Origin of the sequence: Streptomyces sp. NBC_00386 (genome assembly GCF_036063235.1) — a bacterium.
GTDB lineage: Bacteria > Actinomycetota > Actinomycetes > Streptomycetales > Streptomycetaceae > Streptomyces.
The window spans coordinates 5,120,456-5,234,029 of the sequence record NZ_CP107950.1 but is presented as its reverse complement, the minus strand read 5'-3'; the positions used below and the strand labels follow the sequence as shown (position 1 = coordinate 5,234,029).

Sequence of the window (113,574 nt, the reverse complement as noted above, 5' to 3'; positions counted from 1 at the left end):
CCTCCGTGGCGCTGATCTCGACACGGCCGAGCTCTTCCGCCTCCACGTCGACCCAGCCGATGATCGTCCGGTCGCGAAGCGGGCCCAGCCGATCCAGTGTGAACTCGCCCAGCGACATGGAGACGACCGCCTCCGCCGGGTCGATCCCGCTGATCTCCTGGATCGCCGTGGGGTACATGCCACCGCCGAAGCGGGGATTTATCTCCACCAACTCCGTCCGGCCGTCGTCGTCGACCCTGCCCTCGATGTGCAGCCAGAGCTGGTCGAGGCGGAGGTCGGAGCAGAGCGCGCTGGTCATCTCGCTCAGGACGCGCACACCGTCACGCACGTGATCACTCTGGGGCGGATGGATCCGAAGCCCCGCGTCGTGGTGCCTGACGTTGTCGTGGTCGGGTTTCTCGACCGCCAGGACCGGATGGAAGCGGCCGTCCACGACGGGTCCGTCCACGGAGAACTCGACACCGGGCAGATACTCCTCGATGATCATTTCCGTGTCGACGAAGCCGCGCGCGACCAGGTGGCGCCGGTAGGCGAGGAGCTCGGCCGGGCTGTCCACCCGGCGCACCAGCCGCGAGGCCGTGGAGTCACGTGAGGGCTTGACGATGGCGGGAAAGAAGTCCGCCTCTGCCGGGTCGTCGCAGAAGCTGATGGTGGACAGCCCCAAGGCCCGCATACGCTCTCGGACCAGCGTCTTGCTGGCCAGCACGTCGATGCCGGCGCCGACACCCGGAAGGTCGTAGTGGGCGACAAGGCCGCCCTGCCAGGGGAGCAACGGTTCGATCAGGTTCACGACGGCGATGGGAACGATGCCGCGCCGGTCGAGCCGGGTGATGAGCGTGGACAGGTTCTCGCGGTCCCAGTCCACCACGACATGGTCATCGCATTTTTCGCGGTTGGGAGTGCCGGGAATTTCGGAGATCAGTACCGGCCGCAGACCGCGGGCTCTCAGCTGTTCTGCGGCAAGAGCCACGGCACCGGCATTCCATTTGGAGAGGATGAGTACGGATTTCACGCAGCGACCTCCAGAGGTTGAATCGCGGGCTGGCATCGAAGAACACGAACGGGCATGACGAGCGACACGGGTGCGGCCGCTCCGAAGCGATCGGGGCACTCGGCCGCGGGAGAGCAAGGCCGATACGCCTGGTCCCCGCGAACGCACATGACGGCAGTGCGGTCGCACCGTCCTGCCGGTCCGTCACCGGAGCCGGATTCGGAGCCGGATTCGGCTGAACCGTCGAGGTCAGCCCTCCACCGGGGCGCTCGGGACGCCGACGGCCGTGGCTACGGCGTCGGCGTCGGCGTCGGACGCCGAGGGCGTCAGCGGAGCGTTCCGCGTGCCCGCCGTCCGGACGTCGGAGAACAGCACTATGAGGAACGCCAGGGCGCCGACCCCTGCCGACACCCACATGGCGCGGTGCAGGCCGATGCTCGATGCGAGCGCACCGGAGCACAGCGATCCGACGGGAAGGGTGCCCCATACGACGAACCGGATCGTGGCGGTCATGCGACCCATGAGGGGTCGGGGGGTGACGCCCTGACGCAGGCTGACCTGGTTCACGTTGAAGAGCACCACGCCGAACGACTGCACGAACACGCCGCAGGTGATGACCACTTCGAGGGCCGAGGCGGGCGCGGCGGGGGTGAGGAGAGGGCCGAGACCGTCGATGAGCGCGCCCAGCACGATGCTCGGTCCGGTGCCCAGGCGCTGTGACAACCTGCGGGCGACGACGGCACCGAGGACGACACCGAGAGAGCCGATCGCCATCACGATGCCGAGTTTGGCGGCGGAGAAGCCCAGTTCACGCACCGCGTAGGTGGTGAAGATGGCCGCGACCATGCCGTAGGAGAAGTTGAGGAGCGCCCCGACACCGGCCACCGGGGCCAACAGGCGGTGACGGCGCACGAAGGTCAGCCCCTCTCCGACCTCCTTCAGCAGAACCGGCCAGGTCGCCCGGCTGCCGCCCCCCGTCACCGGCTTCTCCCGATCGCGCGGGATGCGCGACACCATGAACGCGGAGAACAGGAACGACAGGGCGTCGGCGCACAGCGCGACCGGGGCCTTCAGCACCGAGATCAGCCAGCCGCCCACGCTGGGGCCGATCAGCTGCGACGCGGACCGCGCGAGCTCCAACTGGGCGTTTCCGTCCGTCAGTTGCTCGGCCTCGACGATATCGGGCAGATAGGACTGGTAGGCGACGTCGAAGAACACGGTCGCGACACCCTGGACGAACGCGACCGCATAGAGCTGGCCGAGCGTGAGCGCGTCCAGCGCGTAGGCCAGCGGGACGGTGAGCAGCAGCAGCGCACGCGCGAGGTCGCTGACGATCAGAACGGGCCTTCGGGGCATTCGGTCGATCCAGACCCCGGCCGGCAGCCCGATCAGCAGGAAGGGCGCGACCTGCGCGGCGATGAGCGCGCTGACTTCGAACGCGCCGGCGTTCAGCACCTGGAGCGCGACGAGAGGCAGCGCCAGGAAGCCGATCTGGCTGCCGATCTGGCTGACGCCCTGCGCAGCCCGCAGTCGCCGGAAGTCAGGATTCTGGGTGACCCTCATCTGGTCCGTCTCTCTCGGTGACTTGATGACCGCTGACGTGACGAAGCCGCCGCACCCTCCCGGCGCCGCGGAAGTCCGTACCCGTCGCCGCGCGCCCGGAGGATGCCGTACCGCCCTGTGGCCTTTGTTCTCCGAAATGGATCCCCGGCCTCCCGGCCGCGGACCGCGACCGGAATACGGGCCGATCTCAAGACTGACACGGGCGAGGTTCGCATCGAGTAATCGGTGCGCTTAGCCGATCGGCAGAGAACTAAGTCCGACGCCTCCTTCACGATGTGTTTGTCGCGGACGCGGGTGAGGTGGAAAGGTTCGTAGTTTCCTTTCGTATGGGTGATCGGTTCGGACTGGAGGGTGTCGTGGTGGCGGGTCGGAATATCTCGGCAAGGAGGGTGTGGTCGTGATACGGGTGGCGGTGGCCGGTGCGGCCGGTTATATCGGCGGCGAGTTACTGAGGCTGCTGCTGGGACATCCCGAGGTCGAGGTGGTGGGCGCGGTCTCGTCCCGTTTCCCGGGGAAACGGGTCGACGGTGTGCACCCGAATCTGCGGTCCGCCACCGATCTGACATTCTGTTCGGCCGATGAGGTCGAAGAGTGCGACGCGGCGTTCCTGGCACTGCCGCACCGGGTGGCGATGACCCAGATCGGTCACTGGGCCCAGCGGGCCAAGCTCGTCATCGACCTGACCGGGGACTTCCGGCTCGACGACACCGAAGTCTTCCGGCGTTACTACGGCGAGGAGCACCAGGCCCCGCATCTGCTGGCCGACTTCGTGCCCGGCCTTCCCGAACTGCACCGCGAGAGCCTGCGCACCGCGGACCTGATCAGTGTTCCCGGCTGCATGGCCGCGGCCGGCGTACTCGCCCTGTACCCCCTGGTGGCCCGCGATCTGATCGATCTCGGGCAAGGGGCTCAGTTCGACGCCCGCACCGGTTCCAGCGGCTCGGGCGCCACCGCCGGTCCGGCCAACCTGCACGCCGAACGCAGCGGTGCCATGCGCGTGTTCGCGCCCACCGGGCACCGCCACGAAGCCGAGATCTCACGGCATCTGGGCCTGCCGGCCGCGATGACCGCCACCGGCGTCGAAGCGGTCCGCGGGGTCCAGACCATCTGCCACGCCACCCTGCGCCCCGGTGTGGACAAGCAGACCGTGCGCCGGGCCTTTCGCGAGCAGTACGCCGAGGAACCCTTCGTCCGCGTCGTCGCGCACCAACGCGGCATCTTCCGCTACCCCGACCCGAAGATCCTCCTGGGATCCAACTACTGCGACGTCGGCTACGCAGTCGACGAGGACAGCGGCCGTCTGACCACGATCGCCGCCCTGGACAACCTCGTCAAAGGCGGCGCCGGCAACGCCCTGCAATGCCTCAACATCCGCACGGGCCGGCCCGAGACCCTCGGCCTGACCTTCCCCGGTCTCCACCCCCTGTGAACCCCGGCCGACCGGAGGGACCGTGACCACCGATCCGCTGACCGTCGTCACGTGAGGCCGCGATCCGGCCGCGCCGACACACCCGGGCCTGCCCGCCGAGCACGTACGGGGCCGGCATCACGGTGCGCATCTCCTGCGCAGGGGGGCGCCGACCCACAGCTCATGCGAAAGGGAGATCCGCACATGAGAGAACCGAATGGCACACCGGCCGAGTGGCAGGGCGGCACTGTCTGGCTGACCGGGCTGCCGAGCGCGGGCAAGACCACCATCGCGACGGGTCTCGCCGAGCGGCTGCGCTCCGGTGGACACCGCGTTCAGGTGCTCGACGGTGACGAGGTCCGTGCCGCCCTCTCCGCGGAACTGGGATTCTCGAAGGAGGACCGGGACACCAACGTGCGGCGGATCGGTTACGTGGCCGGGCTGCTCGCCGAGCACGGCGTCACGGTGCTGGTGCCGGTCATCGCCCCCTATGCGCTGTCCCGCGCGGCGGTCCGGGACCTGCACGCGGCACGCGGCGTCCCCTGCGTCGAGGTGCACGTGGCGACGCCGGTGGACATCTGCGCCGACCGGGACGTCAAGGGCCTCTACGCCCGGCAGGCGGCAGGTGAACTCAGCGGTCTCACCGGCGCGGACGACCCCTACGAGGTGCCGGTCGACCCCGACCTCCGGGTCGACACGCAGCACCAGACGGTCGACGAGTCGGTCCGGCAGGTGCGAGCGCTGCTCACGGCACGGGGTCTGTCGTGATCGCCGCCACGCGGGCCGTGCCCGCCGGCCGTCCCGGACACCTCGGCCCGCGGGTGGATCCGGTGCACCCGCTGACGCACCTCGAAATGCTGGAGTCGGAGGCGGTGCACATCTTCCGTGAGGTGGCGGGTGAGTTCGAGCGGCCGGTGATCCTCTTCTCCGGCGGCAAGGACTCGATCGTCATGCTGCATCTGGCGCTGAAGGCGTTCGCCCCGGCGGCGGTCCCCTTCACGCTGCTGCACGTGGACACCGGCCACAACTTCCCCGAGGTCCTCGACTACCGCGACCGTGCGGTGGCCGGGCACGGACTGCGTCTGCACATCGCGTCCGTACAGGACTACATCGACCGCGGAGTGCTGCGTGAGCGCCCCGACGGTGTACGCAACCCGCTGCAGACCCTCCCGTTGACGGAGAAGATCCGGGCCGAGCGGTTCGACGCGGTCTTCGGCGGCGGGCGGCGCGACGAGGAGAAGGCCCGCGCCAAGGAGCGCGTCTTCTCGCTGCGCGACGAGTTCTCCGCCTGGGACCCGCGCCGCCAGCGCCCCGAGCTGTGGCAGCTCTACAACGGCCGCCACGCGCCCGGCGAGCACGTCCGCGTCTTCCCGCTCTCCAACTGGACCGAGCTGGACGTCTGGCAGTACATCGGGCGCGAGGGCATCGAGCTGCCGGAGATCTACTTCGCCCATGAACGCGAGGTGTTCAGGCGCAACGGCATGTGGCTGACCGCCGGCGGGTGGGGCGGCCCGAAGGGCGGCGAGAGCGTCGAGACACGGCAGGTCCGCTACCGCACCGTCGGTGACATGTCCTGCACCGGCGCCGTCGACTCCGGCGCCACCACGCCCGAAGCCGTGATCGCCGAGATCGCCGCCTCCCGGCTCACCGAGCGGGGCGCGACCCGCGCCGACGACAGGATGTCCGAGGCCGCGATGGAAGACCGCAAGCGCGAGGGGTACTTCTGACATGACCGTCGCCACCGAGCAGCTCTCGGCCACCACCCTGCTGCGTTTCGCGACCGCGGGCTCCGTCGACGACGGCAAGTCCACACTCGTGGGACGACTGCTGCACGACTCCAAGTCGATCCTGACCGACCAGCTGGAGGCCGTCGAGCACGCCTCCCGCAGCCGCGGCCAGGACACCCCCGACCTCGCGCTGCTCACCGACGGCCTGCGGGCCGAGCGCGAACAGGGCATCACCATCGACGTCGCCTACCGCTACTTCGCCACCGCGCGCCGCCGGTTCATCCTGGCCGACACCCCCGGGCACGTGCAGTACACCCGCAACATGGTCACCGGCGCCTCCACCGCCGACCTGGCCGTGGTCCTGGTCGACGCCCGCAACGGTGTCGTCGAGCAGACCCGCCGCCACGCCGCGGTCGCCGCCCTGCTGCGTGTCCCGCACGTCGCCCTGGCCGTCAACAAGATGGACCTCGTCGCGTACGCGGAACCCGTATTCGCCGCGATCGCCGAGGAGTTCACCGCGTACGCCGCATCGCTCGGCATCCCGGAGATCACCGCGATCCCGATCTCCGCGCTCACCGGTGACAACGTCGTGGAGCCCTCCGCGCACATGGACTGGTACGGCGGCCCCACCGTCCTGGAACACCTGGAGACCGTCCCGGTCAGCCACGACCTGGCACACTGCCACGCCCGGCTGCCCGTCCAGTACGTGATCCGTCCGCAGACCGCCGAGCACCCCGACTACCGGGGTTACGCGGGCCAGATCGCCGCCGGCGCCTTCCGCGTCGGCGAGAGCGTCACCGTCCTGCCGTCGGGCCGCACCAGCACCGTCGCCGGCATCGACCTGCTCGGCGAATCCGTCGGCATCGCCTGGGCCCCGCAGTCCGTGACGATCCGTCTCGCCGACGACATCGACGTCTCGCGCGGTGATCTGATCGCTCCGAGCGATGATGCCCCGGCCCTGGTCCAGGACGTCGAGGCGACGGTCTGCCATGTGGCCGACACGCCGCTGGGGGCCGGCCAGCGGGTGCTGCTCAAGCACACCACCCGTACGGTCAAGGCGATCGTCAAGGACATCCCGTCGCGCCTCACGCTGGACGACCTCTCCCAGCACCCGGACCCCGGGCAGCTGGTCGCCAACGACATCGGCCGGGTCGTCGTACGGACCGCCGAGCCGCTCGCGCTCGACGTGTACGCGGACTCCCGCCGCACCGGGTCCTTCCTCCTCATCGACCCCTCCGACGGCACGACACTCTCCGCGGCCATGGCGGGCGAAGCCTTCGCCACGACCGCGGGGCACGTCCACGGGACCCCTCGGCACCAGGACGAAGAGGGCTGGGACTTCTGATGGACGCCACTCACCGGGACCACCACGCGGAGTCCGTGATGAAGGACCGCCGCCCCTACGAGACCGAGGCACCCCACGCCCGACCTGTCCGGCATCCACCACCTGACGCTGCTCGACAAGGTCCTCAAGGCCGCCGGTCAGCCTGCGGTCTCCAACGCCGGTCCCGGCGTCAAGCAACCACCGCACACCCGTTCCCAGGAGGTATCCAGTGGACATAAGGCAATTGACCACCTTCCACAAGGTCGCGACGCTGCTCAGCTTTACGCGTGCGGCCACCGAACTCAGGTACGCGCAGTCCAGCGTCACCGCCCAGATCAAGAGTCTGGAGACGTCCCTCGGCGTCGAGCTCTTCGAGCGGCTCGCCGGAAAGATCCAGCTCACCCCGGCCGGCCAGCGGTTCCTGCCGTACGCCGAGCAGATGCTGACGCTGGCCGGCGAGGCCCGCGGCATCGCGTCCGGTGACGGTGAGCCCTCCGGTCTGCTCACCATCGGCACCATGGAGAGCATCACCTCGTACCGCATGCCGCCGGTGCTCGAACTCTTCCACCACCGTTACCCGCAGCTGCAGCTGGTACTGCGCCCCAGCCTCTGCGCGGAGACGCTGCACTCGCTGCGCCAGGGCACCTTCGACATGGGCTTCCTGATGGAGGCCGAGACCCGGCACCCCGGCGTGGAGAGCGAGATGCTCGGCCCCGAACCGCTGGTCGTCGTGGCCGCTCCCGACCACCCCCTGGCCAAGGAGGCCAAGGTCGACCTTGACCAGCTCCGCGACGTCCAGGTGCTGGCCCCGGAGGCCGGATGCGCCTACCGGGAGCTGTTCGAGGCGGAGTTGAACGACGGCTCGGGCGAGCCGGTGCCGTTCCTGGAGTTCGGCAACATCGAGTCGATCAAGCGTGGTCTGACCGCCGGGCTCGGGATCAGCCTGCTGCCCACCATGACCGTGGCCGACGACATCGCCGCGGGCTCGCTGGCCGCGCTCGCCTGGGAGGTGCCCTTCGAGGTCTACACCCAGTTGGCGTGGCGCCGAGGCTGCCGGCAGACCCGTGAGATGCGCCTGTTCATCGACCGGACGCTGGAATGCATGGCGAGCGAGTACAGCGCGACGACGGGCTCGGCCGACTGACCGTCCGACGCGTCGGCCGCAAGCGGCTGGCGCCCGGGCCGTCCGAGCGGTGCCCGGGTCGCCGGCCATCCGGCTTCGAGGTTCTGGGTTCCGAATCCACGGGCCGAGAACGGAACGGCAGAGTGCGGTCGGTGTGATCGAGCATCGCGATTCTTGGTATCGATCATTCCCGGCCTTGATGCTGGACGCGGATATCGCTCCCCGGCGAGGATTTCCCTGTCACTCCCTCACGTTTGCGGAGAAGCCGATGTCGAATGTAGTGCGCCCGGCAAAGAAATTCATCGTCTCGAGCGTTTCCTCGGATGCCCACATGTGGAACCTGGTGTTTCTCCAACTACTTCTGGAGGAGCACGGAGGGGAGGTCATCAATCTCGGCGCCTGCGTCCCCGACGACCTCATCATCGAGGAATGCCGACAGGAAAAACCTGACGTACTTGTCCTCAGCACGGTCAATGGGCACGGTCATCTCGACGGGATGAGGCTCATACGCAAAATACGCAGCCAGCCCGACCTCCAGGACTTGCGGGTCGTCATCGGCGGGAAACTCGGTGTGCGCGGCAAGGACAACGTCCAATTCATCGAGGGCCTCTCCGAAAGCGGATTCGACGCCGTTTTCGAATCCGAGGGCGCCTTGCAGAACTTCAACGAGTTCCTGCGCGATCTCGGCCCCGGTGCACAGCGCGCCCTTCCGATGCCGGAGGTCGCCGCATGACCGTCACCGTCCCCGCCGCCCCCGCCCGGATCCGCACCAACCGCTTCTCCGCGTTCGTGCACCGGACCAAGGAGGCGGGCGGCCTCGTGGTCCAGCCCCGTATGGGTTTCGCCGAACTCCCGGTCATGCGCGAGGGCCTGCTCGGCGTCCGCGGGGCCCGGGCCACCTCCGCCGGCACCATCACCCTGGACAGCTACACGCGGGTCAACGACCACGACTCGGCACGGGAAGCCCTGCGCACCGGTGCCGACCTCAACGGCTTCCCCCTCGTCGCCCACGGCCCGGCCGCCACCCGGCGGATGCTCGAAGGAGTGGCCGGCGAGGACTTCCCGATCCAGGTGCGACACGGCTCCGCCCTTCCCTACCCGCTCTTCGAAGCCATGGTCGCCGCGGACATCGACGCCACCGAGGGCGGCCCGGTCTCCTACTGCCTGCCCTACAGCCGGGCCCCGCTCACCGAGGCCGTCGACGCGTGGTCGCGCTGCTGCGAACTGCTCGCCGCCCAGGACCGGCAGATCCATCTGGAGAGTTTCGGCGGCTGCATGCTCGGCCAGCTGTGCCCGCCGAGTCTGCTGGTGGCCCTCAGCGTCCTGGAGGCGCTGTTCTTCGCCGAACACGGCCTGCACAGCATCTCGTTGAGCTACGCCCAGCAGACCAACTCCGCACAGGACCTGGAGGCGCTCGCGGCCTTGCGCAGGCTCGCCGGCGAACGCCTCGGCGACCTCGACTGGCACGTCGTCCTCTACACGTACATGGGGGTCTACCCCCGTACGCCGGTGGGTTCCTTCCGGATCCTCGAGGACAGCGCCAGGCTCGCGATCCGCAGCGGCACCGAGCGGCTGATCGTCAAGACCCCCGCCGAGGCGTTCCGGATCCCGACCGTCGGCGAGAACGTGGACGCGCTGGAGTTCGCCGCCTACGTGGCCGCCGACGAGGCGCTGCACGGGCAGCCCGAACTGCCCACCGAGACAGGCCTGTACGAGGAGGCCCGGATGCTCGTGGACAGCACCCTCGCGCTCGCCCCGACGGTCGGTCAGGCCCTGGTGCGGGCGTTCTCCCTGGGCCATCTCGACGTGCCGTTCTGCCTGCACCGGGACAACGCCAACAAGTCCCGCGCGTACGTCGACGCGCGGGGGCTGCTGCGCTGGGCCGAGCCCGGCTCCATGCCCCTGGCGATCGACCGCACGGCCGCCGGAAAGCCGCTGTCCGCCCAGGGCCTGATCGAGATGCTCGGCTACAACGAGCGCCGCTTCGACCGTGAGCAACTGACCCGTGTACCCCGATGGAGCCTGACATGACCACCCTTGCCCCGGTCACCACCTCCACCCTCGACGCGATCCGTGACCGCGGTGCGCTGCGCGCCGTCGTCAGCCGTGGCATCCGAGGGCTCTCGCTGCCCACCGCGACCGGTGCGTGGACCGGCCTCGACGCGGACGTCGCCCGGGCCGTCGCCGCGGCCGCGCTCGGCGACCCCGAGGCGGTCGAGTGGCTGCCGTCCGACCCGGCCGACCGCCTCGAGCCGCTGCACGAGCGCACGGCCGAACTCTCCGTCTGCAACCTCACCTGGACGCTGGGCCGCGAGGCACACCGGCCCGTCCTCTTCGCGGGGGTGACCTGTTACGACGGCGAGGGGTTCCTGGTCCGCGCGGACAGCGGCATCGAGGACCCCGGGCAGCTGGCCGGCCGGCGGGTCGCGGTGCAGCAGGGCACGACGAGCATCGCCAACCTGGCCGCCTGGTACGGGCGGCGCGGCCTGTCCGTCGAGCCGGTCGAGTACGCGACGCCCGCGCAGACGCTCGCCGGCTACGCGTCGGGGGAGTGCGCGGCGTACGTCCTGGACCGTACGGCGCTGGCCGGGGAGCGGGCCGCGCTGCCCGACCCGGAGGCGCACCGGATCCTCGACACCGCGATCTCCCGCGAACCGATGGCCGCCGCGGTGCGTGACGACGACCCCCAGTGGTACCGGCTGTGCCGCTGGGTGCTGCAACTGCTGCTCTCGGCCGAGCACCACGCCGACGAGGCGGGCCCCGGCGGCCGGTCGCAGGCGCTCGCCGAGGCGGCCGCCCTCGCCGGCGCGCACGGAGCGGCGATCGGCCTCGACGAGGAGTGGGCGGCCCGCGTCCTGGACGCGACCGGCACGTACGCCGAGATCTACGAGCGCAACCTGGGCGCGGCCTCCGGGCTCGGTGTGCCGCGCGGACTCAACGAGCTGTGGACCCGTGGCGGTCTGCACTACGCCGTACCCCTGAACTGATCCACCCGCTCCGAGTGAGAGGACTCTCATGTCAACCGAACCAAGCACCACAAACCCGGAGTTGAAGGGAGCGGTCGAGCTCACGCTCGCCATGGTGCTCTCCGGAACACTCGGCATATTCGTCATCGAGTCCGGTGCGTCGCCCTTCAACGTGGTCTTCTTCCGCTGCGTGTTCGGTACGGTCGCGCTCGGTCTGTACTGCCTGGTGCGCGGCTTCTTCAAGAATCACGGCTTCACCCCGAAGAAGCTCGGCCTCGCGGCTCTCGGCGGTGTCTTCATCGTCTTCAACTGGGCTTTCCTCTTCGAGTCCTACGAGTCGACCTCCATCACCGTGGCGACCGTCGTGTACCACACCCAGCCGTTCTACGTGATGATGCTCGGCGCGCTCCTCTTCCGCGACAAGATCACCGCGGCCAAGCTGGGCTGGCTCGTCGTCGCCTTCGGCGGACTGATCCTGGTCGCCGGCATCTCCCTCTCCGATTTCCAGGACAGCGGAAAGAGCGGCTACCTCACCGGACTCGGGCAGGCCCTGCTCGCCGCCGTCTTCTACGCCTTCGCGACCGTCATCACCAAGCGCGTCACCGGCGTCCGGCCCCATCTGGTCGCGCTCGTGCAGGTGCTGCTCGGCATCCCGCTGCTGCTGCCCTTCACCTCGTTCGGCGAGATGTCGGGAATGGGCGGCGACTGGGGCTGGCTGGTCGGGCTCGGCCTGATCCACACCTGCCTGATGTACGTGCTCATGTACTCCTCGTACCAGAAGCTGCCCACCTCGAAGATCGCGGTCCTGGCCTTCATCTACCCGGCCGTCGCGATGCTCTGCGACTGGAGCGTCTACGGGCACCGCATCAGCCTGCTGCAGGCGCTCGGCATCCCGCTGATCGTGGCCGCCAGCCTCGGCATCAACCTCGGCTGGAAGTTCGGCCCCCGCCGGACCGAGACCGCCGCCCCCGCCCCCGCTCCCGCTCCCGCCGCCGCCGCCGCTCAGCCTCTGGCCGCGCAGGCCGCCGGGGCCGACAAGATCACCATTGGAGAGTCCCGATGAGTTCCGCTCCGGACCGGACCGCCGCCGCGCCCCGCGTCGCCATAGTCGGTGCCACAGGTGCCGTGGGCACCACAATGATCGAAATCATCGAGGAACGCGGCCTGCGCTACTCGGAGTTGCACCTGGTCGCCTCGTCCCGGTCGGCGGGCCGCAAGCTCACCGTCGCGGGCCGTGAGTACGAGGTCCAGGCGATCGAGGAGTTCGACTTCGGGCAGGCCGATGTCGTCTTCTTCTCGGCCGGCACCACCGTCAGCGAGAAGTGGGTACCGGTCGCCACCGCCGCCGGCGCCGTCGTCATCGACAACACCATCGCCTTCCGGATGGACCCGGACACCCCGCTGGTCGTGCCACAGGTCAACGCCCATGAGCTGGACCGGCGTCCGAAGAGCGGCGTCATCGCCAACCCCAACTGCTCCACCATCCCGCTGGCCCGCCTGCTGCGCGGCATCGAGGACCGCTGGGGCATCCGCAACGCCGTCGTCAGCACCTACCAGGCCGCCTCCGGCCTCGGCTACTCCGGCGTGGAGGAGCTCCAGGAGTCCACCAGGGCCTCCCTGCAGGGTCCGGACGCCGACTTCGAGCCGCAGCACTTCAAGCCGGCGCTCGCCTTCAACGTCATCCCGAAGATCGACCGCTTCCTCGACTCCGGCTTCACGCTGGAGGAGGAGAAGATGCTGCAGGAGACCAGGAAGATCCTCGGCCTGCCGCACCTGGACGTCACCACCACCTGTGTCCGGGTGCCCGTCGCCAACTGCCACTCCGAGTCCGTCTACGTCGAGTGCCAGTCGCCGGTGGACCGCGCCGAACTGGTCGAGGTGCTCGCCGCCCTGCCCGAGGTGAAGGTCCACGACCGCGAGACGGTGACCGCCTTCCCGACCCCGGCCGTGGTCGGCAGCTCCGACCTGGTCCACGTCGGCCGGATCCGCGCCACCCAGAACAACCCCCGCGCCTTCTGGCTCTGGCTGGTCGCCGACAACCTGCGGATCGGGGCGGCACTCAACGCCGTGCAGATCGCAGAGGAGCTCATAGAACGAGACACGCTGTGAAGTCGCCGGCCGTCCTGAAGTTCGGCGGATCCAGCTTCCGTACCCTCACGGCGTACGGAGACCTCGCCAGGGCGCTCAGCGACCGCGTCGAGCGGGAGGGCACCAAACTCGTCGTCGTGGTCAGCGGCCAGCCCGGCGAGACCGAGCAGTTCAGGGACCGGCTCAACCAGGTCAATCCGCACCCCGAGGACGAGAGTGTCGCCGGTCTGCTGACGCTGGCCGACACCGTCGGTGCCCAGCTGCTCGCCACCGCGCTGCACCGGGTCGGACGCACCGCCACGGTGCTCGCCGGACACCAGCTCGGCCTGGTCACCAACTCGGCCTTCATGTGGGCCAGGCTGGAGCACACCGACTCGGAACCGCTGCTCACCGCGCTGTTCGACAACGACGTGGTCGTGGTGCCCGGCGGGCAGGCCGCGGACACCCGGGGCCGGCCCACCTGGCTCGGCAAGAACAGCTCCGACCTGTCGGCGGTGGCCGTCGCAGCCGCGGTCGGCGCGGACCGGTGCGAGATCCACTCGGACGTGGACGGCATCTACAGCACCGACCCGCACCTCGTCAGCGGCACCCGGCTGCTGAAGGAGGTCTCGTACAACATCGCGGCGCTGATGTCGCTGTACGGGGCGAAGGTGCTGCACCGCAGGGCCGTGCGGCTCGCCCAGAAGCACCGGATCGAGATCGTCTGCCGGCTCAACCGGGCGCCGTTCCCGGCAGGTTCCGTGATCGGGACCGGTGGCACCTCGGCCTCCGCGGTGGTGCTCAACCAGCACTCCATCGCCCTGTCCTACGACTCCGACGCCGATGCCGACATCGCGTTCGCCGCTTTCCACAGCGCGAACATCGACACCATCCGCCTCACCACCGGGCCGCAGGTCGCCGTCATCGGCGGCTTCGTCGACCTGGAGGAGTTCCAGCGCCGGCAGGGCCTGACGCCGGGCGTCTACGCCGGTGTCCCGGTCACGGCGCTGCGCGGCAGCAAGGTCGCCACCCATCTGGCGGCCGGTGAGGACGACGCCCTGCACCTGGCACAGCGGCTGCACGACGAACTCCAGGACCCCAACGCCCGGTTCCCCGAACCGGTACTGCAAGGAGTGTGACGCATGACCACCTTCGTCGAGAGTCCGCTCGACGCCGGATCCGGCGAGAGCCCGCCGGCCACAGCGACCTTCGCCGAGATCAACCTGCCGGACGAGGTACGTGACGCCCTCGGCGCCGGGCTCGCGACCGTGGGCCGCCCGGACACCGACATCGACCGGGCGATGACCCGCTACCTCCAGGTCTTCGCGGGCCTGCCCACCGAACTCCTCCAGCAGATCCTGGACTTCGGCCGGCACATCGACACCCCCGGCGTCACCCTGATCGACAACCTGCCCGTGGACCCGGACCTCCCGGCCACCCCGGTGGACGGCGGTCCCAGCAGGGAGAAGGAGACCTTCGTCGCCGAGGGCGTGCTGCTCGGCCTGAGCGGGCTGCTCGGCGAGCCCATGGGGGTGACCACCGAGAAGGCCGGCCAGCTGGTCCACGACGTCATCCCGGTCTCCGGCGGCTCCAGGACCCAGACCAACCAGGGGTCCGAGGTCTTCCTCAACTTCCACAGCGACATCACCCACGACGTGATCGGCCGGTACGACGTCGCCAACCCGGACTTCCTCGTGCTCAGCTGCCTGCGCGCGGACCACGAAGGGGTGGCCGGCACGTACTACGCGGACGCCCGCGACGTCTCGGCGGCCCTCGCCCCGGGCGTTCTGGAGATCCTGCGCTCGCCGCTGTTCCGGCTGAACGCGCCCGGCAGTTACACCCGCAACGCCGCCGACGACGCCGAGGTGCTCTCCGACCCCGTGCCGCTCATCAGCGGGACCCCGGAGTACCCCGAGATCGTCATCTCGGCCAACGGGGTGCGCGCGCTGACCAGTGGGGCCCAGGCCGCACTCGACCAGCTCCAGGACGTCTGCGGGGCGGTGGCACACGGTGTCCGTCTCCGCCCGGGCCAGGTCCTGCTGATCAACAACCGCAAGGGCGTCCACGCCCGGTCCACCTTCACGGCCCGCTACGACGGGCAGGACCGCTGGCTCCAGCGCACCTATGTGCGCCGGAACCTGTGGGACATCCGCTACCGGGTGACGCCGGAGAGCCGCCGGGTCCACTACTGACAGCCACTGACAGCCGCCGACGGGCCGATGCACCAGATCTCAGCGAATCAGGGGAGCCCATGACAGAGATGTTCAGTTTCTCCGTAACCGCGAACACGTCGGAACTCGCGGAGGCCCACGCCCTGCGCCTCCTGCGGTACGAACCCAGGTTCCCCGACGACGAGTTCTGGTGGCTGGACCGGGACCGGGATGCGGCGGGAAAGGTGTTCCTGCTGCGCAAGGACGACCGGGCGGCCGCGACCCTGCGGATCGTCCCGGTCACCGCCTGCACCACGGAGATCGCCGAACTCGGTCTGCTGCCAGCTGAGTTGGCGAACGACCCGGGCGTCTGGGAGCTGGGAAGGCTGGCCGGCCTCCCCCGCCAGGGACGCGATCTCCCCTACTCGCTGCTGCTGTTCGGCTGGGCCTCGGCCTGGTCCCTGGGACGGCTGCCGGTCGAACGCGTCGTCGCGTACTGCCGGGGCGGAAAGCTCGCGGGCTTCCAGGCCGCGGGCGCCGAGATCGTCGCCGGTCCCTGCGACGTCCCGGGGCGCGGCACCGACTACTACACGATCGTCGCCGACGTCGCGAAGGTCGTGGAGAACATCCGGGCCTACGGGTTCGGAGACCTGATGGAATCCGCCGCCGCGGGACGGGGCGAGTTCGCTCTCGACGACATCCTGGCGGCCGCCGGGATGTCCGCCCCAGCCGCCTCCCGCAGCTGAGCGAACGACAACGACCTTTTATAACAAGGAGAATCGGCATGAGTGACGACGCGATCATCCGTCCCGAACTGTTCGCGAAGGTCAACAGCAAGCTCGACGCGTTCATCGGCGACTTCTACCGTGAGGTGCCCTACGCGCAGCACTTCCTGAACGGCTCCGAGATCGACATGCCGTACTACAAGCGGCACACGATCGAGACCATCCTGCGGATCCGGCGCAAGCGCACCATCGACGCGCACGCCATCCGCTACTTCACCCTCCACGACCCGGAGGCGGCGAAGAAGTGGGCCGCGTACACCGATGACGAGATGCTCCACGACCAGCTGTTCCTGGCCGACCTCAAGAAGGTCGGCGTGGAGGCGGACGAGGCGTACGCCACGGAGCCCTTCCTGGCCACGAAGCTGCTGAACGGCTACTTCCTGTACTGCCTCGAGTTCGAGGGCTCGCCGCTCGGCGCCATCGCCAGCAGCTACTTCCTGGAGTACACCACGCGGCTGACCCAGCCCGACTGGCTGGACAACCTGGAGAAGACGCTGGGCGAGGAGAACGTCGAGGGTGCGCGTACCCACGTGAACTACGACATCGAGGAGGACCACACCGGCGACGTGTGGAACGTGCTGATGACGCTGGTGAAGACGCCCGAGGACGAGGAGCGCCTGTCACGCCACTTCGACCACCTCTTCAAGCTCTTCACCATGTACTTCGTCGAGGCCTACGAGGCCACTTCGAAGGCGGCGGCGCCGGCGGGCGTCTGACCCGGAGGCCGGACGGCGCGCCCCGCGGCGTCCGGCCCCACCCCCGTCCTCAGCCCCCGCTCACAGACAAGGACCGGCATGACCGATCGTGATGCTCCGGCATCCTCACATCTGCTCGGACTGCTCATGGCAGGCACCGGAGTACTGGCGTTCTCCCTGACCTTCCCGGCCACGCAGAAGGCGATGGCCGTCTTCGACGCCTGGACGGTCGGCATCGGTCGGTCCGTCGTCGCGGCCGCCCTCGCCGGTATCTGCCTGCTGGTCGCCCGGGCCCGCTTCCCCCGCCGGGAACACCTCCTGCCGGTGGCCCTGGTCGGCGCGGGCATCGTCGTGGGCTACCCGATCTTCACCGCGCTCGCCCTGGAGCACGTGTCCTCGGCGCACGCCGCCGTCGTGACAGGCCTGCTGCCGCTGGCCACCGCCGCCGTGAGCCGGCTGCGCGGCAACGAGCGGCCGAGCCCGCTGTTCTGGGCGGCCTCGGTCGCGGGCGCCGTGGTGATCCTCGTCTTCACCCTCCGCAACGGAATCAGCGGCTTCGGCGTCGCGGACCTCCTGCTGATCGGATCGCTCATCACCGGCGGCATCGGATACGCGGAAGGCGGCCGGATCTCCAAGTCGATGCCCGGCTGGCAGGTGATCTCCTGGGGCCTGGTGCTCTCGCTCCCCGTCACCCTGCCGATCACGGCGGCCTCGCTCGTCTGGGCGCCGCCCCGCTTCGAGCACGCGGGGGCGTCGGCATTCGTCGGCTTCGGCTACGTCGCGGTGTTCTCCATGTTCCTCGGCTTCTGCGCCTGGTATCCGGGCCTCGCCCGGGTCGGCGTCACCCGCGGCAGCCAGATGCAGCTTCTCCAGCCCCTGTTGACGGTGGGCTGGGCGACGCTCCTGCTCGATGAGTCGGTCGACACGACGACGCTGACCACGGCCGTGCTGGTGCTCGGCTGTGTGGGTCTCGCGCAGTGGGCCAGGCTCAGCGCGCCGGCGACCCCGGCCCTGGCCGGGCCCGCGATCCGCCCGTAGCCCCACCCGCCACCTTCGTAGCACCGCCTTCGTATCCCCGTGTTCGTACCCCCGTGTTCGTACGAATCGATTCACAAGGAGCAGGACGATGGACTGGGAGATCGACGGACGGCTCGCCGGAGCCTGTAACTGCGGGACCCCGTGCCCGTGCTGGTTCGCCGAGGAGCCGACCCACGGCTCCTGCGACGCCATCGGCGTCGGCTTCATCGACAGTGGCCACTACGGCGACGTCGATCTGGCGGGCTGCAAGCTGGGCGTGGCCTACCGCACGGTCCGGCACGTGTGGGACGGCGGTCTCCAAGTGGCCGTCTACATCGACGAGAAGACGCCCGGTCCGCAGAGCGAGGCGCTGGGCCAGATCCTGACCGGCAAGGCGGGCGGCCTGCTCGCCACGCTGTTCACCCTGGTCGAGGACTTCAAGGGGATCCGTCGGGTTCCGATCGAGCTCGACGAGACCGGGGAGAAGCCGTCGTTCACCCTGGGCCGCGACGCGGTGGTGCCGCTGCGACCCCTGATCGGCCAGGACGGCACGACGCCGATCGAGGTCAACAACGCGCTGATGTCGTTCGGCGGGGCCCGGCTGCTCGCCAAGACGGACAGCCGGTTCGTCGACAACGAGCTCGGCTGGAACTGGCAGTTGGAGCACGCCGACTTCGGCCCCATGAAGCTGACCTCGGCATGAGCAGCTCCGTCCGTACGCCGCCCACGCAGCCCGCGCCCCGGGCGCTCCGACCGACATCGACGCCCCGGCAGTGGACGCGCCGGATCAGCGTCACCACCGCGGTCTGGGTGGGCGCGGCCTCGGCCCTGGCCTGGTGGTGGATGCTCGGCGGCCACCACACCGAGGCCCATGCCGGGCACGACGCCATGGCCGGGATGCCGGGGATGGCGGACATGCCCGGCATGGAGCACCACTCGGCGGGCGCGGCCGGACAGGAGGTGTCCGCCGTCGAGGCGGGCATGTTCCTCCTCATGTGGACCGGCATGGTCGTGGCGATGATGTTCCCGGTCGCCATCCCGCTGATCGCGGCCCACCGCTTCGTCACCCGTACCCGCGGTGCGCGGGGCAAGGCGGAGACAGGGTGCCTCGTCGCGGGCTATCTGCTGGCCTGGGTGCTGGCGGGCGCGGCACCGCTGCTGCTCATGGTGGCCAAGCGTGCCGCACTTCCCGAGTCCTTCGACGGGCCCTGGCGGGTGGCGTCGACCGGACTCGTCCTGGCGACCGCCGGGCTCTTCCAGTTCAGCGGCCTCAAGACCAGGTGTCTGACGGTGTGCCGCAGCCCTCTCCAGTTCGTCCTCACCCATGACTTCGCCGCGGGACCGGCCGGTGCGCTGCGTGCCGGTGTCCTCAACGGCCTCTACTGCCTCGGCTGTTGCTGGGCGCTGATGCTCGTACAGGTCGCGGTGGGGCTCGACAACATCGCCTGGATGGGAACGCTCACCCTGCTCTTCCTCGCCGAGAGGACGTTCAGGCGTGGTGTGGCGCTGGCCCGGGTGACCGGCACCGTGATGACCGTCCTCGGCACGGTGCTCGTCCTGGAGCCGCTGCTGCACACCCCGCTGGCGAACCTGATCTGAGGCCCGGGTCCGGCGTCCCGTCCAAGCGCCCCCGCCGTCAAACCAAGGGAGAACCAGAACCATGTCCGTGCTCTTCGACCGTCTGGACGGCCTGCTGCCGGACCTGGAGGGTGTCTACCGGGACCTGCACGCCCACCCCGAACTCGCCTTCCAGGAGAAACGAACCGCCGCCGTCGTGGCCGGCCTGCTGACGGAACAGGGCTGGGACGTCACCTCCGGCGTCGGCCGCACCGGCGTCGTCGGCGTACTGCGCAACGGCGCGGGCCCGGTCGTGATGCTCCGCGCGGACATGGACGCGCTGCCCGTCGAGGAACGTACCGGACTGCCGTACGCGAGCACGGAGACCGCCATCGACGAGAGCGGCGAGAAGGTCCCCGTCATGCACGCCTGCGGGCACGACATGCATGTCGCGGCCCTGCTCGGCGCGTGCGCCCTGTTCGCCGCGGCCCGCGACACCTGGCACGGCACCCTGGTCGCGGTCTTCCAGCCCGGCGAGGAGAGCGGCTTCGGGGCACGGGCCATGGTCCAGGACGGCCTGTTCGAGCGCTTCCCCATGCCCGAGGTCGTCCTCGGCCAGCACGTCGGCCCCGGCCCCGCCGGGCTTGTCGCCACCTGCCCGGGCACGGTCATGGGCGGCACCGACAACATCAGGATCCGCCTCTTCGGCCGCGGCGGCCACGGCTCCAAGCCGGAATCGGCGGTGGACCCGGTCGTGATGGCCGCCTCGGTCGTCACCCGGCTCCAGACGGTGGTCTCGCGGACGGTGGCCGCGAGCGAACCCGTCGTGGTGACCGTGGGCTCGATCCGCGGTGGCACCACCGCGGCGACCATCCCCGACGAGGCCGAACTCGCCGTCAACATAAGGACGTCGTCGGCCGAGACCCGGGACCTCGTGCTGGCCACCGTCGAACGGCTGGTCAAGGCGGAGGTGCTGGCCGCGGGCGCCCCCAAGGACGCCGAGATCACCTCGGTGTGCTCCCTGCCCAACACCGTCAACGACCCCGCGGCCACCGAGCGTGTCGCCGACGCGCACCGGGCGCACTTCGGTGAAGGCGCGGTGATCCCGGTGGGGCCCAACAGCGCCAGCGAGGACTTCGGCCTCCTCGCGTCGGCCGCCCAGGTCCCCGCGGTCTTCTGGTTCTTCGGCGGCCTCGACGCCGAGGAGTACACCCGGGCCTTCCTGGCCGGCCGGATCGCCGAGGACATCGCGCAGAACCACTCGTCCCACTTCGCGCCCGTCGTCCGACCGACCCTCGCCACCGGCGTCCGGGCCCTGGTCAGCGCGGCCCTGGCATGGATGGAGCCCCGATGAAGACCCCGAAGCGGGTGGTCGTGATCGGCAACGGCATGGCGGGCGCGCGTGCCGTGCGCGAACTGCGCCGCCGGGACCCGGCCATCGCCATCACCGTTCTGGGCGCCGAACGCTGCGCCCCGTACAACCGCATCCTGCTCACCGACGTCCTGGCCGGCCAGATCGACGAGGACGACATCTTCGACCGCCCGGCGGACCAGCGCGGTGCCACGGTGCACACCGGGGTGAGCGCCGTACGCATCGACCGCGAGCGGCAGGAGGTGATCACCGGCGACGGCGGCACCCACCCCTACGACAGTCTGGTCCTGGCCACCGGGAGCACCTCCACGATCCCCGACATCCCCGGACTGCGGCTGGACGACGGCACGCTGGTGCGAGGCGCGGTGGGCTTTCGCACCCTGGAGGACTGCCACGGCATTCTGCGGGGCGCGCATCGCGGCTCCCGGGCGCTGGTCCTGGGCGGGGGGCTGCTCGGCCTGGAGGCGGCGCGGGCGCTCGCGGGACGCGGCGTCCAGGTGACGGTCCTGCACCCCACCGACACCGTGATGAACCGTCAACTCAGCCGCCAGGCGGCCGACATGCTGACCGGCCAGCTGGCGGAGCTCGGCGTCGCGGTGCGCCGGGGCGCTGTGGTGAGCCGAGTACGCGCCGGATTCCACACCGGGACCGGGGAGGAGCGGATGACCGGCGTGGAGCTCACCGACGGCACCGTCGTCCCCGCCGATCTCCTGATCGTGGCCTGTGGGGTCACCCCCGAGACCGGCCTGGCCGCGGCCGCCGGGCTGACGGTCGGCGAGGGCGTCGCCGTCGACGCGTCCATGCGCACCAGCGATTCCGCGATCTACGCGATCGGCGACTGCACCCAGCTGTCCGGCAGGGTGTCGCGCCTGGTCGACGACGCCTGGTCCCAGGCGAAGACAGCCGCCGACGCCATCACCGGCACCCTCACGAGCGCCCCCGCGCCGGTGGTGCCCGTGACCCGCCTCAAGGCCGACGACATCGACCTGACGCTGATCGGCGCATGCCATCCGCAGGATTCCACCGACGGTTCCTTCGAGGTCCTGACCGACACGGACCCGGACTCGGGCCGCTACCAGCGCATCGTGCTGAGCCGGGGCCGGATCCTGGGCGCGACCATCCTCGGTGACCACCCGGACACCGGTGTCCTCACCCAGGCCTGCCGGGACCGCCGCGTCCTGACCCCCCACGAGCTCGCCCGGCTCGCCCGGCTCCCCGGCCCCCGGGGCGATCTGGCGCCCGACAGTCCGGACATCGGCCAGGACTCACCGGTCTGCTACTGCCGCAACGTCCCCAAGTCCCGCATCCTGGAGTCCTGGTCGAGTGGCGCCCGTACGGTTTCGGCGATAGCCCGCACGACACGGGCGACGACGGGCTGCGGAATATGCCGCACGGCGGTGAAGCAGCTCCTGAAGACGGCCTCGGCCGAGCCCGGCGGCACGACATGAGCCGACCCGCTCTTCCGGCCAGGTCACGAACCATGTGACCTGGCCTTTTCCGGAGCCCCCTGTCGGATTCGAACCGACGACCTACGCATTACAAGTGCGTTGCTCTGGCCATCTGAGCTAAGGAGGCGTGCCGCGCGCGTGGAGGCGTGCGTGCCCGTGCAGTGTACCCAGGTCGCCGCGGGGAGCCGTCGGGAGTTTCCGCGAACTTCACCGGTCCCGGGGTGCTGACAGAACACATGAACGCCAGGTAGCGTCCTGACCCGGTTCACTCATGTGGACTACACCACTATGGGCGTTTCCATAGTGGTTCACCACCTTTACAACGGATCGTCCGGCACGTTCCTGCCGGTGAAGGGGGCCCATCACCATGGCCACTGTCTCGTTCGACAAAGCGACCCGGATCTACCCGGGTTCCGAGAAGCCCGCCGTCGACGCTCTCGAGATCGACATCGCGGACGGCGAGTTCCTCGTCCTCGTCGGTCCCTCCGGCTGCGGCAAGTCCACCTCGCTCCGCATGCTCGCGGGGCTCGAGGACGTGAACGGCGGCGCCATCCGCATCGGCGACCGCGACGTCACGCACCTGCCGCCCAAGGACCGGGACATCGCGATGGTGTTCCAGAACTACGCGCTGTACCCGCACATGACCGTCGCCGACAACATGGGCTTCGCGCTCAAGATCGCCGGCGTCAACAAGGCCGAGATCCGCCAGAAGGTCGAGGACGCGGCGAAGATCCTCGACCTCACCGAGTACCTCGGCCGCAAGCCGAAGGCCCTCTCCGGCGGTCAGCGCCAGCGTGTCGCCATGGGCCGCGCCATCGTGCGTGAGCCCCAGGTCTTCCTCATGGACGAGCCGCTGTCGAACCTCGACGCCAAGCTCCGCGTGTCGACGCGTACGCAGATCGCCTCGCTCCAGCGCCGCCTCGGCATCACCACGGTGTACGTCACCCACGACCAGGTCGAGGCCATGACCATGGGCGACCGCGTGGCCGTGCTCAAGGACGGTCTGCTCCAGCAGGTCGACTCGCCGCGCAACATGTACGACCGCCCGGTCAACCTCTTCGTCGCCGGCTTCATCGGCTCCCCGGCCATGAACCTGGTCGAGGTCCCGATCACCGACGGCGGCGTGAAGTTCGGCAACAGCGTCGTCCCGGTCAGCCGCGAGGCCCTCTCGGCCGCCGCCGACAGGGGCGACCGCACGGTCACCGTCGGCGTCCGCCCCGAGCACTTCGATGTCGTCGAGCACAACGGCGAGGCCGCCAAGTCGCTCTCCAAGGACTCCGAGGACGCCCCGGCCGGTCTCGCCGTCTCCGTGAACGTCGTCGAGGAGCTCGGCGCCGACGGCTACGTCTACGGCTCCGCCAAGGTCGGCGACGAGCACAAGGACCTCGTCGTCCGCGTCAGCGGCCGCGCCGTCCCGGACAAGGGCGCCACGCTGCACGTCGTGCCGCGTCCGGGCGAGATCCACGTGTTCTCCACCTCGACGGGCGAGCGCCTGTCCGACTGACGTCCGCGTCATCCGGGCGAAAGCACTCACCCCCGTAAGGGTTGAATTCACCCACGTTGACGAAGAGGGCCCCGCGGCCGGCCGCGGGGCCCTCTTCGTTGTCGACAAATACCCCGGCAGACCGGGCATTTCGCCCTTCGCGCGATAGTCGCGCGTCAACCCGCTACCCAGAAAAACCAACTTCTCCGTCCCTCGAACTGGTGACTAAATGTCGCCAAATCATCACCCCGCGCTACCCTCACTCGCGTGAAGCACTCCACTACTAACCAGCGGCCCCGGCGTGGCCGCGGCCCCGCCCGCCAGATCGGCCGCACCCTCGCCCTCGTTCTGCCTGTCGTCCTGGTGCTCTCCGGGACTCTCGCGGTCACCCAAGTCAACTGGTCGGGGAATCCCGCGAGCTCGGTGCTCACCGCGTCCTCCGAGGAGGTCTCGACGCGAGCCGTCTCCCGCGCCCCGCAGGACGTCCTGCGCGACAGGCTTCTCCTGGAACTCCAGGAGAAGAACCCGGGTGTGGCCCTCACCCACCTCCAGCAGGCGGTGAACGGCCGGCCGTCGCTCGCGAAGCACTGCGTCACCATCGCCCGCGCCCTCGGCCGCGCCGCGGTCCGCGCGTACGGGCCGACGCGCGCCCAGTCCTACGCCCGGCCCGTGTGCGACACGGCGTTCGCCTCGGGGGTCGCGGCCCGCTCCTGAGGTCACCGCACCCGGCCCGCACCTGGCCCCCGTAGGTGCGCCCGGCCCGTACCTGCACCCGGGCCCGTTCACGCGCCCGGGTCCGCACCCCGGGCCGGTTCCCCTCGGAGACCACAGCTCCCTCCGAGGGGTACGGCCCTTCACGGCCCACCGCGGTAACAGCCGGTTAAGGAACGGTTGCCGCGGGGAACCGCGTGCGGGGCGCCACGTACAGTTCGAACATGACCGATCCGAACGCCGCGTCGCGCCCCGTTCAAGCCGTCGTCCTGGCCGGCGGCCAGGGTTCCCGGCTGCGTCCCTACACCGACGACCGGCCCAAGCCGATGGTCGAGATCCCCGGCACCGGGACACCGATCATCGGCCACCAGCTCACCTGGCTCGCCGAAGAAGGCGTGACCGACGTCGTCGTCTCCTGCGGTCACCTCGCCGACGTCCTCCAGAAGTGGCTGGACTCGGCCGACCTCCCGCTCAACGTCACGACGGTCGTCGAGACGGAGCCCCTCGGCCGCGGCGGCGGCCTCAAGTACGCGGCCGCGCATCTGCCGCACCCCGACCTGCCCTGGTACGCGACGAACGGCGACATCTGGACCCGTTTCTCGCTGCGCGACATGGCGGACTTCCACGCCGAGCGCGACGCCGTCGCCACGCTCGCCCTGGCCCGTCCGCGCATCCCGTGGGGCGCCGTCAAGACGGACGGCTTCGGTCACATCACGGACTTCATCGAGGCCCCGCCCTCCACCTTCGAGATCAACGCGGGCGTCTACGTCTTCTCGCCCGAGTTCACCGACATGCTCCCCGAGCGCGGCGACCACGAGCGCACCACGTTCCCGCGCCTGGCCCGCGAACGCCGGCTGTCCGGCTTCCCGATCCCGCAGGGCGCCTACTGGCGCGCCATCGACACCGCCAAGGACCTCACGGAGGCGGCGAAGGAACTCGCGGCCCTGGGCCGCTAGAGACCCCCGCACGGCCCTACGAGGGGCACCCGGGCGCCGGACGGCCGAGGCGCTGCGAGAGCGGGACCGCGGGCGCGCGACGACACGACGGCAGGGCCCCGCACATCCGTGTGCGGGGCCCTGCCGTCGTCGCGCCCGGCCTGGCGGGCCGCCCGCGCCTCGGTGAGACGTCAGCCCAGCAGACCGCCCACCAGGCCCGGCTGACCGGTGGACGAGCCGCCGCCGGTGGAGGTGCCGCTCCCCGTCCCCGTGCCTCCGGCGCTGCCGGTGCCGCCGCTGCCGCCACTGCCGCCGGTCGACGAGCCGCCGCTGCTGGAGGGGCCCACACTGGTGCTCGGGGCCTCACCGACCGGCGAGGACTGCTGGGGCGGGGCCTGCCCGCTGCCCTGGGTCTGGCTGGGCTGCTGCCCGCCGCCGGAGGAGCCGGTCTCCCGGGTCGCGTCCGGCGTGCCCGCCGTGTGCGACGGAGTCGCGGAGCTGCTCCGGGTGGGCGCCTTCGAGGCCGAGGGGGTGGCCTTCTGGTGCCGTTCGCCTGGCGTCTCGGGGAGCGGGGAACCGGGCAGTTCGTTGCGCGGGGCCTCGCCGGGACCGGGTACCACGATCCGGCTGGAGTCGCGGACGGCGCCGCCGAGGAGCGATCCGATGAGCAGCGTCAGTCCGACCGCGACGGCCGTGAGCAGCGCGCCGCGCCGCAGCACGCGGGCACGCAGGTCCCAGATGTCGGCGCGCGGTCCGAGCGTGCGCCAGGCCTCGCTGGAGAGCCGTCCGTCGGCGGAGTAGACCGGGGCGCCCGCGATGATCAGCGGGGACCAGGCGGCGAGGTAGATGATGTCGGGCGTGTCGTACACGGGCACCGTCTTCCAGCTGACGGTGACGATGAGCGCCGCCGACAGCGTCGCGCCGACGACGGCCGCCACCCGCTGCCACAGCCCGAGGACGGTCAGAACACCGACGATGACCTGGAAGAAGGCGATGACGAGTCCGGAGCCGACGGGGTGGTGGAGCGCGAACTGCCGCAGCGGCTCGGCGACTTCCCACGGGTGCAGCGTGTTGAGCCACTTCACCATGGAGCCGCGCTTGCCGCCGTCGAAGTAGACGGGGTCGCAGAGCTTGCTCATGCCGGCGTAGACGGAGATGCATCCGAGGAAGACGCGCAGCGGGAGCAGCACCACGCCCAGGTTCATCCGGCGCCCGGGGTGATAGGCGTGCCGGACCGAGTCGGAGCCGCGCCGCCTGACGGGGGCGTCGCCCGCGGCTGTGTCGTAGTCGTCGTCCTCGTAGCCGTCGTCGTCCCCGAAGTCGGCGTCCGTGTAGGCGTGTTCGCCGTAGGGCGGACCGCCGTACCGCGGTTCGTCGTAGGCGCTGCCCACGTTGCGCATCCGGGGCAGTAGCCGCTGCTCTTCGCCGAGGGGGGCGCGCTGGCTGCCGACGAGGGGCGTCTCGACCGTGTCGACGGTCAGGTCGCCCGCGTAGCCCGGCTGTTCGCCGATGCGCGGGATGACCCGGGTCGAACCGGCGTCGGCCGTCGGCCCGGTGGAGCCGTGGGTCACGCCCGCGCTCCGTACTGCCTGGAGCAGGCGGTGGGCGCCGGTGTCGTCCGGCGCGGACTTCCCGCTCCAGACGACGGGCGCACGGCGGCGGGACCCGCCGGCCGGACCGGCCCCGCCCGGTCGGCCCGGCGCACCGGCGCCGGGAGAGCCCGAGTGCCGCGCGATGCGCGGGGACTGGCCCCGTGACGCACCCGCCAACTGGACGCGGAAGCTCGCATGGTTGACGATGACCTGCGCCGGATCGCTCGGCACCTTCACCATGCTCAGCGCGGGAACGTCGTCGAATCCCGACGAGCGGTCCCCCGTGGGTGTGCGGGGTGTTCTGGTGTCCACACTCATCTAACCGAGTGACGTGTGGTTAGGACACTGCTTTGACCACGCCGACTGTCCGGACCGCGTCAAGATCGTTCCGAACACCCCGGTCACACCACGAGGATGACCGCCCGTACGCCGGGTCAGGCGCGGCGGCGCGCGGCCTCGTACAGCACAACTCCCGCCGCCACACCGGCGTTCAGCGACTCCGCGCCACCGGGCATCGGGATCCGCACCCGGAAGTCGCAGGTCTCGCCGACGAGCCGGGACAGACCCTTGCCCTCGCTGCCGACGACGATGACGACGGGGCCGCCCAGCGCCTCCAGGTCACCGACCTCGACCTCGCCGTCCGCGGCCAGACCGACCACCACGAGGCCTGCCTTCTTGTACGACTCCAGGGCCCGCGTCAGGTTGGAGGCGCGCGCGACGGGCGTACGGGCGGCGGCACCGGCCGACGTCTTCCAGGCACCGGCGGTCATGCCGGCCGCGCGCCGCTCGGGCACGACGACGCCGTGGCCGCCGAAGGCGGAGGCGGAACGGACGACCGCTCCGAGGTTGCGCGGGTCGGTCACGCCGTCGAGGGCGACGATCAGCGGGTCCTGGCCCTCGTCGTACGCGGCGGCGGCGAGGTCCTCGGGGTGCGCGTACTCGTACGGCGGGACCTGGAGGACGAGGCCCTGGTGGTTGAGCCCGTTGGTCATGCGGTCCAGCTCGGGACGCGGGGCCTCCATCAGGTGGATGCCGCCGCGCTCGGCGACGAGCTGGAGCGCCTCGCGGACCCGCTCGTCGTTGTCGATGAACTGCTGCACGTACAGCGTCATCGCGGGGACGCCCTCGCGCAGCGCCTCGACGACGGAGTTGCGGCCGACGACCATCTCGGACGTGCCCTTGCCACCGCGGCCCTTGGGGTGGGCGGGGCGGCGGACGATCTGCTTCGCCTTGGCGTTGGCGACGCGGTTCTTCTTGTGACCCTTGCGCGCCTCGGCGGGCGGGGTCGGACCCTTGCCTTCCAGGCCCCGGCGTCGCTGGCCGCCACTGCCGACCTGCGCGCCCTTCTTGCCGGACATGCGGCGGTTGTTAGCAGCCATGACCTACCTGTCTGTGTGAGACGTGCGTGCGTACGTATATGAAGTGTGCCGCCCGGAGGTCCGGGCGGCACAATCGATCAAGACCGACCGGGGTCGGCCGGGGTCGCCGGAGCGGGCCGTCAGCGCGGTCCGAGCGTCCAGCGCGGCCCCTGCGGGCTGTCCTCGATGACCAGGCCGGACTGGTTGAGCTGGTCGCGGATGGCGTCCGCGGCGGCCCAGTCCTTGCGGGCCCGGGCGGCCTCGCGCTGGCCGAGGACCAGATGGACGAGGGTGTCGACGACTCCGTGCAGATCGTCGCCGCGGTCGCCCTCCTCGGCCCACTGCGGGTCGAGGGGATCGAGTCCGAGGACGCCGAGCATGGCCCGTACCTCGGCGAGGCGGGCGACGGCGGCTTCCTTGTCGTCGGCGGCCAGGGCGGAGTTCCCCTGGCGGACCGTCGTGTGCACGATGGCGAGCGCCTGCGGGACACCCAGGTCGTCGTCCATCGCCTCGGCGAACGCGGGCGGCACCTCGGCGGACGGCTCGACGACGCCCCCCGCCTTCTCGACCACCCGCTGCACGAAGCCCTCGATGCGCGCGAACGCCGACTCGGCGTCACGCAGGGCTTCCTCGCTGTACTCGATCATGGAGCGGTAGTGCGGGGTGCCGAGGTAGTAGCGCAGCACGATGGGACGCCACGCCTCGGTCATCGTGGACACGAGGACCGAGTTCCCGAGGGACTTCGACATCTTGTCGCCCTTGAGGGTGACCCAGGCGTTGTGCACCCAGTACTTCGCGAACTCGTCCCCGAAAGCCTTGGCCTGGGCGATCTCGTTCTCGTGGTGCGGGAAGATCAGGTCGAGCCCGCCGCCGTGGATGTCGAAGGCGCTGCCCAGGTACTTGTGGGCCATGGCCGAGCACTCCAGGTGCCAGCCCGGACGGCCGCGGCCCCAGGGCGTCTCCCAGCTGGGCTCGCCCGGCTTCACGGCCTTCCACATGGCGAAGTCACGCGGGTCGCGCTTGCCCGTCTCCCCCTCGCCGGACGGCTGGAGCAGGTTGTCGAGCTCCTGGTTGGAGAGCTGGAGATAGCCCTCGAACGACCGCACGTCGAAGTAGACGTTCCCGTCGGCCGCGTACGCGTGACCGCGCTCGATGAGCCCGCGCATCATCTCGATCATCTCGGGGATGTGGCCGGTGGCACGGGGTTCGTACGTGGGCGGGAGGCAGCCGAGCGCGTCGTAACCGTCGTTGAAGGCGCGCTCGTTGCCGTAGCCGATGGACCACCAGGGGCGGCCCTCGGCCGCCGACTTCTTGATGATCTTGTCGTCGATGTCCGTGACGTTCCTGATGAACGTCACGTCATATCCGCGGTACGCGAACCAGCGGCGCATGATGTCGAAGTTGAGACCCGAGCGGATGTGCCCGATGTGCGGTGCGGCCTGCACGGTCGCGCCACAGAGGTAGATCGAGACGCAACCCGGCACTAGCGGGGTGAAGTCACGGATCTGCCGGGCGCTGGTGTCGTACAGGCGAATAGTCACCACTCCAGGGTAGTGGGCCCCGGGCAGTGCCCCGCGCCCCTTTCCGCGGCAAGGCCACGTATTCGTGACATACGGAGGGACCTCGCCGCCCGCCGGGCGTCCCGGGACGGACCTTTCGGGCGAACAGCGGGCGGACCGGGGAGCGTCGGGGCAGTCCCCGCCCCGGTCCCGGACCACCCGGACGGCGGTATCAACCGCCACGGGAGGCCCTCCCCGGCGCACCCGGACAGCCGCTGCTCCCGCTCCACCCGCACGGCGGCGTCGACCGTCACGGGAAGGCGGTCCCGCCGCGCCCGGAAGGCCTGCGCTCCCGCTCCGCCCGGACAGCCGCTGCTCTCAGTCCAACCGGACAGCCGCTGCTCTCAGCCCGCCCGCACGACCAGCGCCGTGGCGACCGCCATCAGACCCTCGTCGCGGCCGGGGAACCCGAGCCCGTCCGTCGTGGCGCCCGACACCGACACCGGCGCCCCCACCGCGTCCGACAGGATCTTCTGGGCCTCGTCCCGCCTCTTGCCGATCTTCGGACGGGGTCCGACGACCTGGACCGCGACATTGCCGACGACGAAGCCGGCCTCGCGGACGATCCGCGCCGCCTCCGTCAGCAGCACGACCCCGGGCGCCCCGGACCACTCCGGGCGTCCGGTGCCGAAGTGGGCCCCGAGGTCACCGAGGCCCGCCGCCGAGAAGAGCGCGTTGCACGCGGCGTGCGCGACGACGTCCGCGTCGGAGTGCCCGGCGAGTCCGGGGCCCTCCCCCTCCCACTTCAGGCCGGCACACCACAGCTCCCGCCCTTCCTCGAAGGCGTGGATGTCGGTGCCGATCCCGACCAGCGGGAGCACCAGGCCCTGGACGGGGCCCTGGCCACGCCCCGGTCCGGCCGTCGGCTCCGGTGTCTCAGAACCCATCGTTGAGCCTCCGCCGCGCGAGAACCGCCTCCGCCAGCACCAGATCCAGCGGACGCGTCACCTTGAACGCCTCCTCGTGACCCGGCACGACCACGACCCGCACGCCCAACTGCTCGGCCATGCTCGCGTCGTCGGTCACGTCGTCGGTGACGGTCTCGTGGGCCCGCACCAGTGTCTCGCGGTCGAAGCCCTGGGGCGTCTGGACGGCACGCAGCCGCGCGCGTTCGGGCGTGGCCACGACCGGCTCGGGCTCCCCGGCGACGGCCGCGGGCTCGACCTCCTTGACGGTGTCGGCGAGCGGCAGCGCCGGTACGACGGCGGGAGCGCCGTCCCGTACGGCCTCGATGACGGCGTCCACGGTGTCCACGGGGACGAGCGGCCGGGCCGCGTCGTGCACGAGGACGATGTCGATGCCGGGCGGCAGCGCGTCGAGGCCGTACTTCACGGACTCCTGGCGGCTGTCACCGCCCGGGACGACGAGGAAGTCGGTGCGCTCGGGCAGCGCGTGCGCGTCGAGCAGCGTCTTGACCTCGGCCGTGCCGTCCGGCGGAGCCACGACGACGACCAGGGAGACGGCGCGCGATGCGGCCATCGCGCGGACGGCGTGGATGAGCATGGGCGTGCCGTTCAGCGCGCGGAGCGCCTTGGGGGCACCCGGACCGAGGCGCACACCTCGTCCGGCGGCCGGGATCACCGCGGCGGTGCGGGCCTCCGGCGGCGAAGGGAGCGAAACGTCAGACATCGGTTCCTGTCAGGTTTGTGTGCTCGACCGGGATGGGTATGGCCTGGGGGTACCCCCTGCTCGGAGAGCCGGGGGAGCGCCGGGCGCGACGCCCTGACCGGACCCTTCCGTGACATCCGGTCAAGTCGACCGCCCGGGTCGGTATCCCAAGTATCGGTTACGCCGGTATACCGCGGGAAAGCCGATGCCGGGTGAACGTCCGGTTGACCGAATGGGTGCGGGTACGAACATGCCGCAGCGCCCGGCGACAGCAATTTGGCAATTGCGTCATCGGGCACCGCGGCATTTCATTGCGCTTCTGCGCGGGCTCGGGCGTACGTCAAGACGGCTCGCGTCTCGGCGACTGAGCCGACGTCAGGACGCGAGAACCTCGTCGAGCAGGGCCTCGGCCTTGTCCTCGTTGGTGTTCTCCGCGAGGGCGAGCTCGCTCACCAGAATCTGGCGCGCCTTGGCGAGCATGCGCTTCTCACCTGCGGAGAGTCCGCGCTCGCGCTCACGACGCCACAGGTCACGCACGACTTCCGCGACCTTGATGACATCGCCGGAGGCGAGCTTCTCCAGATTTGCCTTGTAGCGACGCGACCAGTTCGTGGGCTCCTCGGCGTACGGCGCGCGCAGCACCTCGAAGACCCGGTCCAGCCCGTCCTGACCGACCACATCACGTACGCCGACGAACTCCGCATTGTCCGCTGGCACACGTACCGTCAGGTCACCCTGGGCGACCTTCAGCACCAAGTAGGTCTTGTCCACGCCTTTGATCTGGCGAGTTTCGATGGCCTCGATCAGCGCGGCCCCGTGATGGGGATAGACCACGGTGTCGCCAACCTTGAACGTCATGTGACAGGTACCCCTTCCGTGGCTATCCAGAGTAACACGGAAACGGCGTCTTCTGAATGGCGTTTTCGCAGGTCAGGGCATATCTCGGGGCTTGACAACCGCAACAGGAACGTGCTGCGAGGGGCGAGCGGAAGAGGGTATTCGCAGGTGGGAGCGGCTGTCCATGCGGAGTGAAACGCGTACGTTACACACACCCGGAGCCCGTCACCAAGGTCCGAACATCCCGTTTTGTCCTGCTCCAAGAGCGCGAGTTCCGCTACTCCGTTCGACGGCCGGAGCCGAGTACGAGCCGAATCCGGAATTGATCAAGACGTTCGATGATCACGTACTCAACGGCCCTCGATGACACCGTGATCCTTTTCCGGAGAGCCGGGCATTCATTCCATGAAATGCGCAGGCCTAAGACCGCGGAAGTTATGTGAATGGCGGACGGGACGCGGTCAAAGTAGCGGACACGCCGATGGAGCGGATCGTGTCCGGCGGGGCGCACACCCGGCGCAATGGGGCTCGCGGGCGCATGCCCGCCGCCCGGGACGCGTGCGCATGCCCGCCGCCCGGCACCGGACGGCCCCGAGCGCACCCCCTCTTCCCTCCTCTCTTCCCCCTCGGGCGAGCAAAGTCGGCGGCTTGGGGAGGGTCGGGTGCGGTCGGGCGGGAACGGATCGGTAACCTAAGGCCGCTGACAGACCCTTAGGGCGGCTTTACACAGAGGTCGCCCTGCTTCGCCCACGTTCAAGGAGTTGCCGCCGCCGTGAGCAGCAGCCTTCGACGCGGCACTCTCGCCGCCGCCGTCATCGCGTTCTCGATCGCCTCGCTCGCCGCGTGTGGTGCCGGCAGCGACGCCCAGACGCTGGAGGTCAAGCCGGACAACGCGGCCACCTCCGTGGGCGTCGTCAAGGTCCAGAACGCGCTCGTCATCACCCAGCCCGACGTGAAGGCCACCGGTCCGGCGGTGATCTCCGCGACGCTGTTCAACAACGGCACCACCGATCAGACCCTGGACTCGATCAGCGTCGAGGGTGAGGGCTCCGCCCAGATCACGCCCGCCGAGGGCAAGGGCAAGCTGACCGTCCCGGCCGGCGGCTCGGTCGTCATCGGCGGCGAGGGCAACGCCTCCGCGGCGCTGTCCAGCCCCTCCCAGACCGTCCTGAACGGCAGCGTCCAGAAGGTCACCTTCTCCTTCAGCGAGACCGGTGACGTGAGCCTGAGCGCCTTCGTCGTCCCGGCCGAGAGCTACTTCTCCAAGTGGGGCCCGAGCGACATCCCGTCGGCGCCTGCGACCTCCTCGGCCCCGGCCACCTCGCCGTCCGAGTCGGCCACGGGCTCCCCGTCCGCGTCCGAGTCCGCGTCGGGCGAGCCCGGCACGACCGAGTCGTCGAGCGCGACGGCCACCGCGTCGGCGTCCGCCGGCCAGTGACGCCGAAGGCGCGCTAGACAGAGGCCGGCGCGCGGCCGTACGCGCGCACAGCAGTCCGGTACGCCGAAGGGCGGGACCCCCGGAGAGGGGTCCCGCCCTTCGGCGTACCGCCGTGCCGTACCGCCGTGCCGTGTCGTACCGCTGGGGGACGAGGCCGGTCTACGGCTCGAACTTGTAGCCGAGACCGCGAACCGTCACCAGGTACCGCGGCGCGCCCGGGTCCGGCTCGATCTTCGCGCGCAGGCGCTTGACGTGGACGTCGAGGGTCTTGGTGTCACCGACGTAGTCGGCACCCCAGACCCGGTCGATGAGCTGCATGCGGGTCAGCACGCGGCCCGCGTTGCGCAGCAGCATCTCCAGGAGGTCGAACTCCTTCAGCGGAAGGTCGACCTTGCCGCCGGAGACGGTGACCACGTGACGGTCGACGTCCATCCGTACCGGACCGGCCTCCAGGGCGGCGGGAGCCACCTCCTCCGGCTCCCCGCGGCGGCGCAGGACGGCCCGGATACGGGCGACCAGCTCACGGGAGGAGAAGGGCTTGGTGACATAGTCATCGGCTCCTATTTCGAGTCCGACCACCTTGTCGATCTCGCTGTCCTTGGCGGTGACCATGATCACCGGGACGTTGGAGCGGCCGCGCAGCTGACGGCAGACCTCGGTGCCGGGCAGGCCCGGCAGCATCAGGTCGAGGAGGACGAGGTCGGCGCCGTTGCGCTCGAACTCGTCCAGTCCGTCGGGCCCGGTGGTCGCGATGGCGACCTCGAAGCCCTCCTTGCGAAGCATGTACGACAGGGCGTCGGAGAACGACTCCTCGTCCTCGACGACGAGCACACGGGTCACGGAAGGACCTCCGGGGCAGGAAGCGGTTCGTACGGGGATGTGACGGTGGTCGTCCCGTCGGGCTGCGCGGACTCGTCCTCTTCGTCGAGTCCGGGCATGTGGTGATCGGTGACGCGCTCGCGGGCCGCGGTCGCCTCGGGCAACCGCAGGGTGAACGTGGAGCCCTGACCCTCGGAGCTCCACACCGTGACCTCCCCGCCGTGCGAGGCGGCCACGTGCTTGACGATCGCCAGCCCGAGGCCCGTACCGCCGGTGGCACGGGAGCGGGCCGGATCGACACGGTAGAAGCGCTCGAAGATGCGCTCCTTGTCCTTGTCCGAGATGCCGATTCCCTGGTCGGTCACGGCGATCTCGATGTGTTCCCCACCAGGTGCCGTCACCCGGCGGGCGGCTATCCCGACGCGGGTGCGGGCTGGCGAGTAGTTGACGGCGTTCTCGACGAGGTTGCCGAGGGCCGCGGCGAGCTGGCCCCGGTTCCCCCACAGACTCAGGTCGGCGGTCCCGCCGGCGGCCATGGTGATCTGCTTCGCGCCTGCCTGGTGGCGGCAGCGGTCGACCGCCTCGGCGACCAGCTCGTCGACCCGGACCGGTTCGGCGTCCTCCAGAGGGTCGTCGTTCTGCACCCTCGACAGGTCGATGAGCTCCTGGACGAGGTTGGTGAGCCGGGTGGCCTCTATCTGCATGCGTCCGGCGAACCGCTCGACGGCCTCCGGGTCGTCCGAGGCGTCCATGACTGCCTCGGAGAGCAGGGAGAGCGCTCCGACGGGAGTCTTCAGTTCATGGCTCACGTTCGCGACGAAGTCCCGCCGCACCGCTTCGATGCGGCGTGCCTCCGTCAGGTCCTCCACGAGAAGGAGGACCAGCCTGGATCCGAGGGGAGCCACTCTCGCCGGGACGGCGAGGGCCTCTCCCCGTCCCGTGCCCCTTCTCGGCAGGTCCAGTTCCACCTGACGTATCTCCCCGTCACGGCGGGTGTCACGCGCCATGTGGAGCATCGGTTCGACGGCCAGTTTGCCGCCGCGCACCAGTCCGAGGGCGTACGCCGCCGAGCTGGCCTTGACCACGGCGTCCGCTTCGTCGAGTACGACCGCGGACGACCTGAGCACGGACAGCACGGTGTCGACACCGGGCGGAAGCACGGCGTCGGTGTGCAGGGAGCTGCGGGTCGGGCGTTTCTGGTCGCGCTCGCTCCAGCGGAACGCCAGCATGGCGATGACACCGGTAAGTACTCCGGCGATCGCTGCCGCTGCGGCGACCGCCGCGTTCACGTCCATGCACCCAGGTTAGGCATGCCGTCGCTCCTGGCCACAGCCATCCGAGTGCGAGCTCGAACACTCGTCGCCCAGAGTTCACCCAGGAGCCAGTACTGATTCACTTGAGGTGCCGGAAACGGACGCGTACGGGCCCGAACGTGGGAGCGTGGGGTTCCAGGGTCCCTCCGGCGGCCGGTCGCTGTCGGTCGGCTGTCGGAACAGCCAGGTCCCGGACCCCGGACCCCGGAAGCTGACGTACGAGAGGGACGACCACATGCGTGACGCGTATCACGAGGAACTTGACTCGATCGGCGACGGCCTGGTCGAGATGGCCCGGCTCGTCGGGTCGGCGATCGGGCGCGCCACGACGGCCATACTCGATTCCGATCTGAAGCTGGCCGAGAGCGTGATCGCCGCCGACCAGCGGGTCGACGATCTCCAGCACGAGCTGGAGGCCCGCGCGATAGCCCTGCTGGCACGCCAGCAGCCGGTGGCGACGGACCTCCGTATCGTCGTCACCTCGCTGCGGATGTCCGCCGACCTGGAGCGCTCCGGCGACCTGGCCCAGCACGTGGCCAAGCTGGCCCGGCTGCGCTTCCCCGACCGCGCGGTCCCGCACGACCTGCACGCCACGATCCTGGAGATGGGCCAGCTCGCCCAGCGTCTGATGGCCAAGGCCGCCGAGGTCATCATCACCAAGGACGTCGACCTCGCGATGCAGCTCGAGCAGGACGACGACGAGATGGACCTCCTGCACCGCACGCTCTTCCAGCACCTGCTGGACGACAAGTGGCAGCACGGCATCGAGACCGCCGTCGACGTCACCCTCCTCGGCCGCTACTACGAGCGCTTCGCCGACCACGCCGTCTCGGTCGCCAAGCGCGTCGTCTACCTGGTCACCGGCGAACACGCCGACGATCTGCAGTCGGACATCCAGCCGGTCACGGGGGTGGAGGGCGCATAGCCCTTGCCGGGCGGAAACCGGGAGGGCGTCCAGTCCCACCGGGGACCGGCCGCGGGGCGCCCAGCCCCACCGGGAACGGACCGGCTGGTGCCCAGCCCTACCGGGCACCGAGCGTGGGACGCCCCGCCTCGCCGCGCACCGGCCGCGGGGCGCCCAGCCCCACCGGACACGGACCCCGAGGTGCCCAGCCCTACCGGGCACCAGCCGCGGGAGGCACAGCCCCACCGGGAACGGACCCGGAGGTGCTCAGCTGTGCCGGGCACCGAGCGTGGGTCGCCTGACCTCCCGGGAACGGGCCGACGACCGGCCTGCCTTGGGCGGGCGCCCTTCCGCACCCGTGAAGCCAACGGGCCCAGCCGCTCCCACCAGGGAATGGCCGGGCCCGGCCGCGTTCTCGGGGGGCGGTCGTCACCGTGGGGGACGGCGGGCGGGCATGGACCCCGGGAGTGTCGTCCCCCGACGGACATGGGACGGCGGGCAGGTCCGTCCCGGCGGGCGGGGTCGGCCGGCCCGGCTTCCCCTGGGACCAAGACCGCGGCCGGTCTGACCTCTCTCTCGAAGAGGGACGGCCTGCCCGAGCCGGCCCTCGGGCAGGGGCGGCTCGCGGGCGGGGCTGCGTGTCCTGGTTCCGGCCCGCCCCGCGCGGGATTCGCACCCCGGGCGCGTAAGACGCCTCAATGCGCCGTTGATGCGCCCGCCCGGCTGGGCATGTGATGGGCGACAGGAGCCGTGCGGCGCGGTGTGCGCCGACGCCTCCGTGCCTGAAGGAGGGACCCATGGCCGAATCCCCCAGCACGCCCGACCCGACCCAGGACCGCGACACCCAACAGCCCGCCGAGATCAAGAACCTCCCTTTGTTCGGCGCCTGCGGCTGCGGCTCAGGCTGCGGCTGCGGCTGCCAGTCGGGCAATCCCTGCCAGTGCGGCTGATCACCTACGTACGTCCGGAAGGGCCCCGTCGCCGCGACGGGGCCCTTCTTCCTTCCTCGGCCACGTGCCCCGGCCCGCGCCCCTCCGGCTCGGCCCGTCGCACGAAGACGGACACGCGAGGATCGGATGCGCTCGGGTACGACCGAAATCTGCATGATTATGGTGCTGTTGTCCGATTGACCGTGGTCTGACCGACGAACTCTGCTACCTCTGGGACAGGGGAGGCGGGCTCTGGCCCGCGGCGGCGCGAGGGGCGTCGCCAGGAGGGGACACACGTGAGCACCACACCACGGGACACGGTCATCGCCATCGAGCAGAAGGCCGTCGACCGCGCCTACGACTGTTACGAGGCCCGGCTCGCGGAGATGACGTCGCCGTCGGCGGCCACGGCTTCCGCGAGCGGCAAGGACGGCATCGCGGTCCGCGAGAAGGCGGTGAGCGCGGCGGAGGAGTACGGCGGTCTCGGGGGCGAGGCCCTGGTCATCAGCCGTGTCGACGTCCAGGAGGCGGGCGACGCCGAGCCGGAGACGTTCTATGTCGGACGACGCCATGTCTTCGACACCGAGACCCGCGATCAGGTGGTGGTCTCCTGGACGAACCCGATCGCCGTGAGCTGGCACAACGCCCGGCCGGAGACGCCGGGCGAGGTGCTCCTGCGGCGCCGGTTACGCTGCGCCGGGCGCCGGGTCGAGGACTTCCTGGACGAGATCACCCCGGGCGCGGGGCCGTACGACGACTCGCCGGAGCCCGGGCAAGAAGCCGGCCTGCCGCCGCGTTTCGTGGACGAGCCCGCTCCGCTCGAAGCCCCGTACCTCCCCGAAGCCGGCGAGATACCCGACGTCCCTGACGTCCTCGAAATCCCTCGCTCCGGCGATGGCGAGGAAGTCCCGGAAGAATCCCCGGAAGAATCCCCGGGGGGAGCCCCGGAGGAATCCTCGGAGGAAGCCCCGGCGGAGGCGGAAAGCACCACCACCCCGCCCGCCGGAGGCCGCCACGCACGGCCGCGTGCCGTCGTACCGGCACAGCGGCAGGCCACCGGTCGACGGCGTCATAAGCCGCAGCCGGTCGACGAGTTCCTCCTGCGGGAGCTGCGCCGGTCGCGCAGCGGCCGGATGCGCGACATCGTCGAGACGATCAGACGCGACCAGATGGCGCTGGTCACCGGTTCCCCGGCGGACATCCTCGTCATCCAGGGCGGGCCCGGCACCGGAAAGTCCGCGGTCGGTCTGCACCGCGTGACCTGGCTCGTCAACAACGATCACTTCCGTGCCCAGGACATCCTGGTCGTGGGCCCGCACCAGAACTTCCTGGAGTACGTGGGGCGCGTCCTGCCCACCCTCGGCACCCGGAACGTCACCGCCGTACAGCTCGCCCGTCTCTGGGAAGGGGAGGTCCGGGGCTCGGACTCCCCCACCGCGCGGCTGGTGAAGTCCGACGAACGGATGGCGGCCGTCCTGCGCAGGCGGGTGGAGAGCGAGTGCCGGCCCGAGGCGATCGACACCGTCGTCTCGGCCTCCTCCCACGCCCAGGACGAACCGGCCTTCGTCGTTGTCGTGGGCGGTACCTCCCTGCGTCTGTCGCGCTCGGAGGTGCTCGGTCTCCTCCAGGACGCCCGGGAGGGAACCGAGGGCTACCGGGCGCGCAGGGACCGGTTCCGCACCCTGCTCGTGGACCGGCTGCTGGGCGAACTCGTCGGCGTCGCCCCGCACCGCGGCAGGGACGCGACCGTACGCCGCGACCTGGAACGCAACCGGCAGGTCACCACCCTCGTCGACCGGGTCTGGCCCGCGCTGAGCCCCGAGGTGGCACTGCGCGGCCTGCTCAACTCCCCCACCAGGCTGCGTGAGTGCGCCGACGGGATCCTCGACCCTGGTGAACAGGCCTCCCTGCAGAGGCGGAAGGCGGAGAGCGCAGCCGAAGAGCCTTGGACGACGGATGACTTGGTGTGCCTCGAAGAACTGCGCTTCCTCATCGCCGGCGAGAGTCCGCGGAGGTATCGGCACATCGTGGTCGACGAGGCGCAGGACCTCACCCCGATGCAGGCGAGGTCCCTGCACAGACGGTGTCCGACCGGCTCGATGACCGTGCTCGGCGATCTGGCCCAGGCCACCGGACCGCATTCCTACACCAGTTGGAAACAGCTGGGCGGAATTCTGTCCGCGCAGGGTGACTGGCGCGTGGCCGAGCTGAACACCAGCTACCGGGTCCCCGCGGAGATCATGGATTTCGTGGCGCCCCTGGCCCGGACCATCGCCCCCTCCCTGCCCTACCCGACGGCCGTACGACGGGCAGGCGACGGGGCCGTGCGGCTCGTCCCCACGACTCCCTGGGAGCTGCTGGACGACGCGGCGACCCGTACGGCACGTCTCGCGGGCACGAACGACGGCCGGTCCCCGCGGTCGATCGCCGTCATCGTGCCCGACGACTCCGACTGGCTGGAGGAGGTCCGCCGGCGCGTCGGCCTCGTGGACGGCATGACCGAGGAGACCTTGCGGACCGTGTCCGTGCTCCCCGCCGCCCAGGCCAAGGGCATGGAGTTCGACCATGTCCTGGTGCTGGAGCCGACGGCCATCGCCGAGCGGGGACCCGCCGGACCGCGCCGGCTGTACGTCGCCCTGTCCCGCAGCACCCAGACGCTGACGGTCCTCCACACGACACCGCTGCCGAGCGAACTCGGCACACCGGCCGACGGCACGGACGGCGAAGTCACCTCCACCTACTCCTACTTGACGCCCATGGCCGCCCGGCCGGAGAACGGGACGGCCCCCGGCGATTCCTCCACCCAGGCCTCCGTCGGCCACGCCTCCGGCGGCACCGATCCCACGGGCGACGACCTGCCGGTCGGCACTCCCGTCGAGGTGCGGGTGCTCGGCCCAGGCCCCGGTTCCCACCTGAAGGTGAAGGTCCTCGCGCCTGACACGGAGCGAACCGTCCTCCTCGTCCCGCGCCACGGTGAACCCACCCCGGCCACGGGCTCGCGGCTGAACGGCTGGGTGACCCGGAACGAGGGCCAGTTGAGCCTGGTCTCGGCCGGCGAGTTCGGGCGCCGGCCCATCTCCTCCCGGATGGCTCCCCGTTACGAGGCCGCGCTCGGCGTCCTGCGGGACATCGCGAACGGCGACGACGCGGCCCCACCGGAGACGACGGCCCTCCTCGCCGAACTGAAGGGCATGGCCGGCCGCTGCCTGAGGCGCGACCGGGTCGACTGGCTGAGCGTCTGGCGCCTGCTGGGCTCCGCCGACCGTGACCGGCTGAGCGATCTGGCGGACCTCGCCCAGCGCACCCGGCAGGCGATCGGCTCGGACACCCCCGGCCTGCGAGCCGCCCTGACGGACGACCCGGCGTTCCGGCACTGGACCGACGCTCTCGACCGGGCCCGCGACGAACTCCGCCATCGGATGCACACCGGCCCGGAGACAGGGACGCCGACCGAGACGGGCCCCTCGACAGAGACCGCCCCCCGGCCCGAGCCGGAGATCGAGCACGAGCCCGAGAACGAGAACGAGACCGGAGCGCCAACCGAAATGCCGACCGAAACGGACGCGGAAACGGGCACGGACTCGGAGCCGGACACGGAGACGGACACGGCACCCCCCGGGACGGTCACGCCCCCACCCACCGAGCCGCGCAGAACACTCGAACCGAAGGACACCGACCCCATGAACACTGCCGCCCTCCTGGAAATCGAGCCCGCCCCGTCCGAGGGAGGGACGGCGTGGAGCGAGGCACTCGCGCGGCGACTGGACGTAGAGGCTCAGGCCGACCGGGACTGCAACACGCACGAGGCCGTGCGCTACGAACTGAAGGCCGCACTCCTGCGAGCGGGACTCCGGCCTTCGGACTCCCGGGTCTCCGACGCGACCCTGGAGGGCCCGGACGGCTTCGTCCGCTACGAGGTGCTCGGCGCCGACCGTTCCGGCTACTCGCAGTTGCGCGCGGGAGCCGCCCGTCTCATCGAACTCGACCGGGTGGAAACACGCACCGCGGACACCCGGTACCTGATCCTGTCCGAGCCGCCCACGGAGGACTGGGCTCCCGACGCGATCCGGGAGGCCTTCGGCGTACACGTCGTATGGCGAACCGCGTCCGGCTGGCACGGCCAGGACGCACGAACGGCCCTGCGCCTGACGGATTGACCGATTGACCAGGACCCGACCGGCCGATTGACTGCACTGCCGGGGACGGCACCCACCGTCTCCGACAGTGCGGAAAGGAACCACCCAGGAACTGATGGAACGCCCCCTCCTCTTCCTCGACGTCGACGGCCCCCTGATCCCGTTCGGCCCGTCACCCACCCGTCCCGAGACCTCCGACTCCGGCTCCGACCCCGGCTCCGAAGCACTCCCCGACGGGGGGAACCCACTGCTGAAGCGGCTCGACCCGACTGTGGGCCCACGTCTGATGGCGCTCGGATGCGATCTGGTGTGGGCCACGACGTGGACGGAGGAGGCGAACGCGTCAGTGGGCCCAGTGATCGGACTGCCCAGGCTGCCTGTGGTGGAGTGGCCCGAAGCCACCGAGGCGGGTCCGCGGGGCCTGCACTGGAAGACCCGCCCCCTCGCCGAACGGGCCGAGGGCCGCCCGTTCATCTGGGTCGACGACGAGATCGGCACCGTGGACCGCCTGTGGGTGGCCGCACAGCACGAGCGCCCCTGCTTGCTGCACCGCGTCTCCCCGTCCGAGGGCCTGACCGACACCGACTTCGCCACCCTCACCAACTGGCTCCGCACCACCCTGCCGAGCCGCTGACGGGAAACCCGCTGGCAGCGGACGCACAGACATGCGATCATTCGCGCCGGTGCTCCCCGACCCCATGGCTCGGCGCCCGTCCTCCACGCCCCCATGACCGAGAGCGATCCACCGATACCCATGCACATGCGTTTCCGCGCTGCCCGCGTCACGGCCGCCACCATTGCCGCGGCCACCGCGGGACTTGCCCTTCCGGCCACCGCCCACGCCGCCGTCACCTGCGCGGACGGGGTGTGGAAGGCCACGTACCACCCGAATACCTCCTTCAGCGGTACGCCCAGGCTGACGACCTGTGACACCTCGATCAACGAGGACTACGGCACCGGCGACCCGGCCGGGGTCACACTGCCCAGCGACAACTTCGGCGTCCGTTGGCAGACCACCCGCGACTTCGGCTCCGGGGGACCCTTCGGCTTCACCGTCGCCGTCCGCGACGGCATCCGCGTCTATGTCGACGGCACCCGCAAGGTCGACATGTGGAAGAACGTCTCCACGACCCAGGTCAGAACCGTCAACCTCACCATTCCGAGCGGCCGTCACAGCATCCGCGTCGACTTCGTCGCGTGGACGGGCTACGCCAACGTCAAGTTCGGCTATGCGCCCCGCACTTCGGCGACCGTCGACACCATCGGGCCTCTTGCTCCCACCGGCGTCTCGACGGCCTACGACCCCACCACCCTCAAGGTCAGCACCCGTTGGGCGAAGAGACCCGAGATGGACCTTGCCGGCTACCGCGTCTACCGGCGCCTCGCCGGTGCCACGGCCTGGACCCGGATCGCCGCACCCACCACGACGTCCTTCACCGACAGCCCGCCTGCCACCGGTGCCGGATACCAGTACGTCGTACGCGCCGTGGACAAGGCCGGCAACGAATCCGGCAGCTCGTCCCTCCAGACCGTCACCACCACCGACAGGACCGCGCCCCCCGTACCCACGGGGCTCACCGCCACGGACGGCGCGTCGGGCATCGCCGTGGCCTGGCGGCCGGTCACGGGCGCCGCCCGCTACTACGTCTACCGGGCGAGCCAGATCATGGACGACGACTCGGCCCCCGTCTACAGCAAGGTCGCCACGGTCACCGCGGCCTCCTGGACGGACACCACCGCCCGGGAACAGTTGCACCACCTCTACCGCGTCTCGGCCGTGGACGCGGCAGGCAACGTGTCCGCGCGGTCAGCGGTCGACAGCGTCACCCGCGACGACCACCCGCCGCTCCCGCCGACCGGTCTCACGGCCTCGCCCGTGTCCGGCACCGGCATCGTGCTGAAGTGGACCGCCTCGCCGAGCGAGGACGTCCTTCGCTATCACGTGTACAGAGATGGCCGACTCGTCGAGGACAACGTGCGGACGGCCACGTACACCGACCCGTACGTGCTCCACGACAAGGAGTACGACTACACGGTCACCGCCGTGGACAAGCAGGCGAACGAGTCGGCGAAGTCCGTGAAGGTCTCCGTCGTAGCCCCGCGTGAAGGGCTGGCACCGGCTCCCGTCACAGGGGTGAGCGCCACCCCGCGAAAGGACGGCGTCGCGGTCAAGTGGCAGCCGGGCACGAGCGAGGACATCTCGCAGTACCAGGTCTACAAAGGCGAGTACGCGGCGGGCACCTGGACCTACCACCTGCTCTGGGAAACGTGGTACAGCATCGGCGATGACTCCTTCTACTTCGACGAGACCCCCGCGGACGGTGAAACCGTGCGCTACGCCGTGGTCGCCGTCGACGAGTCGGGCAACTCACGGTTCGACACGGGCGAGACCTTCTCCTTCGTCACCGTGACCGAACTCGACCTGGCCACCCCCACGATTCCGACGCCACCCGGCGCGCCGCTGCAGCTCACCGCGAGGTCGATCAGCGAGGCGTGGGCGAAGCTGTCCTGGAGCTGTGACACCGAGGACTGCGCCGGCGCAACGGGATTCCACGTCTATCGGTGGGACGGCCAGACGTCGTCGTACGTACGACTGACAAACACCCCGCTGAGCGTCGGCACCCGCTTCTACTCGGACACGAGCGCCCCCGAGGGGATTGCCCATCACTACTGGGTCACCGCGGTCATGCCGGACGGCACAGAATCGGCTCCCGCCGCGGCCACAGACAGGACCGGCGACAGCTGAAGCCGACCACCAGTCAGTCACGTGACAGGCAGGGTCGGCTTCCGCCCGGCCCTGCCTGGTGCCTGAAGGCAGGATCGAAGGCATAAGGGGAGCCTTGGCAGCTGTCTCGGCCCTCCGCGATGCGGGAGCCCGGGCAGAAACGAGAGAACAGCCGGAGCCGGATTTCCTGAAGCACTGAGCACGGCCCGATCAACCGGTTGACGCCCCGAAGACGGCCCGGCTTTGTCGCACCCGGCCGGCGCCGGCACCGATACCGTCGACCGGAACGAGCCACGACGGCCGGTCCGCCTGCAACCTCAGTAGGCACTCACTGTCCCGTCGGCCGGCGCCGGTACTTCATGCTCGGGGAACAAGCCACTGGCTCGCATCGCCTCGGCGGCTCGTGGGTCCATCAGGAGGACGAGTCCCTCATTCCCGCCTGTGCAGAGGGTGTGAGAACGCAGCGCGCTACGCCCGGCAGCGGCGAGCAGTTGGTTGACAACAGCCAGGGGACGGACGGTGGACAAAGCCCACGGACTTCCGCTCTCCCAGTCCGCGGGCCTCAGAACCACGCAACGGATCGTCGTCCGCGTCCCTGGATCGAAACCGTCTGGCCGCCTCGCCGTCAACCGTCATGGGCCGACGGTACTGCGATGGTCTGACAGTGCCGCCGGGGCCTGAGTACGCGTACTCAGGCCCCGGCCATCACGACCGAAGAGAATTTCGTCATGCACGCCACTTCGATACAGCGGCACGACGAACCTGCGGCGCCATCAGGTGGGACTCTGGCCGTGCGCGTCACGGGCGCTGCCGCGACCGGTGCGGCTCTCACCTACCTGTCGATCCATCTGATGCAGGAGGCGTACGCCTACGACGCCCGCGTGTGCGCCGATGAGACCAGTGTGTGCCTGACGCCGTGGCCGGTCCTCTCGTTCCCCGCCTCGCTCGCCATCGCGCTCGTCGGGCTGATCGTGGCGTACAGGCTGCTGGGCATCCGCCCCGGGCTGAAGGTCATCCCGCCGACGCTCCTGCTCGCACCGTTCCCGCTCGATGCCGCGCTGAGCGCAGTCGGCAAGTGGCCGGCCGTCGTGGTGGGAGCGGTATGGGCCACCGCCGTGGCACTGACGGCATGGCGGCCCTACCGAATCCTGGGCCTGTCCGCCACGGCAGCACTGCTCCTGACCTCATTCATCATGCTCTGTCGCTGACATCTCGCCCTCCCAGCCGACCTGGGGCCCAGAGACGGCCCGCCCACCAAAAAGCCCCCGCCCTGCCAAGAAACAGCAGGTCGGGGGCTTACTGGCGTCGCGTTACTTCTTCTTGCCCTGGTTCTTGACCGCCTCGATCGCGGCTGCCGCAGCGTCCGGGTCGAGGTAGGTGCCGCCCGGGTTGAGGGGCTTGAAGTCGGCGTCCAGCTCGTAGGAGAGGGGGATGCCGGTGGGGATGTTGAGGCCCGCGATGTCGGCGTCGGAGATGCCGTCGAGGTGCTTGACCAGGGCGCGCAGCGAGTTGCCGTGGGCCGCGACCAGGACCGTACGGCCGGTCAGCAGGTCCGGGACGATGCCGTCGAACCAGTACGGGAGCATGCGGACGACGACGTCCTTGAGGCACTCCGTCTGCGGGCGCAGCTCGGGCGGCAGGGCCGCGTAGCGCGCGTCGTCGAACTGGGAGTACTCGGCGTCGCGGTCCAGCGCCGGCGGCGGGGTGTCGTACGAGCGGCGCCAGAGCATGAACTGCTCCTCGCCGAACTCGGCGAGCGTCTGGGCCTTGTCCTTGCCCTGAAGGGCGCCGTAGTGACGCTCGTTCAGGCGCCAGCTGCGGTGGACCGGGATCCAGTGGCGGTCCGCGGACTCCAGGGCCAGCTGCGCGGTGCGGATCGCGCGCTTCTGGAGCGAGGTGTGGACGACGTCAGGCAGCAGGCCGGCGTCCTTGAGCAGCTCACCGCCGCGGACTGCCTCCTTCTCGCCCTTCTCGTTGAGGTTGACGTCCACCCAACCGGTGAACAGATTCTTCGCGTTCCATTCGCTCTCGCCGTGGCGGAGGAGGATCAGCTTGTACGGTGCGTCGGCCATGGCTCCGAGCGTAATCGAACCCCGCGACAGCTCGCGCCTCCGGCCATCTGTCGGACACGGGAGCCCCCGTCCGGCCGTCCCCCGCCCGCTCCGACGCCCTTCAGTTGACGGCATCTGTTAATCGAGTGGATCTCGACGCCAGACGGCTCGTAAGTTGTGCTCACCGCCCGAGCCGCTTACATCCGTGGGGGATCCATGCCAGCCGCCGTCATGAGACGTGCCGTCCGAGAGACCGTCTCAGGGCTCCCCCGCGAGTTCTGGTGGCTGTGGACCAGCACACTCATCAACCGGCTCGGGGCCTTCGTCGCCACCTTCATGGCCCTGTACCTGACCCTCGACCGCGGCTACTCCGCCTCGTACGCGGGTCTGGTCGCGTCCCTGCACGGCCTCGGCGGTGTCGTCTCCTCGCTTGTCGCGGGTGTCATGACCGACCGGTTCGGGCGGCGCCCCACACTGCTCGTCGCGCAGGTGTCGACGGCCGCTTCGGTCGCCCTGCTCGGCTTCATGCACGACCCCGTGGCCATCGCCGCCGTCGCCTTCCTCGTCGGCATGGCCAGCAACGCCTCCCGGCCCGCCGTGCAGGCGATGATGGCCGACATCGTCCGGCCCGAGGACCGCGTCCGCGCCTTCTCCCTCAACTACTGGGCCATCAACCTCGGGTTCGCCGTCTCCTCGATGGGCGCCGGCTTCATCGCCGAGTTCAGCTACCTCGCCGGCTTCCTCATCGAGGCCGGCATGACCCTCGTCTGCGCGCTCGTCGTCTTCGCGAAGCTCCCGGAGTCCAAGCCGGTGCAGGTCGCCAAGGACACGGAACCCGCGGTCGGGCTCGGCACGGTGCTGCGCGACGGACGGTTCATGAGCGTGGTCGGGCTGTCGTTCCTCGTCGCCCTCGTCTTCCAGCAGGGGTCCGTCGGGCTGCCGGTCGCCATGGGTCGGGCCGGCTTCACCCCGGCCGACTACGGCATGGCCATGGCCGTCAACGGCATCATGATCGTCGCGCTCCAGATCCCGGTCGGCCGTTTCATCGAGCACCGGGACCCCAAGTGGCTGCTCGTCATCTCGTCGCTGCTCGCCGGATACGGGTTCGGGCTCACCGCCTTCGCCGGGTCGGTCGGGGTCTTCACGCTCACCGTCTGCGTGTGGACCCTCGCCGAGATCGTCAACGCCCCGACGCAGACGGGTCTCGTCGTCCGCCTCTCCCCCGTCCACGGGCGCGGCCGCTATCAGGGCATGTACACGCTCTCCTGGGCCCTCGCCGCGCTGATCGCCCCGGTGATGTCCGGCGTCGTCATCGACCGCTTCGGCGCGGTCTGGCTCTGGGGGCTGTGTGCGGTGGTCGGCACGGCGGCGGGTCTCGGGTACGGGCTGCTCATGCGACGGCTTCCGGCGGAGGAGTCGTCCGTACGGGAGCCGGTGCGGGAGTTCGCGCCGGACTCCGTGCGGGAGCCGTCCCAGGGCGCCGGAGCCGGAGCCGGGGTCATCCCGGCCTGAGGAACCCGGCCCAGGGGCATCCCGGCCCAAGGGCACCCCGGCCTCGGGACCCCGGAGGGCGCAAAAGGCGCCCTCCGGGGAAGCGTCCGCGCCTCACGGATGCATCCGCGCCCCCTTCACCACCTTGTCCACCGCGTTCCGCGGTCCGTACACCGCGAGTCCCACCAGGTCCAGTTCGCCGGTCGGCACGGCTCGTACGGCCGCGCGGTTGTCCCGGTCGTTGCCCGTGCCGAAGAGGTCCGAGGTGAAGACCGCTCGCGGCAGCGCCCGGGACAGCACGCGGGCGTGGGCGGCGGTCAGCGTCTCCTTCGAGGCCTCCAGGACCAGCACCGGCTGCCGGAACATGGGCAGGTAGGAGATCCCGTCGGCGTCCTCGTACGGCTCCCCGACCACCTCGGGGACGGCCGCCCCCAGGCCGCTGACGAGGAAGGCGGTCACATTGAGCCGCTGCCAGGGCTCCAGGTCGTCACGCAGGACGACGGTGATCTTGGTGTCGAAGCGGACGGGTGCGGCGTCCGGAAGGCCCGCCCCGCCCACCGCGCCGCCACCCGAAGGACTCGGGCCGCTCGTGCCGCTCACATCGCTCGTGCCGGACGGGTTCATGTCGGTCTCGCTGCTCATACGAGAACACTGCCGACCGGCGTACGCCGTCGTCTTGTACGTTCTTAGCGTGACCCCTCAGCGTGAGATGTCCGCGTGGCGCCCGAGCGTCCCGGGCATCGTCGAGGTCTTCCACGCGCACTACACCGAGTACGCGTACCCGATGCACGTGCACGAGGCCTGGACCCTGCTGATCGTCGACGACGGCGCCGTCCGCTACGACCTCGACCGGCACGAGCACGGCACCCCGCGCGACACGGTGACCCTGCTCCCGCCGCACATCCCGCACAACGGCGCTCCCGCCACAGAGCACGGTTTCCGCAAGCGGGTCCTCTACCTCGACGGCTCGCGCCTGGCCGACGACCTCATCGGACCCGCGGTGGACGGCCCCGGCCTCGCGGATCCCGTACTGCGGCGGCGGGTCGCCCGGTTGCACACGGCACTCACCCACCCGGGCGACGAGCTGGAGGCCGACAGCAGACTGACGCTGATCGCGGACCGGCTGCGCGGGCTGCTGCGCCCCCGGTCCGTGGAGGTCCCGCACGCCGACCGGCCGCTCGCCCTCCGCCTGCGCGAGCTCCTCGACGAGCGGGTCGTGGAAGGCATCACCCTCGACGAGGCCGCGCGGCTGGTGCACGCCCACCCCGCGCATCTGGTCCGGGCGTTCAGCGGCGCGTTCGGCATCGCACCGCACCAGTATCTGATGTCCCGCCGCGTGGACCGCGCCCGCGGCCTGCTCCTCGGCGGACGGCCACCGGGCGAGGTGGCCGCCCTGACCGGCTTCTACGACCAGTCCCATCTCACCCGCCATTTCCGGCGGCTGGTGGGGGTGACTCCGGGGCGGTACGTGCGGTCGTGAACCCACGGTTCCGTCCGGCCTACGGGCCCGTCCACAGGTCCGTCCACAGGCCCGTCCGGCCTACAGTTCGCGCTGGGCCTCGTGGAGATTGCGCGGCCGTACGACGTCCGTCGTCCCGTACAGCTCCAGCCGGGAGTGCAGGTCCCCGGTGAAGTCGGGTACGTCGATCTGGTCGAACTCGGTGACCTCGTTGACGCCGACGGTGGCGCTGCGGGGAGCGAGGCCGTCGATCTTCATCAGACCGGCCCGGCCGTTGGTGACCCGGATGTTCCAGTGCGTGAAGCGCGCTCCGAAGAGCGGTCCCGCCGAGGCGTCGCCGCCGTGCCGGCCGTCGTTGTCGACGGTGATGTCGGTACGGACGTTCGCGAAGGGCAGTCCGCGGTGGGAGTCGAAGGTGCCCATCCGCATGTCGCCGCGCGACCAGACGTTGTACGAGGACAGGCCCTCGACGTTGATGCCGTGCAGCTGGGTTCCGGCGGGCGCGGGAACGGTGCGCTCCTCGACGGTGAAGTCCTCGATCAGGTTGTCGTGCGAGCCCTCGCGGCAGAAGTACGGGTGGTGCGAGCCGCGTCCGGCGACGGTCGTACGGCGCAGGGTGCAGGCGGAGGCGGCGACGAGACCGAATCCGTTGTCGACGTGGCGGACCGTGACGTCGTCCACCCAGCAGTCGTAGGCGCACTGCAGGACGACTCCGTTGTAGCCCTTGTCGAGCAGGTGCGGCGACTGCGGTGTCTCCATGGCCTCCAGGGTCAGCCCCTCCACCGCCGAGCCAGTCAGCTCCTCGACGTGCGTGGTCAGCCGGGGGTCCCACTCCGGGCGTACGTCGAGCGGGAGAGGGCGTTCGAAGGTCACGCTGCGGCCGCGCACCCGGGCGACGCGGACGGGCCACTCGTAGGGGACGTACGAGGTCAGCTTGGTCTTGTCGTCCCAGGAGTACGCCTCGGGCCCGGGTCCGCCGCCCGACATGTGCTCCAGGAGCGTGTGGTCGGCGTCGTCGGCCAGGCGGAGGAGGACGAGTGCTCCGGGGCGCAGTTCGGAGGCGTCCGCGACGGTCACCGTCCAGGAGCCCTGACGCGCGGGCTCGACGGTCGTGAGGGTCCGCCAGGCGTCGCGCGTGTTGCCGGTCCAGCCCTCGAAGGGCCACGCCTTCGCCTTGACGGCGGAGACGAGCGCGTCCCAACGAGCCGTGGGGGCCAGCCAGATGAGGCCGCCGGCCCAGGACCAGGACGACTTGTCGCCGCCGTAGCGGGATCCGTAGGCGCCGATCAGTTCGGTGAGGTTCCGGGTCGCGTACAGGGTCGTACGGCCGCTGCCGGCGCCCCGGAGGACCACGTTCGAGTGGCCGATGTGGATCAGGTCGTCGATGCGGAACGTCCCGGGAGGGATGGTGACCGTGCCGCCGCCGGCCCTTCCGGCGGCGGCGACGGCACGGTTGATCGCGGGAGCGCAGTCCGTCGTGCCGTCGGCGACGGCGCCGTGATCGCGGATGTCAGTCACGACGGGACGGCGGGGAAAGCGCGCGGCCCCGCGGTGCGCGCCGGCCCTGCCGACGTACGGGATCTGCGGGTGGGTGAACGGGGAGCGGACGAACTCCCTCCAGAGCGGGGGTACTTCGCCGGACCGGGCGGAGGCGGCCTGCGCGCCGCCGGACCGTGCGGCGGCCGCGCCCCGGGCGGGTGGCGGGGCCGCCGCGGTGGTCCCCGGCGCCGCGGCGGCCGTCGTGCCCGTGATGGCGGTGGCCGCCACCGCCGTGGCACTGCCGAGCAGGGCCCGCCTGGTGATCCCCGTGTACCCGTACCCGTACCCGTACCCGTGCCCGTGCCCGTGCCTGTCGGTCATGACCGTCCGCCCTTCCATGCGCTTCCCTGCGGATTTTCATGTACATGAACGATGTTCAGGTGTGCGTCGGCGGCGAGCATGCCACGGGGACCCCGCGCGGGGAAAGGGTCCCGCAATGGCTATTTAGCGGAGGCTGGACACCAGGGAACTGCCGGACGGCGAGCGTCAGTTGGCAGGGCGCTGAGTCAGATGTGTGAACGCGTCCAGGTTGCGCGTCGACTCGCCGCGGGACACCCGCCAGGCGTACTCCTTGCGGATCGCCGAGGCGAAACCGAGTTCCAGGAGAGTGTTGAAGGAGCCGTCGGCGGCTTCGAGGACGGATCCGAGGAGACGGTCCACCTCCTCCGGGGTGACGGCGGCCAGCGGCAGCTTGCCGACCAGATAGACGTCCCCGAGGGAGTCGACCGCGTAGGCGACCCCGTAGAGCTTGAGATTGCGCTCCAGGAGCCAGCGGTGGACCGCTTCGTGGTTCTCGTCGGGGTGGCGGATCACGAACGCGTTCAGCGACAGCGAGTGCTTGCCGACGATCAGCGAGACCGTCGTCGACAGCTTGCGGGTGCCGGGCAGTTTCACGACGTACGAGCCCGCGTCGGGGCTCTCCCACTCCAGCTCGGCCTCGGTGAGGACCCGCTCGATGATCGACGCTGCGTCAGCCATGGGGCGAGCGTACGTGACCGCGTCGGGGGTGCCGCGCATCGTCGGACGCGGGGAGCCGGCGTCCGGCGTGGTGCCGCCGCGGACGGTTGTCGGGCGTGGCGCGTCCGCGGACGGTTGTCGGGCGTGGTGCCTCCGCAGACAGCTGGCGGGCGGGGCGCGTCCGTAGCCGACGTCCGGCGTGGTGCCTCCGCCGCCGGTGTCAGGCGTGGTGCGCGCGCAGGCGGCGTCGGTGGTCCTGTGTCGCCGCCGTGTACACGTCCGCCGTCGCCGCCGCCGCGGTGTCCCAGCCGAAGCGCTCCGCGTGGCGTGCCGCGGCGGCCCCCATACGGGCCACGAGGGTCTCGTCGTCGGCGAATTCGCCCAGCACGCGCGCGTAGTCGGCGGGACGGTGCCCCTGCACGAGGAAGCCGGTCTCCTGGTGGCGTACGGCCACCGGCAGGCCGCCCACCTCGGCCGCGAGCACCGGCGTGCCGGCCGCCTGCGCCTCGATGGCGACCAGTCCGAAGGACTCGCTGTACGAGGGCATGACCAGCACCGAAGCGGCCCGGAACCAGTCCGCGAGCTGATCCTGGCCGACGGGCGGCCGGAACCGTACGACGTCGGCGATACCCAGCCGCGCGGCGAGCTTCTGGAGCCCCTCGGGCTTGGCGAGTCCGCTGCCGCTCGGACCGCCCACTACGGGGACGACGATCCGGCCGCGCAGCTCGGGCCGCTCGTCGAGCAGGACGGCGACCGCGCGCAGCAGTACGTCGGGGGCCTTGAGGGGCTGTATGCGGCCCGCGAACAGGGGGATCAGGGCGTCCTGCGGGAGGCCGAGCCGCGCGCGGGCGGCGGCCCGGCCGTCGGCGGGCCGGAAGCGGTCGAGGTTGACCCCGGGATGGACGACGGCGACGCTGCCGGAGTCCGCCCCGTAGTGGCGTACGAGCTCGTCGGCCTCCTCCGCGGTGTTCGCGATGAGGCGGTCGGCGGCGCGCACGATCTGGGTCTCGCCGATGACACGGGCGGCGGGCTCGGGGGTGTCGCCCTCGGCCAGCGCCGCGTTCTTGACCTTGGCCATGGTGTGCATCGCGTGCACCAGGGGCGCGCCCCAGCGTTCGGCGGCCAGCCAGCCGACGTGGCCGGAGAGCCAGTAGTGCGAGTGCACGAGGTCGTAGTAGCCGGGGCGGTGACCGGCCCAGGCCTGCATGACGCCGTGGGTGAACGCGCACAGCTGGGCAGGGAGGTCTTCCTTGGCGAGACCCTCGTAGGGGCCCGCGTCGACGTGCCGGACGAGGACGCCCGGTGCCAGCTCGACGACCGGCGGGAGTGCCCCGGTCGTGGCCCGTGTGAAGATCTCGACCTCGATGTTGATCGCGGCGAGCCGCTGGGCGAGTTCGACGATGTACACGTTCATGCCGCCCGCGTCGCCCGTGCCGGGCTGGTGCAGGGGCGAGGTGTGCACGGAGAGCATGGCGACGCGACGGGGCCTGCGGTGCAGTCTGAGCCGCGAGGCCCCCGCCGGGGAGCGACGCCCGAGCCTGCTGACGTACTGGCTCACGTGGCGGTCCTCCTTGCTGCGGGCATGCCGGTCGGAGGACGTGTCACGCCCTCCAGGAGGGAGAACGTCGGAGGTGTCCACTCCATTTCCCCTTTGCCGAATCATTACCCCGTATCGCTCAACCGTTCGATCGCGGGATGCGTCTGCCTCCCTGTCCGTCCGGATCCGCCGGGGTTTTCCACAGGCGGGGCGGGGCGACCGCCGGTTGTCCACAGGGTCACCCGGTCCACGCCGGGGCCGCCTACTCTCGTACGCATGACAACCCGCGCAGCGTCCCGGCCCGTGGGCACGGTGACGCGCGGGACGACGAACCCCAACCGCCTGCGCCGCATGGACCGCTGGATCGCGGCGGTGCACGGCGCCGAGCTCCGCCGGGCGCCGGAACCGGTGGCGGTGGCGGTGGACCTCGGCTACGGCGCCGCGCCCTGGACCGCGGTCGAGCTGCTGACCCGGCTGCGCACCGCCGCACCCCGCACCCACGTGTTCGGCATCGAGATCGAGCCCGCGCGGGTCGCCGCCGCCCGCCCGTACGAACGCGAGGGCCTCGCCTTCCGGCACGGCGGCTTCGAGGTCCCGGTGCCGGGCCGGCCGCAGCTGATCCGGGCGGCGAACGTGCTGCGCCAGTACGACGAGGAGCAGGTCGCCGAGGTCTGGCGGCGGCTCCGCGCACGGCTCGCACCCGCGGGCCCCGGCTCCCGGGGCGGACTGCTCGTCGAGGGCACCTGCGACGAGATCGGCCGTCGGCACGTCTGGGTCGCCCTCGGCCCGGAAGGCCCGCGCACGGTCACCTTCGCCACCCGACTCGGCTCCCTGGACCGCCCGTCCGACCTGGCCGAGCGGCTGCCGAAGGCCCTCATCCACCGCAATGTGCCGGGCGAGCCCGTGCATTCCTTCCTGCGCGACTTCGACCGCGCCTGGGCCGCCGCCGCGCCGTACGCGGCGTACGGCGCGAGGCAGCGCTGGATACGCGCGGTCCGCGACCTGAGGGCCGACTGGCCGGTCGTGGACGGGATCGCCCGCTGGCGCCAGGGCGAAGTGACGGTGCGCTGGGAGGCGTTGGCGCCCCGCGCCTGACGGAGCGCGGGGCCGGCGAGCCGCCGCGGCGACCGGGAGGCGACCGGTGCGCGACCGGTGCACGAACCGACGGGAACGATCTCGGTGAGTCGCTCGTCACACAGGCGGGGGGATGAGATCGTCATGCCGACGCGAGCTGCAGGGAAGGGAGTTCCTGTCTGCCGCGTGCACGAGGGGGAGGGAGTTCTTGCCCTGCCGCGTGCGCGAGGGGGAGGGAGTTCTTGCCCGGCTCTGTCGCATTGCGCGCCGACATGGCACGATCCCTCAGACATCCGTATGTTACTGACGGTAAATCAGGTGAGGGGCGGAGAAATGGGATCCGGCAAGCGGAGCCTGACCACGGCGGCCATGGCCCTGGCCTGCGCATGCGCCTGCGTGGTGCTGGCGTCGGCGGGGACGGCCTACGCGAGCCCGGAACCGAAGCCGACGCCGACTAGGACTCCCACGGCGACCCCGACACCCGTGAGCACCAAGGACCTTGAAGCGGTCCGCAAGAAGCTCGACAAGCTCTACCACGAAGCCGCGGTCGCCACGGACGCCTACAACGCGGCCGAGGAGAAGGTCCAGAAGCAGTCCGCCGAGATCGTCGGGCTGGCCCAGCAGATCGTCAAGGGCCAGGCGAAGCTGGACGCCTTGAAGGACCGCGCGGGTGCCGCGGCCCGCGCCCAGTACCGGGGCGGCGGGCTGCCGCCCGAGGCGCGGCTGTGGCTGAGCGACGACCCGCAGGAGTTCCTGGACGGCGCGGGGCGGGTGCGGCAGGGCGAGCACGCCACCAAGGGGCTGATGGGCGAGATGGCCCGCACCCAGGAGGACTTGCGGCAGTACGCGAAGGACGCCTCCACGCAGTGGCGGAAGCTGGAAGCCGACCGCGAGACCCGGGCCGAGGCCAAGAAGAAGATCAAGCAGCGGATCTCCGACGCCGAGAAGCTGGAGTCCCGGCTGGAGAAGAAGGAGAAGGAGCGGCTCGCGAAGCTGGAAGAGGAGGCCGCCTACCAGGCGCAGTCCGTCTGGCTGAGCTCCGGCGTCCTCTCGGACATCAAGAGCGACGCCTCCGAACAGGGCAGGAAGGCCGTGAAGTACGCGACCGACCAGATCGGCAAGCCTTACGAGTGGGGCGCCGAGGGCCCGAAGACGTTCGACTGCTCGGGACTCACCTCCCAGGCCTGGGCGGCCGCCGGTCACCCCATCCCCCGCACCTCGCAGGAGCAGTGGAAGCAGCTCAAGCACGTCGACATCAAGGACATGCGCCCCGGCGACCTGATCATCTACTTCGACGACGCCAGCCATGTCGGGATGTACATAGGGGACGGCGCGCTCGTGCACGCCCCGCGCCCCGGGCGCACGGTGACGATCACGGGCGCGGGTTCGATGCAGATCCTGGGCGTCGTACGGCCGGACGCGTAGGACGCCCCATCAGGCACGGAGCGCCGTGAACGGGGTGTGCCGTCAGGCGTGACGGCACACACGTGACGCACCGCACGTGACCTACCGCACGGTTGCCCCGGCCGCTCGGACCCGGGGACGTGACCTTCGTCATCCCCCGGGGAGCCGCGTCCTGTCCAAATGCGTTACGGGATGCGGCATATGACGGTGGCCCTTTGCCCGGCACCGCGCCGTACGCCATTCCGTTGCGGCACCGGCGGGCGCTATGGTCCCCGTCGGTGGGTCGAGGTCCTTCGCCCCACCACGCCCTCGGGGGGAGGGAAGGAACCCAGACGATGCCCGTACCCGTACCGCGGCAGAGAGCGATCCCGGCCGTGGAGAGTGGTCAGGCTCAAGCCGTGTTCTCACCCGGCGGCCCATCCGGCGACACCACCGGCGGCCCCGCCGGGACAGCACCGGAAGCTCGCACCACGACCCCGATCACCGGCACCACCCATCTGACTCTCCTGGTCATCGAAGACGACCCGGCGGGTTCGCTCGGTGTGCCCGAAATGCTCGACGCGGCCGGCAGGCCGGTCCGGGTCCGCACCGCCCGCAACCTCACCGAGGCCGAGCGGCTGCTCACCGACGACGTCCACTGCATCCTGCTCGACCTCGCGCTGCCCGCACCGGGCCGGGCGGCGGAGAGCTCCGACGAGCTGGCGACGCTCAAGCACGTCCTGCGGCTCGCGCCCGGCCACGCCGTCCTCGCGCTCACCGCGTCCGGCGACGCGGAGCGCGGCACGGAGGCGGTGCGCGTCGGCGCCCAGGACTACCTGTTCCGCGACGAGCTGGACAGCCGGCTGCTGAGCCGCGCGATCCGGTACGCGGTGGAGCGGAAACGTTCCGACAAGGCCGAACGACGGCTCACCGAGTCCAAGCTCCGCGCCCAGGAGAACGCCCGTCTGGAGCGCGGCCTGCTGCCGACCCCGCTACTGGAGGGCTCCCCGCTGCGCTTCGCCGCGCGCTACCGCCCGGGCCGCTCCCGCGCGCTGCTCGGCGGCGACTTCTACGACACCGTGCGCACGGCCGACGGCACGGTGCACGCGATGATCGGCGACGTCTGCGGGCACGGACCCGACGAGGCGGCGCTCGGTGTGGAGTTGCGCATCGCCTGGCGTGCCCTGACGTTCGCGGGCCTGTGCGGCGACGAACTCCTGTCCACGCTCCAGCAGGTCCTGGAGCACGAGCGCGAGAACGACGAGATCTTCGCGACGCTGTGCACCGTGGACATCGCGCCGGACGGCCGCCGCGCCGGGCTCTGCCTGGCCGGTCACCCGTCACCCCTGATCGCCCGTCCGGGCCGGCCCGCCCAGCTGCTGCCGTACGACAACAACGGCCCCGCGCTCGGTCTGCTGCCGAACGCCCGCTGGCCGCGCATGCAGGTGGAGCTGGGTGCCGCGTGGAGCCTGATGCTCTACACCGACGGCCTGATCGAGGGCCACACCGGCGTGGGCAAGGAACGCCTGGGCCTGGACGGCATGGTGGACATGGTCCGCCGCCAGCTCGCCCAGGGACTCCAGGGCGAGGACCTGCTGCGCGCGGCGGTGAACGAGGCGCGCGAACTCAACGGCGGAGAGCTGGCGGACGACGTGGCGGTACTGCTGCTGGACCGGACTCCTTAGCCACGGGGGTCTCGTGGCCGGGGTGGCCACGAGGTGTTCCGTGGCCGGGGTCCGGCCATGCCCGGCGCCCCGCCGGGCGGGGTCTACCTGCCGCCGTTGTACGGCCCGTACGGGCCGTCGCTGCTGCTGCCGCCACGGCGGCCCCGGCCGCCGCCCGACACCTGCCGCAGCGCGGGGCGGACGTCGACGAAGAAGACGATCGTGGCAACCAGGCCCGCGAGCTGCAGGAAGAGGTAGGGCACCACCAGGTTCACCGCCACGGTGACACCGAGGATGATCAGCCAGAACATCTTGTTCTGCTTGTCGGCGGCACGGTAGGCGTCCTCGCGGGCGATCGCGGCCATCACCAGCGCCACCACGGCGAGTACGAGTATGGCTGTGAAGATCAGCCACATCAGACCGCCGAATGCCGTCATCAGCACAATGCCCACCGCCTGTTCGAGTCGTCTCTACGGCCACCGTACCCGGACAACGGGCCGGGCACTCGGAGAGTGCCCGGCCCGTCGCGTCAGGCGAAGTGGTGTCGCCCCGCTCGCCTACTTCGCGGGCGGAGCCGTCTTCTTGGCGACCGGCTTGCGCACCGGGGCCTTCTTCGCCGGGCTCTTCTTGGAGGGGGCGTCCTCGGCGGCGGCCGCCGGCTTCACCTCTTCCTTGACCTCGACCGGCTCGGCGTTCGGCTCGACGGCGATGGCGAAGTCCTCGATCTCCTCGGCGGCCTCGCCGCGCCAGGTCCGCACGGTCTGCTCGCCGTGCTCGGCGACCTTCTCGTACGTCTCCCGCGCCTTGACGGCGTACTCGGCGGCGACACCGACACCGCGCAGGGCGAAGTCCTGGGCGGACTCGCCGAGCTTCTTCAGGTCGGTGTCGAGGGTGCCGAGGAACTCCGTCACCTTGGCCTGAAGGGTCTCCTGCGCCTCCTTGGCGCGGGCGGTGGCCTTCTCCTGGACGGCGTTGGGGTCGATGTTCTTCACGGTGTCGATGCGGCCCGGGGCCTCGGCGCGGATCTGCTCCACGATGCCGGGGACCTTCTTCGCCTGCTGAACGGCCAGGTCGGCGGTGCCGGCGAGGAAGTAGAGGGGGGTCGGGTCCGTGGCGGCCTTGCGGATGTCGTCGGTGATGGCCATGACGATGGTCCTCCCGTAATCGCTTTCAGCTGAGGGTTGTGTGATCCGCATGCGGTCAACTCGCGGTCTGCTGCGGACCGGCATCGCTGCCGTCGGCCGTGCGGGGGCCGCGGACGGCGGTGTCCTGTGGAGGCTGGGCGTCCGGTATGTCCTGAGTCTCGGGTGCGTCGGTGCCGCGGCCCGCACCGGTACCGGGCACCTCGGTGCCGTGACCGGTCTCGTCCGCCGGTGCGATCTCGAATCCGTTCTCCTTGCGGAAGGACTCGTAGATCTGGAGCAGCACCTGCTTCTGCCGCTCGTTCAGCGTGGGATCGGCGAGGATGACGGCACGCGTCTCCACCTCGTCGCGGTCCCGCTCGGCGTCGAGGATGCCGGCCCGCACGTACAGCGTCTCGGCGGAGATCCGCAGGGCCTTGGCGACCTGCTGGAGCACCTCCGCGCTCGGCTTGCGCAGCCCGCGCTCGATCTGACTCAGATACGGATTGGACACCCCGGCGGCGTCGGCGAGCTGCCGCAGCGACAGCTGCGCGCTGCGCCGCTGTTCCCGCAGGTACTCACCGAGATTGCCGACGTTGAGCGATGCCATGCGTCCACCTTGCCCCATCGTCGCTAACTTTTGCAAGCACCTGCTTGCAAAAGTGTGTCACGCCACGAAGGACGTGGCCCCTCGGCCGATCATGACGGCGCCGGTACAACCGTTCGACCTCTGCGCGTGTCTGGTGTCCGGGACTCACGACCCGCAATTCACCGTGCATCTACGCCACTTCAACCCAGAGGTAACCGTATGCTCCGCTCCGGGCCCAGCCTCCGCACACTCCGCACGGCCGTCGGCGTCATCGGCGCCGGCGCGCTGATCACGCTGGGCAGCGCTCCCTCCGCGATGGCCGACGGCCCCGGGACCGGGCTGGTGCTGAACACCGCACCGATCAACGGAGTGAAGCCGGGAACCACCTTCGAGGCGCCGGTCAGCTTCGGCACCACGGGCACCAAGGCGCTGGACAAGATCTATCTGTGGTACTACGTCACCAAGGGGTTGGACTTCGCCGACGTGCCCTCGAACTGCGTGCGGTGGAACATCGGCGTGTACGACGAGTTGCCGGCCAGAACCCTCCTGACCTGCGAGTTCGACCAGACCGTCGAGCCCGGTGTCGTCTACGCCCCCGACAAGCTGCCCTTCAAAGCTCTCGACAGGGCGCTGTACGACCAACTCGACGTCGTCGTCCGGGACTACGAATACGACGGCGGCGATGAATACGCCCACGAGCCCGTACGCGGAACCGCTACCGCGGCGAAGCTGGTGGCGCGGCCCGGCTCCGTTCTGCCCGGCGGTGGCTCGGAGGGCTCCGCCAGGGCCCGGGTGCGGGTGAACACGGTGAACACGGCCGACTTCCAGGTGTCGGGAGCGGAGCTGAAGGGCCGGGTCGGGGACACGGTCGACGTCAAGGTGAAGTTCACCAACGCCGGCCCCGCGTGGGTGCTGGAGGAGCCGGGCCCGCCGGTGACGACCCGGACCCTGATCAAGGTGCCCGCGGGCACGACCGTGGTCAAGGGACTGAATTATTGCGAGACCCCGGCAGCCGGAACCTACTCCTGCCACGTCGCGCAGGGCTGGGTGGAGGAGGGCCAGGTGAACACCTACTCCTTCAAACTGAAGATCAACAAGGCGGTGGCGGGAGCCAAGGGCTCGGTGGCCCTCACTTCCGAAGCCCGCCCGTACGACGTGAACAAGGCGAATGACAAGGCCGACATCCTGCTCGACGTCGAGGGCGGTGGTTCGACGGGCGGAAGCGGCTCCACCGGCGGGTCTGGCTCCACCGGCGGGAGCGGCTCCACAGGTGGGGGCGGCTCCACGGGCGGGTCTGGCTCCACCGGCGGATCCGGGACCACCGGCGGCGGAACGAATACCACCGGCGGCTCCTCGGCCACCGGATCTTCGGGGAGCGCCACCACCGGCGGTGGCCTCGCCGCCACCGGTTCCGGCCCGGCGCTGCCCCTCGCGGGTGCCGCGGCCGCGGCCGTCGCCGCCGGTGCGGGCGCGGTCCTGCTCGTACGTCGCCGCGCGGCCCGGCGGTAATCCGTTCGGCGCGCGCCTGAGGGTGTCGCGCCCGGAACCGTTCGAGCGGGACACCGGCCGTCGGCTGTCCCGCTCGAACCGTGGACACCACGGCACCGGTCACCAGGGCAGCGGGCGCGCGTGGATCACGTCCAGGCGTGACACCGCCCGGGTCAGCACCACGTAGAGCCGGTGCAGGCCCCGCGCCTCGGCCTCCGCCATCGCCGCCGGTTCCACGGCCACGACGTGGTCGTACTCCAGCCCCTTGGCCAGACTCGCGGGCAGCACCGCGATCCGGGCGCCCGGTTCATCGGCTCCGGCGGCGCGGATCCCCGCGGCGCCGAGCGCCTCCCGTACCTCGGTGACGTCGGCGTCCGCGGTGATGACCCCGATGGACCCCTCGTGCGCGAGCGCCTCCCGTACGGCCGCGACGGTCTCGGCCGCCGGGTCGGCGGTCGGCCGGATCCTCAACGCGCCGTCCCCGCGCAGGGACCGGGCCGGTGGGACACCCACATCCAGGCGTTCCAGCACCCGGTTGGCGAGTTCGACGATGACCCCGGGCACCCGGAACCCGACCGTCAGAGGGACGACAGCCGCCTCCGGTTTGCCCAGATGGGCCAGGAGCTCGCCCCACTCCCGCGCCGCCCAGGGAGTCGTGCCCTGCGCGAGGTCCCCGAGCACGGTCAGCGACCCGAAGGAGGCCCGCCGCGCGATGGCCCGGCATTCCATCGGTGACAGGTCCTGCGCCTCGTCGATCACCAAGTGGCCGTATCCCTCGGGGTGTTCGATCAGCCCGGCGATCTCGTCGAGCAGGACCAGATCGGCGGCCGACCACCGCGCCGACTTCCACGACCGCGGCGGCCGCACCCACAGGACCGCCTTCCGCTCCTCGGCGTCGAGGATCCCCTCGGCCACCCGCTCCAGCGCCTCGGCGTCGGTGAGGAGCCGGGTGAGCAGCTCCTCTGGGCGCACCCGGGGCCACACCGCGTCGACGTACGCGCCGACCGGCCGGGCCCTGGAGATCCGCTGCGCCCAGGCGTTCGTCTGCGGCCCGGCCCGCAACTCGGCCCGTTCCCGCACATACCGCACGACCCGTGTCCGCACCCGCTCCCGCCCGACGGCGTACGGCGGTTCCTCGGCTCGTACGCCGTCCACGATGCGGCGCAGTACGGAGACGGGGACACGCCAGCGGTACGTGCCGTCCGGCACGGCGAGGCCCTCGGCCGGGACGCCGATGTTCCCGTACAACGCCCGGCGCAGCACCCGCGCCATCCGGGCGTCGTGCTTGACGGCCGCGGCACGTTCGCCGTCCTCTCCGGTCACCGGACGGCCGGCGATCTCCTCGCCGATCGTCGACTGGCGCACGCCGGTCTCCCCGAGCGCGGGAAGGACCTCCGCGATGTACGACAGGAAGGTGCGGTTGGGACCGAGGATCAGCAGGCCGCCACGGCGGACGCGCTGCGGATGGGTGTAGAGGAGGTAGGCGGCCCGGTGCAGGCCGACGGCCGTCTTGCCGGTGCCCGGGGCGCCCTGCACACAGACCGAGGCCGACAGATCAGCCCGTACGAGATCGTCCTGTTCGGGCTGGATGGTGGCGGCGATGTCCCGCATGGGGCCGACACGGGGGCGCTCGATCTCCTCGGCGAGGATCGAACTTCCTCGACCGGTCCCGCTCACCGCGGTCGCGCTCTCCCCTGCTCCGGCTCCGACCCCGGCCAGTTCCGGCGGGACCGGTCCCGGCGAGGGCCGCTCCACCCCGATGGGTTCGTCCTCAAGACCCGTGAGGTCGGCGGAGTCGCCGCGGCTGCCGGGCGCCCAGCCGAAGCGCCGGCGGACGGCGACGCCCTGGGGGTCGCGGGCGCCCGCCTGGTAGAAGGCGCGCGAGACGGGGGCCCGCCAGTCGACGACGAGGGGCGGGGCGGCGGGGTGTTCCCTGATCCGCAGCCGCCCGATGTGATAGCTCTGCCCGGCGTGGTCGCCGGCCGCCGGAACCGAGTCCTGGAAGTCCAGCCGGCCGAAGAACAGGGGGCCCTGGGGCAGCTCCCGCATCTCCTTGGCCTGGCTGCGCAGCTGATACCCGAGCACTTCGGCGTCGGCCCCGGACGCGGAAACGTCCTCGCCGGTGACGACCTGCTCCTCGGCGCCGTCGACCATCGCGGCGAGGGCGGCGCGACAGGTGTCGTGAAAGGCGCGTTCGCGGGACAGGGAGCGGGCGAGCGGCAGGTCCGGGGCAGGCCGCCGGGCGGGGTCGGGTGGCGTCATTCCATCCAGGGTACCGGAATGACTTAACCAAGTAACATTCTTTACCCGGTTACACCCTGGATGCCTCTGCGGACCCCCTGGCCGTTTCCGCCGGGCGAACCCGGGGATCCCGGGGTCAGGCGAGCCCGGGGAACCCGGCCGCGAGCCGCGCGAAGGCCTGCTCGGCCGCCGCCACCGCGTCCGGCCGTACGGCAGCCAACCGCTCCCCCTCCGCGATCCGCCGCAGGTTCTCCTCGGCGAGGATGCGGCGCACGGCCGTGATCTGTCCGGCGGCGAGCCGTGCGTCGAGCCCGGTGCCCAGCGGCTCCGCGAGGGCTTCGGCGAGCGCGGCCTCGGACCGCTCCAGGTACCCGTACATCCGCGCCACCAGCGACGGCGTCCCGTAGAGCAGCCGGTGGAAGGCGAGAACGCCGGGATGCTCGTTGAGCCCGGTGACGGGGTCCTCCCTGCGCAGACCGTCCAGGAAGTGCTCGCGGAGGGCGTCGACCGCGGACCGGCCGGCCGCCCGGCCCTCCTCGACGACCCGCGCGGCCTCGGTCTCGTGGTCCGCGAACCGGTGCAGGACCAGGTCCTCCTTGGACGGGAAGTACCGGAAGAGCGTCGGCTTGGAGATCTCGGAGGCGGCCGCGACCTCGGCGACGGACACGGCGTCGAACCCCTTCTCCAGGAAGAGGCCGATGGCGGTGTCGGAGACGGACTGGTACATCCGCCGCCTCTTGCGTTCGCGCAGTCCGGTGTCACTCATGGTCACGAGCCTACGCATGGCCGGGGGTCCGGCTCCGGCCCGAGATGCCGTCCGGCCAGGGTTCCGCGCGGCCCACGGGCCGACATCGCCGCCCGTTCAACTACGAAGCCGAACCCGCGGAGACCCCCGAGAACTCATGCGCGGCATCCCAGAAAGTATTGAAGAACTCCTGACGACGGGCAATCATCTCACGCGAGCGCCGATCGCCGTCCAAACTCCAGCACTTCAACAACGAGTCGTAGCCCAGCAGGTCCAGAATATGCCCGCCGGAAAGCTCCCCTCCCTCGCCTGCCGCAACCGCCGAGTCGTACTCACCGTGGCGGCACTCGGTCTTGTCATAAAAACCTTCGAAAACCTGGTCGCTGTTGATGAGGCAGAGCTTGAGCGAAGGCGAATTCTGCATGACTCGAAACTCGACGTTCAGGCGACCTTGCCCCTTTCCCGCCATGCGTCCGGCCTGTCGCTTCAGATCGGTCTCGTGACCCTTTATCTTCTCCAGCAGACTCTGTCTGAACATCGGAGCATCTCTGATCTTGCCGTCCATCCCGACCCACCCCGGAACCTCCATCGGTTTCGTGAAGTCGGGAACAAGAACTCGCACATGTATCGTGCGCTCAGGATTTCTATGGATTCCCTCCAATATCCGCCCAAGAGGTCTGGCCAAGGTCTCCCCTGTGAATCCCATGGCGGAGAAGTGAACGTCCTCCCCCGTCTGGAGGGCCTTCACGAACTCAGCCCCGAGGTCGTCGGCGGTGACGAGGTCCCGCGCCTCCAGAAGTCGCTCCTCCTTGAGCTGCTGGACCTCGTCGCCCAGGCGGCGCACCTCCTCTTCGAGGCGTTGGGCCGCAACACGCAAGGCCCCAGTCCCATCACGCTGAGTCTCATGCGCCGCGTTCAGCCGCTGCACCTCGGCATAGAGCACATACCCCACGAGACTGAGGAGCGCTCCTCCCAGATACGCCTTCCCTTCGAGCGCGTCACCCACCGGCTTCACGAACTGGGCGATCAGTCCGATGAGGAAGATGGCAAGGAGCAGTACCTTGGTCACCATCCCCTCAGCGCGCGCCCAGCCCGCGGCCACCCTGCCGCCGAATGACGACGAGCTTCCTCCGACCATCAAATCCCCCCGTTGACAACCCTGTTGAGACGATCCCGACCATGGTGCCCGCCGTGAGGACAGTCAGGAAGGGTTCGGCGGGATGACGGCCGACAACAACTCCATTCGGGACACCACAAGTTCCGCGCCCGCACCCCAAAGCTCGGCAGCCCCAGCTTCGTCGCGAACAAAACCCACAAAAGACACTTTCGCCTCACGCGCCGCGTACAGGTCCGTAGGCATGTCCCCGATCATCAAGGCGTAGGACGCATCGGCACCCAAACCGGCGAGCGCGCGATAGATCGAATCCGGGTCCGGCTTGAGCCGCCCAGGATCTTCGGTCCGGCCATAGACGCGGTTCTTGAAGTACCTGTCCATGCGCACTCTGCGCAGGTACGAGGTGACTGCGGCCGGCGCGTTGTTCGTGACCACAGCGACCCGCGCCCGGGCCTTCACCAATTGGCGGACGAATTGATCCGCGCCAGGCGTGGGCTGCGCGATCGCAGTCGCGGCCACCTCACCTTCACTCAATCGATCTTCGAGTTCCACGGCCAGGGCACTGCGTGGGCAGTGGCGGTAGACGGTCTTCAGCACCACCTGTGGATCGATCGAGGTGCCGGCCTCCCCCAGGAGCAGCCGTCCTGCGCCATGTTCGACAACGATGCGGCGCAGCTCCTCCGCGAGTGGCGCGGAGGACCCGTCCGGAAAGAGCCGGCAGAGCGGACCGTCGAAATCGAAGAGCACGCATCCGCCGGGCCTCATGTATTGCGCTGTGTCCCGGACAGCACCATGGTCGTTCAGCTTCCCCCCGCTCAACCCGGCAGTCCTGTTTCACGACGTCCCACCGACACCTGATTCATGGACTTCGCGTTCCATCTGTACAACGCCGCCGCCGCTTGCCCGGCATCCGGAACGCTCGGGAGCGCCAAAGGCACCCGAGCCGACTGCAACACCTCACTGATCTTCCGACCCGCGTGCGTGAACGGTTCTGGATCTGATCGCGCATCCAACTGGAGTGCCGCGCGTATCACGTCCGTAAACACCGACTGGGCGCGCTTGTAGTCGAGCAGCTTGGGCAGGTCCCGCTCCCACCCGGCCGAACTGCCTGGAGCCACGTCCTCGACGGTCTCGCACCAGCGCTCCGCCATCCGGGTCTCCTGCTCCGCCGGGTAGCGCATCAGGTAGAGGTGGGTGGCCAGGTCATAGAGCGGGTCGCCGAACATGGCCAACTCCCAGTCGATCGTCCAGAGCCTCATCTCGGCGTCAACCACGAAATTCTCGCGGTGCAGATCGGCGTGCAACAGACAGAAGGGACGCCGGGTCAGTCCTGAAACGTGCTCGCGCAGCGTTCGGAAGGAGATGTCACCCAACCCCAGATCACGGAACAGCCCCCCGAAGGCAGGCTGATTCCGCAGGTACACCATCCGTTCCGTGAAAGCGATGAGCTTCTCCAAAAAGACGGCTGTGTCATCACCTGCAGCCCGGTCTGTGGAATTAAACGCCCGTTCCGTAGCAAAGGAACCGGGGCGTACGCGGGCCAACTGTTCAAAGAGACCTATGATTTGTGCGCAGAGGTGCGGTGGGACCTCGGCGCCGGATCCGTACATCGCCCCCAGCGTCTTTCCCTCGATGAACCGTTGGAGACCGACGGTACCCGCCTGGATGAGATCAGGAATCCCCTCGATCCGTCCCTCCAAAGCGCGGAGCAGCTGTTCTTCGGACGCGAAACAGCGCCGGTCGAACCACAGCAGCCCAGGACGCGGCTCCCGGCATTTCCAGCGAACCGGTTCGGCTTCTCCCGGCCGGCCCGGCAGCGGAACGACATACGTCTCGTGGTGGTAACCATGGAGTGGTCCCTCGACCACTCCCGCGTCGCCACTCACCTCAACGGCTCGCCGCAGAGCCAAGGAAGCCGATTCGGGTGACATTGACCGTTCTCTCACGTAACCGCAACCAAAGAGAAAGAGGGAGAACGGTACTCCGTCGCCACTCGTGAATGGACATAATTCCAGAAGACCTGCTCCTCAGCGCGCTGGTCCGCTAGGTGAAGGGCTGCCTCCCCGCTGTCGTGACGCGGGCACTGAGCAGCGGCTACGGCTCGTGCGGGCCACCGCGCGGGGGTCGCACGGTTCACCCCGTCGGGGCACAGCCCGTGGCCATCACAACTGACCCCACAGGGCTTGCAGCACCGTCTTCAGCGACACCACCACGTGCTCGGCTCCGGCATCCCGGAGCAGTTTCTCCTTGTCGGGGTTACGCGCGTAGCCGAGGAACGGGACCCCGGCCCGCCGGGCGGCGTGCAGATCCGAGGGGGCGTCACCGATCATGAGCGCCTTCGACGGATCCGCGCCGAGGGCGTTCAGGGCCCGGTTGAGGCAGTTCGGGTCCGGCTTGAGGTGGTGCAGGTTCCGGGTGCGGCCGTAGACGTGGGGCGCGAAGCATTCGGCCAGCCCGCGGCCTTCCAGGTAACGGGAGGCTGTGCGAGCAGAGTTGTTTGTGGCGATCGCCAGCCGGGCGCCTACGGCCCTCCAGGTCCGTATCACCGCGTCGGCGTACTCGGTGGGCCAGGCCTTGTCCACCGCCTTGAGCTCCTGCTGGGTGAATCGTTCCTCCAGCTCGGCCACCAGGTCGCTGCGCGGACGCCGCCGGTTGACCGCGTGCAGGACCGCCAGCGGATCGGGGTGCTCACGCTCCTCCGGGCTCAACAGCCTGGGCATCCCCTGCCGTTCGAGCCACTCGACCAGATCTCTGGCCACCTTCTCGGCAGCGTGCCCCGCGTACAGCCGGCAGACCGGCCCGTCGAAGTCGAAGAGCACGTAGCGCGCGCCGGTGATCGTGTCCCGCAGGTTCTCCGTCTGTGTCGCCACCGCATCAGTCTGCGTCGTATCGGAAGTCACTACGAGAGTCTGAGGTCCTTGGTGATGGTTTCCCAGAGGGCGTTGAACCACTTCTGGGACTCGTCCACGAACGCGGCGTCCCGGCCGCCTGCCTGCTTCTCGAAGGAGAAGAGCAGCGACTCGGTGCCGAGGGCGTCGTACATGTCCAGCTTCTCGTCGTCCGAGATCTCCTCCTCCCGCCTGGTGATCGTGTAGTACGCCATCAGCGCCTTCGACCCGTTGAGCAGGTACAGCTTCACCGGCGGGGTGAAGGGCAGGGCCCGGAAGGTCACATGGACCTCGATGCCGTGGGAGGAGCGCAGGGACTGGAGGTTGTGGCGCAGGACGTGGCCCTGGGCGTTGCGCTGATCCAGCCAGCGCTTGTGGACGGGGTCGTCATCACCCTGGTCGTCGACGGAGACGGGGAACGCCAGGTTGATCTCCCGGCTGGGCAGCAGGATCCGCACGTCGATGCGCTCCGGGCGGATCCTTCCGTCGTGGATCTGGCGGACCGGCTCGCCGAGCGCCACCATCAGCGTCTCCGCGGTGAGGCAGGCCGCGTCGATCCGCACATGGGGGACGGAGAACGCCTCGGTGATACGCGGGGCGAGGCCCACCATGGTCGGCTGGGGCCCGTTCCGGGTGGGAGCGACTTCCGCGATCCGCGGCGGACTGCCCTTGCTGACGTTGCTGAGCAGGCCTCCTTCCTGGAGCTCGCGCAGGGCGAGGCGGACCGTGCCGCGCTCGACGCCGAACTCGTCGGCCAGTTCCGCCTGGGTGGGCAGACGGTCGCCGGCCTTCAGCTCGCCGGTGCGGATGCGCTCCCGCAGGACGTCGGCGATCTCCTGGGGCGAAAGCCTTCTGCTGCTGTCACTCGCCACAACGTTCTCCTGAGCCACGACCAAACGGTACAACTCTGTCCCATCTTTGGGGAGTTACCCGAAAGTTGTTTATCGACACTTACCAAGTGGGGACAACCTAACCAGAGTTGGTTGCCAACTTGGCCAAGATGGCGGAAGTTTTGCCTCCCCCTCGCCCATCCGTGGCACCGAGCACCCCGAGCAGGTCACCGAAGAGAAGCAGGAGGAACCACCATGCCCGCCATCGCCCTCCTCTCCGCCGTCACCGTCGTCGGCTTCGAGCAACTCGTCCAATGGCGGTACGGCCCGACGGGCATCGTCGGACTGCTGCTGCTCACCATCGGGATCAAGGCGAAGAACCCCACGTGCAGCACCATCGGGGCCGTCGTCCTGGCCCTGCTGGTGGCGGGTCCGGCCGTCAGTTCGTGATCAGCAGTTCCGAACTGATCGTCTCCCACAGCGCGTTGAACCAGTCGATGCCGTGCGTGGCGCGCAGCGCCATCAGGTTGTGCCGCAGCACCTGCACCTGGGCGTTGCGCTGGGCCAGCCAGCGGCGCCGCGGACGGTCGTCCGTCATGTCGTCGACCGGGGCGGGGAACGCGAGGTCGATGTCCCGGCTGGGAAGCAGCACCCGGACGTCGACCTTGGCCGGTTTTATGCGTCCCGCGTGAATCTCGCGCAACGGCTCGCCCATGGCGAGGGTGAGCGACACGGCGGTCAGACACAGCGCGTCGATCTCCACGTGCGGGACCTCGAAGGCCGCCGTGATCCGCGGGGCGAGCGCCACCACGGTGGACTGCGGCTTGTCCTGCGGCCCGGTCAGAGCCCGCTCGGGATGGTCCGCGACCGTCGCCGGGCTCCCCTTGGACACGTTGACGAGCAGGTGCTCCGACTGAAGGATGCGCAGCGCCTGGCGCACCGCGCCGCGTTCGACACCGAACTCGTCGGCCAGTCTGGCCTGGGTCGGCATGCGCTGGCCGGCCCGCAGCTGACCGGACCTGATCCGGCTGCGCAGCTCGTCGGCCACCTCTCGGTGTGACCTCGGCGGCCGTGGTGACCTGTTCCGTCCGTTGACGACGGCATGCTCCGGCTCCACAACCAGAACACTACAACTTCCCGCCATCTTTTGGCAGTTGCCGGACGGATGGTTATGAGTCGTCCCAACACGGAGATAACCAAGAGTGAGTTGGTCGCCAACTTGCTCAACATGGTCAAACTTCCGGAGGGTTGGCCGCCTAAGTTCCGCCTGGATGCCGGGTGGTCGGGGCGGACGGTCCTCAGCGGGGGTCCGTCTCCCCGTCCCGAAGGAGGGACCGTCATGCCGCTCATCGCCCTCGCGATCGCCGCCCTGGCCATCGGATTCGAGCAACTCGTCCAGTGGGAGTACGGACCGATGGGCATCATCGCGTTCGTCGCACTGTCCGTCGGGCTCAAGGCCCGGAACGCCACCGTCAGCGGCATCGGGGCCGTGATCCTCGTGATGCTGCTCGCCCAGTCCGGCTGAGCGGACGCCACGTCCGCCAGTCCGGCCGACCACGCTCCCCTCCGGAGGGGAGCCGGGAGCATGGTCGGTCTGCACCACCGCGTCAACCCGCACCACCACAACTGAATCGCTACGGATCGCAGTCGCAGCAGTCGACACCCGCACGGGAAGGAGAACGTCCCTACAGGCAGCCGCAGTTCAGAAGATGTCCGGGCACCACGGTCGCCTGGACGTCCGCAGCAGGGCGTCGGCCAGGCGGGCGGCGCCCTCTTGCCGTTCCCGGACCCGGCCCAGCGCCGCCAGCCGCACCGCGGACTCGTCCCCGAGCCACAGCGTCGCCAGATCGGCGATGGACAGCGACAGGTCCGCCTCCTCGGTGGTCGGCGCGCAGGTCGCCGTACCGTCCGACGCGGCCCGGAGCCGATAGCGGCCTCCGTCCGGTCCGCTCTCGTCCCTCACGTCGAGCACGAGCGTCCCGGCGCTCCCGTACGTCCGCGCCTCCAGGGCCCGTACGACATCCAGGATCCGCACCCAGAGCCAGTCCGACTGCGTGGTGATCCGGGCGGCGCGCGGGTCCGGCAGGAACTGCGGCAGCAGGTCGTCGGGGGCGCGCCGGCCGGTCTTGACCCGGGTGATCCAGTCGATCGAGCAGAGGTAGCTCCACAGGGCGCGCTCGGCCGCCGGCGTCACCGCGAGCAGCCAGTTCACCTCCGCCGTGTTCTGGGGCTGGCCGGAGTCGCCCCAGTTGTCGTCCGAGGTGTAGGAGACAAGGCCCTCGATCTCGCCCGACGCCGAGCGGTACGCGGCGTAGAACGGCTCCTTCCAGGGGAAGCCGCCGAACCTCAGCAGGCCGGTGTTCATCTGCCACCAGCGGGTGTCGCGGTTGATCACGCCGGGCCGCTCGCGCCGGAGCCGTTCGTGCAGTTCGGGTCCCGCCTTGCGGACGTCCTCGGCGTCCAGGAGGTCGACACGGCCGCCGTCGGCCGGGCCTGCCCAGCGGGGGTCGAGACCGGTGCGCGGTACGTCGACGGTCCACTCGGTGGTGGTGGTCACGGGGCCGAAGCCGTAGCGGCCGTAGATCGGGTACTCGGCGGCGATGAGGGTCGCGACGACATCGCCCCGCTCCCTCGCCGCCGCCAGGTCGGTGGTCATCATGCGGGTGAGCAGGCCCCGGCGGCGGTGCGTGGGCGACACGGTCACAGCGGAGATGGCGTCCGCGGGGACGGCCGCGCCGCCTACCGCGGTGAGCTCCTGCGGGAACGACCTGAACGTCGCCACACAGCGGGAGCCGTCGAACGCGCCCAGGGTCCTCCCCAGGATGAACGCCGATCTGCGGTTCTCGACGTCCTCGTCCGAGACGACCGGCTCCTGAAGGAACCCCGTCTTCACGGCGCGCAGCCAGTCGGGGAGGTCGGAGGCGGTGATCGGCCGTACGTCGATCGGGTCGGCGGCGTCTGTGGCGTCGAGGGCGTCATGCGGGGTCATGGAGCCACGCTAGGCGGACCCCGGCCGGGGTGTCGCGCGGATTTCCGCACGGCCCCTCCCGGCCGGTCCTCCCTCTCCCCACCCGGATCCCGGGCAGGCCCCCCGGAGGGCCGCACGGATCACGGGCCGGAGGGCCGCACGGAGTCCAGGTCGGACACACCCGGGCCCCGGGCCGGAGGACCGCACGGAGTCCAGGTCGGACACACCCGGGCCCCGGGCCGGAGGACCGCACGGAGTCCAGGTCGGACACACCCGGGCCCCGGGCTGGAGGACCGCACGGATCCCGGGCCGGACACACCCCGGTCCCGGACCGGGAAGGCCATACGGACCCCCGGCCGGACGCACCCCGGTCCCGGGCCGGAAGGCCCTGCGGATCCGAGGTCCGGCACACCCGCCCCCGGGTCAGAAAGCCGCCCGGATCTCCCCCACCTCGCGGCCGCCGCCCAGCAGGGGCGCGCTGCCGATCCTCGTCACCACCGGCCCCTCCACGCCCAGCAGGCCCAGAGCGCGGGCCAGGACGGGGCCCAGTGCCCGGCCCCCGCCGTCGTCGATCTTGAAGGCGAGGGCGCGGCCGTCGGGCAGCGCGACCGCCTGGACGGCTTCGGCGCCCATCTTGGACAGGGCGCCCGGGACCTCGCGCATCAGCCAGGTGTCGGGGCGCCGGGTGCCGGCGACGTACTCGGGATGGGCACGCATGGCGTCGGCCACCCGGCGCTCGGCGGAACCGGGGGTCGCGAGGACGAAGGAGCGGAAGGCACGGGCGAGACCCGTGAGGGTGATCGCCATCAGGGGTGCCCCGCAGCCGTCCGTGCCGACCGCCGCGACGGGCTCCCCGGCGGCCTCCTCGACCACGGAGTGGATCAACTGCTGGAGGGGGTGCCCGGGATCCAGGTACGACTCGGTGGGCCAGCCGCGCTTGCGGCACACCGCGAGCATCGCCGCGTGCTTGCCGGAGCAGTTCATGGTGACCCGGTCGCGGACGGCACCGGAGGCGAGGTAGGTCTCGGCCTCGACGGGGTCCAGCGGCAGGTCCGGCGGGCACTGGAGCTGCCCGGCGTCCAGCCCGTGCTCGACGAGCATCTTCTGGACCAGGTCACGGTGGAAGATCTCGCCGGAGTGGCTCGCGGCGGCCAGGGCGAGGCGTTCCCCGGCCAGGTCGAGGCCCGCGCGCAGGACGCCGGCCGCCTGCATGGGCTTGTTCGACGAGCGCGGGAAAACGGGTGCCGCCACGTCGCCGAGCGCCAGCTCGACCGTCCCGTCGGCGGCCAGCACCACCAGGCTGCCGCGGTGGTGCCCCTCGACGAAGCCGGAGCGGACGACCTCGGCGAGCACCGGGAGCACGTCGGACGTGCCGGACCGGGCAGCCCCCTCGGACACGGGAGCCGTGCCGGGCGTACGGGCCGTATCGGGCGTACGAGCCGTGCCAGGGGTGCCTGAGGTGCCTGAGGTGCCCGGTGTACCGGCCTCACCCGGTACACCCGGTACACCCGGTGTACCGGGTGAGGCCGGTACACCCGGTGTGCCGTCGGATATGGGCGGGTCTTCGGGCGTGCGGGGAGCTGCGGACATCGGCGGTGGCCTTCCGGAACGGGGACCCGCTCGGAAGGCGGGAGCCGGGTCGTGTCCCGGACCGCGCCCCCGCCCGCGCGGAGCGGAAGCGCGCCTCCTGGATTCCGGCGCGCCCCTCGGCCCCGGGATCACCGGGACCGCCACGTCACATGAGCAGGTCGTCTACTTGTGCTTCCCCTTCACGGTACCTGCGGGCGATCTCGGCGCTGCAATCGTCGGCCGTGCGCTGGAGCTGCTGGCGCCGCCGGGAGACCTGCTGCTCGTAACGGACGAGCCGGCCGAGTCCCGCGCCCAGCTCTTCGTCCGTACGGGCCTCCAGGTCCGACAGCTCCACCTCGGCGAGCATGTCGGCGGCCAGCGCCCGGTACTCCTCGCCGTGCGGCGTGCCCACGGTCACATGGCGGGCCGAGGAGCGGTACCGGGCCGGCGCGTCCGTGAGGATCTCCGAGAGCCGCTCGACGACGGAGGGCTTCCCCCTGCCCACGGCCGAGAGGTGTCCGGAGGCCGGGGCGGGCATCCGGTGCTCCCCGCGGCGCGCGAGCTCCGCGCGCAGGATGTCGATGCGTCCCTGGAGCAGCCGCCGGACATAGCTGAGGTCGGCCTCGTCCCGCTGGGCGTCCCGGCGCAGCGTCCGCAGTTCGGGCAGCCGGAGCACGGTGATGCCGGTCGGGGCCGGATCCGCCGCCAGCGGGCCGCTGTCGGTGCGCTGCACCGGCGGCCGGGCGGTCATCGCCTCCGCCCGTGCGCTCGTGCGGGTCAATGACACGGCTCCGGTCTGCTGCCCGGTCCTCGATGTGCTCATGTACCTCTACCGTCCCCTCGACCGGCGCGGTCCGCCCAACGGCCGGACCGCAACACCCCGCATGGTGCCACCCCAGATGGCCGCTATGTGACCGAGTGACCCGATCAGCCCCAGATGGCGGGTTGGTTACCCCGGAAAATCACGCGAAGGGCCCGCACCGCGCGACGGGACCATGACACGGCATCATGGTCCGCATGCGTGCGGTGGTGCAGAGAGTGGACGGCGCGAGCGTCGTCGTGGACGGCGAGACGGTCGGCGAGATCAGCGGTGAGGGCCTGTGCGTCCTCGTCGGGGTCACCCACGAGGACACCAAGGAGAAGGCGGCCCAACTGGCCCGCAAACTCTGGTCCGTCCGGATGCTGGCCGACGAGCGGTCCTGCTCCGACATCGACGCGCCGCTGCTCGTCATCAGCCAGTTCACGCTCTACGGCGACGCGCGCAAGGGGCGCCGCCCCACCTGGAACGCGGCCGCCCCCGGCGATGTGGCCGAGCCCCTCGTCGAGGAGGTCGTCGCCCAGCTCCGCGCTCTGGGCGCCACGGTGGCAACGGGCCGTTTCGGCGCCCGGATGCGGGTCTCGCTGACGAACGACGGCCCGTTCACCGTCCTCCTGGAGATGTGAGCCCTACGGCTCGACGACGACCTCCTGGGCCGCCGCCGTCGAGTCCGCCATCAGCGGGGCGTCCACGGGCACGTTCCGCTTCACGAGGGCCAGCGCGATCGGGCCGAGTTCGTGGTGGCGTACGGATGTGGTGATGAAGCCGATCGTCCGGCCGTCGGGGGCCTCGTCCGCGACGCGCAGCTCGGTGCCGTGCGGGGGCAGGACGACCTCGCTGCCGTCGAGGTGCAGGAAGACCAGGCGGCGCGGGGGCTTGCCCAGGTTCTGGACGCGGGCGACCGTCTCCTGTCCGCGGTAGCAGCCCTTCTGGAGGTGCACCGCGGTACCGATCCAGCCCAGCTCGTGCGGGATGGTGCGGTGGTCGGTCTCGAAGCCGAGGCGGGGCCGGTGCTGCTCGACGCGCAGGGCCTCGTGGGCGAGGAGTCCGGCGGGCGGTCCGGCCTTCTCCGCCCAGGAGTCCAGGTCCGCGCGCGGCAGGAAGAGATCACGGCCGTACGGCGTCTCGCGGACGACGACGCCCTCGGGGGCCTCGGCGATCGAACCGGCCGGAAGCTCGACGACCGCGAAGTCGGCCGTGCGGTCGGCGACTTCGACCCGGTAGAAGAAGATCATCGACTCCAGGTAGGCGACCAGCGCCTCCTGGGTGCCGGGTTCCGTGTGCATCCACACCGTCGTGCCGTCGTCGACGAGGTACAGCGCGTGCTCGATGTGGCCGTTCGCGGAGAGGATCAGCGCCTCGGTGGCCTGGCCGGCCGGGAGGTCGGTGACGTGCTGGGTGAGCAGGAGGTGCAGCCAGGCCAGCCGGTCGTCCCCGGTGACGGTGACGACACCGCGGTGGGAGAGGTCCACGAAGCCGACGCCGTCGGCGAGCGCGCGCTGCTCACGGAACAGGTCGCCGTAGTGGGCGGCGACGCCTTCGTCCACGCCCTCGGCGGGAACGGCGCCGGGCAGGGACAGGAGGGAACTCTTCATGGACATACACACTACGACCGCGCGGTCACCGATTTTATTTCTGCCGGCTCTGTCAGTTCTGCCGGCTCTGTCAGTTCTGCCGGCTCTGTCAGTTCTGCTGGGACTGCTGGGGCTGCTGGGCCTGGCAGTCCGCGCAGCGGCCGAAGATGGCGAAGTGCTTCATCTCGGTCTCGAAGCCGAAGGATTCCCGGAGCTTGGCGGTGAACTCGGCGGCGACGGAGACGTCGGCCTCGATGACGTTCGAGCAGTCGCGGCAGACGAGGTGGATGTGGTGGTGCCGGTCGGCCAGGTGGTAGGTCGGCGCGCCGTGTCCCAGATGGGCATGGCTGACGAGCCCGAGCTCCTCCAGGAGCTCCAGGGTCCGGTAGACCGTGGAAATGTTGACCCCCGACGCCGTCTTCCTCACTTCGCCGAGGATGTCGTCGGGGGTCGCGTGCTCCAGGGTGTCCACTGCCTCGAGGACAAGCTGGCGCTGAGGCGTCAGCCGGTAGCCGCGCTGCCTGAGGTCGCTCTTCCAGTCGGTGCTCACCACACTGGAAGTCTAGGACCATTCCGGTGGGCACCGCCCTGGGGAACGGTACGGCGGCTCGGGACCGGGCGGCGGCCTCCTACTTGAAGAAGGCGATCCCGTCGTCCGGCATGTCGTCGGGCAGGTCCTTCGCCCAGCGCTCGACGTCCTCCGGCGTGACGACCTTCTTCAGGTGCCCGGACATGTAGGGACGCAGCTCGACCTCGGGGGTCGCCTTCTCGCCGACCCACATGAGGTCGCTGTTCACATAGCCGTACAGGCGCTTGCCACCGCTGTAGGGACCGGAGGCGGCGGTGCGGGCCACGGCGTCGGTGACCAGGTCGATCTGCGGCTTCTTGTCGGCCAGCTCGCCGTACCAGATCTCGACGACGCCGTCGTCGCGGGTCATCACGACCTCGACCTTGCGCTCGGCGTCGACGCGCCAGAAGCCGGTCTCCGTCTCCAGCGGCCGGACCTTCTCGCCGTTCTCGTCGAGCACCCAGCTGTGCGAGCGGTACTCCAGGAAGTCCCGCCCGTCGTGCGTGAAGCTGACCTCCTGCCCGAAGTTGCACTTCTCGGAGCCGGGGAAGTCGTGGACACCGACTCCGGCCCAGTCGCCGAGCAGGAAGACAAGGGGGACCAGGTCCTTGTGGAGGTCCGACGGGATCTCGATCATGAGCTGAACAGTTCCTTGGTGGGGGTCAGCGCTGGCCCTGGTACAGCTTCTTCACGGTCAGCGCGGCGAAGGCGAGCACGCCGACGCAGACCAGGGCCAGCAGGGTTTCGAAGAAGATCTCCACGGGGTGCTCCTCGGTGAGCGGAACGGGTCCCCGCTCGGGCACAGCCGAGATGGGGGAGTACACAAAAGCCGGGCCCCAGCTTACGCGGCCGGGGCCCGGCGCTCTCTTCCAGGTGGGCCCTGTCGGGGCCTTCACACTCAGCCGAGCAGTTGACTCTGGAGAACCACCGTCTGCTGGAAGGGGATCGCCCGCGCGGAGCCCTTGCGGGACTGCACGACCAGGGCGACGACGTCACCGGCCGACAGATAGGCCTCACGGACGTGTTCGGCGCCGTACGGCTTGCTCTCCGTGTACACGTACCTGGTGATCTGGTCGACCGCGGCCCGCTCCGGGAACGCCTCGTCCCGCTCGGTCAGTTCGGCCCCGCGAAAGGCGTACTGCGGGGAGTCGTAGTACGCCACCTTGTTGGTGACCAGGTCCTCCGCGACGGCGGCGGTGTCGAACTGGAGCAGATAGATCTGCGTGTGCGTGCCGTCGGCGGTGGTCCAGCCGCGTGCGGCGACGTGCCGCAGGGCGTAGTCGGTCAGCAGCTGGCCGATGGTGTCCCGGTCCGTCTTCTCCGCGTACTGCGCCACGAAGGACTTCTTCGCCAGCCAGCCGTCCTCGCCGCGCAGCGCCGGGTCCGCCTTGGCGCCCTTCGGGGCGGGGAGCAGGAGCTTGCGCAGGTCGGCGGAGTGGACGCCCGCCTTGTTGGACTCGGCGAACGGCCCCGGGCTGCCGGACGGCAGCGGCGGCTTGACGATCGTCGGGTAGTCCCAGCGTCCGTCGGCCTTTGTCTCCAGACCGGGTACGTCGGTGCGCTCCATGCCGGTGATGCCGTACGCGGCCGCCGAGCCGACCGCCGCGAAGACCACGGCGGCGGCCGTCCAGCGCAGAACGGCACGCAGCACCCGGCGGTCCTTCCTGACCTTGACCGGAGGTTCTTGAGGCAGGGCGCTCAAGGGCGGCGCCGGGGGCAGCGGCGGCGCCGCGGACGGGTCCTCGACCGGATGCCCGTCTCCGACCGGGGCCGGATCACCGACCGAGATCGGGGCACCGGTCGGTGCAGTGTCCTCGGCCGCGACCGTCTCACCGACTGGTGCAGCGTCCTCGACCGGATTCACGTCGTCGACCGGTGTCGTCTGCTCGCTCATACCGCCTCCCCCGGCTCCTTGATGCGGTCGAGCTGCTCACGGAGCAGTTGCGCGACCCCCTTGGTGTTCAACGGCTTGGCCGCGTACGCGGTGACGGTGACCTGTACGTCGCCCTCGTAGGCGGAGCAGATCATCGTGTCGAGCTTCTCTTTCCTGTCCTTGGGGGGCAGGAAGCACTTGGCGTTCTTGTGGCCCTCGATCTTCGGCCCGGCGCGGAAGATCTTGAGGGCGTCGAGGAACTCGTTCTGGAACGTGGACCTGTCCCGGATCGCCGCCTTGTCCTCCATCTGGATCAGCTCGATGCTCACCGTGAAGGCACTGGCCGCATAGAGCGTCGAGTCGCTCGCCTGCGACGTGCTCAGGTAACTGCGCATCGCCATGCCCTTGGTGTGCTGCTTGTCGATCTCCTTCTCGATCCGGCGCCGCTGGGTGCGGGGCAGGTCGTGGATCGACTGCTTGCGCAGGGCGGCGGCCTTGCCCCCGCTGAGCGCGGTGTCGGAGCCGAACCCTGCGATGTCCGGACCGCGGCTCCAACTGTCGCTGTACGGCACGAGTACGGCGGCCAGCGGCGAGGCGGACTTCGCCGTCCCGGCCTCGTGACGGTCCGCCTTCGGGAACTTCCAGGACGGCGCGCCCGCATCGCGGTCGGCGTCCTGGACAGTCACCACGGTGTAGGCGCTGCCCGCGACGACGGCTCCCGCGAGCAGCACGGCACCGGCGACGGCGGCGACACGGCCGCGACGGACACGCCTCTTCACGGGCGCGGCCTCCGACGGAATCACCTCGGCCGGGGCCGCTTCAGGCGCATCGGCATCGGACACGGCCGGCTCCGGGACGGACTCCACATCCTCCGGGTTGACAGGTCGCTCGTTCACAGCCGCTCCAACTGCCGCTTGGCCAGGTCCATGATCTTCGACTTCGGGATCGGCTTGGAGCCAAAGATCCAGATCTCCATGGCGATGTCCCCGCGTGACGCGGACGCCTGCGCCTTGTACAACGGCAGGTATCCCGCCTTTCTCTCCGGCTTGAAGAGGTAGACCATGCCGTCGCCCGCACCGGGAACGGGCCAGCCGCTCGTGTCCTCCACGTTCCAGCCGCTCGCCCGGTCCGAGGCGCCGAGGTTCTCCTCCTGGCGATACTGCACCAGCCGGATCTCGGTGTTGTACGTGTCGCCCACGGCCCAGCTGACCGCGGCGGCCCGGCGGAACTCCGAGCCGACGAGGTCGCCGAACTCCCGGTCCGCATGGTCCAGGGTGTCCGCGTAGCCGGCGAGGTCCAGCCAGCCGTCTTCCTCCGGCGCCCATGGGAGCGCCTTCGTGCCCTTCGGCCGCGAGAGCAGCAGCTTGCGCAGGTCGCCGTCCGTCTTCACCCGGTGGTCCTGGGCGGCGGACAGCGGCTCGGAGCCTTCGCCCTTGGCGTGGGCCACCACCGGCTGCGACAGCGAGGGCAGCTTGGTGGGCTCACGGTCGGCCTGGACCAGATATCCGGCGCAGGTACCGGCGACGAGACCGAGCACGGCGGCCGTGGCGATGAGCAGGGTCGTACGACCGCGCCGACGGGGCCGCGACCCTGACGGAACATCATCCGATGACACGGGCGCGACAGCCTCTACGGACTCGGACGCCACCGAGTCCACCGACTCCACCGGAGCTGCAGGAACCGGCTGCTCGGCGGGTGTCGTACCGGAATCAACAACCGGCGCGTCGTCGGGCACACTCGGTCTTTCCGGTGTTTCGGGTCCTTCTGGTACTACCAAGACGTCCCCCCACAGAACGTGAAGTGCGGATTCCGTATCCGCGCGCACAGCAGACCCATGGCTGGTACATGAGGTTGCACGGATGTTGATCACGATTCGGATTACCTCGGACTACCATGGCGGCCATGGCGAACAAGCTCGTGATCAAGGTGACGGCGGGGGCCGACGCCCCGGAGCGGTGCTCACAGGCGTTCACCGTCGCCGCGGTGGCCGTGGCCAGTGGTGTGGAGGTCTCCCTCTGGCTGACCGGCGAGTCCTCCTGGTTCGCTCTGCCGGGCCGCGCCGCCGGGTTCGAGCTGCCGCACGCGGCACCGCTGCCCGATCTGATCGACTCGATCCTGGCGGCTGGGCGCATCACCCTGTGCACCCAGTGCGCGGCCCGGCGCGACATCACGGAGAAGGACGTCCTGAAGGGCGTACGGATCGCCGGTGCGCAGGTGTTCGTGCAGGAGGCGATGGCGGACGGGACGCAGGCGCTGGTCTACTGACCGGCGTTCCGCCGACGGGGGCGCTCCTCACCGTCGCTCCGCGCGCCGCTACGGACCCCGTCTGCGCCGCGCGCGGGTGTCCACCCAGAGACAGAAGGGGTGGCCCGCCGGGTCGAACAGCACCCGTACGTCGTCCTGGGGCTGATGCTCGGCGAGCCGGGCGCCCTGCTCCACGGCACGGACGGTCTCCTCGGCCAGGTCGTCGACCTCGATGTCGAGATGGAGCATCATCCGCTGGTCGCCGGGACCGGCGGGCCACACCGGCGGTGTGTAGAGCGGTTCGGTCTCGAAGGCGAGCCCGACCTCTCCGAACGGCGGACCGATGAGCACCCAGTCGGGTTCCTCGGCCCGCACCTCGTACCCGAGCAGCCTCCGGTAGAAATCGGCGAGTTCATGGGCATCGGGCGCGTCGAGCACCACGGTGGACAACCTCGTACGCGACATAGACGCTTTCCGCTCCTACTGCTGCCGCCGTTTCTTGCCGTCCAGCTCGTCCCACCACTCGTCGGACTTCGGGTCCCCGGACGGGTCGTCCCACCATCGGTCCTCGGGCCCCCGCCGGTTGGCCACCATCGCGGCCACCGGCGGAATCAGCATGGCCACCACGCACATGGCGACGGCCGCGGGGACCGACCACAGCCGTACGACTGCCCAGGCGAGGACGAACAGCACGACGCACGTCCCCATCATGGCGAAATACAGATGACGCCTGCGCGCGTACATACCACCAGCGTAGGCCCGGACAACCCGTCCGGCGCAGTGCCGACGGGCCTCGTAGGGTCGGCGGGCACGGGCCGGAACACAGGCCGGGGCACAAGGGCACGGCCGGGCGGGTGGGCGACGTGGGTGTCGCGCGGGCAAGCCGAAGGGCCGCACCCCGATCCGGTAAGCGTCCAACCCCCGGGGGTGCGGCCCTTCGGCCGTTCAGTCGACTGCCGTCATCGACGGCGGTCCGCCGTTCAGACGGCGATCGCGACCTCGGCGAGGCCGCCCGTCTGGGCGACGACCGTGCGGTCGGCGGTGCCACCGGGGACCAGCGCGCGGACGGTCCAGGTGCCCTCGGCCGCGTAGAAGCGGAACTGACCCGTCGCGGAGGTGGGGACCTCCGCGGTGAACTCGCCGGTCGAGTCCAGCAGACGGACGTAGCCCGTCACCGGCTCGCCGTCGCGGGTCACCTGGCCCTGGATCGTGGTCTCACCGGGCTTGATCGTCGAGGCGTCGGGGCCGCCGGCCTTCGCTCCACACATATTTCGATTCCGTCCTTCAGGCCTTGGGGGTTACTTGTTGGCGCCGAGCTCGATCGGCACGCCGACGAGGGAGCCGTACTCGGTCCAGGAGCCGTCGTAGTTCTTGACGTTCTGCACACCGAGGAGCTCGTGCAGCACGAACCAGGTGAGCGCGGAACGCTCACCGATGCGGCAGTAGGCGATCGTGTCCTTGGCGAGGTCGACCTGCTCGGCGGCGTAGAGCTCCTTGAGCTCGTCGTCCGACTTGAAGGTGCCGTCGTCGTTGGCGTTCTTCGACCACGGGATGTTGCGGGCGCTCGGGACGTGGCCCGGACGCTGCGACTGCTCCTGCGGCAGGTGCGCCGGGGCGAGCAGCTTGCCGCTGAACTCGTCGGGCGACCGGACGTCGACCAGGTTCTGCGAGCCGATCGCGGCGACGACGTCGTCACGGAAGGCGCGGATCGAGGTGTTCTGGGCCTTGGCCTTGTACGCGGTCGCGGCGCGGCCGGGGATCTGCGAGCCGTCGACCAGGTCGCGGGAGTCGAGCTCCCACTTCTTGCGGCCGCCGTCGAGCAGCTTCACGTTCTCGTGGCCGTAGAGCTTGAAGTACCAGTAGGCGTAGGACGCGAACCAGTTGTTGTTGCCGCCGTAGAGGACGACCAGCGTGTCGTTGCCGATGCCCTTCGAGGAGAGGAGCTTCTCGAAGCCCTCCTGGTCGATGAAGTCACGGCGGACCGGGTCCTGGAGGTCCTTGGTCCAGTCGATCCGGATGGCGTTCTTGATGTGGTTCTTCTCGTACGCCGAGGTGTCCTCGTCGACCTCGACGACCGCCACGTTCGGGTCGTCCAGGTGGTCCTGGACCCAATCGGCGTCTACCAGGACGTCGCTGCGGCTCATGCTCGTTCTCCTCCGGGGCAGTTGCGGCGGGGTGGTGCGTTTGGAGAGGGTGCGCGGTGCGGTGCTGCATGCCGGTGAGGGCTGCGCGGCGCAATCGTGGCCCGGACAAGAGAGGTCCAGGGGCCCGGCTCGCGGAAGACGGAACGCTTCCGCTCAGAAGGTGCGACAGAGCATGGCGGCGACGCGGCACAGGTCTACTGCCCGCCGCTTCGTGAGGTCCGCCTGTCGCTTCATGGGTCCGATCGTAGGGACGGACAGGCGGGCATGTCACCGGTGTGTCGGATGTTGAGACGCGATCGTCCGCATTGTGAAACGAGAAGGACCCTGGAGCCCGCTCCGCACGGATTCCGGGGCCCCGTGCCGGTCTCCGTCTCGGCAGCCCATCTGCGGTACGGACGGGGCTGTCTCGCCTTTCGGACAACGCCCCCGCCGGAGGGACCTCCCGCCGGTCCGGACCGGCCCTGACCGGGGCGGCACGCTCAGCCATCTGACCGGCGGCACACTCGCCCATCTGCCCGGCGGCACACCCACGCCGACCAGGACCTGCGGCACACTCACGCCGGCCCGGGCCGCTCAAACCGTTACGCCGCCCCTGACCGGACCGGTAGCCGGAACCTTCGAACCGCTGCCTTCGACAGCTGCCTGCGACCCCGCCGGTCCGGTCGAGCTACTACCCCACCAGCCTGACGTCCGAACCCTTCACCGAGATGTCGACGCCGTCCGGAGCCGCCTCGACCTTGTCGAGCTTGATACCGCCCGGCAGTTGCTCGATCTTCTGCTGGAAGTCGGTGATCGAGCGGATCCGGCCCTCGGCGAGCTGGACGCCCAGCTTGGGCAGGGAATCGGCGTGCACCTTCACCGTGTCGCCGGAGACGGTCACGGAGCTGAGCACCGAGAGCGTCCTGGCCGCCTTGGAGCCGGGGACGGTCACCTCGACGGCGACCTTGACCTTGCCGTCACCACCGTCGGAGAGGCCTGTGACCTGGGTCTTGATCCCGAATCCGACGTCCACGGGCTCGGGCTTGGCTGCCTTGAGCAGTTCGGCGTACGAGATCGACGCGGTGCCCGTGGCGCTGTTCGCGGTGGCCGAACTGTAGTCACCGCTGAAGGCGACACCGTGCATCTCGGCGTCGAGGTCGTCGATGCGGATGGTGTCCGCGGAGGAGCCCGTACCGCCCGTCGACGCCTCGTAGTCGTTGATGCCGATCTTCACGTCGTCGAGTTCGCCGCCGAGGACCTGGGTCAGGAAGGGGAAGCCCTCGATGGACACGTCGGGGGTGGCGGTGAGGCCTTCCGTGCTCTTGATCCGGTCCGCCGCCTCGTCCTCCGCGAACCCGACGGCCACCCGGTCGGCGAGCACGAACAGTCCGCCGAGAACGACTAACAGAATCAGGGATATTCGCAGTGCGCGCATGCTCGTTGTTCCCCCACATGGGACGGCCCCGTCTGGACGGCCGAGTGGCCACCGAACGCGAGCCTAACCCCGAAGGGCCCCCGAATCGGGGGCCCTTCAAGGTGGTTGTTGATCACCTGTGACGAATTCGAGCGGCCGCACGACCGCAACCGGCCGCCCGACCGGCCGGTCAGCCCAGCGCGCGGCCGAGCAGGTAGACCGCCGGAGCGGCGGCGGCCAGCGGCAGCGCCACACCCGCGGTGAAGTGGACGAAACGGGACGGGTAGTCGTAGCTCGCCACCCGGTGCCCGATCAGCGCGCAGACACCCGCGCCGAGGCCGAGGAAGGCGCCCTGCGTGCCGAGGTCCGTCATCCCGCCGACCGCGATGCCGGCGCCCGCGGCGGCCAGCAGCGCGACGACCACGGAGGCCGCCGTGGGCAGCGGCAACGCGCGGGCCAGGATCGCCGCGGCGACCGCGGCCGCGCCCACCGTGACGGCGTCCGGCTCGGCCGCCAGATGACCGGTCGCGATGATCGACAGCGCCGCGGAGACGACGGTCGCCATCAGGCCGTACATCCGGGTGTCCGGGTCGGCGTGGCTGCGGAGCTGGAGCACGAGGGTCAGCAGGACCCACACGCCGAGGGTGCCGAGGATCGCGGCGGGCGCGTTCTCCCGGCCGGCGACGAGCAGCGCCACGTCGGCGGTCACCGCGCCCAGGAACGCCAGCGCGATGCCCTGCCGGGCGGGCCACATCCCGTTCAGCCGGAACCAGCCGGCCGCGGTGACGGCCTGGAGCAGGACGAGCGGCACGACGAGCGCGTACTCCCCGATCGCCGCCGTCCCCGAGAGCAGCAGCGCGAGCAGCGCCGTCAGCGCGGCCGGCTGGATGCCCGGCTCGATGACCGGCGACCGTCCCTCGGCGCGGGCGCGCTGCGCGTCGGTGATCCGGCTCTGCCCGGTGACCGTCGCGGGTCCGTAGGCGACGCCGGCCTCGCTCACGCTCTCGGGCAGGGTCCCGCTGTCACGGAGCGTCCCGCCGGGGCGGGACGGGTCCGCCGGGCCGCCGGCGGCCGGAGCGTGGTCCGGGTTCCACGGCTGCGCCGGAGCCTCGGGCGGCAGGGTCGCCCCCGCGACGCCGCCGTACTCCTGGGACTCACCGTAGGTCTGGTAACCCCGCGGAGGCGGGTACGAGGTGTCGGCCTCCTGGACCGGTGCCTGCGCCTGCGTCTCCCAGGTCCGCCCCTCCCACTGCTGGGTGTGCTGCGGCCAGTCGGCGTGCTGCCGGGGCTCCTGGGACGGGTGCCCCTGCGGTTGCTGATACGGGTCGTATTCCTCGCGGCGACCCTCGTACGGCTGGTTGCTCATCGTCTCGCTCACCCTCCTGCGAACGGCGGGAGCACCTCGACCGTGCCGCCCTCGGCCAGCCGTACCGTCTCATGCCCGCGGGTCCCCACGGGATCACCGTCGATCAGGAACGAGCATCGCCGCAGGACGCGGACGAATTCACCGGGGTGCCGTTCGCGGGCCGCGTCGAGCGCCTCGGCGAGCGTGCCGGCGTCGTACGGCTCGTCGCCGACGCCTGCCGCGGCCTTGGCGGCGGCCCAGTAACGCACCGTGCCCTTTGCCATCTCGTTCCTCAATCAGCGATCTGGTGTGCTCTTGCTCTCGTGTCCGCGCACCTGTTTGCGTGAACCCCGCCAGGCTAGGCCCTGTCGTCAAATTCCCGCATGGGCGGCGCCCCAGCCCGCGATACGGCCGAGCAGGCCGTCGGCGGCGGCGTTCTCCGCGTGCCCCATGCCGTGCTCCAGCCACAGTTCGGCGTGCCCGCCGGAGGCCTCGGCCAGCATGCGCGGGTGGTCGACCGGGAAGTAGCCGTCCCGGTCACCGTGGACGATGAGGAGCGGCGTCGGCGCGATGTGCGGGACGCACTCGACCGGGGACGCCGGCACCGGGTTCCAGTCCCGGTGGTAAATACGGGTCCGCAGACCGACCCGGCCCACGATCCGGCCCGCCGGACGGGTCACCAGCCAGTGCACCCGTCGCATGGGGGCGGTACCCCGGTAGTACCAGCGGGCCGGCGCGCTCACCGACACCACCGCGTCCGTACGCGCCTCCGTGCGCCCCTCGTGCTCCAGGCCGGGCACCGGCTCACCACCCGCGGATTTCCCGCCGTAGAGCGCCGCGTGCCGCAGCACCACCGAGCCGCCCATCGAGAAGCCGACCGTCACGATCCGGGTGTGCCCGAGTTCACGCGCCCAGGCGACCGCCGCCGCCAGATCGTGGACCTCACGGTCACCGACCGTGGAACGGCCGCCCGATCCGCCGTGACCGCGGAAGGAGAAGGTGACCACCGCCCCTTCCCGGGCGAGGACGCCGGCCGCGCGGCGGACGTGCGGACGGTCCAGACCGCCCGTGAATCCGTGTGCGACGATGAACGCAAGGTCACCGGAAGACTCCGCTCCGGGGTCGTACGCCGCATCGATCGTCACACCGTCGACCGTGCGCAGAAACGTCCGCGAAGGGACGCGTGGCGTTGTCTCAAGGCGTGGACTTTTGAAAGATCGCGTCACTTGACCTGCCGGACCTGAGCTCATGTGGGCTATTCTGCTGGGCATGAGGACTCGGGCAGAGTAGCCCCCGGGTCCTTTTGTGCTTTCGGAAGCGTTGTATACGAAGCGGGAAACCGCAGGTGTACGGGCCGCCAAGGCGCAGCGGATCCTTGAGGCGCGGGAGCCGCAAGTACCGAGCAGTGCCGCAAACGTCCTCGCAGGGACCGAGGAGGAACCAGACGTTATGGGCGAGCGAACCGTGCACGAAGGCAGGACGACCCGAGCAGGTGAGGCTCGATGAGCTCTCTCCTGCTCCTGACCAACGCCCTTCAGCCGTCGACGGAGGTGCTTCCCGCTCTCGGCCTGCTGCTGCACAACGTGCGCGTGGCGCCGGCCGAAGGCCCGGCTCTCGTCGACACCCCCGGTGCCGACGTCATCCTGATCGACGGACGCCGTGACCTCCCGCAGGTGCGCAGCCTGTGCCAGCTGCTGCGCTCCACGGGACCCGGCTGTCCGCTCGTCCTCGTCGTGACCGAGGGCGGCCTCGCGGCCGTCACGGCCGACTGGGGCATCGACGACGTCCTCCTCGACACGGCGGGCCCCGCCGAGGTCGAGGCACGCCTGCGGCTCGCGATGGGCCGCCAGCAGATCGTCAACGACGACTCCCCGATGGAGATCCGCAACGGCGACCTCTCCGTGGACGAGGCGACCTACAGCGCCAAGCTCAAGGGCCGGGTCCTCGACCTGACCTTCAAGGAGTTCGAGCTCCTGAAGTACCTCGCGCAGCACCCGGGCCGCGTCTTCACCCGCGCCCAGCTCCTCCAGGAGGTCTGGGGCTACGACTACTTCGGCGGTACGCGGACGGTCGACGTCCACGTACGGCGGCTGCGCGCGAAGCTCGGACCCGAGCACGAGTCGCTGATCGGAACCGTCCGGAACGTCGGTTACCGATTCGTTACCCCGGAGAAGGTGGAGCGCGCCGCGGACGGGGCGAAGGCCAAAGCGGCACAGCCAAAGCCGGAGGATGCGGACGAGACGGCGCGCACGGACGCCGCCGCCCCGGCGCAGGCCGCCGTGGAGCCGCAGGAAGCCGCCGTACGCCCTGCCCAGAGGTAGGTCAATCCGCGTAGACTCCGCGCGTGGCCAAGGTGACTAGGGATGATGTAGCGCGACTGGCGGGTACGTCCACCGCCGTCGTCAGCTATGTCATCAACAACGGACCCCGGCCGGTCGCCCCGGCCACGCGCGAGCGCGTTCTCGCCGCGATCAAGGAGCTGGGGTACCGGCCCGACCGGGTCGCCCAGGCCATGGCCTCGCGGAAGACCGAGCTCATAGGACTGATCGTGCCGGACGCGCGCCAGCCCTTCTTCGGGGAGATGGCGCACGCCGTCGAACAGGCCGCCGCCGAGCGCGGGAAAATGGTCCTGGTCGGCAACTCCGACTACATCGCCGAGCGCGAGGTGCACTATCTGCGTGCCTTCCTCGGCATGCGGGTCTCCGGACTGATCCTCGTCAGCCACGCGCTGAACGACCACGCGGCCGCCGAGATCGACGCGTGGGACGCCCGCGTGGTGCTCCTCCACGAGCGCCCCGAGGCGATCGACGACGTCGCCGTCGTCACCGACGACATAGGGGGCGCCCAGCTCGCCACCCGGCACCTTCTGGAGCACGGGTACGAGTACGTGGCCTGTCTCGGCGGTACGGCCGAGACCCCCGCCGTCGGCGACCCCGTCTCCGACCACGTCGAGGGCTGGCGGCGCGCCATGCAGGAGGCCGGCAAGCCGACCGAGGGACGCCTCTTCGAGGCCCCGTACAACCGGTACGACGCCTACAAGGTCGGCCTCGAACTGCTTGCCGGACCGCACCGGCCGCCGGCCATCTTCTGCTCCACGGACGACCAGGCGATCGGTGTCCTGCGCGCCGCGCGCGAGCTGCGCATCGACGTACCGGGGCAGCTCGCGGTCGCCGGGTTCGACGACGTCAAGGAAGCGGCCCTGACCGATCCTCCTCTGACAACGATCGCATCGGACCGGCCGGCGATGGCCCGCGCGGCCGTGGACCTCGTACTGGACGACGGGCTGCGGGTGCCCGGCTCCCGCCGCGAGCGGTTGAAGCTGTTCCCCTCGCGCCTGGTGGTACGCCAGTCCTGCGGCTGCGAGTAGGCCCCTCCGGGGCGGCCTGCCGCCCCGCGCACCGCACGTGCGGACCCCACGGACGGACACCACCCACGGACGACAGCGGAGATCCCCGCGCCCCTGAGGGGACGCGGGGATCTCCGTGTGCCGCGACAGGCCTGGCGGGACCTAGAACAGCAGGTTGTACTGGTTGAACCCGGTGCCGAGGCTCTTACGGGTGCCGAAGAGGCTGCTGGAGGCCCTGTTGGTGCCCGGGTAGAGCCAGAGCGTGCCGCCCGAGTCGCGGGCGATGACGTCCGCGATCCCGTCACCGGTCACGTCGCCGTTGGCCACGTTCGAGGTGAAGTTCCAGCCCGTACGGGCCTGGATGCGCGCGGAGAACGGGGTCTTCTCGACCTGCGTGCCCCGGTAGAGGTACAGGACGCCCGAGCTGTTGCGGACCAGCAGGTCGGCGCGGCCGTCGCCGGACAGGTCGCCGTGACCGAAGATCTTGACGTTCTTCCACGCCCTGTCGACGATCTTGACGCGGCCGTAGAACTGGCCGGTGCCCTTGCCCGGGTAGAGGTAGACCGAGCCGTCCGCGTCCACCGCGACCAGGTCGGGGCGGGCGTCGCCGGTCAGGTCGCCGGGGACGGCGTACGACTTGTAGCCGCCCCACACCGAGCTGATCTGCATCCACTCGAAATCGCCCGAGCTGTGGTTCATGTAGCTGCGGTAGAGCTTGCCGTCGCCCTTGTCCCGCATGATCAGGTCCTGGTAGAAGTCCCGGTCCAGATCGGCCTGGAGGACCCAGCTCGCGTTCTGCCAGCCGTTGCCCTGGTAGGCGCGGGCGGCGAGGGAGGTGCCCTTGCTGTCCTGCTCGAACAGCCCGCCGGAGGGCGTGCGCTCCAGCAGGTCGGCGCGGCCGTCGAACGTCAGGTCCGCGTCGTCGATGCGGGGCTGGGCCGCCCAGGTGTACGAGGACACCTTGGTGAACACCGGGTAGGCGCCCTTGGCGGTGCAGCCGGAGACGCCCCACGAGACGATGCCGACGATCTTGCCGCCGAACATCACCGGGCCGCCGGAGTCACCGTTGCACGGGCTCTTGGTGCCCTCGTCGACGCCGGTCGCCGGGGTGCCCGCGCAGAACATGGAGCCCTCGATGAAGTCGTCCTCGCCGAGGACGGTGTTCATCGCGCTGTTGCAGGTCGAGTCCGACACCAGCGGCAGGGTGACCTTGCGCAGGTTCGCCGACAGGTCGGCGTCCGTGGCGCCCGAGGTCAGACCCCAGCCGTAGACGGTGGCGGAGTTGCCGGCCTTGTACGAGGCGCTGTCGCCCGCCGCCACCAGCTTCGCCCACTGATTCTCCAGCGGGCGGTCCAGGGTGAGGACGGCGACGTCGTTCTGGAGGGTCGAGCCGTCGAAGTGCGGGTGGTTCCACTGGCGGTAGACGCCCGCGACGGTGCCGTTGGTGTCGTCCAGCAAGCCGGTGGCACCGGCGACGACCGCGCCGTTGTCCGCCCAGTCCAGACCGGCGACGCAGTGGGCCGCGGTGAGGACCTTGTTCGGGGCGACGAGGGTGCCGCCGCAGAAGTAGCCGGTCCCCGCCGTGCTGTCGTAGTAGGAGAGCTGGACCATCCACGGCGCGGAGGAGATCGTCGTCTCGCTGCCGCCGATGATGAACGGCGTCTTCTTGGGCGCCGTTCCGGGGGTCGCCTGGGTCTTGGCGGCCTCGACGACGCGGTGGCGCAGCTCCTTGTCGGAGGCGGTCGGCGCGGGCGCCGCGGTGGACTGGGCGACGCTCGCGTCGGGCAGTCCGGCCGGGTCACCGGCCGCGGAGGCGGGCTGTGCCGCGAGGGCGCCGACGCAGGTCAGCGCCAGCGCGAGAGCGGCCGTCGGCAACGCCGTGGCGGGGCGTCTCCAGCGGTCGCGCAGGGCAGGTATCACTCAGGACTCCTGGTGTGGGTGCGTGTTCCTTCTCGTCAGAGGCCCGAGAAGGGCGTACGACGCACCGGCCCGACCGTCGACGGCAATCGCTTGCATCGACATCGGGCGTAACCGCGGAGCCCCCCTCCGGCCCCGGAATCGTAGGCCTCACCGATCTCTGGGCACACGGTCTTCACAGCGGTCGGAAGAGTGTTCGCCCCCGGCGTTCCGGGACATCACCCGAACGCAACCCGCCGTTCGCCGGGGAGAGGCGGGACCACACACGGTGCACGGCCGGATACGCGGCGAAGCGCGGCAAAAAAACCCTGGCGGGACCCCGGCGAAGGCACACGGCTAGAGGGCACAGGCAGCCCTGACGGTGCCCACAGAAGTCTCACGGGAGGCTCACGGAAAGCGCCTTTATATAGGGCATACGAGGTTCTGTCGGGCTTCTCAGGGGCCACTCAGGGAGCTCTCATGATCGGGGGACAGTCTTTTTTTCATGACCGAGAGCTTCCGCCGTAGCGGCGAGTACCCCCAGGGCGACCACCACGGGTCCGCGTACCCGGAGCAGCAGTCGCACCCCTCCTCCCCCGTGAACCCCGAGTGGCCGCCACCCCCGGCGTACGACCCGGCCGCGCCCGTCCACGTCGAGCCGGGCACCACCGTGTGGCCGGGCTCCGGTCACGGCGGCAGCGGCGGGCACGGCGGCCACGCCCCGTACCCCGGCCACCCCGAGCCCGACCCCGCCGGCACCACCGCCGTGTTCGCCACGGTGGGCGCCGGCCACCCCGAGCCCCCCGCGAACGCGACCACCCGACGGCGCGCCAAGGGTCCGTTCGCCCTGCTCGCCGCCGTGGCGATCGTGGCGGCGGCGATCGGCGGCGGTACCGCGTACGCCTTCCAGGAGCTGACCGGCAACGACACCGTCGCCACCTCCAGCACCACCAGCGCCAACGTGGTGCCCACCAGCCAGCGCGGCACGGTCTCCGGCGTCGCCAAGGCCGTCAGCCCGAGCATCGTCGAGATCAGCGCGACCTCGAACGCGGGCTCGTCCACCGGCTCGGGCGTGATCATCACGACCGGCGGCGAGATCATCACCAACAACCACGTCGTCTCGGGCGCCTCCGCGATCAAGGTGCAGCTGAACAACGGCAAGTCGTACGCCGCGAGCGTGGTCGGCACCGACAGCAAGAAGGACCTCGCGCTGATCAAGCTGGACAACGCGCCGTCCGGTCTGAAGCCCGCGACGCTCGGCAACTCCGACGGCGTCCAGGTCGGCGACCAGGTCGTCGCGATCGGCTCCCCCGAGGGCCTGACCGGCACCGTCACCAGCGGCATCGTCTCCGCCCTCGACCGGGACGTGACCGTCTCCACCGACGAGAGCCAGGACCAGCAGCAACAGCAGGACGGCGGCAACGGCCAGTGGCCGTTCGAGTTCGGCGGCCGCCAGTTCAACGGCGACACCGGCTCCTCCACCACGACGTACAAGGCCCTCCAGACCGACGCCTCGCTCAACCCGGGCAACTCCGGCGGCGCCCTCATCGACATGAACGGCAACATCGTCGGCATCAACTCCGCGATGTACTCGGCCGCTTCGGACTCCTCGTCGTCCTCGTCGAGCGCGGGCAGCGTCGGCCTCGGCTTCGCCATCCCGATCAACACCGTCAAGTCCGACCTGGCCACGCTGCGGGCCGGCGGTTCCGACAGCTGACCCCGGAGGTCGCCATGATGATCAAGAGCGTCCAGCACACCGCGCCGGCCGCCGACCCGGCCGGACTCGGCGTCGCCCTGGCGGTCGCCCGCGAACTGCACCCGCCCGTCCGGCGCGCCCCCGAACTGGCCCCCGCCGTGTCCCGTCCCGCCCAGCGCCGCACGTCCGGCCACCGCCGTACCGTACGAAGCTGATCCATTCCGGGACAGCCAGGAACGTGCGAGGCTGAAAACACCGGATCACACCCCATCCCACCCGAGGAACCCGACGCCCATGAGCTCCGCCGAAGGCGACCGTGACACCCAGCGCATCCTGATCGTCGACGACGAGCCGGCCGTGCGCGACGCACTCAAGCGCAGCCTCGCCTTCGAGGGGTACGACACCGAGGTCGCCGTCGACGGCGCGGACGCCCTGGAGAAGGCGACGGCCTACCAGCCCGACCTGGTCGTCCTCGACATCCAGATGCCCCGCATGGACGGCCTCACCGCGGCCCGCCGGATGCGTGGCGCGGGCACCACCACGCCCATCCTCATGCTGACGGCCCGGGACACGGTCGGCGACCGGGTCACCGGGCTGGACGCCGGGGCGGACGACTACCTCGTCAAGCCCTTCGAGCTCGACGAACTCTTCGCCCGCATCCGCGCGTTGCTGCGGCGCAGCTCGTACGCGGCATCCGCGGGCGCGGTGGTCGAGGACGACGCGCTGACCTTCGGCGACCTGCGCATGGATCTGTCGACGCGCGAGGTCACCCGTGCGGGGCGCCCGGTGGAGCTGACCCGCACCGAGTTCACCCTGCTGGAGATGTTCCTGGCCCACCCGCGCCAGGTCCTCACCCGCGAACAGATCCTGAAGGCCGTCTGGGGCTTCGACTTCGAGCCGTCGTCGAACTCCCTCGACGTCTACGTCATGTACCTGCGCCGCAAGACGGAGGCGGGCGGCGAGCCGCGCCTGGTCCACACGGTGCGGGGCGTGGGGTACGTGCTGCGGTCCGGTGGCGCGGAGTGATGCGACGCTTCAGGTCGCTGCCCCTGCGCTCGCGCCTGGCCCTCCTGGTGGCGGCGGCGGTGGCGTTCGCGGTGGCGGCGGTCTCGGTCACCTGCTGGTTCATCGTGCAGGGGAAGCTGTACGAGCAGGTCGACAACGATCTGCAGAGGGGCATGAGAGCCCCGCCGGGTGCCATCGTCAACGCCCTCAACTACTGCTCCCCGACCCCGGACAACACTGCTTCCCCCTTCCGGAACAACTACGTCCAAGTGGTCAAGGAAAACGGAACCGCCTGCGTCGTCGACAACTCCATCGGCAAGGTCAAGGTGACCCAGTCCGACAGGACGGCTATCAAGAGCGGCGAACTCAACAAGTCCTACTTCCGTGACGGCACCGACGAAGACGGCAACGCGGTGCGTGTGATGCTCAAGCCGCTGACCACCACCACCGCCGATGGACAGCCCGGCCCCAACGTGGGCCTCATGATCGCCGCCTCTCTGAAGAGCACCCAGTCCACGCTGAACGACCTGGCCCTGGTCCTGCTTCTCGTCTCCGGACTCGGAGTGGTCGGCGCCGGGGCCGCCGGGCTCTGGGTCGCGCGGGCCGGGCTTCGGCCGGTCGACGAACTCACCGAGGCCGTGGAACACGTCGCCCGCACCGAGGACCTCACCATCCGCATCCCCGTGGACGAGGAGAGCGACGACGAGATCGCCCGGCTCTCCCGTTCCTTCAACTCGATGACCGCCTCCCTCGCGACCTCGCGCGAGGTGCAGCAGCAGCTCATCGCCGACGCCGGACACGAGCTGCGCACGCCGCTCACCTCCCTGCGGACGAACATCGAACTCCTCACCCGCAGCGAGGAGATCGGCCGCCCGATCCCCCCGGCGGACCGCAAGGCGCTGCTCACCTCGGTGACCGCGCAGATGACCGAGCTGGCGGCACTGATCGGCGATCTTCAGACGCTGTCGCGATCGGACGCGGGACACCCGGCCGACCGGGTGGAGGTCGTGGCACTCCAGGACACCGTGGAAGCGGCCCTGCGCAGGGCCCGGCTGCGCGGACCGGAGCTGACGATCACGGCCGACCTTCAGCCCTGGTACGTCCGGGCGGAGCCCTCCGCGCTGGAGCGGGCGATCGTGAACATCCTCGACAACGCGGTGAAGTTCAGCCCCGCGGGCGGAACGATCGACGTCCGCCTGAAGGGCGGCGAACTGACCGTGCGCGACCACGGCCCCGGCATCCCCGGCGAGGAACTCCCCCACGTCTTCGACCGCTTCTGGCGTTCCCCGGACGCGCGAGCCCTCCCCGGCTCGGGCCTCGGCCTGTCCATCGTGGCCCGCACCGTCCAGCAGTGCGGAGGCGAGGTGACGCTGAGTCCCGCGGAGGGCGGCGGCACGATCGCGGCCGTACGGCTTCCGGGGGCTCCGACGGCCCCGCCCGACACGCCCTGACCCGCTCTCCGGCACGAGCGAGCCCCCACCCGGCAGCGGGTGGGGGCTCGCTCGTCATCGGCCGGCGTCCGGACCGGGCCGCTCCGGCCCGGCGGACGAGCGCCGGACCGGTCGGCGGTTCCTGCTACTTGACGATCGTGATCCGGTCCGCCGCGGGGACCGGGTACGGCGTCGCGGCCGAGGAGTTGGCCGTCAGGTAGGCGCCCAGGGCCGCCAGGTCGTCGCCGCCGACACGGACGTTGCCGCCCTTGCCGAGCTCGGCGAAGCCGTCGCCGCCGCCCGCGAGGAAGGAGTTCATCGCGACGCGGTAGGTGGCGGCCGGGTCGATCGCGGTGCCGTCGAGCTTGACCGAGTCGGCGACGACCCGCGCCGCGCCTGTCTTGGTCAGGTCGAGGGTGTAGGTGAGGCCCTTGGAGATCTGGAGGATCTTGGGGGAGGCCTCGTTGGCGCCGCTGACCTGCTGCTGGAGCGCGGTGATCACCTGGGCGCCGGTGAGGTCGACCAGGTTGACGGTGTTGGCGAACGGCTGGACCGTGTACGCCTCTCCGTAGGTCACCACACCGTCTCCCTCACCGCTGCTCGCGGTGTAGGTGAGTCCGGCACGGATGCCGCCCGGGTTCATCACCGCGAGGTCGGCCTCGGGGTCGACGGACTTGGCGTACGCGAGCTGCGCGTCGGCGATCAGGTCGCCGGCCGGGGACTCGGTGCCGGTGTTGCCGATGTCCCCCGCGATGTAGCCGAGGGGACGCGAGGCGACCGGCGCGGAGAGCGCCTTCCACTTGGTGACCAGCGACGTCATGTCGGCGGCCTTCGCGACATCACGGGTGACCACGTGGTTCGCGGACTTCACCGCCGTACGGGCGATGTCGCCGGTCCAGCGGTCGTACGTCAGTGTCGTGTCCGTGTACAGCCGGCCGAAGGAGGAGGCCGAGGTGACCATGCGGGGCCGGCCCGCCGGGTCGGGGATGGTGCACGCGTACGCCTGGTGGGTGTGGCCGGTGACCAGCGCGTCCACGGCCGGCGTGACGTTCTTGGCGATGTCGACGATCGGCCCGGAGATGCCGTCCCCGGCACCGGGGCTGTCGCAGTCGTAGTTGTACGCCGTCGACGCGGGCGCCCCGCCCTCGTGGATCAGCGCGACGATCGACTTCACGCCCTGGCGCTGGAGCTCCTTGGCGTACTTGTTGATCGTCTCGACCTCGTCGCCGAACTTCAGGCCCTTGACGCCCTCGGCGGACACGATGTTCGGCGTGCCCTCCAGCGTGACGCCGATGAAGCCGACCTTGACGCCGTTCTTCTTCCACACCCAGTAGGGCTTGAGGATCGGCTTCCCGCTCTTCTCGTCGGTCACGTTCGCCGCGAGGTAGGGGAAGTCGGCGCCGGTGAACTTCTTGCCGCCGTAGCAGCCGTCCGTCGGGTGGCAGCCGCCCTTCTGGAGCCGGCCCAGTTCCTTGGCGCCCTCGTCGAACTCGTGGTTGCCGACCGAAGTGACGTCGAGGTCGAGGCCGTTGAGCGCCTCGATCGTGGGCTCGTCGTGGAAGAGGCCGGAGATCAGCGGGGAGGCGCCGACCATGTCGCCGGCGGCCGCCGTGATCGAGTACGTGTTGCCCTTGCGGGCGTTGCGCAGATGCGTGGCCAGGTATTCGACACCACCCGCGTCGACGGTCTTCGTCGTGCCGTCCGCCTGGAGCTCCGTGACCCGGCCCGAGGAACCGGTCGGCGGCTCCAGGTTGCCGTGCAGGTCGTTGAAGGACAGCAGCTGGACGTCCTGGTAGCGGCCGCTGCCGTGGTGGTGCGACGGTGTCGGCTTGTCCTGGTGCGCACTCGCCGGGATCGCGGCGGCCAGCGCCCCGACGGTGGCGAGACCGGCGGCGGCCGCGAGGAGTCGATGCGTGCGTCTGTACCGGATCGTGGGCGGCATGGTTCCCCCTGGAGAACGGTGAAAGGCCGAAACGGTGTGCCGTGCGTGAGCCGAGCGAGTGGTGCGGGTGGTGCGGGTGGTGCCTGCCATGGGAGCCGTGGGCACCGTGTGCCGGCTGATGAACAGCCTTCGCTTTGCACGCACTTTAGGATCAACGCGCGTAGCGCGGAAGGGGGTTCGGGGTTACAGGCTGATTGCCATCACCACGCCGAAAGCCGACAACCGCGTCACCTCAGCTCGTCGGGGCACGCCCGACCCCCTCTGCCGCGACCCCCTGCCGCGATCCGCTGAGGCCCGCTCCGACCTCCTCGGCCGAGACCCACTCCGCCCTCCCCGGCTCGTCCCTCCCGCCACGATCCGTGTCCGCGTCGCCCAACTCCTCGTCCCCCCATCGCCGAGCCGTACCCTCGTATCCATGACCAGCGACGACGCGGCACCCTTCGCCCTCTCCCGCTCCATCGAGACCTACTCCGTGCTCTCCCCGGACCAGGCCGAGGACGTGCTCCAGCTGCTCGCGCAGGCCGCTCGGGCCGATGGACAGCAGGCCGTGTCCGAGCAGGGCCGCCTCCAGCTGAAGGGCGGGAGCCGTGAGGGCGTCCGGCATCTGCTGCTGACCGTCGGCGACGAACTGGTCGGCTACGCACAGCTGGAGGACACCGACCCGGTCGAGGCCCCGGCCGCCGAACTGGTCGTCCACCCGGCGCACCGGGGGCACGGCCACGGGCGGGCGCTCGGCTCGGCGATGCTCAACGAGTCCGGGAAGCGGCTGCGGGTGTGGGCGCACGGCGGTCACTCCGCCGCCCGGCATCTCGCACAGGTCCTGGGCCTCACCCTCTTCCGCGAACTGCGCCAGATGCGGCGCCCGTTGGAGAACCTCGGCCTGCCCGAGCCGAAGCTGCCGGAGGGAGTGACCGTCCGGACCTTCGTACCCGGCCAGGACGACGCCGCCTGGCTCGCCGTGAACGCCGCCGCCTTCGCCCACCACCCCGAGCAGGGCTCCCTCACTCAGCGGGACCTGGACGACCGGACCGCCGAGCCGTGGTTCGACCCGGCCGGCTTCTTCCTCGCCTTCCGGGGCGAGGAACTCGTCGGCTTCCACTGGACCAAGGTGCACGCCGAGGAAGGACTGGGCGAGGTGTACGTCCTCGGTGTGCGCCCCGGCGCCCAGGGCGGCGGGCTCGGCAAGGCCCTGACCACGATCGGTCTGCGTCACCTCGCCGCGCAGACCCTGCCCACCGCGATGCTCTACGTCGACGCCGACAACAAGGCGGCGGTCTCCGTCTACGAGCGTCTCGGCTTCGTCACCCACGAGACGGACCTCATGTACCGCACGGAGTCCTGAGCCCGCGGCGCGCGAGCGCCCTCCGGAGGCCGAAGTCAGCGGCGGGCGAGGACGGTTGTCCGGAGTCGCCGCAGGGGTTCGCCCAGGGAGCGGGCCCCCGCCAGTACGACCACGACCAGGACGGCCGCCCATCGTCGGTGCGCGTCTTCCCAGTGCGGGTCGGACGGGCCGACGAAGAGCTCCCAGCGTGTGGGAAGCAGTACCGCGGCGGCGAAGAAGGCGCCCACCAGTCCGGCGGATATCGCGATCCCCGGTTCGGTGGCCCCCGAGTGCCGCACGGCGACGAGCCCGGAGGTCAGCGCGAGGGTCATGACAGCGGCCGCTTCCAGGGTGATCGCGCCCATAGGGGGCCGTCCCTCGGCGGGTATGAGGAACAGCGCGGCCGTCCAGCACACCGCCATGAACGGTACGACGAGCACCAGCCGCAGCCCCGTCCGCACCGGGCGTCTGGTCGGCACCGTGGCCGTGGTGTGCCGGGCCGGGTCGTCGAACAGGAACGCCAGTCCCAGGCCGAAGGCGAGGGCCGCGGCCCGCAGCAGGTTGAGGCACAGCCACGGGTCCGGTTCCTCGGAGACCGTCCGGGAGGATCCGGCCAGCATCAGCCCGAGGACGGCGCCTGTCATCACGGCCCACCGGGGCAGACCGCGCCACACCGGGCGGACCAGGGCGCGGGCCACGACGTGCGTGGGCGGGGGCCCGGCGGGTTTCGTGAGGCTGTCGGCGGAAGCCTCTGTCATCGTCTTCACTCCTCCTCGCACGAGCCGCTCCCCGAGTCCGCCGCGATCCCCTTGCCTCCGGCCGGTACGCCGAGCAGCTCGGCCACCCGTGCCGTGGACGTCTTCGCGGACGTCAGTTCCGTCCAGTGCGCCTTGACCTTCGCGGCGACGCTGTAGTGCGGCTTCTGAAGCAGCTCGCGCACCACGGTGGTCTGCTGGGCGGACATCGAGACAGGGCTCGTGGGGGCCAGCGCGACCGCGGAGCCCTCGATGCTGTCGTCGAGCCGGACATCACGCAGGGACTGCATCGGGTCCGGTTGTGTGCTCAGAGCCAGCCACATGATGGTCACCACGCGGGCGTCGCACATCTCTCCGGCGGTCTTCTCGGTGCCCGCGACCAGGACCGAGGCGACGCCGACCGCGAACTCGGGAAGGCGGTTGCCACCCCAGCTCGTGCCGACGGTGACATGTCCGGGCGTGGTGAAGGGTGGAATCGCGGCATCGCTCTGAAGGCCGTAGCGGGCGTCGATCCTCTGGCGCACGGTCAGCCGCTCACCTCCGGCGGAACCGCCCGCGCGGGACTGGATGCGGTCGACCGCCTCGGCCCAGTCGGCGGTGCGGCCGGTCCACTCCGGGAAGGCGCAGTACGTGGACCGTCCGTGCCGTACACAGGTCTGTTCCTTCTGCGGGCTCACGGACGCCTTGGTACGGGCCGCGATCAGCGAGGCCGGCTCGTCCGGGGACTGCCCGGCAACGCCGACGGCCGTCGCGGCGAGGGCGAGAACGGTCACCGACGTGATCAGCCTCGTCCGGCCGCCGCTCACCAGCAGGGCGACACAGAACAGCAGGACCACGAGGCCCGTCAGATAGAGCGCGTGCCAGGCGGCCGGGCGGCCCAGCAGTTCGGAGGGGAAGGGGCCGGCACCCTCTTCCACGACGACCGGTCCGAGCCAGCTCACCCAGTGCTTTCCCTGGGTGGCCGCGGAGACCAGGGTGGTGAGGACGAATCCGCCGATCACGAAGGGCGGGGCGACGAACCCGACCGGTATCACCCGGGCGAGCAGGACACCGAGGACACCGGCCAGCAGGACCACCAGCGGACCCACGACCAGCTCGGCGGGTGAACCGTGACCGACGGCGCCCGGCTTCAGCGCCGCCCAGGTGTACTGGAAGCCGACGACGAGCGCCGTGATCGCGCCGAGGGGCAGGACGGACAGCGCGTGCGCCGCCGTACGCCGCCAGTGCTCCATGGGCAGGATGTCGAAGTGCTGGTCGGTGGACTGTCGGCGGGACCGCAGCACGGCGCGGTTGACGCAGACGAACACGGCGACGGCCAGCAGCATGGGTGTCGGCTGGGTGGCCCTGTCGGCGTCCTGGAGGACCGGGAAGTCGTCCATGCCGTCGCCCCCGATGAACAACCTCCAGCCGGCAAAGCCGACATACAGCGCGAGGAAGAGGAGGACCGGGATCTGGAGCAGCAGTTCGCGTGCTTCGAAGCGGGCGAGTGCCAGGACCGCGGCCGGCCGGGACACCTGGACCTCGGCGGACGGCTCCACCCCCGTGGGAGCCGTCCGCCTGACCGTGTCGGTGGTGCTCATGCGCCCACCTCCGCGGCCTTGGCGTCGAGTGTGAGCAAGTAGCCGTCCTCCAGGGTCGGTTCGAGGAGGTCGGCGCCCTCGGGCGGATCGCCGACATTGCGGAAGGCGCCCGTGCCCGTACGCCATCCGGCTCGGGCGGACGGCTCGCGTTCCGTGCTGCTCCACACCCGGCCGGCCGCTCGCTCGGTCAGCTCCGCGGGGGTGCCCTCGAAGCGGATGCGGCCGGCGTCCATGACGATCACCCGGTGGCAGAGCATCGCGACGTCCTCGGTCTGGTGGGTGGAGAGCAGGACGGTTCGTCCCTCTCCCGCCTGTGCGATCAGTTCCCGGAAGCGCATGCGCTGTTCGGGGTCGAGGCCGACCGTCGGTTCGTCGAGGACGAGGAAGCCGGGGTCGCCGATCAGGGCGGCGGCCAGCGCGACCCGTTGGCGCATACCGCCGGACAGCCGCTTGATGCGCTTGCCCCGCACATCGGACAGGCCGACACGGTCCAGGACACGGCGCACCTCGCGGTGCCGGGCGGTCCGGTCGGTCAGCTCCTTGAGGATCGCCACGTAGTCGACGAACTCGAAGGCGGAGAAGTCCTGGTGGAAGCCGGGGGTCTGCGGGAGGTAGCCCAGCGCGCGCCGCACGTGCAGGCGTCCGGCGGTGGTGCCCGGGTCGTGGCCGAGGACCGTGAAGGAGCCCCGGTCGGCGGGCACTGCGGTGGCGAGGACCCGCAACAGGGTGGTCTTTCCGGCGCCGTTGGGCCCGAGGAGTCCGGTGACTCCTTCTCCGAGGCGGAGGGAGACGTCGTCGAGCGCGAGCGTGCCGCCGAAGCGGAGTGTCAGCCCGGAGGCGGAGACGGTGGGGATCATGCTGCGTTCCTGTCGGTGAAGTCGGTGAACGGGAGGCGCGACGCGTCGAACCGGTCCCGCACGAGATAGAGGAGTACGGCGGCCAGTGCCGCGACGGCTCCGGAGACGCCTTGCCCGGCCGCGGTGAACGGGGCGAGCGTGGTGTCGGACTCCGAGGTCGCCCGGGCCACGGCCAACAGGCCGACCCAGCCGCCGCCTACCAGCGAGGGGGCGAGGACGGGACCGAGCCGGGAGGTGAGCGCGAGTCCGGTCGCGGTGAGGGCGAGGGCGGGCAGCAGCCAGGCCAGGGCGTGCAGTCCGTAGGAGGGGAGGGCGAGGGTCGCGAGGCCGCTGAACCCCAGGCACACGGTCAGTACCGCGACCGTGCGGATCATCAGCAGCCGGAAGCCGTGCAGGGGTGAGACCACGGCCATCTCGTACGTCGGGTCGATCCCCGGGCCGTAGGACACCGCGACCCCGGCGAGCGGGAGCAGCGGCGCGAGGGCCAGGAAGAGGGTGGGCGTGGCCCCGGCCCGCACCGCGTCGGCCGCGACCACGGTCATGACCAGGAGGGCGCCGATCGCGCCCAGCCAGGAGCGGCGCAGGGCGGGGGAGGCGGTCAGCAGCCGTGCCGTGTGGTCGGCGACGCCGAGCCGGATGAGCAGCCACTCGGCGGGGCCCGGCCGCGGGGCGTCGAGTTCGGCGTCGAGCCGTTCCCACCCGGCGTCCAGGGCGACCGGGTCGCTGATCGCGGCCAGTGTCTCCCGGCACCGCGCGCACGCGGCGAGGTGGGTGTCGGCGGACCACAGGAGAGGTGCCGTCAACTCGCCCTGGACGTAGGCCCGAAGGTCTTCCTCCGGCACGTGCCAGGTCGTACGGCTGTGACCGTTCATCTCGTCGCCATCGCTTCCGTGACGGTCGTCGCTCATGCCAACGCCTCCCGCAACTGCTTGCGCGCACGCAGTGCCCGCGTCTTGACCGTGCCCGGCGGAATACCGAGCAGGACGGCCGCTTCCCTGGTGGTGAGTCCGTCGATCACCGTGGCCTGGAGCACCGCCCGGAGTTCGGGCGAGAGTCTGGTCAGCGCGCCCGCCAGGTCTCCGTGTTCGACGCCTGCCAGCACGCGCTCCTCCGCCGAGGCCTCGTCGCGGTGCCTGAGCCGGGCCAGCGCGTTGCGGAGCCGGCCGCGCGCGCCGTCGCCGCGCATCGTGTCGACGAGGCGCCGTGAGCCGATGCGCCACAGCCAGCCGGCCGGGTCGCCCTCCTCGCGGTAGCGGGCGGTGCCGCGCCAGACCGCGAGGAAGGTCTCCTGGACGACGTCGTCGACGATCCCGGCGTCGGCGCACCGGCCGCGCAGCCGCGCGGTCAGCCATGGCGCGTACCGCCGGTACAGCTCTTCGAAGGCGCGACGGTCCCCGTCCGCCGCGATGGCCCGCAGCAGCTCTCCGTCGCTTCTCGTTTCCCTCACATCCCCTCATCGGACGAGCCCCGCCGATCGGTTCACACATCGGCCGGGAATTTCCGAACGCGTCGCACACCCGCCGGACATCCTGATCCGCCACAGGATCCATCACGGGGCTGACCAGCGGATTCACCACCGGATCCACCGCAGGACCCACCGCCGGATCCACCGCCGGCAGCACCGGGGCGATACCGGAGCAACACCGTCCGCTCGTCCGGGACTTGACCTCGACCCCCACCTTGCACCACCCTTTCACTACTCAATTAGTGAAAGGGTGGTTGTCCGAGTGGTCGCGTACCGCATCGACCGGCGCAGCGGCGTCGCCACCTACGTCCAGATCGTCCAGCAGACGAAGCAGGCGCTGCGCCTCGGCCTCCTCGAACCGGGCGACAAGCTCCCCACGGCCCGCGAGGTCGTGGAAGCCACCGCCATCAATCCGAACACCGTCCTGAAGGCGTACCGGGAACTGGAACGCGAGGGACTGGTCGAGGCCAGGCGCGGTCTCGGCACGTTCGTCCGCAAGACCCTCGGCGCCGCCCCGGCGGACTCGCCCCTGCGCGAGGAACTCGACGCCTGGGCCCGAAGCGCCCGCGCCGCGGGCCTCGACCACGAGGACGTGGCGGCGCTGTTCGCCTCCGTACTGGACGCACATTTCCCGAAGGGGGACCAGTGAGCTCCACCAGCACCACCCGATCCACCGTCGCCGTAGAGGCGCACGGCCTCACCGTGCGCCACGGCCGGCGCTCCGCCGCGGCCCTGGACGACTGCTCCTTCCGCCTCCCGGCCGGACGGGTCAGCGCCCTCGTCGGCCCCAACGGCGCGGGCAAGTCGACGCTGCTGGCGACCGCGGCCGGGCTGCTGCGCCCCGCCGCCGGCACCCTCACCGTGCTCGGCGCCGGCCCGGCCGAGGCCCGCGAGGCCATCGCCTACCTGGCCCAGGACAAGCCCCTGCACCCCCAGCTCACGATCGCCGAGACCCTGCGCCTGGGCGCCGAGCTCAACCCGGCCCGCTGGGACGCCGCGCACGCCGCCGCGATCGTGGAACAGGGCTCGCTGGACCCCGGCACCAAGGTCCGGAAGCTGTCCGGCGGCCAGCGGACCCGCGTGGCGCTCGCCCTCGCGCTGGGCAAGCGGCCCGACCTGATGCTGCTGGACGAACCGATGGCCGACCTGGACCCGCTGGCCCGCCATGAACTGCTGGGCACCCTGATGGCCGACGCCGCCGAACGCGGGACCACGGTGCTGATGTCCTCGCACATCGTCACCGAACTGGCCGACGCCTGCGATCACCTGCTGCTCCTGGGAGGAGGACGCGTCCGGCTCGGCGGCGGCCTGGACGACCTGCTCATCGCGCACACCCTGGTGACCGGCCGCGGCACCCCCGCCGACCTCGCCCCGCACCTCGTCGTCGAGTCCCGCGCCGCCGGCCGCGGCCTCACGGCCCTGATACGCAACGACGGACCGGTGGACGAGCGCTGGGAGGCCGAACGCCCCTCCGTGGAGGAGCTGGTCCTCGCCCATCTGCGCTCCCCGGAAGCCCCCGCGCTGCTCACCCCCGGCACGACGGTGTCCCCCGCGGCGGTGACCCGATGAGCGCCACCACCACGACGGCTCCCCCGCGCCGCGCCCTGCCCGCCCCGCGCGGCCTGGTCTGGACGGTCCTGCGGCTGCACCGCACCGCGCTGTGGGTCTGGACCGGCTTCGTCGCGCTCACCGCCGGACTGCTGCTGTGGCTGTACGGCCCCGGCGCCGGCCACACGCAGCATCTGCTCGACACGTTCGGATACGCGGGCGTGCAGGAGGACGCCTGGACCGTCGGATTCACGGGCACCCTCTCGGGCACCTACAACGACCTCTTCCAGGACCCGGCCTCCCTGCTGAACATCGCCTCGTTCGCCGTCGCCGTCTTCGCGGCCGGCACGCTGACCGCCCGCGAACTGGAGAGCGGCACCGCGCGGCTGGCCTGGACCCAGTCCGTCACCCCGGCCCGCTGGCTCGCCGCCAAACTGGCGGTGCCCGCGCTGCTCATCACCGCGGGCACGGGTCTGCTGGTCGTGCTGTACCGGATGCTGTGGTCGGCCCACAGCAATCTCCTGCTGGCCGGCATCAGACCGCGCGCCCTGTACTTCTCCATCGGCCCGGCCACCGTCGCCGCCCCGCTCCTCGGTCTCGCCCTCGGCGCCTTCGCCGGTCTCGCGCTGCGCCGCACCCTCCCCGCCATCGCGGTCGCCGGTCTCGCGCAGTACGCGGTCATCATGTTCCGCGCCAACTCCTGGCCCTTCCAGGGCAGTTACCAGCAGCCCGAACTGTCCGTCCGGAGCCGGGCGATCACCTCCACGGGCGCGGAGATCCCCGACCCGGGCTGCTACGACAGCCACGCCTGCCTGGCCCGGCACGACGTCGTCCGCTTCACCCGCGAGTACCTTCCCTCCCCCGACTACTGGCCCCGCCAGCTCCTGGAGACCGGCGTCCTGCTCGCCGCCGCCGCGATCCTGGTCGCCGCCGCCTTCGCCGTCCTGAGGAGGAGGTCGACCTCATGAGCACCCTGACCGGCCGACACCCGTCCGGCCCAGCCCCGTACCGCCCGCCCCGCCCGGCCCCGTACCGACCGTCCGGCCTGACCTGGACCGTGCTGCGCCTGCACCGCACGGCCCTGTACGTCTGGGGCGCCGCCCTGCTCACCGTCGTGGCGGCCCTGGTCTGGATGCACGCCATCGGCCCCGACGCCCGCGCGGTCACCGGCGGCTGCGACGCGGCGGACCCGTTCCCGATGGACTGCGGAATCATCCAGGAGACCGAGGCGCACAAGATCTACGCCTACGGCCTCGCCCTGGTCTCCGCCTGTGTCACGTACCTGATGTACGCGGTCGCGGTCTGGGCGGGTGCCGCGCTGACCGGCCGCGAGCTGGAGAACGGCACCGCGCGGCTGGCGTGGACCCAGTCCGTCACCCCGGCGCGCTGGCTGGCCGCCAAGCTCGCCGTCCCGGCGGTCCTGCTGACAGCGGGCACCACACTGGCCGTTCTGCTCGGCGACTGGGCACGCCGTGCCGGAGACAGGGAACTGTTCGGCGGCTGGTTCAACACGAACGTCTTCATCTCCTCCGGGCCGGTGGCCGTCGCGTACGCCCTCGCGGGCCTCGCCCTCGGGGCGCTGGCGGGCCTGGTCCTGCGCAGGGCCCTGCCCGCCGCCGCGGCCGCCCTCGCCGCGGCATACGTCCTGCACGAGGTGCTGGACGGGTTCCGGATGAGCCTGTGGCCCGCGGAGACGGCCACCGGACCAGCCGCGCTCCGGCTCCCGAACGGCACCCTGGTCCTGGAACACGGTGCCGTCACCGGCGACGGCGAACGGCTGAGCACCAACATGGCCTGCGTCGGAACCGACAGCGCCGCCGCCCTCGGAAGGTGTGTGAAGCGGACGGGGCTGGCCGATTTCTGGACGACCTACCAGCCGGAGTCCCATTTCTGGCCTCTCCAGCTCGTGGAGAGCGGCCTGCTGCTGGCCGTCACGGGCCTCGCGGCCGCCGCGGCCTTCGCCCTGCTGCGCCGACGGCATTCGTAACCGGCGGCAGCACCGGCGGACGCGCACGCGACGCGGGCGGGTGTGTACACGGCTCCCGGACATGCAGACGTCCGGGAGCCTCCCCCAGATATCCCGCACGTCATGTCGTCGTAACCATCGATTCAGGTGACCTTGCGACGCTCAAGAAATGCAGCCCGCCGTGCCCGAGCCTTCTCCCCCGCCGGAGAACGAGTCCTCACCGCCCACGGAGAGTCAGCGTACGCCAGCCAAGCGGAACGGAATCATCCGCATCAGCGCGCTGGTGCCCGCCCTCTCCGACGCGCCGGTCTCGCCTTCGGCACGGAAGAATGGGCCCATGAACCAGCGAAGCGCCCAGGCACCCGTGCAGCACCCGCAGCCCTCCGTAGGCTCCATCGCCGCCCACCGCCCGCACACCGTGGCGGCGAACGTGTCCGACCTGGAGCCCGATCTCGACGCCGACCTCGACGAGTACGAGGACCTGGAGCAGGACGGGATCATGCTGCCGCAAGGCCGCTTCCTGGACCGCGAGCGCAGCTGGCTCGCGTTCAACGAGCGCGTTCTGGAACTCGCGGAGGACCCGAACACGCCCCTTCTGGAGCGCGCCAACTTCCTGGCGATCTTCGCCAGCAACCTGGACGAGTTCTTCATGGTCCGGGTGGCCGGCCTCAAGCGCCGCATCGCCACCGGTGTCGCCACCAAGTCCGCGTCGGGCCTCCAGCCCCGCGAGGTCCTGGAGATGATCTGGGCCCGCTCCCGCGAACTCATGGCCCGGCACGCCGCCTGCTACCAGGAGGACGTCGCCCCCGCGCTCGCGGAGGAGGGCATCCACCTGGTCCGCTGGAGCGAGCTGACCGAGAAGGAGCAGGCACGCCTGTTCACTCTCTTCCGCCACCAGATCTTCCCGGTCCTGACCCCGCTGGCGGTCGACCCCGCGCACCCCTTCCCGTACATCTCGGGGCTGTCCCTGAACCTCGCCGTCGTCGTACGGAACCCGGTCAGCGGCCACCGCCACTTCGCGCGCGTCAAGGTCCCGCCACTGCTCTCCCGCTTCCTGGAGGCCTCCCCGAACCGCTACGTCCCCATCGAGGACGTGATCGCGGCCCACCTGGAGGAGCTCTTCCCCGGCATGGAGGTGCTGGAGCACCACACCTTCCGGCTCACCCGGAACGAGGACCTGGAGGTCGAGGAGGACGACGCCGAGAACCTGCTCCAGGCCCTGGAGAAGGAGCTCATGCGGCGGCGCTTCGGTCCGCCGGTGCGCCTGGAGGTCGAGGAGTCCATCGACCGGTACGTCCTCGATCTCCTCGTACGCGAACTGAAGATCTCCGAGGCCGAGGTGTACCCGCTGCCGGGTCCCCTGGACCTCACCGGCCTCTTCGGCATAGGAGCGCTGGACCGGCCCGAGCTGAAGTACCCCAAGTTCATCGCGGGCACCCACCGCGATCTCGCGGAGGTCGAGTCGGCGTCCCCGCCCGACATCTTCGCCGCGCTGCGTGAACGCGACGTCCTGCTGCACCACCCGTACGACTCCTTCTCCACCTCCGTGCAGGCGTTCCTGGAGCAGGCCGCGGCCGACCCGGACGTGCTCGCCATCAAGCAGACGCTCTACCGGACCTCCGGCGACTCGCCGATCGTGGACGCCCTGATAGACGCCGCCGAGTCCGGCAAGCAGGTCCTCGTCCTGGTCGAGATCAAGGCCCGCTTCGACGAGCAGGCCAACATCAAGTGGGCCAGGAAGCTCGAAGAGTCCGGCTGCCACGTCGTGTACGGCCTCGTCGGTCTGAAGACCCACTGCAAGCTGTCGCTCGTGGTCCGGCAGGAGGGCGACATCCTGCGCCGCTACTCCCACGTCGGCACCGGCAACTACCACCCGAAGACCGCCCGGCTGTACGAGGACCTCGGACTGCTCACCGCCGATCCCCAGGTCGGCGCGGACCTCTCCGACCTCTTCAACCGGCTCTCGGGCTACTCGCGCCGCGAGACCTACCGCCGTCTGCTCGTCGCGCCCAAGTCGCTGCGCGACGGGCTGATCGCCCGGATCAACAAGGAAGTCCAGCACCACAAGGCCGGGCGCCCCGCCTTCGTCCGCATCAAGGTCAACTCGATGGTGGACGAGGCACTCATCGACTCGCTGTACCGCGCTTCCCAGGCCGGCGTGCCGGTCGACGTGTGGGTGCGCGGGATATGCGCCGTCCGCCCCGGCGTCGCGGACCTGTCCGAGAACATACGGGTCCGCTCCGTCCTCGGCCGCTTCCTGGAGCACTCCCGGGTCTTCACCTTCGGCAACGGAGGCGAACCCGAGGTGTGGATCGGCAGCGCCGACATGATGCACCGCAACCTCGACCGGCGGATCGAGGCCCTGGTCAGGGTCACCGACCCGGCTCACCGCGCAGCCCTCAACCGGCTGCTGGAGACCGGCATGTCCGACACCACGGCCTCCTGGCACCTCGGCCCCGACGGCGAGTGGATCCGCCACGCGACCGACGCGGAGGGCCAGCCCCTGCGGAACGTCCAGGAGATGCTCATAGACGCCCGGAGGCGCCGGCGTGGCACAGCAGCACCTTGATCCCCCCACCGGCTCCGTCACCGGGGCGACCCCCCTCGGCGAGGGAGACATCCCGATCGGTGACGCCCTGGCGATCTATCTGCGGGCCCAGGCCACGGAATTCCTCCGCTCGCTGCGCCAGCACCGGGAGACCGGTGGCGCGGCGAGCGGAGGAGGGGAGTCCGGCGACGCGGCGCGCTCCCTGCGCCACTCCGCCCGCCGTATCAGCGGCAGCCTGCACACCTTCCGGCCGCTCCTCGACGCGGACTGGTCGGAAGGGATGCGCCCCGAACTGGCCTGGCTCTCGGGCACCCTGGCGCGCGAACACGCCTATGCCGCACGCCTGGAGCGGCTGATCGGCGCGCTGAACCGGCTGTCCGGCACGGCCGCCCTGCCCGGCCAGACCGGACGGGCCCCGGCCGCGGCCCCCAAGGCCGGCCGTCTCACCGTCGGGGCCGCGAAAGCGGGCGCGCTCCTGGACCGCCAGCTCACGCTCGCCCGTACCCGCGCCCACTCGGCGGCCCTCCAGGCGCTCGGTTCCTCCCGTTTCCACGCCGTCGCCGACAACGTCGCCGTACTGGCCAGCGAGGTTCCGCTGGCCCCGGCCGCGGACACCGCCGATCTGCGTCCGCTGGCCGCCGCGGCCCAGGACCGGCTGGCCGACGCCGTCAGCGCGCTGCCGCTGGTCGTCGCGGGCCGCCCCTACAACGCCGAAGCCCTGGTGCACGGGCTCTCCGCCGACACCGCTCCCCAGCCGCAGGACGCGCCCTGGCACCAGGTCCGGCTGCTGCTGCGGCTGCACCGCTACGCCGGTGAGGTGCTGCACGCAGGGGAGTGCCCCGTCGACGCGCGCCTGCTCGGCGCGGGCAAGGCGCTCAACCGGCACCGGGACGCGGCGGAGGCAGCGTCCGCCGCGGCGTCGGCGGCCCGCACCCCGCGCATCGCGCCGGCGACGGCGTACGCGCTCGGTGTGCTGCACGCCGACCAGCGGCACGAGGTGGAGGCGGCCCGGTTCGCCTTCCAGCAGGCCTGGCAGAAGGAAGCCGTACGCATCCCCTGAGGGAGGCCCCATGGTCGACGACACCATTCACGCGGCGGGCTGCGTCCTGTGGCGCCGCTCCCCGGTCGACTCCGCGCTGGAGATCTGCCTCGTCCACCGGCCCAAGTACGACGACTGGTCGCACCCGAAGGGCAAGCTGAAGCGCGGCGAGGGGTTCCTGACCGGCGCGCTGCGCGAGGTCGAGGAGGAGACGGGCTACGACGCCGTCCCCGGCGCCGTGCTTCCCACGCTCCGCTACGTCGTCGGCGAACGCCCCAAGGAGGTCCGTTACTGGTCCGCCGAGGCGGCCGCCGGCCGCTTCGTCCCGAACGACGAGGTCGACCGCGTGCTCTGGCTCTCCCCCACCGCCGCACGCCACCGCCTCACCCAGCCGCGCGACCGTGATCTGGTGGACGCACTGCTGAACGCGCTGCGTCCGGCCTGACGTGTTCCCCTGTATATGAGCGCTGCTCCTGGCGTCCGGCATATGCGGGCGCCGCTCCTGGCGTCCGGCGCGGCGCCTCGGCATGCGCGGAAACCAGCCTGGGAGCCGACGACCGGCACTCACCGTAGTGAGCGGGCCCTTCGCTGTGGCTCATGAGGAAATCGGGGCGAACGAGCTATGACGGGAACATGGGCACTGCCCGTCACGTCCGCACCCGTTCGATTACCTGGAGTTTCCCTTCCGGCCCCCTCAGCCGGGACACAGCCGTGTCCTCGACGTGAGCGTTCCGTGACCTCACCGCACCGCCGTCAGGGGTTCACCCTGCGTTCACTTACGGCCTTCGGCGCCTTCACCTGATCTGCTTAATTTCGGCCTTACGCGGTGCGAAGGACGCCCAAGGCGAACCCTTCACCTCGCTACGGAACGCAGTTCACAGACATCGCACGCCGCCACCTGACGGCGGCTCCTGGAAGGAACTCCCGAAGTGAAGCTTCAGCGCATGAACCGGCGTGCCCTCACCCTCGGTGCTCTCGCCGTCTCCGGCGCCCTGGCCCTCACGGCGTGCGGCTCTGACGACACCGGCAACACCAACGGTGGCGGCAGCTCGGCCTCGGCCAGCAACAACAGCGCCATCAAGTGTGACGGCGCCAAGGGCCAGCTCCAGGCCTCCGGCTCCTCCGCGCAGAAGAACGCGATCGACGCCTGGGTGAAGGCCTACACGGCGGCCTGCAAGGACGTTCAGATCAACTACAACCCGACGGGCTCGGGCGCCGGTGTCACGGCGTTCACCCAGGGTCAGACCGCGTTCGCCGGTTCGGACTCGGCCCTGAAGCCCGAGGACGCCGCGGCCGCCAAGAAGGCCTGCGCCGGCAACGCCGCGGTCGACCTGCCCATGGTCGGTGGCCCCATCGCGCTCGGCTACAACGTCGACGGTGTCGACAACCTGGTCCTGGACTCCGCGACGATCGCCAAGATCTTCGACGGCAAGATCAAGACCTGGGACGACGCGGCCATCAAGAAGCTGAACCCCGACGCGAAGCTCCCCAGCACCAAGATCCAGGCGTTCCACCGCTCGGACGAGTCCGGCACCACGGACAACTTCACCAAGTACCTCATCGCCACCGCCCCGTCCGACTGGAAGTACTCCGGCGGCAAGGCGTGGCAGGCGAAGGGCGGCCAGTCCGCTCAGGGTTCTTCCGGCCTCGCCCAGCAGGTGAAGCAGACCCCGGGTGCGATCTCGTACTTCGAGCTCTCCTACGCCGCTGACGGCATCAACACCGTCGACCTCAAGACGGACGCCGCCACCCCGGTCAAGGCCAGCGTCGAGAACGCCACCAAGGCCATCTCGACCGCCAAGGTCGTCGGCACCGGCAACGACCTGGCCCTGGAGCTCAACTACAAGCCGACCGCCGAGGGCGCCTACCCGCTCACGCTGGTCACCTACGAGATCCTCTGCGAGAAGGGCAACAAGGCCGACACCCTGGCCGCCACCAAGTCCTTCCTGACCTACATCGCGAGCGAGGACGGCCAGAACCAGCTGACCGCCGCCCAGTACGCCCCGATCCCCGCCGAGATCATCACCAAGGTTCGTTCCACCATCTCGAACCTGGGCTGATCCGAGTGTGCGGCCCGCCTCGCCGAGGCGGGCCGCACCGTCCGGTGCACCGCCGCCTGGAGCCGCCACTCGATCCGGCTCCGCAGACCGGAGACTCATGATGGACATATCGACACAGAGCACTGAAGCCCCTCCCCCCGCCCCACGATCTTCGGGTGCCTCGCGGAAGCGCGCCGCCCGCGGCGCCACCCGCCCCGGCGACCGCGTGTTCCTCGCGCTCTCCCGCGGTTCCGGCATCCTCCTCCTGGTGATCATGGCCGCCATCGCGGTCTTCCTCACCTACCGCGCGTCCCTTGCGCTCAGCAAGAACGAGGGCAACTTCCTCACGACGTTCGAGTGGAACACCAACACCATTCCGCCGGTCTTCGGCATCGCGGTGCTGGCCTTCGGCACGGTGGTCTCCGCGATCATCGCCATGGCACTCGCGGTCCCGGTCGCCGTCGGAATCGCGCTGTTCATCACGCACTACGCGCCGCGCAAGCTCGGCGGACCCATCGCGTACGTGATCGACCTGCTCGCCGCCGTCCCGTCCATCGTGTACGGCCTCTGGGGCGCCATCGTCCTCGTACCGCACCTGAACGGCCTATTCGGCTGGCTCGACCACTACTTCGGCTGGACCGGCATCTTCGCCTGGCAGGGCGGAGCTCCCCGCTCGATGCTCACCGTCGGCCTCCTGCTCGCGATCATGATCCTTCCGATCGTCACCAACGTGAGCCGTGAGGTCTTCCGCCAGGCACCGCAGATGCACCAGGAAGCCGCGCTGGCCCTCGGCGCCACGCGCTGGGAGGTCATCCGCATGTCGGTGCTGCCCTTCGGCCGCTCCGGCGTGATCTCCGCCTCGATGCTCGGCCTCGGCCGCGCGCTCGGCGAGACGATGGCCGTCGCCACCGTGCTCTCCCCGAGCTTCGACATCCAGGCCAGCCTGCTGGACCCGGGCGGCGGCACGTTCGCGCAGAACATCGCGAGCAAGTTCAACGAGGCCACCGTGTTCGGCCAGGACGCCCTGATCGCCTCGGGTCTCGTCCTGTTCATCATCACGCTGCTGGTCAACGGCGCGGCGCGCTACATCATCAACCGCCGCAAGGAGTACTCGGGGGCCAACGCATGAGCAACGCACCCGTCACCCGAAAGCACGCCAGCACGCTGCGCGGCAACACCCTCCCCAAGTGGTCCTCCTGGGCCATCGCCGCGGGAGCCGTCGCCGTGGCCGTGGGCATCGGCCTGGGCGCCGGCCTGGACAGCAAGGTCCAGTGGGGCCTGATCGCCGCGATCCTCTTCGTCCTCGGTACGTTCGTCGTCGCCGCACGCGTCGAGGGCCGCCGCCAGGCCAAGGACCGCGTCGCCACCACCCTGGTGTGGGCCTGCTTCGTCGTCGCCGTCATCCCGCTGGCCTCCCTGATCTGGGAGACCATCGAGCGTGGTGCGAAGGCCTTCGACATGTACTTCCTGACCCACTCCATGGGTGTCGTCGCCGACAACGAGCCCGGTGGCGGTATCTACCACGCGCTCCTCGGCACCCTGGAGCAGGTGGGCATCGCGACCCTGATCGCCGTGCCGATCGGCGTGCTCACCGCGATCTACCTCGTCGAGTACGGACGCGGCAAGCTCGCCGGCGCGGTCACCTTCTTCGTCGACGTCATGACGGGCATCCCGTCGATCGTCGCCGGCCTGTTCGTTCTCAGCTTCTGGATCCTGATCCTGGGTATGGGCTACTCCGGCTTCGCCGGCGCGATGGCCCTGGCGATCCTGATGATGCCCGTGGTGGTCCGCTCCACCGAGGAGATGCTCAAGCTCGTCCCGAACGAGCTGCGCGAGGCCTCCCTCGCGCTCGGCATCCCGAAGTGGCGCACCATCATCAAGGTGGTTCTGCCGACGTCCATCGGCGGTATCACCACGGGTGTGATGCTCGCGGTC

The 113,574-nt window shown here is 70.6% G+C and carries 107 protein-coding genes, 1 tRNA gene and 1 pseudogene (2 of these 109 only partly in view); 56 read left to right on the top strand and 53 right to left on the bottom strand.

Features of this window, described 5'->3' with window-relative positions; all coding sequences use genetic code 11:
• Positions 1–970: the 5' portion of an ATP-grasp domain-containing protein gene (locus OG780_RS23110; RefSeq protein ID WP_328451065.1), read on the bottom strand. 179 nt of this gene lie to the left of the window's left edge; the window shows 970 of its 1,149 coding nt (coding positions 1–970); it begins with the start codon at positions 968–970; the stop codon falls past the left edge of the window.
• Between the two features lie 270 nt (positions 971–1,240).
• Positions 1,241–2,554, bottom strand: a complete 1,314-nt coding sequence (locus OG780_RS23105) for an MFS transporter (RefSeq protein WP_328451063.1) — start codon at positions 2,552–2,554, stop codon at positions 1,241–1,243.
• 397 nt (positions 2,555–2,951) lie between these two features.
• Here OG780_RS23105 and argC point away from each other — a divergent pair, with 397 nt between their 5' ends.
• From argC to OG780_RS23010, 19 genes are all read left to right on the top strand, one after another.
• Positions 2,952–3,983, top strand: a complete 1,032-nt coding sequence (gene argC / locus OG780_RS23100; protein WP_328458317.1) for an N-acetyl-gamma-glutamyl-phosphate reductase — start codon at positions 2,952–2,954, stop codon at positions 3,981–3,983.
• A 183-nt stretch (positions 3,984–4,166) separates the two neighbouring features.
• The gene (gene cysC, locus OG780_RS23095; protein ID WP_328451061.1) at positions 4,167–4,730 is read left to right on the top strand and encodes an adenylyl-sulfate kinase; all 564 of its coding nucleotides are present in this window, start codon (positions 4,167–4,169) and stop codon (positions 4,728–4,730) included.
• 86 nt (positions 4,731–4,816) lie between these two features.
• Complete coding sequence (gene cysD, locus OG780_RS23090; protein ID WP_328458314.1) at positions 4,817–5,689, top strand: sulfate adenylyltransferase subunit CysD; 873 nt, start codon at positions 4,817–4,819, stop codon at positions 5,687–5,689.
• 1 nt (position 5,690) lies between these two features.
• The gene (locus tag OG780_RS23085) at positions 5,691–7,034 is read left to right on the top strand and encodes a sulfate adenylyltransferase subunit 1 (RefSeq protein ID WP_328451059.1); all 1,344 of its coding nucleotides are present in this window, start codon (positions 5,691–5,693) and stop codon (positions 7,032–7,034) included.
• 208 nt (positions 7,035–7,242) lie between these two features.
• Positions 7,243–8,157 (top strand): LysR family transcriptional regulator, encoded by a 915-nt coding sequence (locus OG780_RS23080; protein WP_328451057.1) that lies wholly within the window; start codon positions 7,243–7,245, stop codon positions 8,155–8,157.
• Between the two features lie 133 nt (positions 8,158–8,290).
• Entirely contained in the window at positions 8,291–8,869 is a 579-nt protein-coding gene (locus tag OG780_RS23075; RefSeq protein ID WP_328451055.1) for a cobalamin B12-binding domain-containing protein, read from the top strand.
• Complete coding sequence (locus tag OG780_RS23070) at positions 8,866–10,167, top strand: methylaspartate mutase (RefSeq protein WP_328451053.1); 1,302 nt, start codon at positions 8,866–8,868, stop codon at positions 10,165–10,167. Before OG780_RS23075 ends, OG780_RS23070 begins: the two co-directional genes overlap by 4 nt.
• Entirely contained in the window at positions 10,164–11,123 is a 960-nt protein-coding gene (locus OG780_RS23065) for a transporter substrate-binding domain-containing protein (protein ID WP_328451051.1), read from the top strand. The genes OG780_RS23070 and OG780_RS23065 overlap by 4 nt, the downstream gene beginning before the upstream one ends.
• 28 nt (positions 11,124–11,151) lie before the next feature.
• Entirely contained in the window at positions 11,152–12,165 is a 1,014-nt protein-coding gene (locus OG780_RS23060) for a DMT family transporter (protein ID WP_328451049.1), read from the top strand.
• Entirely contained in the window at positions 12,162–13,211 is a 1,050-nt protein-coding gene (locus OG780_RS23055) for an aspartate-semialdehyde dehydrogenase (protein ID WP_328451047.1), read from the top strand. The genes OG780_RS23060 and OG780_RS23055 overlap by 4 nt, the downstream gene beginning before the upstream one ends.
• Positions 13,208–14,308: an amino acid kinase family protein gene (locus OG780_RS23050; RefSeq protein WP_328451045.1), complete on the top strand. Its 1,101-nt coding sequence runs from the start codon at positions 13,208–13,210 to the stop codon at positions 14,306–14,308. The genes OG780_RS23055 and OG780_RS23050 overlap by 4 nt, the downstream gene beginning before the upstream one ends.
• 3 nt (positions 14,309–14,311) lie before the next feature.
• Positions 14,312–15,361 carry a TauD/TfdA family dioxygenase gene (locus OG780_RS23045; RefSeq protein WP_328451044.1) on the top strand — a complete coding sequence of 350 codons (1,050 nt, stop codon included), beginning with the start codon at positions 14,312–14,314 and terminating at the stop codon, positions 15,359–15,361.
• A gap of 59 nt (positions 15,362–15,420) precedes the next feature.
• The gene (locus tag OG780_RS23040) at positions 15,421–16,065 is read left to right on the top strand and encodes a hypothetical protein (RefSeq protein ID WP_328451043.1); all 645 of its coding nucleotides are present in this window, start codon (positions 15,421–15,423) and stop codon (positions 16,063–16,065) included.
• 38 nt (positions 16,066–16,103) lie between these two features.
• Complete coding sequence (locus OG780_RS23035; RefSeq protein WP_328451041.1) at positions 16,104–16,820, top strand: hypothetical protein; 717 nt, start codon at positions 16,104–16,106, stop codon at positions 16,818–16,820.
• 78 nt (positions 16,821–16,898) lie between these two features.
• Positions 16,899–17,837 carry a DMT family transporter gene (locus OG780_RS23030; protein WP_328451039.1) on the top strand — a complete coding sequence of 313 codons (939 nt, stop codon included), beginning with the start codon at positions 16,899–16,901 and terminating at the stop codon, positions 17,835–17,837.
• 88 nt (positions 17,838–17,925) lie between these two features.
• On the top strand, positions 17,926–18,519 hold the full coding sequence (locus tag OG780_RS23025; protein ID WP_328451037.1) for a DUF1326 domain-containing protein: 594 nt from the start codon (positions 17,926–17,928) through the stop codon (positions 18,517–18,519).
• Positions 18,516–19,415, top strand: coding sequence for a DUF2182 domain-containing protein (locus OG780_RS23020; RefSeq protein WP_328451035.1), 900 nt, complete (start codon positions 18,516–18,518; stop codon positions 19,413–19,415). The genes OG780_RS23025 and OG780_RS23020 overlap by 4 nt, the downstream gene beginning before the upstream one ends.
• A gap of 61 nt (positions 19,416–19,476) precedes the next feature.
• Positions 19,477–20,727, top strand: a complete 1,251-nt coding sequence (locus tag OG780_RS23015) for an amidohydrolase (RefSeq protein WP_328451033.1) — start codon at positions 19,477–19,479, stop codon at positions 20,725–20,727.
• A complete protein-coding gene (locus tag OG780_RS23010) occupies positions 20,724–22,193 on the top strand; it encodes an FAD-dependent oxidoreductase (protein ID WP_328451031.1) in 1,470 nt (489 codons plus the stop codon). The genes OG780_RS23015 and OG780_RS23010 overlap by 4 nt, the downstream gene beginning before the upstream one ends.
• A 53-nt stretch (positions 22,194–22,246) precedes the next feature.
• Here OG780_RS23010 and OG780_RS23005 read toward each other — a convergent pair.
• Positions 22,247–22,320: transfer RNA gene (locus OG780_RS23005), tRNA-Thr, on the bottom strand.
• A gap of 240 nt (positions 22,321–22,560) precedes the next feature.
• Between OG780_RS23005 and OG780_RS23000 the strand changes: the two genes are divergently transcribed.
• From OG780_RS23000 to OG780_RS22990, 3 genes are all read left to right on the top strand, one after another.
• A complete protein-coding gene (locus tag OG780_RS23000; protein WP_328451029.1) occupies positions 22,561–23,697 on the top strand; it encodes an ABC transporter ATP-binding protein in 1,137 nt (378 codons plus the stop codon).
• Between the two features lie 246 nt (positions 23,698–23,943).
• Positions 23,944–24,390, top strand: coding sequence for a hypothetical protein (locus OG780_RS22995; RefSeq protein WP_328451027.1), 447 nt, complete (start codon positions 23,944–23,946; stop codon positions 24,388–24,390).
• A gap of 221 nt (positions 24,391–24,611) precedes the next feature.
• A complete protein-coding gene (locus OG780_RS22990) occupies positions 24,612–25,343 on the top strand; it encodes a nucleotidyltransferase family protein (protein WP_261702030.1) in 732 nt (243 codons plus the stop codon).
• Positions 25,344–25,513: 170 nt separating this feature from the next.
• Here OG780_RS22990 and OG780_RS22985 read toward each other — a convergent pair whose 3' ends face one another.
• The 6 genes from OG780_RS22985 to OG780_RS22960 all read right to left on the bottom strand — a co-directional run bounded on the left by OG780_RS22985 (position 25,514) and on the right by OG780_RS22960 (position 32,297).
• Positions 25,514–27,232, bottom strand: a complete 1,719-nt coding sequence (locus tag OG780_RS22985; RefSeq protein WP_328451024.1) for a DoxX family protein — start codon at positions 27,230–27,232, stop codon at positions 25,514–25,516.
• A 116-nt stretch (positions 27,233–27,348) separates the two neighbouring features.
• Positions 27,349–28,293: a 23S rRNA (guanosine(2251)-2'-O)-methyltransferase RlmB gene (rlmB, locus tag OG780_RS22980; protein WP_328451022.1), complete on the bottom strand. Its 945-nt coding sequence runs from the start codon at positions 28,291–28,293 to the stop codon at positions 27,349–27,351.
• A gap of 119 nt (positions 28,294–28,412) precedes the next feature.
• Positions 28,413–29,813: a cysteine--tRNA ligase gene (gene cysS / locus OG780_RS22975; protein ID WP_328451020.1), complete on the bottom strand. Its 1,401-nt coding sequence runs from the start codon at positions 29,811–29,813 to the stop codon at positions 28,413–28,415.
• 362 nt (positions 29,814–30,175) lie between these two features.
• The gene (gene ispF / locus OG780_RS22970) at positions 30,176–30,718 is read right to left on the bottom strand and encodes a 2-C-methyl-D-erythritol 2,4-cyclodiphosphate synthase (RefSeq protein WP_328451018.1); all 543 of its coding nucleotides are present in this window, start codon (positions 30,716–30,718) and stop codon (positions 30,176–30,178) included.
• On the bottom strand, positions 30,708–31,460 hold the full coding sequence (ispD, locus tag OG780_RS22965; RefSeq protein ID WP_328451016.1) for a 2-C-methyl-D-erythritol 4-phosphate cytidylyltransferase: 753 nt from the start codon (positions 31,458–31,460) through the stop codon (positions 30,708–30,710). Before ispD ends, ispF begins: the two co-directional genes overlap by 11 nt.
• 354 nt (positions 31,461–31,814) lie before the next feature.
• Complete coding sequence (locus OG780_RS22960; protein WP_003953493.1) at positions 31,815–32,297, bottom strand: CarD family transcriptional regulator; 483 nt, start codon at positions 32,295–32,297, stop codon at positions 31,815–31,817.
• Positions 32,298–33,048: 751 nt separating this feature from the next.
• Between OG780_RS22960 and OG780_RS22955 the strand changes: the two genes are divergently transcribed.
• Entirely contained in the window at positions 33,049–33,714 is a 666-nt protein-coding gene (locus OG780_RS22955; RefSeq protein WP_328451014.1) for a DUF461 domain-containing protein, read from the top strand.
• 159 nt (positions 33,715–33,873) lie between these two features.
• Here the strand turns inward: OG780_RS22955 and OG780_RS22950 are convergent, their stop codons facing one another.
• Together OG780_RS22950 and OG780_RS22945 are read right to left on the bottom strand one after the other, a co-directional pair.
• Complete coding sequence (locus OG780_RS22950; RefSeq protein WP_037622332.1) at positions 33,874–34,554, bottom strand: response regulator transcription factor; 681 nt, start codon at positions 34,552–34,554, stop codon at positions 33,874–33,876.
• The gene (locus OG780_RS22945; RefSeq protein ID WP_328451010.1) at positions 34,551–35,828 is read right to left on the bottom strand and encodes a sensor histidine kinase; all 1,278 of its coding nucleotides are present in this window, start codon (positions 35,826–35,828) and stop codon (positions 34,551–34,553) included. The genes OG780_RS22950 and OG780_RS22945 overlap by 4 nt, the downstream gene beginning before the upstream one ends.
• A gap of 253 nt (positions 35,829–36,081) precedes the next feature.
• Between OG780_RS22945 and phoU the strand changes: the two genes are divergently transcribed.
• From phoU to OG780_RS22915, 6 genes are all read left to right on the top strand, one after another.
• Positions 36,082–36,771: a phosphate signaling complex protein PhoU gene (gene phoU / locus OG780_RS22940; protein WP_326787015.1), complete on the top strand. Its 690-nt coding sequence runs from the start codon at positions 36,082–36,084 to the stop codon at positions 36,769–36,771.
• Between the two features lie 776 nt (positions 36,772–37,547).
• A complete protein-coding gene (locus OG780_RS22935) occupies positions 37,548–37,700 on the top strand; it encodes a hypothetical protein (protein ID WP_328451008.1) in 153 nt (50 codons plus the stop codon).
• Between the two features lie 275 nt (positions 37,701–37,975).
• Positions 37,976–41,836 (top strand): AAA family ATPase, encoded by a 3,861-nt coding sequence (locus OG780_RS22930; RefSeq protein WP_328451006.1) that lies wholly within the window; start codon positions 37,976–37,978, stop codon positions 41,834–41,836.
• Between the two features lie 94 nt (positions 41,837–41,930).
• A complete protein-coding gene (locus OG780_RS22925; protein WP_328451004.1) occupies positions 41,931–42,449 on the top strand; it encodes an HAD domain-containing protein in 519 nt (172 codons plus the stop codon).
• A gap of 126 nt (positions 42,450–42,575) precedes the next feature.
• Positions 42,576–44,561 (top strand): PA14 domain-containing protein, encoded by a 1,986-nt coding sequence (locus OG780_RS22920; protein ID WP_328451002.1) that lies wholly within the window; start codon positions 42,576–42,578, stop codon positions 44,559–44,561.
• A 707-nt stretch (positions 44,562–45,268) separates the two neighbouring features.
• Positions 45,269–45,748, top strand: a complete 480-nt coding sequence (locus tag OG780_RS22915; RefSeq protein WP_328451000.1) for a hypothetical protein — start codon at positions 45,269–45,271, stop codon at positions 45,746–45,748.
• A gap of 102 nt (positions 45,749–45,850) precedes the next feature.
• Here the strand turns inward: OG780_RS22915 and OG780_RS22910 are convergent, their stop codons facing one another.
• The gene (locus OG780_RS22910) at positions 45,851–46,612 is read right to left on the bottom strand and encodes a phosphoglyceromutase (RefSeq protein ID WP_328450998.1); all 762 of its coding nucleotides are present in this window, start codon (positions 46,610–46,612) and stop codon (positions 45,851–45,853) included.
• 195 nt (positions 46,613–46,807) lie between these two features.
• Between OG780_RS22910 and OG780_RS22905 the strand changes: the two genes are divergently transcribed.
• Entirely contained in the window at positions 46,808–48,103 is a 1,296-nt protein-coding gene (locus OG780_RS22905) for an MDR family MFS transporter (protein ID WP_328450995.1), read from the top strand.
• Between the two features lie 93 nt (positions 48,104–48,196).
• Here OG780_RS22905 and OG780_RS22900 read toward each other — a convergent pair whose 3' ends face one another.
• A complete protein-coding gene (locus OG780_RS22900; RefSeq protein WP_328450993.1) occupies positions 48,197–48,724 on the bottom strand; it encodes a DUF2000 domain-containing protein in 528 nt (175 codons plus the stop codon).
• A 67-nt stretch (positions 48,725–48,791) separates the two neighbouring features.
• On the opposite strand from OG780_RS22900, the gene OG780_RS22895 reads away from it, so the two are divergent.
• Positions 48,792–49,562, top strand: coding sequence for a helix-turn-helix transcriptional regulator (locus OG780_RS22895; RefSeq protein WP_328458312.1), 771 nt, complete (start codon positions 48,792–48,794; stop codon positions 49,560–49,562).
• A 60-nt stretch (positions 49,563–49,622) separates the two neighbouring features.
• On the opposite strand, the gene OG780_RS22890 is transcribed toward OG780_RS22895, so the two are convergent.
• The 3 genes from OG780_RS22890 to mshA form a co-directional block, all read right to left on the bottom strand.
• Entirely contained in the window at positions 49,623–51,401 is a 1,779-nt protein-coding gene (locus OG780_RS22890; protein WP_328450991.1) for a glycosyl hydrolase family 28-related protein, read from the bottom strand.
• Positions 51,402–51,566: 165 nt separating this feature from the next.
• Positions 51,567–52,058: a YbjN domain-containing protein gene (locus OG780_RS22885; RefSeq protein ID WP_328450989.1), complete on the bottom strand. Its 492-nt coding sequence runs from the start codon at positions 52,056–52,058 to the stop codon at positions 51,567–51,569.
• Positions 52,059–52,257: 199 nt separating this feature from the next.
• Entirely contained in the window at positions 52,258–53,595 is a 1,338-nt protein-coding gene (gene mshA, locus OG780_RS22880; protein ID WP_328450987.1) for a D-inositol-3-phosphate glycosyltransferase, read from the bottom strand.
• 255 nt (positions 53,596–53,850) lie between these two features.
• Between mshA and OG780_RS22875 the strand changes: the two genes are divergently transcribed.
• The 3 genes from OG780_RS22875 (at position 53,851) to OG780_RS22865 (ending at position 57,716) form a co-directional block, all read left to right on the top strand.
• Positions 53,851–54,669 carry a class I SAM-dependent methyltransferase gene (locus tag OG780_RS22875; RefSeq protein WP_328450985.1) on the top strand — a complete coding sequence of 273 codons (819 nt, stop codon included), beginning with the start codon at positions 53,851–53,853 and terminating at the stop codon, positions 54,667–54,669.
• A gap of 312 nt (positions 54,670–54,981) precedes the next feature.
• Positions 54,982–56,073, top strand: a complete 1,092-nt coding sequence (locus OG780_RS22870) for a C40 family peptidase (protein ID WP_328450983.1) — start codon at positions 54,982–54,984, stop codon at positions 56,071–56,073.
• Positions 56,074–56,387: 314 nt separating this feature from the next.
• Positions 56,388–57,716 carry a PP2C family protein-serine/threonine phosphatase gene (locus OG780_RS22865; protein ID WP_328450981.1) on the top strand — a complete coding sequence of 443 codons (1,329 nt, stop codon included), beginning with the start codon at positions 56,388–56,390 and terminating at the stop codon, positions 57,714–57,716.
• Between the two features lie 83 nt (positions 57,717–57,799).
• Here OG780_RS22865 and OG780_RS22860 read toward each other — a convergent pair whose 3' ends face one another.
• The 3 genes from OG780_RS22860 to OG780_RS22850 form a co-directional block, all read right to left on the bottom strand.
• Positions 57,800–58,138, bottom strand: a complete 339-nt coding sequence (locus tag OG780_RS22860; protein WP_326786999.1) for a DUF2516 family protein — start codon at positions 58,136–58,138, stop codon at positions 57,800–57,802.
• A 114-nt stretch (positions 58,139–58,252) separates the two neighbouring features.
• Entirely contained in the window at positions 58,253–58,840 is a 588-nt protein-coding gene (locus OG780_RS22855) for a hypothetical protein (protein WP_328450978.1), read from the bottom strand.
• Positions 58,841–58,895: 55 nt separating this feature from the next.
• Entirely contained in the window at positions 58,896–59,426 is a 531-nt protein-coding gene (locus tag OG780_RS22850; RefSeq protein WP_328450976.1) for a helix-turn-helix domain-containing protein, read from the bottom strand.
• Between the two features lie 198 nt (positions 59,427–59,624).
• Here OG780_RS22850 and OG780_RS22845 point away from each other — a divergent pair, with 198 nt between their 5' ends.
• Positions 59,625–60,914 (top strand): hypothetical protein, encoded by a 1,290-nt coding sequence (locus OG780_RS22845; protein WP_328450974.1) that lies wholly within the window; start codon positions 59,625–59,627, stop codon positions 60,912–60,914.
• Positions 60,915–61,013: 99 nt separating this feature from the next.
• Here OG780_RS22845 and OG780_RS22840 read toward each other — a convergent pair whose 3' ends face one another.
• The 7 genes from OG780_RS22840 to OG780_RS22810 all read right to left on the bottom strand — a co-directional run bounded on the left by OG780_RS22840 (position 61,014) and on the right by OG780_RS22810 (position 68,777).
• Complete coding sequence (locus OG780_RS22840) at positions 61,014–63,155, bottom strand: HelD family protein (RefSeq protein WP_328450972.1); 2,142 nt, start codon at positions 63,153–63,155, stop codon at positions 61,014–61,016.
• A 115-nt stretch (positions 63,156–63,270) separates the two neighbouring features.
• On the bottom strand, positions 63,271–63,900 hold the full coding sequence (locus tag OG780_RS22835) for a TetR family transcriptional regulator (protein WP_328450970.1): 630 nt from the start codon (positions 63,898–63,900) through the stop codon (positions 63,271–63,273).
• A 100-nt stretch (positions 63,901–64,000) separates the two neighbouring features.
• Entirely contained in the window at positions 64,001–64,951 is a 951-nt protein-coding gene (locus OG780_RS22830) for an ATP/GTP-binding protein (RefSeq protein ID WP_328450968.1), read from the bottom strand.
• Between the two features lie 129 nt (positions 64,952–65,080).
• Entirely contained in the window at positions 65,081–65,740 is a 660-nt protein-coding gene (locus OG780_RS22825; RefSeq protein ID WP_328450966.1) for an HAD family hydrolase, read from the bottom strand.
• Between the two features lie 68 nt (positions 65,741–65,808).
• Positions 65,809–66,879 (bottom strand): aminoglycoside phosphotransferase family protein, encoded by a 1,071-nt coding sequence (locus tag OG780_RS22820; RefSeq protein WP_328450964.1) that lies wholly within the window; start codon positions 66,877–66,879, stop codon positions 65,809–65,811.
• A 276-nt stretch (positions 66,880–67,155) separates the two neighbouring features.
• Positions 67,156–67,893, bottom strand: a complete 738-nt coding sequence (locus OG780_RS22815; protein WP_328450962.1) for an HAD family hydrolase — start codon at positions 67,891–67,893, stop codon at positions 67,156–67,158.
• Positions 67,893–68,777, bottom strand: coding sequence for a winged helix-turn-helix domain-containing protein (locus OG780_RS22810; protein WP_328450960.1), 885 nt, complete (start codon positions 68,775–68,777; stop codon positions 67,893–67,895). The genes OG780_RS22815 and OG780_RS22810 overlap by 1 nt, the downstream gene beginning before the upstream one ends.
• 189 nt (positions 68,778–68,966) lie before the next feature.
• On the opposite strand from OG780_RS22810, the gene OG780_RS22805 reads away from it, so the two are divergent.
• Positions 68,967–69,161, top strand: a complete 195-nt coding sequence (locus tag OG780_RS22805; protein ID WP_328450958.1) for a hypothetical protein — start codon at positions 68,967–68,969, stop codon at positions 69,159–69,161.
• Between the two features lie 43 nt (positions 69,162–69,204).
• Here OG780_RS22805 and OG780_RS22800 read toward each other — a convergent pair.
• A pseudogene (locus OG780_RS22800) lies at positions 69,205–69,834 on the bottom strand (winged helix-turn-helix domain-containing protein); the annotation flags it as partial.
• A gap of 216 nt (positions 69,835–70,050) precedes the next feature.
• On the opposite strand from OG780_RS22800, the gene OG780_RS22795 reads away from it, so the two are divergent.
• Positions 70,051–70,236 carry a hypothetical protein gene (locus OG780_RS22795; RefSeq protein WP_328450956.1) on the top strand — a complete coding sequence of 62 codons (186 nt, stop codon included), beginning with the start codon at positions 70,051–70,053 and terminating at the stop codon, positions 70,234–70,236.
• Between the two features lie 177 nt (positions 70,237–70,413).
• Here the strand turns inward: OG780_RS22795 and OG780_RS22790 are convergent, their stop codons facing one another.
• From OG780_RS22790 to OG780_RS22780, 3 genes are all read right to left on the bottom strand, one after another.
• Complete coding sequence (locus OG780_RS22790; protein ID WP_328450954.1) at positions 70,414–71,700, bottom strand: GNAT family N-acetyltransferase; 1,287 nt, start codon at positions 71,698–71,700, stop codon at positions 70,414–70,416.
• Between the two features lie 402 nt (positions 71,701–72,102).
• A complete protein-coding gene (locus OG780_RS22785; protein WP_328450952.1) occupies positions 72,103–73,077 on the bottom strand; it encodes an asparaginase in 975 nt (324 codons plus the stop codon).
• A gap of 337 nt (positions 73,078–73,414) precedes the next feature.
• Positions 73,415–74,071: an RsiG family protein gene (locus tag OG780_RS22780; protein ID WP_328450950.1), complete on the bottom strand. Its 657-nt coding sequence runs from the start codon at positions 74,069–74,071 to the stop codon at positions 73,415–73,417.
• Between the two features lie 194 nt (positions 74,072–74,265).
• Here OG780_RS22780 and dtd point away from each other — a divergent pair, with 194 nt between their 5' ends.
• Positions 74,266–74,691: a D-aminoacyl-tRNA deacylase gene (dtd, locus tag OG780_RS22775; protein ID WP_328450948.1), complete on the top strand. Its 426-nt coding sequence runs from the start codon at positions 74,266–74,268 to the stop codon at positions 74,689–74,691.
• Positions 74,692–74,694: 3 nt separating this feature from the next.
• Here dtd and ygfZ read toward each other — a convergent pair whose 3' ends face one another.
• From ygfZ to OG780_RS22740, 7 genes are all read right to left on the bottom strand, one after another.
• Positions 74,695–75,660 (bottom strand): CAF17-like 4Fe-4S cluster assembly/insertion protein YgfZ, encoded by a 966-nt coding sequence (gene ygfZ / locus OG780_RS22770; protein ID WP_328450946.1) that lies wholly within the window; start codon positions 75,658–75,660, stop codon positions 74,695–74,697.
• 88 nt (positions 75,661–75,748) lie between these two features.
• A complete protein-coding gene (locus OG780_RS22765; protein ID WP_328450944.1) occupies positions 75,749–76,192 on the bottom strand; it encodes a Fur family transcriptional regulator in 444 nt (147 codons plus the stop codon).
• Between the two features lie 76 nt (positions 76,193–76,268).
• On the bottom strand, positions 76,269–76,844 hold the full coding sequence (locus tag OG780_RS22760; RefSeq protein WP_328450942.1) for an FABP family protein: 576 nt from the start codon (positions 76,842–76,844) through the stop codon (positions 76,269–76,271).
• Positions 76,845–76,869: 25 nt separating this feature from the next.
• On the bottom strand, positions 76,870–77,010 hold the full coding sequence (locus tag OG780_RS22755) for a hypothetical protein (protein ID WP_328458783.1): 141 nt from the start codon (positions 77,008–77,010) through the stop codon (positions 76,870–76,872).
• Positions 77,011–77,105: 95 nt separating this feature from the next.
• Complete coding sequence (locus tag OG780_RS22750; protein WP_328450940.1) at positions 77,106–78,101, bottom strand: hypothetical protein; 996 nt, start codon at positions 78,099–78,101, stop codon at positions 77,106–77,108.
• Positions 78,098–78,976 carry a hypothetical protein gene (locus tag OG780_RS22745; protein ID WP_328450938.1) on the bottom strand — a complete coding sequence of 293 codons (879 nt, stop codon included), beginning with the start codon at positions 78,974–78,976 and terminating at the stop codon, positions 78,098–78,100. The genes OG780_RS22750 and OG780_RS22745 overlap by 4 nt, the downstream gene beginning before the upstream one ends.
• The gene (locus OG780_RS22740) at positions 78,973–79,695 is read right to left on the bottom strand and encodes a hypothetical protein (protein ID WP_328450936.1); all 723 of its coding nucleotides are present in this window, start codon (positions 79,693–79,695) and stop codon (positions 78,973–78,975) included. Before OG780_RS22740 ends, OG780_RS22745 begins: the two co-directional genes overlap by 4 nt.
• 287 nt (positions 79,696–79,982) lie before the next feature.
• On the opposite strand from OG780_RS22740, the gene OG780_RS22735 reads away from it, so the two are divergent.
• On the top strand, positions 79,983–80,345 hold the full coding sequence (locus OG780_RS22735; RefSeq protein WP_328450934.1) for a DsrE family protein: 363 nt from the start codon (positions 79,983–79,985) through the stop codon (positions 80,343–80,345).
• A 48-nt stretch (positions 80,346–80,393) separates the two neighbouring features.
• Here OG780_RS22735 and OG780_RS22730 read toward each other — a convergent pair whose 3' ends face one another.
• The 9 genes from OG780_RS22730 to OG780_RS22695 all read right to left on the bottom strand — a co-directional run bounded on the left by OG780_RS22730 (position 80,394) and on the right by OG780_RS22695 (position 86,456).
• Positions 80,394–80,789, bottom strand: coding sequence for a VOC family protein (locus OG780_RS22730; protein WP_328450932.1), 396 nt, complete (start codon positions 80,787–80,789; stop codon positions 80,394–80,396).
• A 15-nt stretch (positions 80,790–80,804) separates the two neighbouring features.
• Complete coding sequence (locus OG780_RS22725) at positions 80,805–81,068, bottom strand: DUF3099 domain-containing protein (RefSeq protein ID WP_328450930.1); 264 nt, start codon at positions 81,066–81,068, stop codon at positions 80,805–80,807.
• Positions 81,069–81,304: 236 nt separating this feature from the next.
• Positions 81,305–81,592 (bottom strand): DUF1416 domain-containing protein, encoded by a 288-nt coding sequence (locus OG780_RS22720; RefSeq protein ID WP_054232391.1) that lies wholly within the window; start codon positions 81,590–81,592, stop codon positions 81,305–81,307.
• A 30-nt stretch (positions 81,593–81,622) separates the two neighbouring features.
• On the bottom strand, positions 81,623–82,468 hold the full coding sequence (locus OG780_RS22715; RefSeq protein WP_261702083.1) for a sulfurtransferase: 846 nt from the start codon (positions 82,466–82,468) through the stop codon (positions 81,623–81,625).
• 153 nt (positions 82,469–82,621) lie between these two features.
• A complete protein-coding gene (locus OG780_RS44670; RefSeq protein WP_350310325.1) occupies positions 82,622–82,702 on the bottom strand; it encodes a putative leader peptide in 81 nt (26 codons plus the stop codon).
• A 436-nt stretch (positions 82,703–83,138) separates the two neighbouring features.
• Positions 83,139–83,882 carry an LmeA family phospholipid-binding protein gene (locus tag OG780_RS22710; RefSeq protein ID WP_328450926.1) on the bottom strand — a complete coding sequence of 248 codons (744 nt, stop codon included), beginning with the start codon at positions 83,880–83,882 and terminating at the stop codon, positions 83,139–83,141.
• Positions 83,883–84,051: 169 nt separating this feature from the next.
• On the bottom strand, positions 84,052–85,227 hold the full coding sequence (locus OG780_RS22705; RefSeq protein ID WP_328450924.1) for a hypothetical protein: 1,176 nt from the start codon (positions 85,225–85,227) through the stop codon (positions 84,052–84,054).
• Positions 85,228–85,235: 8 nt separating this feature from the next.
• Complete coding sequence (locus OG780_RS22700; RefSeq protein ID WP_037622382.1) at positions 85,236–85,490, bottom strand: MoaD/ThiS family protein; 255 nt, start codon at positions 85,488–85,490, stop codon at positions 85,236–85,238.
• Positions 85,491–85,577: 87 nt separating this feature from the next.
• Entirely contained in the window at positions 85,578–86,456 is an 879-nt protein-coding gene (locus OG780_RS22695; RefSeq protein WP_328450921.1) for an alpha/beta hydrolase family protein, read from the bottom strand.
• Between the two features lie 252 nt (positions 86,457–86,708).
• Here OG780_RS22695 and OG780_RS22690 point away from each other — a divergent pair, with 252 nt between their 5' ends.
• Both OG780_RS22690 and OG780_RS22685 read left to right on the top strand, forming a co-directional pair.
• The gene (locus tag OG780_RS22690) at positions 86,709–87,527 is read left to right on the top strand and encodes a winged helix-turn-helix transcriptional regulator (protein WP_326786971.1); all 819 of its coding nucleotides are present in this window, start codon (positions 86,709–86,711) and stop codon (positions 87,525–87,527) included.
• 23 nt (positions 87,528–87,550) lie between these two features.
• Positions 87,551–88,573 carry a LacI family DNA-binding transcriptional regulator gene (locus OG780_RS22685; RefSeq protein ID WP_328450918.1) on the top strand — a complete coding sequence of 341 codons (1,023 nt, stop codon included), beginning with the start codon at positions 87,551–87,553 and terminating at the stop codon, positions 88,571–88,573.
• A gap of 141 nt (positions 88,574–88,714) precedes the next feature.
• Here the strand turns inward: OG780_RS22685 and OG780_RS22680 are convergent, their stop codons facing one another.
• Positions 88,715–90,472, bottom strand: a complete 1,758-nt coding sequence (locus OG780_RS22680) for a trypsin-like serine protease (protein WP_328450916.1) — start codon at positions 90,470–90,472, stop codon at positions 88,715–88,717.
• Between the two features lie 481 nt (positions 90,473–90,953).
• Between OG780_RS22680 and OG780_RS22675 the strand changes: the two genes are divergently transcribed.
• The 4 genes from OG780_RS22675 (at position 90,954) to OG780_RS22660 (ending at position 94,600) form a co-directional block, all read left to right on the top strand.
• On the top strand, positions 90,954–92,165 hold the full coding sequence (locus OG780_RS22675) for a S1C family serine protease (RefSeq protein ID WP_328450914.1): 1,212 nt from the start codon (positions 90,954–90,956) through the stop codon (positions 92,163–92,165).
• 14 nt (positions 92,166–92,179) lie between these two features.
• Positions 92,180–92,359 (top strand): hypothetical protein, encoded by a 180-nt coding sequence (locus OG780_RS22670; protein ID WP_328458782.1) that lies wholly within the window; start codon positions 92,180–92,182, stop codon positions 92,357–92,359.
• Positions 92,360–92,438: 79 nt separating this feature from the next.
• Positions 92,439–93,170 carry a response regulator transcription factor gene (locus OG780_RS22665; protein ID WP_037622391.1) on the top strand — a complete coding sequence of 244 codons (732 nt, stop codon included), beginning with the start codon at positions 92,439–92,441 and terminating at the stop codon, positions 93,168–93,170.
• On the top strand, positions 93,170–94,600 hold the full coding sequence (locus OG780_RS22660) for a sensor histidine kinase (protein WP_328450912.1): 1,431 nt from the start codon (positions 93,170–93,172) through the stop codon (positions 94,598–94,600). Before OG780_RS22665 ends, OG780_RS22660 begins: the two co-directional genes overlap by 1 nt.
• Positions 94,601–94,724: 124 nt before the next feature.
• On the opposite strand, the gene OG780_RS22655 is transcribed toward OG780_RS22660, so the two are convergent.
• The gene (locus OG780_RS22655) at positions 94,725–96,521 is read right to left on the bottom strand and encodes a bifunctional metallophosphatase/5'-nucleotidase (protein ID WP_328450910.1); all 1,797 of its coding nucleotides are present in this window, start codon (positions 96,519–96,521) and stop codon (positions 94,725–94,727) included.
• Positions 96,522–96,936: 415 nt separating this feature from the next.
• Here OG780_RS22655 and mshD point away from each other — a divergent pair, with 415 nt between their 5' ends.
• Positions 96,937–97,863, top strand: a complete 927-nt coding sequence (mshD, locus tag OG780_RS22650; RefSeq protein WP_326786965.1) for a mycothiol synthase — start codon at positions 96,937–96,939, stop codon at positions 97,861–97,863.
• A gap of 35 nt (positions 97,864–97,898) precedes the next feature.
• On the opposite strand, the gene OG780_RS22645 is transcribed toward mshD, so the two are convergent.
• From OG780_RS22645 to OG780_RS22625, 5 genes are read right to left on the bottom strand one after another with little or no spacing between them, the layout of a single operon-like run.
• Positions 97,899–98,600 (bottom strand): ABC transporter, encoded by a 702-nt coding sequence (locus OG780_RS22645; protein WP_328450908.1) that lies wholly within the window; start codon positions 98,598–98,600, stop codon positions 97,899–97,901.
• 5 nt (positions 98,601–98,605) lie between these two features.
• Positions 98,606–100,177, bottom strand: coding sequence for an ABC transporter permease (locus OG780_RS22640; protein WP_328450906.1), 1,572 nt, complete (start codon positions 100,175–100,177; stop codon positions 98,606–98,608).
• Positions 100,174–101,034 (bottom strand): ABC transporter ATP-binding protein, encoded by an 861-nt coding sequence (locus tag OG780_RS22635; RefSeq protein ID WP_328450904.1) that lies wholly within the window; start codon positions 101,032–101,034, stop codon positions 100,174–100,176. The genes OG780_RS22640 and OG780_RS22635 overlap by 4 nt, the downstream gene beginning before the upstream one ends.
• Positions 101,031–101,942: a zf-HC2 domain-containing protein gene (locus OG780_RS22630; protein ID WP_328450902.1), complete on the bottom strand. Its 912-nt coding sequence runs from the start codon at positions 101,940–101,942 to the stop codon at positions 101,031–101,033. Before OG780_RS22630 ends, OG780_RS22635 begins: the two co-directional genes overlap by 4 nt.
• Complete coding sequence (locus tag OG780_RS22625) at positions 101,939–102,481, bottom strand: RNA polymerase sigma factor (RefSeq protein ID WP_326786961.1); 543 nt, start codon at positions 102,479–102,481, stop codon at positions 101,939–101,941. The genes OG780_RS22630 and OG780_RS22625 overlap by 4 nt, the downstream gene beginning before the upstream one ends.
• Positions 102,482–102,761: 280 nt before the next feature.
• Here OG780_RS22625 and OG780_RS22620 point away from each other — a divergent pair, with 280 nt between their 5' ends.
• The 10 genes from OG780_RS22620 to pstA form a co-directional block, all read left to right on the top strand.
• Positions 102,762–103,148 carry a GntR family transcriptional regulator gene (locus OG780_RS22620; RefSeq protein ID WP_328458308.1) on the top strand — a complete coding sequence of 129 codons (387 nt, stop codon included), beginning with the start codon at positions 102,762–102,764 and terminating at the stop codon, positions 103,146–103,148.
• Positions 103,145–104,068 carry an ABC transporter ATP-binding protein gene (locus tag OG780_RS22615; RefSeq protein ID WP_328450899.1) on the top strand — a complete coding sequence of 308 codons (924 nt, stop codon included), beginning with the start codon at positions 103,145–103,147 and terminating at the stop codon, positions 104,066–104,068. The genes OG780_RS22620 and OG780_RS22615 overlap by 4 nt, the downstream gene beginning before the upstream one ends.
• Positions 104,065–105,015 (top strand): hypothetical protein, encoded by a 951-nt coding sequence (locus OG780_RS22610; RefSeq protein ID WP_328450897.1) that lies wholly within the window; start codon positions 104,065–104,067, stop codon positions 105,013–105,015. The genes OG780_RS22615 and OG780_RS22610 overlap by 4 nt, the downstream gene beginning before the upstream one ends.
• The gene (locus OG780_RS22605; protein ID WP_328450895.1) at positions 105,012–106,034 is read left to right on the top strand and encodes a hypothetical protein; all 1,023 of its coding nucleotides are present in this window, start codon (positions 105,012–105,014) and stop codon (positions 106,032–106,034) included. The genes OG780_RS22610 and OG780_RS22605 overlap by 4 nt, the downstream gene beginning before the upstream one ends.
• Before the next feature lie 316 nt (positions 106,035–106,350).
• Positions 106,351–108,582: an RNA degradosome polyphosphate kinase gene (locus OG780_RS22600; protein ID WP_328450893.1), complete on the top strand. Its 2,232-nt coding sequence runs from the start codon at positions 106,351–106,353 to the stop codon at positions 108,580–108,582.
• Positions 108,563–109,621 (top strand): CHAD domain-containing protein, encoded by a 1,059-nt coding sequence (locus tag OG780_RS22595; RefSeq protein WP_443062194.1) that lies wholly within the window; start codon positions 108,563–108,565, stop codon positions 109,619–109,621. The genes OG780_RS22600 and OG780_RS22595 overlap by 20 nt, the downstream gene beginning before the upstream one ends.
• A gap of 10 nt (positions 109,622–109,631) precedes the next feature.
• On the top strand, positions 109,632–110,045 hold the full coding sequence (locus OG780_RS22590) for an NUDIX hydrolase (protein ID WP_328450891.1): 414 nt from the start codon (positions 109,632–109,634) through the stop codon (positions 110,043–110,045).
• A 484-nt stretch (positions 110,046–110,529) separates the two neighbouring features.
• Positions 110,530–111,660 (top strand): phosphate ABC transporter substrate-binding protein PstS, encoded by a 1,131-nt coding sequence (pstS, locus tag OG780_RS22585; RefSeq protein WP_328450889.1) that lies wholly within the window; start codon positions 110,530–110,532, stop codon positions 111,658–111,660.
• A gap of 100 nt (positions 111,661–111,760) precedes the next feature.
• Positions 111,761–112,768 (top strand): phosphate ABC transporter permease subunit PstC, encoded by a 1,008-nt coding sequence (gene pstC, locus OG780_RS22580; RefSeq protein WP_328458304.1) that lies wholly within the window; start codon positions 111,761–111,763, stop codon positions 112,766–112,768.
• Positions 112,765–113,574: the 5' portion of a phosphate ABC transporter permease PstA gene (gene pstA, locus OG780_RS22575; protein WP_328450887.1), read on the top strand. The gene runs 249 nt beyond the window's last position; 810 of the gene's 1,059 nt are visible here — the first part of the coding sequence; the start codon lies at positions 112,765–112,767; its stop codon lies off the right edge, out of view. Before pstC ends, pstA begins: the two co-directional genes overlap by 4 nt.

Coding starts and splice junctions, on each gene's coding strand:
- OG780_RS23015 (WP_328451033.1), top strand. CDS start 19,477: ATGTCCGTGCTCTTCGACCGTCTGGACGGCCTGCTGCCGGACCTGGAG.
- pstC (WP_328458304.1), top strand. CDS start 111,761: ATGGACATATCGACACAGAGCACTGAAGCCCCTCCCCCCGCCCCACGA.
- OG780_RS22850 (WP_328450976.1), bottom strand. CDS start 59,426: ATGGCATCGCTCAACGTCGGCAATCTCGGTGAGTACCTGCGGGAACAG.
- OG780_RS22725 (WP_328450930.1), bottom strand. CDS start 81,068: ATGTACGCGCGCAGGCGTCATCTGTATTTCGCCATGATGGGGACGTGC.
- OG780_RS22760 (WP_328450942.1), bottom strand. CDS start 76,844: ATGATCGAGATCCCGTCGGACCTCCACAAGGACCTGGTCCCCCTTGTC.
- ispF (WP_328451018.1), bottom strand. CDS start 30,718: ATGGGTTCTGAGACACCGGAGCCGACGGCCGGACCGGGGCGTGGCCAG.
- dtd (WP_328450948.1), top strand. CDS start 74,266: ATGCGTGCGGTGGTGCAGAGAGTGGACGGCGCGAGCGTCGTCGTGGAC.
- OG780_RS22795 (WP_328450956.1), top strand. CDS start 70,051: ATGCCGCTCATCGCCCTCGCGATCGCCGCCCTGGCCATCGGATTCGAG.
- OG780_RS23010 (WP_328451031.1), top strand. CDS start 20,724: ATGAAGACCCCGAAGCGGGTGGTCGTGATCGGCAACGGCATGGCGGGC.
- OG780_RS22670 (WP_328458782.1), top strand. CDS start 92,180: ATGATGATCAAGAGCGTCCAGCACACCGCGCCGGCCGCCGACCCGGCC.
- OG780_RS22735 (WP_328450934.1), top strand. CDS start 79,983: ATGGCGAACAAGCTCGTGATCAAGGTGACGGCGGGGGCCGACGCCCCG.
- OG780_RS22665 (WP_037622391.1), top strand. CDS start 92,439: ATGAGCTCCGCCGAAGGCGACCGTGACACCCAGCGCATCCTGATCGTC.
- OG780_RS23060 (WP_328451049.1), top strand. CDS start 11,152: ATGTCAACCGAACCAAGCACCACAAACCCGGAGTTGAAGGGAGCGGTC.
- OG780_RS22805 (WP_328450958.1), top strand. CDS start 68,967: ATGCCCGCCATCGCCCTCCTCTCCGCCGTCACCGTCGTCGGCTTCGAG.
- OG780_RS22985 (WP_328451024.1), bottom strand. CDS start 27,232: ATGAGTGTGGACACCAGAACACCCCGCACACCCACGGGGGACCGCTCG.
- OG780_RS22720 (WP_054232391.1), bottom strand. CDS start 81,592: ATGTGTGGAGCGAAGGCCGGCGGCCCCGACGCCTCGACGATCAAGCCC.
- cysD (WP_328458314.1), top strand. CDS start 4,817: ATGCTGGAGTCGGAGGCGGTGCACATCTTCCGTGAGGTGGCGGGTGAG.
- cysC (WP_328451061.1), top strand. CDS start 4,167: ATGAGAGAACCGAATGGCACACCGGCCGAGTGGCAGGGCGGCACTGTC.
- OG780_RS22640 (WP_328450906.1), bottom strand. CDS start 100,177: ATGAGCACCACCGACACGGTCAGGCGGACGGCTCCCACGGGGGTGGAG.
- OG780_RS22875 (WP_328450985.1), top strand. CDS start 53,851: ATGACAACCCGCGCAGCGTCCCGGCCCGTGGGCACGGTGACGCGCGGG.
- OG780_RS22645 (WP_328450908.1), bottom strand. CDS start 98,600: ATGACAGAGGCTTCCGCCGACAGCCTCACGAAACCCGCCGGGCCCCCG.
- OG780_RS22635 (WP_328450904.1), bottom strand. CDS start 101,034: ATGATCCCCACCGTCTCCGCCTCCGGGCTGACACTCCGCTTCGGCGGC.
- OG780_RS22945 (WP_328451010.1), bottom strand. CDS start 35,828: ATGGACGTGAACGCGGCGGTCGCCGCAGCGGCAGCGATCGCCGGAGTA.
- OG780_RS22870 (WP_328450983.1), top strand. CDS start 54,982: ATGGGATCCGGCAAGCGGAGCCTGACCACGGCGGCCATGGCCCTGGCC.
- OG780_RS23035 (WP_328451041.1), top strand. CDS start 16,104: ATGAGTGACGACGCGATCATCCGTCCCGAACTGTTCGCGAAGGTCAAC.
- mshD (WP_326786965.1), top strand. CDS start 96,937: ATGACCAGCGACGACGCGGCACCCTTCGCCCTCTCCCGCTCCATCGAG.
- OG780_RS22890 (WP_328450991.1), bottom strand. CDS start 51,401: ATGACCGACAGGCACGGGCACGGGCACGGGTACGGGTACGGGTACGGG.
- OG780_RS22895 (WP_328458312.1), top strand. CDS start 48,792: ATGTCCGCGTGGCGCCCGAGCGTCCCGGGCATCGTCGAGGTCTTCCAC.
- OG780_RS22790 (WP_328450954.1), bottom strand. CDS start 71,700: ATGACCCCGCATGACGCCCTCGACGCCACAGACGCCGCCGACCCGATC.
- ygfZ (WP_328450946.1), bottom strand. CDS start 75,660: ATGAAGAGTTCCCTCCTGTCCCTGCCCGGCGCCGTTCCCGCCGAGGGC.
- OG780_RS23025 (WP_328451037.1), top strand. CDS start 17,926: ATGGACTGGGAGATCGACGGACGGCTCGCCGGAGCCTGTAACTGCGGG.
- OG780_RS23000 (WP_328451029.1), top strand. CDS start 22,561: ATGGCCACTGTCTCGTTCGACAAAGCGACCCGGATCTACCCGGGTTCC.
- OG780_RS23070 (WP_328451053.1), top strand. CDS start 8,866: ATGACCGTCACCGTCCCCGCCGCCCCCGCCCGGATCCGCACCAACCGC.
- OG780_RS23085 (WP_328451059.1), top strand. CDS start 5,691: ATGACCGTCGCCACCGAGCAGCTCTCGGCCACCACCCTGCTGCGTTTC.
- OG780_RS23045 (WP_328451044.1), top strand. CDS start 14,312: ATGACCACCTTCGTCGAGAGTCCGCTCGACGCCGGATCCGGCGAGAGC.
- OG780_RS22600 (WP_328450893.1), top strand. CDS start 106,351: ATGAACCAGCGAAGCGCCCAGGCACCCGTGCAGCACCCGCAGCCCTCC.
- OG780_RS23030 (WP_328451039.1), top strand. CDS start 16,899: ATGACCGATCGTGATGCTCCGGCATCCTCACATCTGCTCGGACTGCTC.
- OG780_RS22730 (WP_328450932.1), bottom strand. CDS start 80,789: ATGTCGCGTACGAGGTTGTCCACCGTGGTGCTCGACGCGCCCGATGCC.
- OG780_RS22710 (WP_328450926.1), bottom strand. CDS start 83,882: ATGCGCGCACTGCGAATATCCCTGATTCTGTTAGTCGTTCTCGGCGGA.
- OG780_RS22750 (WP_328450940.1), bottom strand. CDS start 78,101: ATGAGCGAGCAGACGACACCGGTCGACGACGTGAATCCGGTCGAGGAC.
- OG780_RS22865 (WP_328450981.1), top strand. CDS start 56,388: ATGCCCGTACCCGTACCGCGGCAGAGAGCGATCCCGGCCGTGGAGAGT.
- OG780_RS22915 (WP_328451000.1), top strand. CDS start 45,269: ATGCACGCCACTTCGATACAGCGGCACGACGAACCTGCGGCGCCATCA.
- OG780_RS22705 (WP_328450924.1), bottom strand. CDS start 85,227: ATGAGCAACCAGCCGTACGAGGGTCGCCGCGAGGAATACGACCCGTAT.
- OG780_RS23105 (WP_328451063.1), bottom strand. CDS start 2,554: ATGAGGGTCACCCAGAATCCTGACTTCCGGCGACTGCGGGCTGCGCAG.
- rlmB (WP_328451022.1), bottom strand. CDS start 28,293: ATGGCTGCTAACAACCGCCGCATGTCCGGCAAGAAGGGCGCGCAGGTC.
- OG780_RS22845 (WP_328450974.1), top strand. CDS start 59,625: ATGCTCCGCTCCGGGCCCAGCCTCCGCACACTCCGCACGGCCGTCGGC.
- OG780_RS22960 (WP_003953493.1), bottom strand. CDS start 32,297: ATGACGTTCAAGGTTGGCGACACCGTGGTCTATCCCCATCACGGGGCC.
- OG780_RS22700 (WP_037622382.1), bottom strand. CDS start 85,490: ATGGCAAAGGGCACGGTGCGTTACTGGGCCGCCGCCAAGGCCGCGGCA.
- OG780_RS23020 (WP_328451035.1), top strand. CDS start 18,516: ATGAGCAGCTCCGTCCGTACGCCGCCCACGCAGCCCGCGCCCCGGGCG.
- OG780_RS22675 (WP_328450914.1), top strand. CDS start 90,954: ATGACCGAGAGCTTCCGCCGTAGCGGCGAGTACCCCCAGGGCGACCAC.
- OG780_RS22900 (WP_328450993.1), bottom strand. CDS start 48,724: ATGAGCAGCGAGACCGACATGAACCCGTCCGGCACGAGCGATGTGAGC.
- ispD (WP_328451016.1), bottom strand. CDS start 31,460: ATGTCTGACGTTTCGCTCCCTTCGCCGCCGGAGGCCCGCACCGCCGCG.
- OG780_RS22605 (WP_328450895.1), top strand. CDS start 105,012: ATGAGCACCCTGACCGGCCGACACCCGTCCGGCCCAGCCCCGTACCGC.
- OG780_RS22590 (WP_328450891.1), top strand. CDS start 109,632: ATGGTCGACGACACCATTCACGCGGCGGGCTGCGTCCTGTGGCGCCGC.
- OG780_RS22660 (WP_328450912.1), top strand. CDS start 93,170: ATGCGACGCTTCAGGTCGCTGCCCCTGCGCTCGCGCCTGGCCCTCCTG.
- OG780_RS22905 (WP_328450995.1), top strand. CDS start 46,808: ATGCCAGCCGCCGTCATGAGACGTGCCGTCCGAGAGACCGTCTCAGGG.
- OG780_RS22935 (WP_328451008.1), top strand. CDS start 37,548: ATGGCCGAATCCCCCAGCACGCCCGACCCGACCCAGGACCGCGACACC.
- OG780_RS22695 (WP_328450921.1), bottom strand. CDS start 86,456: ATGAGCTCAGGTCCGGCAGGTCAAGTGACGCGATCTTTCAAAAGTCCA.
- phoU (WP_326787015.1), top strand. CDS start 36,082: ATGCGTGACGCGTATCACGAGGAACTTGACTCGATCGGCGACGGCCTG.
- OG780_RS22655 (WP_328450910.1), bottom strand. CDS start 96,521: ATGCCGCCCACGATCCGGTACAGACGCACGCATCGACTCCTCGCGGCC.
- OG780_RS23040 (WP_328451043.1), top strand. CDS start 15,421: ATGACAGAGATGTTCAGTTTCTCCGTAACCGCGAACACGTCGGAACTC.
- OG780_RS22855 (WP_328450978.1), bottom strand. CDS start 58,840: ATGGCCATCACCGACGACATCCGCAAGGCCGCCACGGACCCGACCCCC.
- OG780_RS22990 (WP_261702030.1), top strand. CDS start 24,612: ATGACCGATCCGAACGCCGCGTCGCGCCCCGTTCAAGCCGTCGTCCTG.
- OG780_RS22610 (WP_328450897.1), top strand. CDS start 104,065: ATGAGCGCCACCACCACGACGGCTCCCCCGCGCCGCGCCCTGCCCGCC.
- OG780_RS22920 (WP_328451002.1), top strand. CDS start 42,576: ATGCGTTTCCGCGCTGCCCGCGTCACGGCCGCCACCATTGCCGCGGCC.
- OG780_RS44670 (WP_350310325.1), bottom strand. CDS start 82,702: ATGAAGCGACAGGCGGACCTCACGAAGCGGCGGGCAGTAGACCTGTGC.
- OG780_RS22910 (WP_328450998.1), bottom strand. CDS start 46,612: ATGGCCGACGCACCGTACAAGCTGATCCTCCTCCGCCACGGCGAGAGC.
- OG780_RS22830 (WP_328450968.1), bottom strand. CDS start 64,951: ATGGTGACCAAGGTACTGCTCCTTGCCATCTTCCTCATCGGACTGATC.
- OG780_RS22630 (WP_328450902.1), bottom strand. CDS start 101,942: ATGAGCGACGACCGTCACGGAAGCGATGGCGACGAGATGAACGGTCAC.
- OG780_RS22835 (WP_328450970.1), bottom strand. CDS start 63,900: ATGAGTGACACCGGACTGCGCGAACGCAAGAGGCGGCGGATGTACCAG.
- OG780_RS22715 (WP_261702083.1), bottom strand. CDS start 82,468: ATGAGCCGCAGCGACGTCCTGGTAGACGCCGATTGGGTCCAGGACCAC.
- OG780_RS22780 (WP_328450950.1), bottom strand. CDS start 74,071: ATGAGCACATCGAGGACCGGGCAGCAGACCGGAGCCGTGTCATTGACC.
- OG780_RS23055 (WP_328451047.1), top strand. CDS start 12,162: ATGAGTTCCGCTCCGGACCGGACCGCCGCCGCGCCCCGCGTCGCCATA.
- OG780_RS22690 (WP_326786971.1), top strand. CDS start 86,709: ATGAGCTCTCTCCTGCTCCTGACCAACGCCCTTCAGCCGTCGACGGAG.
- OG780_RS23065 (WP_328451051.1), top strand. CDS start 10,164: ATGACCACCCTTGCCCCGGTCACCACCTCCACCCTCGACGCGATCCGT.
- OG780_RS22885 (WP_328450989.1), bottom strand. CDS start 52,058: ATGGCTGACGCAGCGTCGATCATCGAGCGGGTCCTCACCGAGGCCGAG.
- OG780_RS22840 (WP_328450972.1), bottom strand. CDS start 63,155: ATGACGCCACCCGACCCCGCCCGGCGGCCTGCCCCGGACCTGCCGCTC.
- OG780_RS22925 (WP_328451004.1), top strand. CDS start 41,931: ATGGAACGCCCCCTCCTCTTCCTCGACGTCGACGGCCCCCTGATCCCG.